This is a genomic window from Streptomyces sp. NA04227, assembly GCF_013364195.1.
Classification (GTDB): Bacteria; Actinomycetota; Actinomycetes; order Streptomycetales; family Streptomycetaceae; genus Streptomyces.
The window spans coordinates 7,471,994-7,587,336 of record NZ_CP054918.1; the positions used below are offsets into that span (position 1 = coordinate 7,471,994).

Annotated in this window: 90 protein-coding genes, 2 tRNA genes and 2 pseudogenes (2 of these 94 running past the window's edge); 55 read left to right on the plus strand and 39 right to left on the minus strand. The window is 71.2% G+C overall.

Going from position 1 to position 115,343, the window contains the following annotated elements; translation table 11 throughout:
- The 11 genes from HUT18_RS31415 to HUT18_RS31465 all read left to right on the plus strand — a co-directional run.
- On the plus strand, positions 1-617 hold the 3' portion of the coding sequence (locus tag HUT18_RS31415; RefSeq protein WP_176103894.1) for an MBL fold metallo-hydrolase. The gene continues 586 nt to the left of window position 1, outside the view; only the last 617 of its 1,203 coding nucleotides appear in the window; its start codon lies beyond the left edge, outside the window; it ends in the stop codon at positions 615-617.
- A gap of 312 nt (positions 618-929) precedes the next feature.
- Complete coding sequence (locus HUT18_RS31420) at positions 930-3,116, plus strand: sensor histidine kinase KdpD (protein ID WP_176103895.1); 2,187 nt, start codon at positions 930-932, stop codon at positions 3,114-3,116.
- Positions 3,117-3,178: 62 nt separating this feature from the next.
- Positions 3,179-3,613, plus strand: coding sequence for a roadblock/LC7 domain-containing protein (locus HUT18_RS31425; RefSeq protein WP_176103896.1), 435 nt, complete (start codon positions 3,179-3,181; stop codon positions 3,611-3,613).
- 2 nt (positions 3,614-3,615) lie between these two features.
- Positions 3,616-3,987 carry a DUF742 domain-containing protein gene (locus HUT18_RS31430; protein ID WP_176104918.1) on the plus strand — a complete coding sequence of 124 codons (372 nt, stop codon included), beginning with the start codon at positions 3,616-3,618 and terminating at the stop codon, positions 3,985-3,987.
- A complete protein-coding gene (locus HUT18_RS31435) occupies positions 3,965-4,564 on the plus strand; it encodes an ATP/GTP-binding protein (protein ID WP_176103897.1) in 600 nt (199 codons plus the stop codon). The genes HUT18_RS31430 and HUT18_RS31435 overlap by 23 nt, the downstream gene beginning before the upstream one ends.
- A complete protein-coding gene (locus tag HUT18_RS31440; RefSeq protein ID WP_176103898.1) occupies positions 4,561-5,115 on the plus strand; it encodes a GAF domain-containing protein in 555 nt (184 codons plus the stop codon). The genes HUT18_RS31435 and HUT18_RS31440 overlap by 4 nt, the downstream gene beginning before the upstream one ends.
- Positions 5,116-5,419: 304 nt before the next feature.
- Positions 5,420-6,448 (plus strand): L-threonine 3-dehydrogenase, encoded by a 1,029-nt coding sequence (gene tdh / locus HUT18_RS31445; RefSeq protein WP_176103899.1) that lies wholly within the window; start codon positions 5,420-5,422, stop codon positions 6,446-6,448.
- Positions 6,449-6,524: 76 nt separating this feature from the next.
- On the plus strand, positions 6,525-7,742 hold the full coding sequence (locus HUT18_RS31450; RefSeq protein ID WP_176103900.1) for a glycine C-acetyltransferase: 1,218 nt from the start codon (positions 6,525-6,527) through the stop codon (positions 7,740-7,742).
- Positions 7,739-8,650, plus strand: a complete 912-nt coding sequence (locus HUT18_RS31455) for a LysR family transcriptional regulator (protein WP_176103901.1) — start codon at positions 7,739-7,741, stop codon at positions 8,648-8,650. Before HUT18_RS31450 ends, HUT18_RS31455 begins: the two co-directional genes overlap by 4 nt.
- Before the next feature lie 85 nt (positions 8,651-8,735).
- Positions 8,736-9,092 (plus strand): MmcQ/YjbR family DNA-binding protein, encoded by a 357-nt coding sequence (locus tag HUT18_RS31460; RefSeq protein ID WP_176103902.1) that lies wholly within the window; start codon positions 8,736-8,738, stop codon positions 9,090-9,092.
- A gap of 135 nt (positions 9,093-9,227) precedes the next feature.
- Positions 9,228-11,447 (plus strand): NADP-dependent isocitrate dehydrogenase, encoded by a 2,220-nt coding sequence (locus HUT18_RS31465; protein WP_176103903.1) that lies wholly within the window; start codon positions 9,228-9,230, stop codon positions 11,445-11,447.
- A 236-nt stretch (positions 11,448-11,683) separates the two neighbouring features.
- Here the strand turns inward: HUT18_RS31465 and HUT18_RS31470 are convergent.
- Positions 11,684-11,757 (minus strand) — tRNA-Pro (locus HUT18_RS31470).
- Positions 11,758-12,018: 261 nt separating this feature from the next.
- Here HUT18_RS31470 and HUT18_RS31475 point away from each other — a divergent pair.
- The gene (locus HUT18_RS31475; protein WP_176103904.1) at positions 12,019-13,206 is read left to right on the plus strand and encodes a thiolase family protein; all 1,188 of its coding nucleotides are present in this window, start codon (positions 12,019-12,021) and stop codon (positions 13,204-13,206) included.
- A gap of 76 nt (positions 13,207-13,282) precedes the next feature.
- Here the strand turns inward: HUT18_RS31475 and HUT18_RS31480 are convergent, their stop codons facing one another.
- Positions 13,283-15,379, minus strand: a complete 2,097-nt coding sequence (locus tag HUT18_RS31480) for an MDR family MFS transporter (protein WP_254879123.1) — start codon at positions 15,377-15,379, stop codon at positions 13,283-13,285.
- A gap of 139 nt (positions 15,380-15,518) precedes the next feature.
- Positions 15,519-16,028 carry a DUF309 domain-containing protein gene (locus HUT18_RS31485; protein ID WP_176103905.1) on the minus strand — a complete coding sequence of 170 codons (510 nt, stop codon included), beginning with the start codon at positions 16,026-16,028 and terminating at the stop codon, positions 15,519-15,521.
- Between the two features lie 152 nt (positions 16,029-16,180).
- Between HUT18_RS31485 and HUT18_RS31490 the strand changes: the two genes are divergently transcribed.
- Positions 16,181-16,254, plus strand: a tRNA-Pro gene (locus tag HUT18_RS31490).
- Between the two features lie 127 nt (positions 16,255-16,381).
- Here the strand turns inward: HUT18_RS31490 and HUT18_RS31495 are convergent.
- Positions 16,382-17,593: pseudogene (locus HUT18_RS31495) on the minus strand (transcriptional regulator); the annotation flags it as partial.
- Positions 17,594-17,783: 190 nt separating this feature from the next.
- Between HUT18_RS31495 and HUT18_RS31500 the strand changes: the two are divergent.
- Both HUT18_RS31500 and HUT18_RS31505 read left to right on the plus strand, forming a co-directional pair.
- The gene (locus HUT18_RS31500; RefSeq protein ID WP_176103906.1) at positions 17,784-18,206 is read left to right on the plus strand and encodes an ATP-binding protein; all 423 of its coding nucleotides are present in this window, start codon (positions 17,784-17,786) and stop codon (positions 18,204-18,206) included.
- Between the two features lie 135 nt (positions 18,207-18,341).
- The gene (locus HUT18_RS31505; protein ID WP_176103907.1) at positions 18,342-18,932 is read left to right on the plus strand and encodes a M23 family metallopeptidase; all 591 of its coding nucleotides are present in this window, start codon (positions 18,342-18,344) and stop codon (positions 18,930-18,932) included.
- 79 nt (positions 18,933-19,011) lie between these two features.
- Here HUT18_RS31505 and HUT18_RS31510 read toward each other — a convergent pair whose 3' ends face one another.
- From HUT18_RS31510 to HUT18_RS34385, 3 genes are all read right to left on the minus strand, one after another.
- Entirely contained in the window at positions 19,012-21,906 is a 2,895-nt protein-coding gene (locus HUT18_RS31510; protein WP_176103908.1) for a BTAD domain-containing putative transcriptional regulator, read from the minus strand.
- 287 nt (positions 21,907-22,193) lie between these two features.
- On the minus strand, positions 22,194-23,945 hold the full coding sequence (locus HUT18_RS31515) for a M28 family peptidase (RefSeq protein ID WP_176103909.1): 1,752 nt from the start codon (positions 23,943-23,945) through the stop codon (positions 22,194-22,196).
- A 325-nt stretch (positions 23,946-24,270) separates the two neighbouring features.
- Positions 24,271-25,206 carry a DUF664 domain-containing protein gene (locus HUT18_RS34385; protein WP_217710533.1) on the minus strand — a complete coding sequence of 312 codons (936 nt, stop codon included), beginning with the start codon at positions 25,204-25,206 and terminating at the stop codon, positions 24,271-24,273.
- A gap of 217 nt (positions 25,207-25,423) precedes the next feature.
- Here HUT18_RS34385 and HUT18_RS31530 point away from each other — a divergent pair, with 217 nt between their 5' ends.
- The gene (locus tag HUT18_RS31530) at positions 25,424-25,942 is read left to right on the plus strand and encodes an NUDIX hydrolase (protein ID WP_176103910.1); all 519 of its coding nucleotides are present in this window, start codon (positions 25,424-25,426) and stop codon (positions 25,940-25,942) included.
- Between the two features lie 26 nt (positions 25,943-25,968).
- Here HUT18_RS31530 and HUT18_RS31535 read toward each other — a convergent pair whose 3' ends face one another.
- Positions 25,969-26,856, minus strand: a complete 888-nt coding sequence (locus tag HUT18_RS31535; RefSeq protein ID WP_254878891.1) for a YbhN family protein — start codon at positions 26,854-26,856, stop codon at positions 25,969-25,971.
- Positions 26,857-27,171: 315 nt separating this feature from the next.
- Here HUT18_RS31535 and HUT18_RS31540 point away from each other — a divergent pair, with 315 nt between their 5' ends.
- Positions 27,172-29,088, plus strand: a complete 1,917-nt coding sequence (locus HUT18_RS31540; protein WP_176104921.1) for an ABC transporter ATP-binding protein — start codon at positions 27,172-27,174, stop codon at positions 29,086-29,088.
- Between the two features lie 88 nt (positions 29,089-29,176).
- On the opposite strand, the gene HUT18_RS31545 is transcribed toward HUT18_RS31540, so the two are convergent.
- Positions 29,177-29,659 (minus strand): Lrp/AsnC family transcriptional regulator, encoded by a 483-nt coding sequence (locus tag HUT18_RS31545; protein ID WP_254878892.1) that lies wholly within the window; start codon positions 29,657-29,659, stop codon positions 29,177-29,179.
- Positions 29,660-29,875: 216 nt separating this feature from the next.
- On the opposite strand from HUT18_RS31545, the gene hppD reads away from it, so the two are divergent.
- The 4 genes from hppD (at position 29,876) to HUT18_RS31565 (ending at position 34,497) form a co-directional block, all read left to right on the plus strand.
- Positions 29,876-31,021, plus strand: coding sequence for a 4-hydroxyphenylpyruvate dioxygenase (gene hppD / locus HUT18_RS31550; RefSeq protein WP_217710587.1), 1,146 nt, complete (start codon positions 29,876-29,878; stop codon positions 31,019-31,021).
- Positions 31,022-31,772: 751 nt separating this feature from the next.
- Positions 31,773-32,534 carry an ABC transporter permease gene (locus tag HUT18_RS31555; RefSeq protein WP_254879125.1) on the plus strand — a complete coding sequence of 254 codons (762 nt, stop codon included), beginning with the start codon at positions 31,773-31,775 and terminating at the stop codon, positions 32,532-32,534.
- 69 nt (positions 32,535-32,603) lie between these two features.
- Positions 32,604-33,680, plus strand: coding sequence for an ABC transporter substrate-binding protein (locus tag HUT18_RS31560; RefSeq protein WP_176103914.1), 1,077 nt, complete (start codon positions 32,604-32,606; stop codon positions 33,678-33,680).
- Positions 33,667-34,497, plus strand: coding sequence for an ABC transporter ATP-binding protein (locus HUT18_RS31565; RefSeq protein ID WP_176103915.1), 831 nt, complete (start codon positions 33,667-33,669; stop codon positions 34,495-34,497). Before HUT18_RS31560 ends, HUT18_RS31565 begins: the two co-directional genes overlap by 14 nt.
- 57 nt (positions 34,498-34,554) lie before the next feature.
- On the opposite strand, the gene HUT18_RS31570 is transcribed toward HUT18_RS31565, so the two are convergent.
- Together HUT18_RS31570 and HUT18_RS31575 are read right to left on the minus strand one after the other, a co-directional pair.
- Positions 34,555-35,781, minus strand: a complete 1,227-nt coding sequence (locus tag HUT18_RS31570; protein ID WP_176103916.1) for a metallophosphoesterase — start codon at positions 35,779-35,781, stop codon at positions 34,555-34,557.
- Positions 35,782-36,083: 302 nt separating this feature from the next.
- Entirely contained in the window at positions 36,084-37,046 is a 963-nt protein-coding gene (locus tag HUT18_RS31575; protein ID WP_176103917.1) for a hypothetical protein, read from the minus strand.
- Positions 37,047-37,257: 211 nt separating this feature from the next.
- Between HUT18_RS31575 and HUT18_RS31580 the strand changes: the two genes are divergently transcribed.
- Together HUT18_RS31580 and gdhA are read left to right on the plus strand one after the other, a co-directional pair.
- Positions 37,258-37,641 (plus strand): FAD-binding oxidoreductase, encoded by a 384-nt coding sequence (locus HUT18_RS31580; RefSeq protein WP_176103918.1) that lies wholly within the window; start codon positions 37,258-37,260, stop codon positions 37,639-37,641.
- Positions 37,642-37,911: 270 nt separating this feature from the next.
- Positions 37,912-39,258 (plus strand): NADP-specific glutamate dehydrogenase, encoded by a 1,347-nt coding sequence (gene gdhA / locus HUT18_RS31585; RefSeq protein ID WP_176103919.1) that lies wholly within the window; start codon positions 37,912-37,914, stop codon positions 39,256-39,258.
- Positions 39,259-39,427: 169 nt separating this feature from the next.
- On the opposite strand, the gene HUT18_RS31590 is transcribed toward gdhA, so the two are convergent.
- The 3 genes from HUT18_RS31590 to HUT18_RS31600 form a co-directional block, all read right to left on the minus strand.
- The gene (locus HUT18_RS31590) at positions 39,428-41,740 is read right to left on the minus strand and encodes a glycoside hydrolase family 95-like protein (protein ID WP_176103920.1); all 2,313 of its coding nucleotides are present in this window, start codon (positions 41,738-41,740) and stop codon (positions 39,428-39,430) included.
- Between the two features lie 138 nt (positions 41,741-41,878).
- Positions 41,879-42,868, minus strand: coding sequence for a LuxR family transcriptional regulator (locus HUT18_RS31595; protein WP_176103921.1), 990 nt, complete (start codon positions 42,866-42,868; stop codon positions 41,879-41,881).
- Between the two features lie 64 nt (positions 42,869-42,932).
- Positions 42,933-45,098: an alpha-galactosidase gene (locus tag HUT18_RS31600; protein WP_254878893.1), complete on the minus strand. Its 2,166-nt coding sequence runs from the start codon at positions 45,096-45,098 to the stop codon at positions 42,933-42,935.
- Positions 45,099-45,398: 300 nt separating this feature from the next.
- On the opposite strand from HUT18_RS31600, the gene HUT18_RS31605 reads away from it, so the two are divergent.
- The 7 genes from HUT18_RS31605 (at position 45,399) to HUT18_RS31635 (ending at position 54,462) form a co-directional block, all read left to right on the plus strand.
- Positions 45,399-46,304, plus strand: a complete 906-nt coding sequence (locus HUT18_RS31605; RefSeq protein ID WP_254879126.1) for a carbohydrate ABC transporter permease — start codon at positions 45,399-45,401, stop codon at positions 46,302-46,304.
- An 18-nt stretch (positions 46,305-46,322) separates the two neighbouring features.
- Complete coding sequence (locus HUT18_RS31610) at positions 46,323-47,324, plus strand: carbohydrate ABC transporter permease (protein WP_176103923.1); 1,002 nt, start codon at positions 46,323-46,325, stop codon at positions 47,322-47,324.
- 77 nt (positions 47,325-47,401) lie between these two features.
- Complete coding sequence (locus HUT18_RS31615) at positions 47,402-48,748, plus strand: ABC transporter substrate-binding protein (RefSeq protein ID WP_176103924.1); 1,347 nt, start codon at positions 47,402-47,404, stop codon at positions 48,746-48,748.
- Between the two features lie 253 nt (positions 48,749-49,001).
- A complete protein-coding gene (gene phnA, locus HUT18_RS31620) occupies positions 49,002-50,354 on the plus strand; it encodes a phosphonoacetate hydrolase (RefSeq protein ID WP_176103925.1) in 1,353 nt (450 codons plus the stop codon).
- Positions 50,355-50,471: 117 nt separating this feature from the next.
- The gene (locus HUT18_RS31625; protein ID WP_176103926.1) at positions 50,472-51,773 is read left to right on the plus strand and encodes an MFS transporter; all 1,302 of its coding nucleotides are present in this window, start codon (positions 50,472-50,474) and stop codon (positions 51,771-51,773) included.
- A gap of 17 nt (positions 51,774-51,790) precedes the next feature.
- Complete coding sequence (locus HUT18_RS31630; protein ID WP_217710535.1) at positions 51,791-52,891, plus strand: zinc-binding dehydrogenase; 1,101 nt, start codon at positions 51,791-51,793, stop codon at positions 52,889-52,891.
- 116 nt (positions 52,892-53,007) lie between these two features.
- Positions 53,008-54,462, plus strand: coding sequence for an aldehyde dehydrogenase (locus HUT18_RS31635; protein WP_176103928.1), 1,455 nt, complete (start codon positions 53,008-53,010; stop codon positions 54,460-54,462).
- A 10-nt stretch (positions 54,463-54,472) separates the two neighbouring features.
- Here HUT18_RS31635 and HUT18_RS31640 read toward each other — a convergent pair whose 3' ends face one another.
- The gene (locus HUT18_RS31640) at positions 54,473-55,366 is read right to left on the minus strand and encodes a LysR family transcriptional regulator (RefSeq protein ID WP_176103929.1); all 894 of its coding nucleotides are present in this window, start codon (positions 55,364-55,366) and stop codon (positions 54,473-54,475) included.
- A gap of 147 nt (positions 55,367-55,513) precedes the next feature.
- Here HUT18_RS31640 and HUT18_RS31645 point away from each other — a divergent pair, with 147 nt between their 5' ends.
- The 4 genes from HUT18_RS31645 to HUT18_RS31660 all read left to right on the plus strand — a co-directional run bounded on the left by HUT18_RS31645 (position 55,514) and on the right by HUT18_RS31660 (position 62,813).
- Positions 55,514-57,043 (plus strand): alkaline phosphatase family protein, encoded by a 1,530-nt coding sequence (locus HUT18_RS31645; RefSeq protein ID WP_176103930.1) that lies wholly within the window; start codon positions 55,514-55,516, stop codon positions 57,041-57,043.
- Positions 57,044-57,527: 484 nt separating this feature from the next.
- Positions 57,528-59,267, plus strand: coding sequence for a hypothetical protein (locus HUT18_RS31650; RefSeq protein ID WP_176103931.1), 1,740 nt, complete (start codon positions 57,528-57,530; stop codon positions 59,265-59,267).
- 144 nt (positions 59,268-59,411) lie between these two features.
- Complete coding sequence (locus HUT18_RS31655; protein ID WP_176103932.1) at positions 59,412-61,472, plus strand: NPCBM/NEW2 domain-containing protein; 2,061 nt, start codon at positions 59,412-59,414, stop codon at positions 61,470-61,472.
- A 264-nt stretch (positions 61,473-61,736) separates the two neighbouring features.
- Complete coding sequence (locus tag HUT18_RS31660) at positions 61,737-62,813, plus strand: ABC transporter permease (protein ID WP_176103933.1); 1,077 nt, start codon at positions 61,737-61,739, stop codon at positions 62,811-62,813.
- Positions 62,814-62,884: 71 nt separating this feature from the next.
- Here HUT18_RS31660 and HUT18_RS31665 read toward each other — a convergent pair whose 3' ends face one another.
- A complete protein-coding gene (locus tag HUT18_RS31665) occupies positions 62,885-65,614 on the minus strand; it encodes a SpoIIE family protein phosphatase/ATP-binding protein (protein WP_176103934.1) in 2,730 nt (909 codons plus the stop codon).
- A gap of 147 nt (positions 65,615-65,761) precedes the next feature.
- Here HUT18_RS31665 and HUT18_RS31670 point away from each other — a divergent pair, with 147 nt between their 5' ends.
- The 6 genes from HUT18_RS31670 to HUT18_RS31695 all read left to right on the plus strand — a co-directional run bounded on the left by HUT18_RS31670 (position 65,762) and on the right by HUT18_RS31695 (position 71,846).
- The gene (locus HUT18_RS31670) at positions 65,762-66,430 is read left to right on the plus strand and encodes a GntR family transcriptional regulator (protein ID WP_176103935.1); all 669 of its coding nucleotides are present in this window, start codon (positions 65,762-65,764) and stop codon (positions 66,428-66,430) included.
- A 148-nt stretch (positions 66,431-66,578) separates the two neighbouring features.
- Complete coding sequence (locus HUT18_RS31675; protein ID WP_176103936.1) at positions 66,579-67,214, plus strand: bifunctional 4-hydroxy-2-oxoglutarate aldolase/2-dehydro-3-deoxy-phosphogluconate aldolase; 636 nt, start codon at positions 66,579-66,581, stop codon at positions 67,212-67,214.
- Positions 67,215-67,216: 2 nt separating this feature from the next.
- On the plus strand, positions 67,217-68,206 hold the full coding sequence (locus HUT18_RS31680; protein WP_176103937.1) for a sugar kinase: 990 nt from the start codon (positions 67,217-67,219) through the stop codon (positions 68,204-68,206).
- Positions 68,203-69,147: an SMP-30/gluconolactonase/LRE family protein gene (locus HUT18_RS31685; protein ID WP_254878894.1), complete on the plus strand. Its 945-nt coding sequence runs from the start codon at positions 68,203-68,205 to the stop codon at positions 69,145-69,147. Before HUT18_RS31680 ends, HUT18_RS31685 begins: the two co-directional genes overlap by 4 nt.
- A gap of 130 nt (positions 69,148-69,277) precedes the next feature.
- Positions 69,278-70,612, plus strand: coding sequence for an MFS transporter (locus HUT18_RS31690; RefSeq protein WP_176103938.1), 1,335 nt, complete (start codon positions 69,278-69,280; stop codon positions 70,610-70,612).
- A 58-nt stretch (positions 70,613-70,670) separates the two neighbouring features.
- A complete protein-coding gene (locus tag HUT18_RS31695) occupies positions 70,671-71,846 on the plus strand; it encodes a mandelate racemase/muconate lactonizing enzyme family protein (RefSeq protein ID WP_176103939.1) in 1,176 nt (391 codons plus the stop codon).
- Positions 71,847-72,096: 250 nt separating this feature from the next.
- Here the strand turns inward: HUT18_RS31695 and HUT18_RS31700 are convergent, their stop codons facing one another.
- Together HUT18_RS31700 and HUT18_RS31705 are read right to left on the minus strand one after the other, a co-directional pair.
- The gene (locus tag HUT18_RS31700; RefSeq protein ID WP_176103940.1) at positions 72,097-73,950 is read right to left on the minus strand and encodes a long-chain fatty acid--CoA ligase; all 1,854 of its coding nucleotides are present in this window, start codon (positions 73,948-73,950) and stop codon (positions 72,097-72,099) included.
- A 62-nt stretch (positions 73,951-74,012) separates the two neighbouring features.
- Positions 74,013-74,471, minus strand: coding sequence for an ATP-binding protein (locus HUT18_RS31705; protein WP_176103941.1), 459 nt, complete (start codon positions 74,469-74,471; stop codon positions 74,013-74,015).
- A 320-nt stretch (positions 74,472-74,791) separates the two neighbouring features.
- Here HUT18_RS31705 and HUT18_RS31710 point away from each other — a divergent pair, with 320 nt between their 5' ends.
- Entirely contained in the window at positions 74,792-75,460 is a 669-nt protein-coding gene (locus HUT18_RS31710; protein WP_176103942.1) for a GntR family transcriptional regulator, read from the plus strand.
- A gap of 46 nt (positions 75,461-75,506) precedes the next feature.
- Here the strand turns inward: HUT18_RS31710 and HUT18_RS31715 are convergent, their stop codons facing one another.
- From HUT18_RS31715 to HUT18_RS31750, 8 genes are all read right to left on the minus strand, one after another.
- Entirely contained in the window at positions 75,507-76,286 is a 780-nt protein-coding gene (locus tag HUT18_RS31715) for an SDR family NAD(P)-dependent oxidoreductase (protein WP_176103943.1), read from the minus strand.
- Positions 76,287-76,553: 267 nt separating this feature from the next.
- Positions 76,554-77,531, minus strand: coding sequence for a formylglycine-generating enzyme family protein (locus tag HUT18_RS31720; protein ID WP_176103944.1), 978 nt, complete (start codon positions 77,529-77,531; stop codon positions 76,554-76,556).
- Positions 77,528-78,325, minus strand: a complete 798-nt coding sequence (locus tag HUT18_RS31725; RefSeq protein WP_217710536.1) for a hypothetical protein — start codon at positions 78,323-78,325, stop codon at positions 77,528-77,530. Before HUT18_RS31725 ends, HUT18_RS31720 begins: the two co-directional genes overlap by 4 nt.
- A 161-nt stretch (positions 78,326-78,486) precedes the next feature.
- Positions 78,487-79,341 (minus strand): carbohydrate ABC transporter permease, encoded by an 855-nt coding sequence (locus HUT18_RS31730; protein ID WP_217710537.1) that lies wholly within the window; start codon positions 79,339-79,341, stop codon positions 78,487-78,489.
- Positions 79,338-80,243, minus strand: a complete 906-nt coding sequence (locus tag HUT18_RS31735) for a carbohydrate ABC transporter permease (RefSeq protein ID WP_254878895.1) — start codon at positions 80,241-80,243, stop codon at positions 79,338-79,340. The genes HUT18_RS31730 and HUT18_RS31735 overlap by 4 nt, the downstream gene beginning before the upstream one ends.
- Positions 80,244-80,302: 59 nt before the next feature.
- Positions 80,303-81,553: a sugar ABC transporter substrate-binding protein gene (locus HUT18_RS31740; protein ID WP_176103946.1), complete on the minus strand. Its 1,251-nt coding sequence runs from the start codon at positions 81,551-81,553 to the stop codon at positions 80,303-80,305.
- On the minus strand, positions 81,550-82,986 hold the full coding sequence (locus HUT18_RS31745) for a sulfatase (RefSeq protein ID WP_176103947.1): 1,437 nt from the start codon (positions 82,984-82,986) through the stop codon (positions 81,550-81,552). The genes HUT18_RS31740 and HUT18_RS31745 overlap by 4 nt, the downstream gene beginning before the upstream one ends.
- A gap of 7 nt (positions 82,987-82,993) precedes the next feature.
- Complete coding sequence (locus tag HUT18_RS31750; RefSeq protein WP_176103948.1) at positions 82,994-84,040, minus strand: hydroxyacid dehydrogenase; 1,047 nt, start codon at positions 84,038-84,040, stop codon at positions 82,994-82,996.
- A 106-nt stretch (positions 84,041-84,146) separates the two neighbouring features.
- On the opposite strand from HUT18_RS31750, the gene HUT18_RS31755 reads away from it, so the two are divergent.
- Both HUT18_RS31755 and HUT18_RS31760 read left to right on the plus strand, forming a co-directional pair.
- On the plus strand, positions 84,147-85,325 hold the full coding sequence (locus HUT18_RS31755) for an ROK family protein (RefSeq protein WP_176103949.1): 1,179 nt from the start codon (positions 84,147-84,149) through the stop codon (positions 85,323-85,325).
- Positions 85,326-85,835: 510 nt separating this feature from the next.
- Positions 85,836-86,717: a heparin lyase I family protein gene (locus HUT18_RS31760; protein WP_176103950.1), complete on the plus strand. Its 882-nt coding sequence runs from the start codon at positions 85,836-85,838 to the stop codon at positions 86,715-86,717.
- A 55-nt stretch (positions 86,718-86,772) separates the two neighbouring features.
- Here the strand turns inward: HUT18_RS31760 and HUT18_RS31765 are convergent, their stop codons facing one another.
- From HUT18_RS31765 to HUT18_RS31775, 3 genes are all read right to left on the minus strand, one after another.
- On the minus strand, positions 86,773-89,679 hold the full coding sequence (locus HUT18_RS31765) for a SpoIIE family protein phosphatase (protein WP_176103951.1): 2,907 nt from the start codon (positions 89,677-89,679) through the stop codon (positions 86,773-86,775).
- Between the two features lie 202 nt (positions 89,680-89,881).
- Entirely contained in the window at positions 89,882-90,364 is a 483-nt protein-coding gene (locus tag HUT18_RS31770; protein ID WP_176103952.1) for a hypothetical protein, read from the minus strand.
- 88 nt (positions 90,365-90,452) lie between these two features.
- On the minus strand, positions 90,453-91,127 hold the full coding sequence (locus HUT18_RS31775) for a TetR/AcrR family transcriptional regulator (RefSeq protein WP_176103953.1): 675 nt from the start codon (positions 91,125-91,127) through the stop codon (positions 90,453-90,455).
- Between the two features lie 211 nt (positions 91,128-91,338).
- On the opposite strand from HUT18_RS31775, the pseudogene HUT18_RS34075 reads away from it, so the two are divergent.
- Positions 91,339-92,301 (plus strand): annotated as a pseudogene (locus HUT18_RS34075) (serine hydrolase domain-containing protein); the annotation flags it as partial.
- A gap of 443 nt (positions 92,302-92,744) precedes the next feature.
- Here HUT18_RS34075 and HUT18_RS31785 read toward each other — a convergent pair.
- On the minus strand, positions 92,745-94,934 hold the full coding sequence (locus tag HUT18_RS31785; protein ID WP_254878896.1) for a SpoIIE family protein phosphatase: 2,190 nt from the start codon (positions 94,932-94,934) through the stop codon (positions 92,745-92,747).
- 372 nt (positions 94,935-95,306) lie between these two features.
- Here HUT18_RS31785 and panD point away from each other — a divergent pair, with 372 nt between their 5' ends.
- The 5 genes from panD to HUT18_RS31810 all read left to right on the plus strand — a co-directional run bounded on the left by panD (position 95,307) and on the right by HUT18_RS31810 (position 99,964).
- Positions 95,307-95,735 (plus strand): aspartate 1-decarboxylase, encoded by a 429-nt coding sequence (gene panD / locus HUT18_RS31790; protein ID WP_176103954.1) that lies wholly within the window; start codon positions 95,307-95,309, stop codon positions 95,733-95,735.
- Between the two features lie 130 nt (positions 95,736-95,865).
- A complete protein-coding gene (locus HUT18_RS31795; RefSeq protein ID WP_176103955.1) occupies positions 95,866-96,210 on the plus strand; it encodes a GNAT family N-acetyltransferase in 345 nt (114 codons plus the stop codon).
- 71 nt (positions 96,211-96,281) lie between these two features.
- Positions 96,282-96,968: an aspartate/glutamate racemase family protein gene (locus tag HUT18_RS31800; protein WP_176104928.1), complete on the plus strand. Its 687-nt coding sequence runs from the start codon at positions 96,282-96,284 to the stop codon at positions 96,966-96,968.
- A 565-nt stretch (positions 96,969-97,533) separates the two neighbouring features.
- Positions 97,534-98,508, plus strand: a complete 975-nt coding sequence (locus HUT18_RS31805) for an acetylxylan esterase (RefSeq protein ID WP_176103956.1) — start codon at positions 97,534-97,536, stop codon at positions 98,506-98,508.
- A 166-nt stretch (positions 98,509-98,674) separates the two neighbouring features.
- The gene (locus HUT18_RS31810) at positions 98,675-99,964 is read left to right on the plus strand and encodes a transglycosylase family protein (protein ID WP_176103957.1); all 1,290 of its coding nucleotides are present in this window, start codon (positions 98,675-98,677) and stop codon (positions 99,962-99,964) included.
- Between the two features lie 189 nt (positions 99,965-100,153).
- On the opposite strand, the gene HUT18_RS31815 is transcribed toward HUT18_RS31810, so the two are convergent.
- Positions 100,154-101,524, minus strand: a complete 1,371-nt coding sequence (locus HUT18_RS31815) for a DMT family transporter (RefSeq protein ID WP_176103958.1) — start codon at positions 101,522-101,524, stop codon at positions 100,154-100,156.
- 225 nt (positions 101,525-101,749) lie between these two features.
- Here HUT18_RS31815 and HUT18_RS31820 point away from each other — a divergent pair, with 225 nt between their 5' ends.
- Together HUT18_RS31820 and HUT18_RS31825 are read left to right on the plus strand one after the other, a co-directional pair.
- Entirely contained in the window at positions 101,750-102,490 is a 741-nt protein-coding gene (locus HUT18_RS31820; protein ID WP_176103959.1) for a (2Fe-2S)-binding protein, read from the plus strand.
- 191 nt (positions 102,491-102,681) lie between these two features.
- The gene (locus HUT18_RS31825) at positions 102,682-104,166 is read left to right on the plus strand and encodes an SDR family NAD(P)-dependent oxidoreductase (RefSeq protein WP_176103960.1); all 1,485 of its coding nucleotides are present in this window, start codon (positions 102,682-102,684) and stop codon (positions 104,164-104,166) included.
- Between the two features lie 502 nt (positions 104,167-104,668).
- Here the strand turns inward: HUT18_RS31825 and HUT18_RS31830 are convergent.
- Positions 104,669-105,238 (minus strand): metal-dependent phosphohydrolase, encoded by a 570-nt coding sequence (locus tag HUT18_RS31830; RefSeq protein WP_176103961.1) that lies wholly within the window; start codon positions 105,236-105,238, stop codon positions 104,669-104,671.
- A 336-nt stretch (positions 105,239-105,574) separates the two neighbouring features.
- Here HUT18_RS31830 and HUT18_RS31835 point away from each other — a divergent pair, with 336 nt between their 5' ends.
- Positions 105,575-105,748 (plus strand): hypothetical protein, encoded by a 174-nt coding sequence (locus HUT18_RS31835; protein ID WP_176103962.1) that lies wholly within the window; start codon positions 105,575-105,577, stop codon positions 105,746-105,748.
- A gap of 120 nt (positions 105,749-105,868) precedes the next feature.
- Here HUT18_RS31835 and HUT18_RS31840 read toward each other — a convergent pair whose 3' ends face one another.
- Positions 105,869-107,302: a lipase maturation factor family protein gene (locus HUT18_RS31840; protein WP_176103963.1), complete on the minus strand. Its 1,434-nt coding sequence runs from the start codon at positions 107,300-107,302 to the stop codon at positions 105,869-105,871.
- Between the two features lie 146 nt (positions 107,303-107,448).
- On the opposite strand from HUT18_RS31840, the gene HUT18_RS31845 reads away from it, so the two are divergent.
- Together HUT18_RS31845 and HUT18_RS31850 are read left to right on the plus strand one after the other, a co-directional pair.
- Positions 107,449-109,536 carry a SpoIIE family protein phosphatase gene (locus HUT18_RS31845; RefSeq protein WP_176103964.1) on the plus strand — a complete coding sequence of 696 codons (2,088 nt, stop codon included), beginning with the start codon at positions 107,449-107,451 and terminating at the stop codon, positions 109,534-109,536.
- 126 nt (positions 109,537-109,662) lie between these two features.
- Positions 109,663-110,523, plus strand: a complete 861-nt coding sequence (locus tag HUT18_RS31850; protein ID WP_176103965.1) for an Fpg/Nei family DNA glycosylase — start codon at positions 109,663-109,665, stop codon at positions 110,521-110,523.
- 46 nt (positions 110,524-110,569) lie between these two features.
- Here the strand turns inward: HUT18_RS31850 and HUT18_RS31855 are convergent, their stop codons facing one another.
- Positions 110,570-111,145, minus strand: coding sequence for a hypothetical protein (locus tag HUT18_RS31855; RefSeq protein ID WP_176103966.1), 576 nt, complete (start codon positions 111,143-111,145; stop codon positions 110,570-110,572).
- A gap of 427 nt (positions 111,146-111,572) precedes the next feature.
- Positions 111,573-112,226: a class F sortase gene (locus tag HUT18_RS31860; protein WP_176103967.1), complete on the minus strand. Its 654-nt coding sequence runs from the start codon at positions 112,224-112,226 to the stop codon at positions 111,573-111,575.
- 325 nt (positions 112,227-112,551) lie between these two features.
- Here HUT18_RS31860 and HUT18_RS31865 point away from each other — a divergent pair, with 325 nt between their 5' ends.
- Complete coding sequence (locus tag HUT18_RS31865; RefSeq protein ID WP_176103968.1) at positions 112,552-113,109, plus strand: hypothetical protein; 558 nt, start codon at positions 112,552-112,554, stop codon at positions 113,107-113,109.
- Between the two features lie 114 nt (positions 113,110-113,223).
- Here the strand turns inward: HUT18_RS31865 and HUT18_RS31870 are convergent, their stop codons facing one another.
- The 4 genes from HUT18_RS31870 to HUT18_RS31885 all read right to left on the minus strand — a co-directional run.
- Positions 113,224-113,958, minus strand: coding sequence for a hypothetical protein (locus tag HUT18_RS31870; protein WP_176103969.1), 735 nt, complete (start codon positions 113,956-113,958; stop codon positions 113,224-113,226).
- 197 nt (positions 113,959-114,155) lie between these two features.
- Entirely contained in the window at positions 114,156-114,374 is a 219-nt protein-coding gene (locus HUT18_RS31875; protein ID WP_176103970.1) for a hypothetical protein, read from the minus strand.
- Positions 114,375-114,473: 99 nt separating this feature from the next.
- Complete coding sequence (locus HUT18_RS31880) at positions 114,474-115,238, minus strand: DUF4239 domain-containing protein (RefSeq protein ID WP_176103971.1); 765 nt, start codon at positions 115,236-115,238, stop codon at positions 114,474-114,476.
- Between the two features lie 15 nt (positions 115,239-115,253).
- On the minus strand, positions 115,254-115,343 hold the final stretch of the coding sequence (locus tag HUT18_RS31885; protein WP_176096607.1) for a hypothetical protein. The gene runs 426 nt beyond the window's last position; only the last 90 of its 516 coding nucleotides appear in the window; its start codon lies beyond the right edge, outside the window — the gene reads right to left on this strand; its stop codon occupies positions 115,254-115,256.

Genomic DNA, 115,343 nt, shown 5'->3' on the forward strand with positions numbered 1-115,343 from the left:
GGATCCACGAACTCGACTGGCACGAACAGACCCGTATCGCCGGTCTGACCTTCACCGCGACCCCGGCCCGGCACTTCTGCGGCCGGGGAGTGCGCAACCCGCAGCACGCCCTGTGGGCGTCCTGGGTGGTGCGGGGCGGCGAGCACCGCGTCTTCCACAGCGGTGACACCGGCTACTTCGACGGTTTCGCGGACATCGGCGCGGAGCACGGCCCGTTCGACGCGACCATGATCCAGGTCGGCGCGTACAGCGAATTCTGGCCGGATGTGCACATGACGCCCGAGCAGGGCGTACGCAGCCACCTGGACCTCCAGGGCGGTCGGCCCGAGGGGCGGCTGCTGCCCATCCACTGGGCGACCTTCAACCTCGCCCCGCACCCCTGGGCGGAGCCGGGCGAGGGCATGGTGGCCGCCGCCGGCGGGGCAGGTGTGCGGCTCGCGCTGCCCCGGCCGGGGCAGCCCTTCGAGCCCGACTCCGACCGGGTGCCCGAGCTGCCCTGGTGGCGGGCGGTCGCGGTGGGGGCCACCCCCGACACCGGGACGGCCGACACCGGGACGGCCGAAACCGGGGCGTCCGACGGGGGCGGCGAGGTGCGGGCGGAGCATCTCGCTCACTGAGGCGCCACCGCGCGACGAAACGACAGGGAAGGGCGGTCCCCTCGCGGGGCCGCCCTTCCGTCGTTGGTCGAGAGCCCCGGAGCATCGCCCGTTTGTACGAACTCTCATACCAGAGTGGGACGTTGGGCGCCGGAGTTTGTCAACTCCCCATCAAGGGCCCGGAAAGGGCAACTACCGTGAGTGGCCGCTGCGCGACGCACCGGTACGACGGCTCCCGTACGGGGCCATGCCGCACACCGGCCGTACGCATCGTGTGGCGCGCCCGCATCCCCCCGGCCCCAAGGGACTTGGGGCCCTCCCCAGAGGACGCCGATGTCTCAACTTCGCGCACCGGCCGCCCGCGCGGACCGCCGTGAGGGCGGCCGCCACGGACGGCCCGCCCGCCGCAGCGCACCGGCGCTGCCGGAGACCTGCATACGAGCCCGGCTGCTCCGCCTGGCGCTGTTTCCGGCGACCGCGGTGGCGCTGTGCGCGCTCGCGGCGCTGATCGCCGCGCACGCCACGGCCCCCTGGCGGTGGGCGGTCCTCGCGGCGACGGGCCTCCTCGCCCTGGCCGCCGTCACCGGCGGTGCCGTCGCCGCGCACCGCGCGGCCCGCCACCTGCACGACCGGATAGCGCTGCTGCGCCGCACCACCGCACGCGGCCAGGCCGAAGTGCGCGCCCTGGTCGAGGTACTGGCCCGCGGCGAGGAGCCGCCCGAGCGCCGCACCCCGGACACCTCCGCGCCCGAGGGCGACAGCTTCGACCTGCTCGCCGGGGAGGTGAACCGGGCCCACGAGGCGGCGGTCGCGGCCGTGGTCCGGGTCTCCCGGCTGCCCGGCCGCACCGGCAGCGAACAGAAGCTGGAGGTCTTCGTCAGCCTGGCCCGGCGGCTCCAGTCCCTGGTGCACCGCGAGATCGCCATCCTCGACGAGCTGGAGAACGAGGTCGAGGACCCCGACCTGCTCAAGGGCCTCTTCCACGTGGACCACCTGGCGACCCGTATCCGGCGGCACGCGGAGAACCTGGCCGTGCTCGGCGGGGCGATGTCGCGCCGCCAGTGGAGCAGCCCGGTCAGTGTCACCGAGGTGCTGCGGTCGGCGGTCGCCGAGGTGGAGCAGTACGCACGGGTGAAACTGGTGCCGCCGATCCAGGGCGCGGTACGCGGGCACGCGGTGGCCGACGTCATCCATCTGCTCGCCGAACTCGTGGAGAACGCGACCGTGTTCTCGGCGCCGAAGACCGAGGTGCTGCTGCGGGTGAACCCCGTCGCCGCAGGGCTCGCCGTCGAGGTCGAGGACCGGGGCCTGGGCATGCCGGTCACCGAGCAGAACCGGATGAACACCCTGCTGGCCGACCCGGGCCGGGTGAACGTCGCCTCGATGCTCCAGGACGGCCGTATCGGACTGTTCGTCGTCTCCCAGCTCGCCCGCAGACACGGCATCACGGTGCGCCTCCAAGCGAACATCTACGGGGGAGTGCAGGCCGTACTGGTACTGCCGCAGGCACTCGTCGGCACACCGGAGGAGGAACGTGCCGCCCTCGGCCAGCCGACTCCGGCACACGGGACTCCCACCCACGCGATCGGCACCCACGGCACCCCGGCACCCGGCACCCCGGCACACGGGACGCCCGCCCAGGGCACGCCCGCCTACGGCACTCCCGGGCACGGCACCCCCGCGCAGAGCACACCCGCCCCTCGGGCAACTCCCGCCCAGGGCACGCCCGTACCCGCGCTCCCGGCCACCGCCCGCGCCTCGCAGCAGACCCCGGCCCACGCGAACCCGACGCCCACTCCGGCCCACGGGATTCCCACGCCCGCGCACGGCACCCCTGCCCCGGCCCACGGCATCCCCACACCCGCACGCGGCGCCCACGACCCCACACCCGCCCACGGCACTCCTGTCCCCGCCGCCCGTTCCGGTGCCCAACTGCCCGCCGGGCAGCCGCAGTCCATGTTGCAGATGGGCGGTTCGGAGCCGGGCATCGCGCGTGCCGGGGCGCGGATCGCGAGCGCCCAGGCGGGGAGCTCCACGCCCCGCGAGCCCCGGCCCGAGCGGCCCGCCGCCCCGCTCTCGGGCGTGCCCTCCGAGCGTCCCCCGAAGCTGCCCCGGCGCCGCGCCCAGCAGAGCCTCGCACCGCAGCTCAAGGAAGCACCGGCCGCGCGCCGCGAGGAGACCGGGCCGCTGGCGGTGCACGACCCCGGACTGATGGCCGCGTTCCGGCGCGGGGTGCAGCGGGCCGAGGCCCAGTCGCCGTCGGCTCGTGCGGCCACGAGCACGACCGGGCAGGAACCGTCGCGACTGTCCGGCACACCCACACCTCTGCCCTCCGATCCGCGGCCGGGCGCGGACGCCCGCCCGGCACCGGAATCCGCACCGGAATCCGCACCGGAATCCGCACCGGGCACCGCTCCGAACCGCCACCCCGCCCCCGCCCTGCCCCGGCGCGAACCCGCCCGGCCCCGCTCGTCGGCCGACGCGGGCGTGGCCCCCGGCGGGAGCGGAGGCGCGGGATGACCACAAGCACCGGGGCCCCAGGGCCCGTACCACCCCGTTCTCCGAGGAGTCGAACCACCACCATGCCGAGCGATACCACCTCCGGCCGCAGCGCCGATCTCGACTGGCTGCTCAGCGGCCTCGTACAGCGGGTGCCGGACACCCGCAGCGCCGTACTGCTGTCCTCCGACGGCCTGGTGAAGTCGCTGCACGGCCTGGAGCCGGACAGCGCCGACCACTTGGCCGCGCTCGCCTCCGGGCTGCACTCGCTCGGCCGCAGCGCCGGGGTGCGGTTCGGGGACGGCGGCCAGGTGCGTCAGGTCGTCGTCGAACTCGACACCACGCTGCTGTTCGTCACCACCGCGGGTTCCGGCACCTGTCTCGCGGTACTGGCCGGGCGCGAGGCGGACGCGGCGGTCCTGGGCTACGAGATGGCGACGCTGGTGAAGAGCGTGCGGCCGTATCTGGCCACCACGCCCCGGCACGCCGTCCCGCGACCCGGTACGCCGGGGCAGTGAGCGTGGCCAGAGTGCAGGACGGACCGTGGCGCGATGCCGCGGCCGGGCGGCTCGTGCGCCCCTACACGATCAGCAACGGCCGTACCCGGCCCAGTACGGCGCTGGACCTGCTCTCGCAGGTCATGGTGACCGGCTCCACGCCGCTCGGCTATCTCGGTCCCGAACACGCGCAGGCGCTGCACCTGTGCGAGGCACCCGTCTCGGTCGCCGAGATCGCCGCCCATCTGCGGCTGCCCGCGGCCGTCACCAAGGTGCTGCTCTCCGACCTCGTCGACTGCGGCGCCCTCACCACCAAACCCCCCGCACATCACCACACCCCGACCGACCGGTCCCTCCTGGAGGCGGTGCTCGATGGACTACGACGCCAGCTCTGACCCGTTCCCCACCGCGCTGAAGGTCCTCGTGGCGGGCGGATTCGGGGTCGGCAAGACGACCTTCGTCGGCGCCGTCAGCGAGATCGCACCGCTGTCCACCGAGGAACTCCTCACCAGCGCGAGCGAGGCGACCGACAGCCTGGACGGAGTCGAGAACAAGCAGGAGACCACCGTCGCGATGGACTTCGGCCGGATCTGCCTGGACCCGGGACATGTGCTCTACCTGTTCGGTACGCCGGGCCAGGAGCGGTTCTGGTTCATGTGGGACGAGCTGTGCACGGGCGCGCTGGGCGCCGTGGTGCTCGCCGACACCCGGCGCCTGGAGGACTGCTTCGCCGCGGTGGACTTCTTCGAGGAACGGGGTCTCGGCTTCGTGGTCGCGGTCAACGAGTTCGACGGCGGGCACCGCTACGACCCCGAGGAGGTGCGGGCGGCCATCGACCTGGACCCGGCCGTCCCCGTGGTGTGCTGCGACGCCCGTATCTCCAGCTCGGCGGTGCACACCCTGGTTGTCCTCGTACGGCATCTGCTGGACCACGCACCGGCGGCCGCGCCCAGCGAAGGCGTGCGGTCGTGACCGGGGCGACGGCCGGGCGGCTGCTGCTCACCCCGGTGGACGGGCAGGCCGCCCGCCGGGCGCGGCGGCTGCGGGAGCTGGGCCTGCTCGAACGTGCCGACCCGCGCTTCGACCGGTTCGCCGAGCGGCTCGCCCGCACCAGCTCGGCGCCCTGGTCGATGGTCACGTTCATGGACGAGAAGCGGCAGTTCCTCGCCGGACTGCACTGGCCGAGCGCCCAGGCTCTCGCGGACGAAAGCCTGGATCCCTTCGCCCGGCGCTCGCTGCGCCGCGACCACGGCTACTGCCCGCATGTGGTGGCCCGGCGCCGGGCCCTCGCCCTGGACGACGTACGCGAGTATCCGCGCTTCGCCCAGAACCCGGTGGTGGACGGCTACGGCGTACGCGCCTATCTCGGCGCCCCGCTCCTGGACGGATCGGGTCTGGTGCTCGGCACGGTCTGCGCCCTGGACATCGCCCCGCGCCGCTGGGGCCGTACCGGCCTTGAATCGATCAAGGAGATGGCGGAGGAGCTGGCCAGCCAGACCCTCCGCCCGGAGTGCGCAATCTGAGCGAGCGGCCCGCAACTCCCGCTGTCGGGGCGGGTGTTGCGGGCCCGCGAGCACAGTGGCCGGTCCGCCGCCACCGGCTCCGCGGAATCGGCCTGTAGGAAAGCTGCGGGCGTGGTTAAGAAATCCTCGATGGACCGCGGCGCCCCGTTGCGGCAGATTCTCCCGTGCCGGGCGCGCACCGCGAGAGCGCCCGGGCAGGCCGCGACCGGCTGCCCGTACCGGCGACCCCACCCCTGCCCCGGCAGCCGTGCCGCGCCCGTGTGCCCGTACGGCCGCCGCCCAGCCGTACGACGGGAGCCGTGACGTGAAGGCGCTGGTGAAGGAGAAGGCCGAGCCGGGCCTCTGGCTGATGGACGTGCCGGAGCCGCAGATCGGGCCCACCGATGTGCTGATCAAGGTGCTGCGGACCGGTATCTGCGGCACCGATCTGCACATCAGGAACTGGGACGGCTGGGCCCAGCAGGCCGTCAGCGCCCCGCGGATCCTCGGCCACGAGTTCGTCGGCGAGGTCGTCGAGGTCGGCCGGGACGTGACCGAGACCTCGGTCGGCGACCGGGTCAGCGGCGAGGGCCACCTCGTCTGCGGCAAGTGCCGCAACTGTCTGGCCGGGCGCCGCCATCTGTGCCGCGCCACCGTCGGCCTGGGCGTGGGCTGCGACGGAGCCTTCGCCGAGTACGTCGCCCTGCCCGCGTCCAATGTGTGGGTGCACCGGGCCCCGGTGGACCTCGACGTGGCGGCGATGTTCGACCCGTTCGGCAACGCCGTCCACACCGCGCTGTCCTTCCCGCTGGTCGGCGAGGACGTACTGATCACCGGCGCCGGGCCGATCGGTCTGATGGCCGCCGCCGTGGCCCGGCACGCCGGCGCCCGCAACGTGGTGATCACCGACGTCAGCGAGGACCGCCTGGAACTCGCCCGCTCGATCGGCGTGAGCCTCGCCCTGAACGTCGCCGAGACGGACATCGCCGACGGCCAGCGGCGCCTCGGCCTGCGCGAGGGCTTCGACATCGGCCTGGAGATGTCGGGACACCCCTCCGCGCTGCGGGACATGATCGCCAACATGACCCACGGCGGCCGGATCGCCATGCTCGGCCTGCCCGCCGAGGAGTTCGCCGTGGACTGGGCACGGGTCGTCACCTCGATGATCACCCTCAAGGGCATCTACGGCCGCGAGATGTACGAGACCTGGTACGCGATGACCGTCCTGGTCGAGGGCGGGCTCGACCTCTCGCCGGTCATCACCGGACGCTACGGCCACCGCGACTTCGAGGCCGCCTTCGCCGACGCCGCCAGCGGCCGCGGCGGCAAGGTCATCCTCGACTGGACCTCCTGACCGACCACGGCCACCGCACGCCCTCCGGTCCCGCAGGGACCGAACCCACCTCCCCGGACCCCCTGGAGACAGCCACATGTTCGACTCCGTACGCGCCGATCTGCGAGACACCCTCGAGGAGATCCGCAGCGCGGGCCTGCACAAGCCCGAGCGCGTGATCGCCACCCCGCAGTCCCGGGCCGTCTCGGTCACCGCCGGGGGCCGCCCCGGAGAGGTCCTCAACTTCTGCGCCAACAACTACCTCGGCCTCGCCGACCACCCCGAGGTGATCGCCGCCGCGCACGAGGCGCTCGACCGCTGGGGCTACGGCATGGCCTCGGTGCGCTTCATCTGCGGTACGCAGGAGGTCCACAAGGAGCTGGAGCGCAGGCTGTCGGCCTTCCTCGGCCAGGAGGACACGATCCTGTACTCCTCCTGCTTCGACGCCAACGGCGGTGTCTTCGAGACGCTCCTCGGCGAGCAGGACGCGGTCATCTCCGACGCCCTGAACCACGCCTCCATCATCGACGGCATCCGCCTGTCCAAGGCCCGCCGCTTCCGCTACGCCAACCGCGACATGGCGGAGCTGGAGCAGCGCCTGAAGGAGGCGGGCGACGCGCGCCGCCGCCTGATCGTCACCGACGGCGTCTTCTCCATGGACGGCTACCTCGCCCCGCTGCGCGAGATCTGCGACCTGGCCGAGCGCTACGACGCCATGGTCATGGTCGACGACTCGCACGCGGTCGGCTTCGTCGGCGAGGGCGGCCGCGGCACCCCGGAACTGCACGACGTCATGGACCGCGTCGACATCATCACCGGCACCCTCGGCAAGGCGCTCGGCGGTGCCTCCGGCGGCTACGTCGCGGCCCGTACCGAGATCGTCGCCCTGCTGCGCCAGCGCTCGCGTCCGTACCTCTTCTCCAACACCCTCGCCCCGGTGATCGCCGCGGCCTCGCTCAAGGTGCTCGACCTCCTGGAGTCGGCGGGCGACCTGCGCGAGCGGCTCAAGGCCAACACCGCGCTGTTCCGCTCGCGGATGACCGAGGAGGGCTTCGACGTCCTGCCCGGCGACCACGCCATCGCCCCGGTCATGATCGGCGACGCGGCCGTCGCCGGACGCATGGCCGAACTCCTCCTGGAACGCGGTGTGTATGTGATCGGCTTCTCGTACCCGGTGGTCCCGCAGGGCCAGGCGCGCATCCGTGTGCAGCTGTCCGCCGCGCACTCCGAGGAGGACGTGAACCGCGCGGTCGACGCCTTCGTGGCGGCCCGTGGTGAACTCGACGCGCAGCCCGTAGGACAATCGGAGGCATGATCGAAGCGCGGCGGCTGCACATCCTCCGTGCGGTGGCCGACCACCGCACCCTCACCGCCGCGGCCGCCGCGCTGTACCTCACCCCGTCCGCGGTCTCCCAGCAGCTCACCGCGCTGGAACAGGAGACCGGCCACCGCCTGGTGGAGCGCAGCGCGCGCGGGGTGAGCCTCACCCCGGCCGGGGAGATCCTGCTGCGCCACACCAACACGGTGCTCGCCCAACTGGAGCGCGCGGACGCCGAACTCGCCGCGTACGGCTCCGGCGAGGCGGGCACCGTGACGGTCGCCTCCTTCGCCACCGGGATCGGCCTCGTGGTGGCCCCCGCCGTGGTCCGGCTCGCCGGGTCCAGTCCGGGCATCCGGGTACGGGTGCGTGACGCGGAGGGCGACGCCAGCCTGCCGATGGTCCTGGACCGGCAGGTCGACGTGGCGGTCGCGGTCGAGTACCGGGGCGCCCCCGGCGTCGACGACCCGCGCCTCACCCGGGTCCCGCTGTACGCCGAGCCCTTCGACGCCGTCGTTCCGGTCGGCCACGCACTCGCCGGCGCCGGACGGGTGCCGCTCGCCGAACTCGCCGGGCAGCCCTGGATCGGCCCGTACCCGGGCAACCCCTGCCACGACGTGGTCGTCCTCGCCTGCGAGAACGCCGGATTCCAGCCGCGCATGGAGCACTCCTCGGACGACTTCCGCGCCGTTGTCTCGCTGGCCTCCGCGGGTGCCGGGGTCGCCCTGGTGCCCCGCTCCGCGCTGCACGGCATGGACCTCGCCGGAGTCGTCGTACGCCCGGTGGAGGGCGTGGCACCGACCCGCCGGGTCTTCGCCGCGGTGCGCTGCGGGGCCGAGGAACACCCGCTGATCCGGCCGGTGCTGGGCGCGCTCGGCGAGGTGGCGCAGGAGCCCGCGCCCTAAAGGCCGCGCGCGGGCGCCCGGACGCCGTGCCACGCGCCCGGGCCTCGACAGCGGACTGTCAGTACCCGCCGTTACGGTTCGTCCCATGCCTGACGCCGAGGACGTACGCCGTATCGCCCTGTCCCTGCCCGACACCTCCGAACGGGTCGCCTGGAACATGCCGACCTTCCGTGTGGGCGGACGGATGTACGTGACCCTGCCCGAGGACGAGACGTCCATGGCGGTGCGCTGCCCCCGCGAGGAGGCCGCCGAACTGGTGCGCGCCGAGCCGGAGAAGTTCTGGATCGCGGACCACGAGGCGGCCTTCGCCTGGGTGCGGGTGCGCCTGGCCGCGCTGGAGGACGAGCGGGAACTGTACGACATTCTGGCCGACTCCTGGCGCCAGGCCGCCTCGCCGAAACTCCTGGAAAACCACCCTGACCTGGGACTTCCCAAGATCTGAGAGGTCGGTTCGGCGGTGCGCGGACGGGCCCGGAGGGTGCGCGGCGAGCCACGGGGGCAGGGCCCGGCGAGGGGGTGCTCGGTCAGGGGATATCTTGATGTCGAGCAATGTTGCAGACGTGGAGCGGAGCACCCGGTGACTGACTCGACCATCATCTATACGCACACTGACGAGGCCCCGGCCCTCGCGACGTATTCCTTCCTGCCGGTGATCAAGGCCTACGCCGCCACGGCCGGAGTCACCGTGGAGAGCCGTGACATCTCCCTGGCGGGCCGGATCATCGCCGTCTTCCCCGAGTTCCTCGAGGCGGGCCAGCGCATCCCCGACGCGCTCGCCGAGCTCGGCGAGCTGGCCAAGACGCCCGGCGCCAACATCATCAAGCTGCCGAACATCTCGGCCTCTATCCCGCAGCTGAAGGCCGCGATCGCCGAGCTCCAGGAGCAGGGCTACGCGCTGCCCGACTACCCGGACGACCCGAAGGACGACCGGGAGAAGGACATCCAGGCGCGCTACGACAAGGTCAAGGGCAGCGCCGTGAACCCGGTGCTGCGCGAGGGCAACTCCGACCGCCGCGCCCCGGCCTCGGTCAAGAACTACGCGAAGACCCACCCGCACCGCATGGGTGCCTGGAGCGCCGATTCGAAGACGAACGTCGCCACCATGGGCGTGGACGACTTCCGCTCCACCGAGAAGTCCGCGGTGATCGCCGAGGACGGCACGCTGCGCATCGAGCTGGCCGGTGACGACGGCAGCACCACCGTGCTGCGCGAGTCGGTACCGGTACTCGCCGGTGAGGTCGTCGACGCCTCCGTGATGCGCGTCGCCGCGCTGCGCGAGTTCCTGACCGCGCAGGTCGCCCGCGCCAAGGCCGAGAACGTGCTGTTCTCGGTGCACCTGAAGGCCACCATGATGAAGGTCTCCGACCCGATCATCTTCGGCCACGTGGTGCGTGCCTTCTTCCCGAAGACCTTCGCCGAGTACGGCAAGGTGCTCGCCGACGCCGGGCTGACCCCGAACGACGGTCTGGGCGGCATCCTCAAGGGCGTCGAGTCGCTGCCCGAGGGCGCGGCCGTCAAGGCCTCCTTCGACGCGGAGCTGGCCGAGGGCCCCGCGCTCGCGATGGTCGACTCCGACCGCGGCATCACCAACCTGCACGTCCCCAGCGACGTCATCGTGGACGCCTCGATGCCCGCCATGATCCGCACCTCCGGCCACATGTGGGGCCCCGACGGCCAGGAGGCCGACACCATCGCCGTGCTGCCCGACAGCAGCTACGCCGGTGTCTACCAGGTCGTCCTCGACGACTGCCGCGCCAACGGCGCCTTCGACCCGGCCACCATGGGCTCGGTGCCCAACGTCGGTCTGATGGCGCAGAAGGCCGAGGAGTACGGCAGCCACGACAAGACCTTCGAGGTTCCGGTCACCGGAACCGTCCGCGTGGTCGACACGGCGGGCGACGTCGTCCTGGAGCAGACGGTCAGCGCGGGCGACATCTTCCGGATGTGCCAGACCAAGGACGCCCCGATCAAGGACTGGGTGAAGCTGGCCGTCACCCGCGCCCGTGCCACCGGCGACCCGGCGGTGTTCTGGCTGGACGCGGGCCGTGCCCACGACGCCAACCTGATCGCCAAGGTCGAGCAGTACCTCCCGGAGCACGACACCGAGGGTCTGCGGATCGAGATCAAGTCGCCCGTCGAGGCCACGAAGTTCTCGCTGGAGCGCATCCGCCGTGGCGAGAACACCATCTCGGTGACCGGCAACGTCCTGCGTGACTACCTCACCGACCTCTTCCCGATCCTGGAGCTCGGCACCAGCGCCAAGATGCTCTCGGTCGTGCCCCTGATGGCGGGCGGCGGTCTCTTCGAGACCGGTGCGGGCGGCTCCGCGCCCAAGCACGTGCAGCAGCTGGTCAAGGAGAACTACCTGCGCTGGGACAGCCTCGGTGAGTTCTTCGCGCTGGCCGCGAGCTTCGAGCACCTCGCGCAGACCACCGGCAACGCGCGCGCCCAGGTCCTCGCGGACACCCTGGACCGGGCGACGGCGACCTTCCTGAACGAGGACAAGTCGCCGACCCGTCGCGTGGGCGGCATCGACAACCGCGGCAGCCACTTCTTCCTGGCCCTGTACTGGGCCCAGGAGCTGGCCAAGCAGACCGACGACGCCGAACTGGCCACCGCCTTCGGCCCGCTCGCCGAGACGCTGTCCGGCCAGGAGAAGGCCATCGTCGACGAACTGCTCGCGGTGCAGGGCTCTCCGGCCGACATCGGCGGCTACTACCAGCCCGAGGCGGCCAAGGCGGAGAAGGTCATGCGCCCCTCGGCCACGCTCAACCAGGCGCTGTCGACCCTCGGCTGAGCACTTGGCCGAGCAGTCCGGGCAGAGACACCCCGTCGCGGCCGGGGCCGGTGAATCCGGCTCCGCCCGCGGCGGTCTCGTCCCGGCCGCCCGGCCTCGGGCCGTCAACTGGCCGTGGCCAAAGCGCGAGGCGTGTGCCCGAGGCGGGCGCACGCCTTGTGCGTACGCGCACGTCAACGACGAAAGGCCGCACTGGAATTGATCCAGTGCGGCCTCTCGTATGCGACTTCGAAAAGTCGGGACGACAGGATTTGAACCTGCGACCCCTTGACCCCCAGTCAAGTGCGCTACCAAGCTGCGCCACGTCCCGGTGCTCGTCTGACCTGGGCTTTCCCCCGGCCGAACGCGCAAAGAAACCATACCGCACTCGCGGTGGTGGTCGCGCACGCCTTTCGCCCCGGCTACCGTCACCGGGCGGGCCGCAGAGGGGCTTCCCGGCGGGGAGTCGGCGGACTATAGTCCTAAACTAGCAGTGCTAATTTACGGGCGCTCCGGAGCCGAGGTGTTCCCCGGCGAAGACGTGCGCTCGGCAGCCCGGACACCCCGGACCCTCGACTAGGAGAACCCCATCGTGCGTCCCGTCCATTTCGTCGCCGCCCGCCGCACCCCGATCGGGAAGCTGCGCGGTTCGCTCTCCTCCGTACGACCCGACGACCTGGCCGCGGGGGTCGTCAAGGGTGTGCTCGCCGATGTGCCCGCGCTCGACCCGGCCCGTATCGACGACGTGTACTGGGGCGCCGCCAACCAGGCGGGGGAGGACAACCGCAATGTGGCCCGGATGGCGGTCCTGCTCGCCGGGCTGCCCGAGTCGGTGCCCGGTGCGACCGTCAACCGTCTGTGCGCCTCCGGCCTGGAGGCCGTGACCACCGCCGCGCGCGCGGTCGCCAGTGGTGACGCGGACATCGTCCTCGCGGGCGGCTCGGAGTCCATGAGCCGCGCCCCGTTCGTCCTGCCTCGCCCCGACGAGGCGCTGCCGCACCGGATGGAGACCTTCGACACCCGGCTCGGCTGGCGGATCACCAACCCGCGGATGAAGGAACTGCACGGGGTCCTCGCGATGGGAGAGACGGCCGAGGAGGTCGCCGAGCGCTACTCCATCAGCCGCGAGCGCCAGGACGCCTTCGCCCTGCGCAGCCACCAGCTCGCCGCCGAGGCGCGCAAGAACGGCCTCTTCGACGCCGAGATCCTGCCGGTGACCCGGCCCGACGGCGTGGTCGTGGACAGCGACGAGTGCATTCGTGAGAACACCTCGCTGGAGAAGCTGGCCTCGCTCAAACCCGTCTACCGCGCGGGCGGCACGGTCACCGCGGGCAACACCTCGCCGATGAACGACGGCGCCGCCGGACTGCTCCTGGTCACCGAGGACGTCCTGAACGAGCTCGGCCTCGAATCGCTCGGACGGTACGTCGCCGGTGCCTCGGCCGGTGTGCACCCCGACGTGATGGGCATTGGCCCGGTCCCGGCCACCCGCAAGGCCCTGGCCCGTAGCGACTGGTCCGTGGCGGACATCGAGGAGGCCGAGTTCAACGAGGCGTTCGCGGCCCAGGCGCTCGCCTGCGTGGACACCCTCGGCATCGACCCCGAACTGGTCAACCCGACCGGCGGCGCCCTCGCCCTCGGCCACCCCCTCGGCTCCTCCGGCGCGCGCATCCTCACCACGTTGCTGCACCGCATGCGCCGCAACGGCACCAGCAGGGGCCTGGCCACCATGTGCGTGGGCGTGGGCCAGGGCACCGCGGTACTCGTCGCCAAGGACTGAGGCAGAGAAAACCCGGGCGACAAAGGGCAGTTGGGTACGGGCGCGGCCATGCGCCGGGCGCCCGTACTCCACCGCCTCAGCGTCCGCTCACCGCCGAGAGCGCGTGCCCGGCCCGCCAGCCGTCCTCGGAGAGGTCCTCGGCGAGCATGCGCTTGGCGATCGTGTCGAGGGCGCTGCGCAGTTGGCGGTCGTCGGGCCGGGGCACCTCCTCCGACAGGCGGCTGTTGAGCCACTGGGCCCAGGCCGAGCCGAGTAGCGCGGCCTCCCGCGCCCCCGCCGCGGTCTGCGAGAAGTACGCGCCCTCCCGCGTCAGATACCCCTCGTCGACCATCCGCTGGAACACGGGCTGGAGCACCTCCGGCGGCAGGTGGTGGCGGGCCGCCGTCAGGCCGATGCTCGCGTGCCCGACCATCCGCGTGAGCAGTTCGACCTGCATCACGGCCCAGGCGCCGGCGACATCGAGACGGGTGCCGGAGCGGGCGACGACGGTGCGCAGCGTGCCGGGCCCCGAGGCCCGTACGACCTTGGCGACCGCGAGTTCGAGCAGTGGCTGCGAGGAAGGCCCCGAGGGTGAGGCGAAGGCCTCGCCCATGTCGTTCGAGCCCGCCCGCGCGGTGTCCCGGAGCCGCACCTGCTTCAGGAACATGGCCACCGCGAATCCGGCCAGCACCACCGGCACGGTCCACAGGAAGACCGTCTGCAGGGTCTCGGCGTAGGCGTCGACGATCGGCCGGGCGGCGGGGCCCGGCAGCGCGTGCACCCCCGTGGGGCTCTCGGCCGCCCGCGCGACCGCCTCCGGAGGCAGTTCCGAGGCGCTGACGGCGTCGGCGATGCCGCCCTCCAGGTTCGGCCGCAGGGTGTTGGCGTAGATCGTCCCGAACACCGCCGTGCCGAACGCGCTGCCCAGCGTGCGGAAGAAGGTGACGCCCGAGGTGGCGGTGCCCAGGTCGGCGTAGTCCACCGTGTTCTGCACCGCGATCGTCAGGACCTGCATGGACAGGCCGACGCCGGCGCCGAGGACGACCATGTAGAGCGACCCGAGCCAGGCGTCGGTGCCGGGACCCATCAGGGAGAGCAGGAACAGACCGAGCGCCATCACCAGACAGCCCACGATCGGGAAGGCGCGGTAGTGCCCGGTGCGGCCGACCACGTGGCCGCTGGCCACGGAGGCGATGAGCAGGCCGAGCACCATGGGCAGGGTGCGTACGCCGGAGAGGGTTGCCGAGTCCCCGTCCACGTACTGCAGATACGTCGGCAGGAAGACCAGCGCGCCGAACAAGGCGAAGCCCACGATGAAGCTGAGCACCGAGCAGACGGTGAACACCGGATTGGCGAACAGCCGCATCGGGAGCGTCGGTTCGGCGGCGCGGGTCTCGGCCCAGCAGAACAGGCCGAGCGCCACGAGCCCCGCGGCGAACAGGCCGAGGATCACCCCGGAGCTCCAGGCGTACTCGTTTCCGCCCCAACTGGTCGCCAGGATCAGGGCGCTCGCGCCGACGGCGACCAGCGCGATGCCCAGGTAGTCGATCACCGGGCGTGCGACGGCCCGTACCTGCGGGATCGTGCGGGCGGCCGCGAAGACGACCAGAATCGCGAGCGGCACATTGATGTAGAAGGCCCAGCGCCATGTCAGATGGTCCGTGAACAGGCCGCCGAGCAGCGGCCCGACAACCGTGGCGATGCCGAACACCGCGCCGATCGCGCCCTGGTACTTGCCGCGGTCGCGAAGAGGGATGACGTCCGCGATGAGCGCGATCGCGGTCACCATCAGACCGCCCGCGCCGATACCCTGCAGCGCTCGCCAGGCGATGAGCAGAAGCATGTTGGTGGCGAGTCCGCACAGGAACGACCCGGTGATGAACACGACGGCCGAGACCTGGAAGACCAGCTTGCGCCCGAACAGGTCGCCGAACTTTCCGACGAGCACGGTCGAGACGGTCTCGGTGAGCAGGTACGAGGTCACCACCCACGACATGTGCGAGCCGCCGCCGAGGTCGGCGACGATGGTGGGCAGCGCGGTCCCGACGATCGTCTGGTCGAGCGCGGCGAGCAGGACCCCCAGCATGATCGTGGCGAAGACGATGTTCCGCCGTCGGCTGTCCAGGACAGGCGGCGCCCCGGTCCCGGCGGCCGGTCCGGCCCCGGCGTCGGGAACGTCCGCGCTGGTGGTCACATCGGCCACCCTCACATCCCACCGGACCGGGCGCACCGTGGGGCGGTCCGCTGCGGTGACGGGGACAGACGGGGACAATGCGCCGGCAGCCGCTTCCGTGCCACCAGTCGTGCCCTCAGCCGCCCCCTCAGTCGTGCTCTCAGCTGTGCGCTGAGCCGAGCGCCGGGGCGTGCGCCGCCGGGTCGAGCGGGCCACCGTCCTCGTCCAGCAGGGTCGCCAAGTCCCGCGCCCAGTCGGCGAGTTCGGCGAGGCCGAGCCCGTACGGACGGGCCTGTGCGCTGTCGTGCGACCACTCCTCGATCCCGGCGGCTCCCCGTCGCAGCAGCCGTGCCCCGCCCGTGGCGTTGCCGCGCGCGCCGTGGGTCAGTCCGACGGCGAGCTGGGCGAGGGACTTCCACAGCGCACGCTCGGCCGCGGGCCCCGACTTCCAGGCGTCCTCGAAGACCTCGTGCGCGTGGAAGGGGCGGCCCGCGGCGAACAGGCGCCGCGCCTCGTCGACGGTCTGCTCCGGCGTACGGGCGACGCCCTCGGGCTGGCGCTCCACGCCCTCGGCGCCGTGCGGCAGCGGGCGCCCGAGCCCGTCGCGCGGCCGGGCGCTGCGGGCCCGGCCCTCGGAGTCGCGGTCACGGTCGGCCGGTGTTTCGCTCATGCTCCGATTGTGGGGCACCGGGCCTGCCGGGCATCCGGCACGGGAAGCGCCGGTGACCTCCGCCCCCACCAGGGGCCGAATTCGAAGGGAACGGCGGTGGTGGGGTAAAGTTCTGCACGCATGATCACGACGGGTTCCGGCGGGACATGCACCGGGACGTGGCGCAGCTTGGTAGCGCACTTGACTGGGGGTCAAGGGGTCGCAGGTTCAAATCCTGTCGTCCCGACTTTTCGAAGTCGTGGGCCGAGGGGCCGTGTCGGAGTGATCCGATGCGGCCCCTCGGTCGTTTTCCCGGGGCCGCCGCTCTCGTACGCGATCACGCACGAGAAGTCGGGGCGTCCGGGAACGGGATGTCAGACGAGCAGCAAGTGCCCGTAGTCGGAGAGCACTTCGCGCACCTCGGGCACGTCCTCGTACTCCTTCAGCCGGTGCAGGACCGTCCGGGCCCGCTCCGCCGTGCGCTCCGAGGACAGATCCCCGGACCCGTCGATGACCCGGCGGGCCTCTTCAGCGGCCTGCTCGGGTTCGTTCGCGTCGGCCAGGGCCACCGCCAGCCACGACCGGTACAGCGCCACTTCCCGGGCGTGGCTGGCGTCGTAGCGCCCCAGTACGTCCTGGAGCAGCGGGACGGCGCGCAGTGGACGGCGCAGCTCGGTGAGCACGCGGGCGTCCATGACCTCGAGTTCCGCGCGGTTCACCCAGTACGCCCAGGAGGGCGCCGGAGAGTCGTCCGCGCGGTCCATGGCGGCGTGCGCCTGCCCTAGCGCCCGCAGGGCTGGTTGCGCCTCGCCCGCGCGCGTGTGGGCCCAGGCCACACGGTCGAGGAACAACGCGCGCGTCGTGACCGGGGCGTCCGGTCCGGCTTCGGCCACGGCTGCCCTGGCCAACTCCAGGCCCTCTCGCTCTCGGCCGTTGTTCGACAGGTGATAGCCGAGGCTGCCCGCGAGCTGCGCCACCAGCGTCGCGTCCCCGGCCTGCCGGGCGGCCGATATTCCCAGCCGGTAGGCGCGATACGCGTCCGCACCGCGCCCGGCGTCCGAGGCGATCCACCCGGCGATCTGCCCCAACTCCCCGATCTGCACCATCAGTCCGCGCCCCGTCTCCTCGGAGTGCGCGGACTCGCGGTACAGCCGGACGGCGGCGCACAGCTCACGGAACGCCGGGCCGATCAAGTCCCCGCCGGACAGCACGTCATCGGCGAGCCGGAGGCCATGAACCCGGGCAGCCAGACCTTCTACGGTGGTGATGCCGATCCGACGGCCGCGGGGGGATGCCGAAGCGTCCAGCGCGTCCACGTCGGGCAGCAGGTCCGCCAGAGTCGCCGCCACCCCGGGCAGGGTGGCCGAAGCATCCCCCCGGGCGTACGCGGCCGCCTGCTCCAACTCGTGCTGCGGCACCCCGAGCACCTGGGCGAAGGTGGGCAGCCACACATCCGGGATGCGCTCGCCGCGCTCCCATCGGGAGACCTCGTTCCGCGTGATCGAATGGGTGCCCGACACCGCGCACAACGTGGTGGCGAACTGCCGCTGCGAGCGGCCGGAGTGCCGCCGCAGACCGGCCAGGTAGGCGCCGAACTGGCGGCGTCACTCGGTCGTTTCGCCCATGTCGGCCCCCTTCCGGATCCAGTGTGGCCCCTCCCTGGCCCCCTGGTCGGCTCCTTCGCTCCTTCACGCCCCCCGGTTACCTGAGGACATAGCGCCCCGGCGACCGTGCGACCGGCCCCGGGGCTCGGCCGATCCGAGGAAGCAGACCGATATGCCGCAACCTGCAACGCGGGCCTGTCCGACCGGGCGTCTCAGGCTCAGGTACAGCGAGACCCTGCCGAGCGAGCCCGAGAGCGCTGCTGCCGCCCGGCGCCTGATGAACACCGCCACTTCTCGCTGGGGCCTGGAAGAGCTGGCCGAGGAAAGCGCCCTGGTCGTCACGGAGTTGGTCGCCAACGCCGTCCAGCACGCACGGGGGGAGGTCATCCGCGTGGTGGTGGAGCGCACCGCCGTGCGGACGGTGCGCGTCGCCGTCGCGGACTTCTCCCGGGAACTGCCCCGGCCACGCGCGCCAAAGGACGACGCGGAGGACGGACGCGGCCTGTTCATGGTGGCCGCACTCGCGGCCGACTGGGGCACCGATGAACGGCGCTGGGGCAAGATCGTGTGGGCGGAGCTGGCGGGCCGGGGATGACCACCGGAGAGACCCGCCGGCGAAGCCCTGGCCGAGCCCACCGCGCCCGCGCTTCGTCGTGTCGCACGGGCGTGTATCCGCTTTGTATGTCCGCCCCCTTGAATCCCCCCGTCTTCCGACGACAAGGGGAAAAGCATGCCCAGACATTCCCGCCGTCTCCTGGCCGCCCTGAGCGCCCTCGCCTCCGTCGCCGCCCTCGGCGTGGCGGCCCCGGCGGCCATGGCCGCGCCGCAGGACGGCACCTCGGTGACCGAGGTGAGCGCCGCCGCCAGGCCCGGGTTCAAGCTGCCGTTCCGCTGTGGCCAGAGCTGGCGCGGCAGCAACTGGAACGGACACAGCCCCGCCCACTCCATCGACTGGAACCACTACGACGCGAGCGGGAGCCCGGACGACCTCGGCCGCCGTGTGCTCGCCAGCGCCGGGGGAGAGGTCCTCGCCTCGTACTACGCGACGGACACCGGCTACGGCCACACGATCGTCATCGGGCACGGCAATGGCTGGCGCACCCGGTACGCGCATCTGAAGACCCGTTCGGTGGCCAAGGGCGCCCATGTGACGCAGGGGCAGTTGATAGGTGAGGTCGGTGCGTCCTCCGCGATCTACGACCTCTCGCCGCATCTGCACTACGAGCAGATCCACGACGGCTCCGTCGTCGTCGCGGTCGTCCAGGGCGTCACCTGGAGCGACTACCTCACGCGCTATCAGACCAGCACCAACAACTGCTGAGCATCCGGCCGTTGGGTCGGCCGAGGGCGCGTAGCGGGTACGGTCGAGTCGCCGTTCTCGCTACGCGCGTCACGGCCGCTCAGCGCAGCGCGCGCAAGTGCGCGCCCACCACCTCGGCGCGTTCCCGGGAGCCGAGCCGCCGATAGGTCGACAGGGAGCGGTGGAAGTAGCGCCGTGCGGTGGTCTCCCGGCCGGTGGCGTGGTGCAACTCGCCGAGCAGACAGGCGACTTGTGCCTCGGCGGGGCGGTCGCCGAGCTGCTGTTGCACCGCCAGCGCACCGGCGAGCAGCGCGGAGGCGCGGCCCGCGTTGCCCTGGCGCCAGTACAACTCGCCGATGCTTTGTTGTACGTACGCCGCGCAGTGGGTGTCCGCGAGTTCGTCGAAGATGCCCAGTGCCAGTTCCAACTCGACCTGCGCCAGGGCCGGTTGGTCGCACAGCTGGTGCAATGCCGCGATGCGGCGGCGTACTTGCGCCTCGCGGTGCCGGTCGCCGACCTCGCGCGCCAGACGCAGGGCGTCGTCCAGCCAGGGCCGTGCGGAGAGCGGGTCCTGGCGTTTCAGCCACACCGAGGCGATCGCGTTGCAGGCCACCGCCTCGCCATGCCGGTCACCTGCCGCACCGAACAGGTGCAGCGCCTCGGTGAACAGCCGTAGTGCGGCGTCGAGTTCGTCGCGTACGCGGTACACCGATCCGGCGCCCACCGTCGCCGTCGCCTCGCCGGAAGGATGGCCGAGCGAGGCGAAGACCGCGCGCGAACGGTCGAAGGAGGCGAGTGCCTTGGTGTACCGGTCCTGGTAGAAGTGCAGCTGCCCCAGGTTGCGCAGCAGCGCGGCCGCCCGGACGTCGGCCGGTGACTCCATGGCGTCCACGACGAGTTGATGGGTGCGCAGCCAGTCGTCGTACGCGAAACGCAGGTCGAAGAACCCGGCGAGCTCGATGGCGAGATCGGCGGCGCGGGAGACCAGACCGAGCCGTAGCGCGGACTCGACGCCGCCCACGAGGATCCGGCGTTCGCTCTCGAACCACTCCAGGGGTGCGGCACGCACGCGGGGCGCGACGGCGGCGGCGGGGCCGGACGGCGTCTCGGGCCGGCCGAGTATGCCGAGAAAGTGCGTGGGCATCGCCGAATTCGCCGTCCGGGCAAGGGAGATGAGCGAATCGGTCACCCTCAGACGGCGCCGCAGCCGGACACCGGAGTCCTCCCGGTCGGCGAGTTCGCGGGCGCAGCAGCGCAGCAGGTCGTGCATCCGGTAGCGCTGGAGCCCCAGCCGGTCGGCGCCGACGGTCTCGACCAGGTGTTCGTCGAGCAGGGTCTCCAGCACGCCGGCCGCGTCGTCGGCGAGGCCTGCCGCGGCGGCGACCAGCCAGCCGGGCACCGTCTCCTCGGTGAGATCTCCGAAGGCGCGGAAGGCCGTCGCCGCGGGTCCGGGCAGATACCGGTAGCTCAGCTCGGCGCCCGCCCGTACCTCCATGTCGCCGGTCCGGAGCTGGTCGAGACGGCCGCGTTCGTCGTCCAGGCAGTCGGCGAGGGTGCCGATGCTCCAGCCGGGGCGGTTCGCGAGCCGTGACCCGGCGATCCGCACGGCGAGCGGCAGCGAACCGCAGCCGTCGAGCACCCGGTCGGCGTCCGTGCTCTCCGCGCGCAGCCGCTCGGACCCGACGATCGCGCCGAGGAGCGCCCGGGCGTCCTCGCGTGTCATGAGGACGAGCGGGCAGTGGTGCGCGGGCAGGCCCGGCATCCGGCGGCGCGAGCTGACCAGGACCGCCGAACCGCCGGTGCCCGGCAGCAGCGGGCGCACCTGCGCGCTGCTGGCGGCGTCGTCCAGGACCAGGAGGAAGCGCCGCTGTGCGAGACGGGAGCGGAACAGCGCGGCGCGTTCCGCGGTCTCGGCCGGTACGGCACTGTCGTGCACGCCGAGACCGCGCAGCAGCTCCGCCAGGACAGCGGCCGGGTCGCGCGGCCGCCCGCTCATCCCGCCGAGGTCGACGAAGAGTTGCCCGTCGGGGAAGTGGTGGCGCATCCGGTGGGCCGCGTGGACCGCCAAGGTCGACTTTCCCGCCCCCGGCGGACCGGTGAGCACCACGACCACCGGCTGTCCTCCGGCCTTGGAGAGCAGTCCTTCCAGTGCCGCGAGTTCCTCGCGGCGGCCGGTGAAGTCCGGTATGTCGATGGGGAGTTGGCTCACGGGCGCCGGAGGGGCGGGGCGGCGCAGCCCGAGGCGTCCGTACTCGTTGATCTCCTCGCCGAGGGCGCGCAGCGAGGCGCCCGGCTCGATGCCGAGTTCGGCCGCCAGGAGCTCCGCCGCGCGCGCGTACGCCGACCTGGCCTCGGCCGTGCGGCCCGCGCCGTGCAGGGCTCGGATCAGCATCTGCCACAGGTCCTCGCGCAGTGGATCCTCGCCGAGCCGGGTGCGCAGCTCGGTGATCAGCGGCGCGTAGTCGCCGAGGCCGAGACGCACTTCGAGGCACTCGTCGGCGGCGCTCGCGCGCCGTTCCTCGAGGTGGGCGACCGCCGGATCCCACACCACGCTGGACGGCACGTCCTGCAGCACACCGCCGCGCCACAGCGCGAGCGCCGACTCGTAACCGCTCAGGGCAGCGGCGGCGTCGCCCTCGTCGCGCGCGACGCGTGCCCGGTGCAGCCGCCGCTCGAAGAGGAGGAGGTCGCACGCCTCGGGCGGCAGGTCGAGCGTGTAGCCCGAGGGCTGGGTGCCGAGTCCGTCGGTGGCGATCCCGGCGGCGGACAGCGTGCGGCGCAGGGCGTGTACGTAGGTGCGGACATTGGCGACGGCGGACCGGGGCGCGCCGCCCGGCCACAGGACCTCGGTCAGCACATCGACGGAGACGAAGCGCCCCGGCTGGAGCAACAGAGTGGCCAGCAGGGCGCGGGGCTTGGGGCCGCCCACCCGGACCGGGCCCTGTGCTCCGCGTACCTGGAGCGGTCCGAGCACCCCGAAGGTCGGATCCCCCATCCGTGTGCCTCCGCACGAGTCCGTGGCTGCGGCTCAGGCTACTGGCAGGCGAAGACGCCGGACAGGAGTTCACCCCTGCCTCGGCTGCCTCGTTGTGATCCCGTGATCGCCAACTGGCGCAAGCCGTAGCAAAGTTGCTGCCAGGAGCGGCACGGCGCGGAGCAGCACAGCACGGAGCGGTCACAGCACCGAGCGGCAAGGCGGCGCCGGGTGGCAAAGCACCGGGCGGCGCGGCAGCCTGCTTCGGCTGCCGCACCGCCCGGTCTTCCGTGGGGGCGCGTGCGGGATCAGCCCCCGGTCCTCACCTCCACGTCGTCCAGGACGAAGCTGGTCTGGAGGCTGGAGTCCTCGGTGGCGGAGAAGGTCAGGGTGACCTGCTTGCCCGCGTAGCCGTCGAGGGCGAGGGTGCGCTGCTGGTATCCGCTCGCCGCGTCCTTGTTGGACAGGGTCGCGAGAGTGGTGGTGCCGGCCTTGACCGTGAAGCGGTCGTAGACGGTGTTCTCGGTCTCGGCGGTGTCGATGTGCAGCCAGTACGTCAGGCTCGCCCGGTCACAGCCCGCCGGAACGGTCACCGTCTGGCTGAGGGTGTCGCTCTCGCTGCGTCCGTAGCCGCCGAGCCAGGCGAAGCGGGTGCCGCCGTGCGCCGCCTGACCATTGTGCGCGCCGATGGTGCCGGTGTCGCCGCTCCAGGGCGAAGTGCCGCTCTCGAAGCCGCCGTTGGACATCAGCTGGGCGGCCTGGCAGCTGCCCGAGCCCTTGACGGTGAGGGTGTACGTGGCGGTGCGGGTGACCGTTCCGGTGGCGGTGAAGGTCAGGGGGTAGGTGCCGGGGGCCACCGAGGAGCCCACCGTGATGGTGGCCGTGGACGACTGGCCCGAGGTCACCGTGGAGGGGCTGAAGGAGACACCGACCCCGGAAGGCGCGCCGGAGGCGGAAAGCTGCACGCTCTGTGCCGAGCCCTTGGTGGTCGTGGTGCTCACCGTGGAGGTCAGCGAGGTGCCGGGGTCGGCGCTGCCGCTGGTGGGGCTCGCCGCGACGGAGAAGTCGTCGGCGGGCGTCTCGGCGGAGGCGGCGAGGGACCACAGGGTGTGGGCGATGCCGTCGGCACTGCGGTCCAGGCCGGTGACGTTGACGTTGTTGATGTCGTCGCAGCGCGAGTGGTAGCAGCCGTCGTAGGCCGCGCCCGCCGTGCCGCCCCACTTGCTCGCCTGCGCGGAGGTCTTGCGGGCGCTGGCGCCCATCGCGTAGCCCGAGGTGGGGATGGAGTACTGCTCGAAGGAGTAGTCGTCGGAGCGGCCCGCGCCCTCGGTGTTCTCCTCCGGCTGGAGGTTCAGGGAGTCCCAGTACGCCTTCATCGGCTGGGCGGCGGTGGAGTTGATGTGGTTGATGAAGTAGCCGCCGTTGGGCGAGGCGATCATGTCGAAGTTGTAGTACGCCTTGATCGCCGAGCGCTGGGCGGAGGTCAGCGAACGCACGTAGAAGTCGGAGCCGTTGAGTCCCTGCTCCTCGTCGGTCCACCAGCCGAAGCGGACCCGGTTGGTCATGTTCGGGTTCTGTGCGGCGAGCGTCAGCGCGGTCTCCAGGAGGGCCGCGCTGCCGGAGGCGTTGTCGTTGATGCCGGGTCCGGACGAGACGCCGTCCAGGTGGGCGCCGAACATGTACACCTTGGCGGCGTCGCCCTTGGGCCACTCGGCGATCAGGTTGGGCCCGGCGCCACTGGTGCAGCCCGAGGTGCAGGGCTGCTCGGTCACCGTGTACCCGGCGGCCTGCAGCTTGCCCTTCACATAGGCGACGGAGTCGCGGTAGCCCTGGCCGGTGGAACGGCGGTTGCCGCCGTTGCGGGCGGCGATGTCGCTGAACTCGGTGAGGTGCGCGCGCACCTTCGTGATGTCGATGTCCGGCGCCGCGGAGGCGAGTTGGCCGGCGGCGGCGGCCTTGCCGCTCTGGTCGGTGGCCGTCGCGGAGGCGGCCGGCAGGGTGGCCAGGCCGAGCGTCACGGCCAGCGAGAGGCCGGCGAGGCTGAGTCTTCGTAGCACCATGGCTCCTTGTGGGGTTGAGAGGTGCCGGTTCCGCTGCCTGAGCGGTACCGAGGCGTACGCGGTGCGGTGCACGCGCGCACGGCCTCCCCCGTGTGCGGGCGGGGGTGTGCCGGGCCGGGCGGGCGTACGGAGATGCTGGCCGGGACAGGCCGCGGCCGTGGCCCCGAGTGCGGATCGGGACCGTCGGTGTGGCATGCCCATGCTTGTGCTCCGGGACATTCACACCCCGCGCCCGCGCGCGTCAACGGCTTGTCGGCGTCCACGAAGAGCGGTCAAAAAGCGGCAAGTTGTGTCCGGTAATCGGGTACGGGTTGCCGTCAGGCGCTCATGCCCCGGTGCGGCCGTCCACGGACTCCCGGATCAGGTCGGCGTGACCGTTGTGACGGGCGTACTCCTCGATGAGGTGGCACAGGATCCAGCGCAGGCTCGCCCTGCTGCCGTCGGGCCGTGCGCGCAGGGCGAGGCGTTCGGGGCCGCTCTCGGCGAGGGCCTCCGCGACCAGGCGGCGCGAGCGTGTCACCGAATCGCGCCACAGTGTGCGCAGTTGCCGTGGGCTGTCCCCGGCGGCCGAGTTCCAGTCCCAGTCGGGGTCGGCCGCCCAGTCCACGGTGTCCCAGGGCGGGTGCGGATCGCGGCCGTGCAGCCAGTGGGAGCACCACCGGTCCTCCACGCAGGCGAGGTGCTTGAGCATGCCGCCGAGGGTGAGCGAGGAGGTGGCGACCGTCGCCCGCAGCCCCGCTTCGTCGAGTCCCTCGCACTTCCATGCCAGCGTCGCCCGCTGGTGGTCGAGGAAGCCGAGCAGGGTGGCGGTCTCGTCGGCCGCGAGCGGCGGCTCGGGCCTGCCGTGCTCGTCCAGGTGCCGCACGGCCGGTGTGTCCGGGCGTGAGGGCGGGCGGGCCGGAGCGGGGACCACGGCGGTGAGCGGGCGCGGTGCAGAGCCCGCGGCCCGCAACCGGGCCTCGGCCGCGCCGAGTTCGCCGCCGGTGCCGAGCACCGTGTCGAGCCGGGCCACCAGCGGCGCGGGCAGTTCGCGCAGGCCGCTCTCCCATTTGCTGATCAGGCTGTGGTGGTAGCCGAGCCGCAGGCCCAGCTGGGACTGGGTGAGTCCGGCCCGGCGCCGCAGATGCCGCAGCAGCCGTCCGAATTCCGCCCAGCCCGAGAGGGTCCTCGGCGCGGCGCGCATCATGCCCGCTCCGCGTTCCCCGCCGGGTTCCGGGCCTGACGTCGTCCCCTGGGGCATGGCGGCATCGCTGACAGGCATGACCACTCCTCGCGCTCCCGGTACGCCTACCGATGACCTCGGAACTCCGGGCCGAACTCGGCCCGGGGCAGCTGGCCCCAATCAGCTGTGCACAAGTTAGAGGATCTGTCGCCTGTCGTACATACGGTGTGACGATTGTGTACGGATGAGGGGGTAAGCGCCGGTGGCGCCGGGCCTCACCTGCGAGGCGTCTTCCGGTACTTGGCATGCTGTGCCGATGCGCATACCACGACAGGCGGCACGTGTCGCCGTACTCGATCCCGCCGGGGCCGTCTTCATGTTCCGCTACGACAACGAAGAGGTCGGTGTGCACTGGGCGATGCCCGGCGGCGGCATGGAGCCGGGGGAGGAGCCCGCCGCGGCGGCCCGGCGTGAACTGCGTGAGGAGACCGGCTGGCTGGACGTCGAACCCGGCGAGCTGCTGTGTCTGTGGGAGCACGACTTCACCCGTGCCGGTGTGCCGGTGCGCCAGCACGAGCACATCTACCTGGCCCGTACCGAACGTCGCGACCTGGAGGGCGATGTGGCCGCCGCCCACGCCGAGGACCGGATCCAGCGCGGGCGTTGGTGGGAGCCCGGGGAACTGGCCGCGCCGACCGAGGCGCTCTGGCCGCCGCAACTGCCCGAAATCCTCGCGGAGTTGGCGCGCACCGGGCGGCCCACCGGAGTGGACCTCGGCTTTGTGGCCGAGGCCGGGCCACAGCCCCGCCCCGTATGGCCCCCCGGCCCCGTATGACCCCCGGCCCCGTATGACCTCCGGTCTCAGATGACCTTCAGCCGCACCAGCGCCCCGAGCACCAGCGCCCCCGGCAACAGGGGCACCCACACGGTGATGATGCGAAAGCCCAGGACGACCGCGGTCGCCACGGCCGCCGGGGAACCGGCGGCCACCAGGGCCACCACCAGGGCCGCCTCCACCGAGCCGATGCCGCCCGGGGTCGGGACCAGCGCCACCGCGCAGGTCGCCGCGAGATAGGCGAGAGCCATGTGCATGACGGGGATGTCGAGTCCGAGGGCGAGGCCCACCGCCACGAGACCGGCCGCCTGGAGGGCCGGGAAGGCGAACGAACCGCCCCACAGCGCGAGTACGCGGGCCGGGCGCGTGTGGACGAGCTTCGCCTCGCCGAACGCCGTACGCAGGAAGGACAGTGCCGGGGCGCGGACGCGGCGTACGAGGAGGAACACCAGCGTGGCCGCCACGGTGAGCGCGCCGAGCGTGATGAGCAGCGGGGCGATGGCGTGCTCGGGCACCAGGGTGCCGAGCCGCAGGGCGTCGGGGAAGGCGAGGAGCAGGACGACAAGGAGGCCGACGCGGGCGATCGACTCCGCGAGGAGATAGAGGGCGAGCGCCGCCGTGGAGCGGGCGACCGGAATGCCGTGGACGGTCATGAAGCGCAGGTTGACCGCGCTCGCGCCGAGGCCCGTGGGCAGCAGATGGTTCGCGGTGCCCGAGGCGAACTGGGTCACGAGCAGGCGCATCGGCGGAAGGGGTTCGGCCACCGCGCCCTGCCGCGAGAAGGCCGCCGCCACCCAGGCCAGGCAGGTGGCGGCACCGGCCGCGGCGACCCAGGGCCATTCGGCCGAGCCGAGTTCGCGAAAGCCCTCGGCGAGCACCCGCCAGTGGCGCGCGGCGAAGATCCCGACAAGCACGAGCGGAAGCAGACACAGGATCTGCCTCAGGGGGAGACGCCGGACCAGGCGCAGGGCAGGCCCCTGGGGAGCGCGTTCTTCCGTCACATCGCCAGAGGTTCTCGGTGCCGCACCAACGAAGGGTTGCCGGGACGGGTCCAGGGGCTGACGCGCTGGTCAATGACCTGCCAGGGGGCCGGGGAGCGGCGGGCGCGCGGTGACGGCCGAGGGCGCGTGGGACGCGTGGGGCGCGGGCTTCGCGCGCGGGCGCGGACCCTGATTTCGGCGGCGCTTGACCTGAATCAACGTTGAGGTTCTAGGTTTCCCTGCATGAGCATGGAAACCACCGCGTGGGCGCAGATGTACAACGCCATGAACGCCAAGTCGCAGCGCCATCCCTTCTCCCGAGCCACCCTCGGGCGGATCCTCGACTTCGCCAAGCCACACCGCAGACGCCTCACCCAGTACCTCCTGACGAGCGTGCTCACCGCGCTGCTCGCGGTGGCCACCCCCGTCCTCGCGGGACTGGTCGTGGACGCCATCGTCTCCGGGGACGAGTCCGGGGTGGTCGTGCGCCTCGCGCTCCTGATCGCCGGGATCGCCCTCGCGGAGGCGGCGCTCGGCCTGGTCAGCCGCTGGCTCTCCGCCAACCTCGGCGAAAGCCTGATCCTGGATCTGCGTACAGCGGTCTTCGACCATGTGCAGCGGATGCCGGTCGCCTTCTTCACCCGCACCCGCACCGGGGCGCTGGTGAGCCGCCTCAACAACGATGTGATCGGCGCCCAGCGGGCGTTCAGCAACACCCTGTCCGGGGTGGTCGCGAACCTCGTCACCCTGGTGTTCACCCTCGCCGTCATGCTCACGCTGTCCTGGCAGATCACCCTGCTCTCGCTCGTGCTGCTGCCGGTGTTCGTGGTGCCGGCGCGCCGGATGGGCGCCCGGATGGCCACCCTTCAGCGCGAGGCGGCCGACCTCAACGCGGTGATGGGGACCCGGATGACCGAACGCTTCTCCGCTCCGGGCGCGACCCTGGTCAAGCTGTTCGGGCGCCCCGGTGAGGAGTCCGCGGAGTTCGCCGCCCGCGCCCGCCGCGTACGCGACATCGGGGTGCGCACGGCCATGGCGCAGTCCGCGTTCATCACCATGCTCACCCTGGTCTCGGCCCTCGCCCTCGCACTGGTCTACGGGCTCGGCGGCTACTACTCGCTCGAAGGCAGCCTGGAAGCGGGCGCCGTGGTCTCGCTCGCGCTGCTGCTCACCCGGCTCTACGCCCCGCTGACCGCGCTCGCCGGTGCCCGGGTCGAGGTCATGAGCGCCCTGGTCAGCTTCGAGCGGGTCTTCGAGGTGCTCGACCTGCGGCCGCTCATCGAGGAGAAGGAGGACGCGCGGCCGGTGCCCGAGGGGCCGGTCTCGGTCGAGTTCGACAAAGTCCGCTTCGCCTACCCGGCCGCCGACAAGGTCTCCCTCGCCTCCCTCGAAGAGGTCGCCTCGCTCGACAACCGGGGCGGTGCCGAGGTGCTGCACTCCGTCTCCTTCCGCGCCGAGCCCGGCCAGACCATCGCCCTGGTCGGCTCCTCGGGGGCGGGCAAGTCCACCATCGCGCAACTGCTGCCGCGGCTGTACGACGCCGACGAGGGCGCGGTCCGTATCGGCGGCGTCGACGTACGCGACCTCTCCGCCGCCTCGCTGCGCGGCACCCTAGGCATGGTCACCCAGGACGGCCATCTCTTCCACGACACCGTCCGCGCCAACCTGCTGCTCGCACAGCCCGGCGCCGACGAGGAGCAGCTCTGGGACGTGCTGCGGCGGGCCCGCCTCGAAGCCCTGGTCCGTTCCCTGCCCGACGGCCTCGACACGGTGGTCGGCGAGCGCGGCTACCGGCTCTCCGGCGGCGAGCGCCAGCGCATGACCATCGCCCGGCTGCTGCTCGCCGAGCAGCGGGTGGTGATCCTGGACGAGGCGACGGCCCACCTCGACAACACCTCGGAGGCCGCGGTGCAGGAGGCCCTCGCCGAGGCGCTCGAAGGCCGCACCGCCGTGGTCATCGCCCACCGCCTGTCGACCGTACGGTCCGCCGACCAAATCCTCGTGATCGAGGCGGGCGAGATCGCCGAGCAGGGCACGCACGAGGAACTCCTCGCGGCGGGCGGGCGCTACGCCGAGTTGTACCGGACCCAGTTCCGCGGCGAGGGCAGGGGAGAGGGCGACGGGGAAGCGGTCGCCACGGACGGGCCCGCCGCCGTCACGGTGTAAGGGGGGCGGGCCCCGGAGGCCCGAGGGGGAAACAGGTTCCGGCAGTTCACGGCGGACGTCTCGCAGCGGACGTCCCAGAGCGGACGCCTCAGAGCAGACGTTCCAGGAGCTGCCGGGACCGCAGTGGGATCGGCGAGGACAGCACGATGGACGAGGACACCCGCTCCACACCGGGAACCGTCACGATCTCGTCGATCACCCTTTGCAGATCGGAGTTGGAACGGGCGGCGATCCGGATGAAGAGGTCCGCGTCGCCCGTGGTGGCGTGGGCCTCGCAGACCTCCGCGATGGCGTCGAGGGCCTCGATCACCGGCGGCCGGTTGCCCTGGCTGATCTGTACGACCGCGAAGGCGATCACCGTGTAGCCGATCGCGGGCAGCGACATCGCGGGCGGGAAACCCTCCACGACGCCCCGGGCGAACAGTTTGTCCAGCCGGGCCTGTGCGGTGCCGCGCGCGATGCCCAGGCGGCGCGCGATCTCCAGGACGCTGATGCGGTCCTCCTTGGCCATCAGGAGCAGCAGACGGGCGTCGAGAGAATCCAGGCCTTCGGGGTTTGACCGGTCGGACACCGTTTCCTCCTGGGCAAGTTGCGCGCATTGGGCGACGATCGCGGCCTCGGACTGGGCAGACTGTCCAGCCCAAACAGAAAGTCTTGCACACCTTTTCCTGCTGCACGACCCTTGGCTCACTACACGTGACCATGTGACGTGGCCTAGGAGGGCTAGATGTCAGGGACGACGCAGACCGCGCCGCAGGCCGAGATCGACGACGTGAGCCTCGACCAGATGAAGAGGCTCTGTGGCCTTGTCGACTACGACGAGTCCAAGGACCCCTTCCCCGTACGCGCGCTGGACGCGGTCGTCTTCGTCGTCGGCAACGCGACCCAGACGGCGCTGTACTACCAGTTCGCGTTCGGCATGGAGCTCGTCGGCTACGCGGGCCCCGAGCACGGCACCCGCGAGCACAAGGCGTTCGTCCTGAAGTCGGGCTCCGCGCGCTTCGTGATCAAGGGCGGCGTCACGCCGGACAGTCCGCTGCTCGACCACCACCGCAAACACGGCGACGGCGTCGTCGACGTCTCCCTCGAGGTGCTCGACGTCGACAAGTGCGTGGCGCACGCCCGCAGCCAGGGCGCCACCGTGCTGGTCGAACCGCACGACGTCTCCGACGAGTTCGGCACCGTGCGCACCGCGACCCTCGCCACGTACGGCGACACCGTGCACACCCTGGTCGACCGCTCCCGCTACGAGGGCGTGTACCTGCCGGGCTACGTGGAGCGCCAGGGTACGTACACCAAGCCCGAGGGCGCGCCGAAGCGGATCTTCCAGGCCGTCGACCACTGCGTGGGCAACGTCGAGCTCGGCAAGATGGACTACTGGGTCGACTGGTACAACCGCGTCATGGGCTTCGTGAACATGGCGGAGTTCGTGGGCGACGACATCGCCACCGACTACTCGGCCCTGATGAGCAAGGTGGTCGCCAACGGCAACCACCGCGTGAAGTTCCCGCTCAACGAGCCCGCCATCGCCAAGAAGCGCTCGCAGATCGACGAGTACCTCGACTTCTACGACGGCCCCGGCGTGCAGCACATCGCGCTCGCCACCAACGACATCCTCAAGACCGTCGACGAACTGCGCGCCGCCGGTGTGGAGTTCCTGGCCACGCCCGACAGCTACTACGAGGACCCCGAGCTGCGCGCGCGCATCGGTGAGGTCCGCGTTCCGATCGAGGAGCTCCAGAAGCGCAAGATCCTCGTCGACCGCGACGAGGACGGCTACCTCCTGCAGATCTTCTTCAAGCCGATCGGCGACCGGCCGACCGTCTTCTACGAGCTCATCGAGCGGCACGGCTCGCTCGGCTTCGGCAAGGGCAACTTCAAGGCCCTCTTCCAGGCCATCGAGGCGGAGCAGGAGCGACGCGGCAACCTCTGAGGACACTGCGGCAGCCTCTTCAGGCGCCGGATGACGGCGGGGCCCCTTCACCGAACTCGGTGGAGGGGCCCCGCCGTTGTGCTCCGGTGCGGAGCCCCTTCCCTCCGGTTTCCGCTACGACGGTTTTCGGCCGCCGGAGGTCCAGAATCCGGACATCTCTTGGTGCCCCGCCCCGGCTGAGGTAGAACTGGGCCCCATGAATCACGAGCCCTTGGTGCGACGCCTGGTCATCGACCTGTGCCGCCGCCCGGCTGCGTGTTGTTGTTGATCCCCTGACGGCGGTCCCGGCACGGCGCGTTGCGCCTGCCCGCGCCGCCGTCGCCGAGCGGGTGCTGATCGGGTACTGATCGCGCGCTCCGAACACCTCCCGAGAAGCCTCATCCGGACGCGTTCGTCCGCGTAAGCATCGACGGTTTTCGCTTTCGGCGTGCGGTTTTCGACGTGCGGTTCTCGGCGTTCCGGTGTGCTCATGAGCCGCCTGTTCAGGTCCGCCCCTCGCGGGCTCGGCAGCGTAAAGCGTCTCGGCCCCGTCTCGGCACCCCTCCGCTCGGCATCTCTGGCCTCCCGGCCTGTCGGCTCCGTCCGTCCCGGGCCGAAGTCAACTGCTCATCCTCCGGCGCCCTTTGGAGGCCGCCCCGTGTCCGTCACCCCACAGCTCTCGAAGGCTCCTCCCGCCGAGGTGCCCGGTTCGCCGCCGGCCGCGCGTCGTGCGCGGGCCGGGGACGGCTGGGCGCGCGTACGACGCGCCGCTCTGCCGCTCGGCTCGCTCCTGCTGTTCCTCGTGTGCTGGCAACTTCTCGCGGCCAGCGGCGCCTGGAGCGAGACCCTGGTGCCGCCGCCGGTCCGGGTGTGGGACGCCTTCATCGAGGTGTCCAGCACGCACGACGGCGTGAAGGGCTACAACGGCACGTATCTCGTCGAGCACTTGGGCATCAGCCTGCGGCGCATCGCGCTCGGGGCCGGTGCGGGGATCGTTGTCGGTGTGCTGCTCGGCCTGGTCATGGGCACGGTCGGCTGGGTGCGGTCGCTGTTCGAGCCCTGGATCACCTTCCTGCGGACACTGCCGCCGCTGGCGTACTTCTCGCTGCTGATCATCTGGCTGGGCATCAACGAGGAGCCGAAGATCACGCTCTTGGCCGTGGCCGCCTTCCCGCCGGTGGCCGTCTCCACCACGACGGCCGTCGCCGCCGTACCGAAGAGCCTCATCGAGGCGGCCAAGGCGCTGGGCGCCTCGCGCTGGGACGTGGTCAGGGACGTCGTCGTGCCGTCCGCGCTGCCCGAGACCTTCACCGGCGTACGGCTGGCCGTCGGGGTGGCCTATTCCTCCCTGGTCGCCGCCGAGTTGGTCAACGGACTGCCCGGCATCGGCGGCATGGTCAAGGACGCCGCCAACTACAACAACACCCCGGTCGTGCTCGTCGGCATCATCGCCATCGGAGTCTCCGGCCTGCTCATCGATGGCTTGTTGCTACGGCTCGAACGCGCCGTCGTCCCCTGGCGCGGCCACACGTAGTCGACCGGATTTCGAGGCCTCACCCCGCCGTCGTCGCACTCAACCACCCCCAACAGAAACGGTTCCACCATGTCTCCCACGATCCCCAGACTCCCGGTCGGCTCGGCGGCCCGCGGGCCCGCCCGTCGTACGGTGCTCGCCGGTGCGCTCGCCGCGGCCTCGGCGGCCCTCGCGGGATGCACCTCGGACACTCAGGGGTCGTCCGGCGGTGACAAGCGGCTGCGTATCGGCTACTTCGCCTTCCCCAGCGGGGACCTGCTCCTGAAGCGGCAGAAGCTGCTGGCCAAGGCGCTGCCGAAGCACCGGATCGACTGGATCAAGTTCGACTCCGGGGCCGCCGTCAACCAGGCCTTCCTGGGCAAGTCCCTGGACATCGCGGCGCTCGGCTCCAGCCCGTTCGTACGTGGGCTCGCCGGGCCTTCGCCGATCCCGTACAAGGTCGCCTTCGTGCTCGATGTGGCCGGTGAGAACGAGGCACTGGTGGCCCGTAGGTCCACCGGCATCTCCGAGGTCGCGGGCCTCAAGGGCAGGACGATCGCCACGCCGTTCGCGTCCACCTCGCACTACAGCCTGCTCGCGGCGCTGGACGAGGCGGGGCTGAAGGCGTCCGACGTCAAGCTCGTCGATCTGCAGCCGCAGGCGATCCTCGCCGCCTGGCAGCGGGGCGACATCGACGCCGCGTACGTCTGGCTGCCGACCCTGGACGAGCTGCGCACGTCCGGTACCCAGCTCATCAGCAGCAAGGAGATCGGCGCCTCGGGCAAGCCGACCCTGGACCTCGCGGTGGTCTCGGACGAGCTGGTGACCGAGCATCCGGACGTGGTCGACACCTGGCGCAAGGCGGAGGCCGACGCGCTGCGCAGGATCAAGTCCGACCGCGCGGGCTCCGTCAAGAGCATCGCGGCCGAACTCGGCATCAGCGAGCGGGCGGCCGGGGCGCAGCTCGCGCAGGGAGTCTTCCTCACCCCGGAGGAGGTCGCCTCCGCCGACTGGCTGGGCACCGACGGCAAGCCGGGCAAGCTGGTCACCTACCTCACCCGTACCGGCGACTTCCTCGCGGACCAGAAGCAGATACCGAGCGCGCCCTCCGAGGCGGACATCCGCAAGGCGCTGTACCTCAAGGGGCTGCCCGATGGCCTCAAGTGACGTCGGTGGCAAGGAGGTTGGGGAGCGCGCCGTGGCAGCGACCGACCAGACCGGATCGGTCCGGCTCGACCACGTGCTGCACCGGTACGGGCGCGGCAGCCGGACGGTGACCGCGGTCGGGCCGGTCGACCTGACCGTGCCCGCCGGTGAGTTCCTCGTCCTCGTGGGGGCCTCGGGCTGCGGGAAGAGCACGTTGCTGCGGCTGATCGCCGGGTTCGAGCAGCCCACCCAGGGCGCCGTGCGGGTGTCCGGCGGTGAGCCGCGCCCCGGTGCGACGGCCGGGGTGGTGTTCCAGACGCCGCGGCTCTTCCCGTGGCGCACGGTGCGGGGCAACATCGATCTGGCCCTGCGGTACGCGGGCGTCGACCGTGCCCAATGGCCCGTGCGCCGGGCCGAGTTGCTGGCCCGGGTCGGCCTGGAAGGCACCGAGGACCGGCGCACCTGGGAGATCTCGGGCGGCCAGCGGCAGCGTGTCGCGATCGCCCGTGCGCTGGCCGCCGAGAACCCGCTGCTCCTGCTCGACGAGCCGTTCGCGGCCCTGGACGCACTGACCCGCGAACGACTTCAGGAGGACGTGCGCCGGGTGACCGCGCAGACCGGGCGGACCACCGTGTTCGTGACCCACTCGGCGGAGGAGGCGGTGTTCCTCGGTACCCGCATCGTGGTGCTTACCAAGGGACCCGGCACCGTCGCCCTGGACCTGCCGGTCCCGCTGCCCCGCGGCGAGGTCGACGGCGACGAGCTGCGCGAGTCCGCCGAGTTCGCTGAACTGCGCGCGCGGGTCGCCCATGCGGTGAAGGCGGCCGCGGGGGCGTGATCTGCTCGGGCCCGAGTCGTGGAGTGCTCGGGCCCGAGCGGCGGGTGGCCGCGTCCCCTACGACGCGGCCACCGGCGCCCCCTGCACCGCCGTGCCGCCCACCGGTGCGGTGGTACGGATGCGGTGCGCCAACCGGGCCTTCCGCGTTGCCAGATCGACGGTGTACGCCTCCAGCGTCATCGCGGCGCCGGTGACCTTGAGCACCATGAAGCCCCGGTCGCTGAAGTTCTGCCAGGCGGCGGGGTGGCCGAAGTGGGCTTTGCCGTCACCGGACTTGGCGGCCGCGCCGCACACGATGGGCCGGGTGCCGCTGGTGCGGACGGTGGGCTCCAGGATCTGCAGGGTGTGGTCGTGCCCGGACATGATCATGTCGGCCCGGCCGCAGACCACCTCCTCGTACAGCTCCTTGAGGTGCACCCCGCTGGTGTAGTGGCCGATCGTGAACCCGTCGTACGAACCGGCGCTGCCGTGCTTTCCGTTGTTCAGGTACGGGTGGTGGCTCAGCACGATCTTCCAGCGCGCCCGGGACCGTGACAGGCTCGCGTCCAGCCACTCCCGCTGCTCGCGCATGTACTGCCCGTCCCACTGGTAGTACGGGTCGAGCTGCATGACGTAGGAGGCGACCGGGTTGGAGTCGAGGGCGAAGAACTCCACCAGCGGCGACTCCTCGGGTCCCAGGGCCACGTTGTAGTAGCGGCTGGGCATGTACCAGCGCGGTGAGGTCCTGGCGTAGGCCACCTCGCGGTCGCCGCGGGACGGGTCGCCGCCGCTGCCGGGGATGAGGCCGGAGCAGTCGTGGTTGCCGAGCACCATCAGCCACGGGATGTCGATGCCGGTGTTGGGCGTCTCGAACTTCTCGCCGAACTCGGAGTCGTCGTCGGACTCGGGCCCGTTCTCGTAGATGTTGTCGCCAAGACCGAGCGCGAGACCGATCTCCTGTTCCCGGCAGATCTCCTTCGCGGCAGCGGCCACGGCGTACTGCTCCTCGGCTCCCGTACCGGCGTCGCCCGTCACCAGAACCGCGAACTCCCCGGCCGAGTTGGGGCCGCTGGGCAGCGGGAACTTCCCAGCCGAGCCGGTACGCGCGAGGGCCGCCCCCGCAGGGGGCGTGGCCGCCTGTGCGGCGTGCGGAAGCAGCGTCAGGGCGGCGGCCCCGGCCACGGCCCCACCGAGGAGCGAGCGCCGCCCGACCCGACGGGGCGCGGGCCGCCCGGCAGCCTCCCCGGTGTTCTGCCACTGCTGTTCGGTCAGGTCTGCGCTCGGTGGTATCAGCTCGTCACACATGGCACCCGTGCGTCTTTCTCTGCGGAGTCCGAAGTCCGTTGGTGGGTAACGGAGTTGGGGAGAAGGGAGGGGGGTCGGGGGTCGCGGAGGCGAACCGGGTTCGCGGCACGGGGTGCGGCGGCACCGGCGAGTCCGGAATAAGTGAACACTATTCATGTTCTGGCGGCGAGACCTGGGCCTGGTTCTCGCATGGACGAGCGTCGGGATTGTGCGAGTTCGCCCTGATCACTCCCGGTCGTGGGCTGCCCGGTCACCGACTCAGCCGAGTGTCGGTGCTTCCGGCCGTCTCGCCCTCGTGCCCGTCACGGCATGCGGACGCGCAGAATGCGCCCCGACGCCTCGGTGACGAAGAGTTCCCGCTGCGGGTCGTGGCTGCCGAAGCCGAGCGGGGCGCGGGCACTTGTCGGACCGTGCAGTCCCGCCACTACGACACAGGCGGCACCGGTCCCGCGGTCGACGCGGATGATCTGGCCGGTTACGAAGGCGACCGCGTAGAGATGGTCACCGACCACGGTCAGATCGTCGAGGCCCTTGAAGTCGAGCGGGGAGCCGCTGAGGTCCGCGAGCCGCCGGTGGGCGCCCGGGTCGTCGAGAGGCACCGCCTCGACCGGTGACCGGGGATGGACCGTGGACGTCGTGTACAGCGTGCCGTCCGCGACCGCGAGCCCGTTCGTACCGAAGACATCGGCGGCGGCCGTCCACCGCTCGTCCCGCGAACCGTCCGGCCGCAGCTTCAGGACGGTCGGCGCGAACTCCCGGCCCAGGTAGAAGTTTCCGGCCCCGTCGATGGCCAGGCCGTTGATGCCGAGCAGCCCGTCGACCACCTTCTCGGGCGCGCGCTCGGGGTGGCGCGGGTCGAACCGCATGATGCCCGAGCCGTTCGGCACCGGGATCTGGCCGTAGTTCACGTACATCGCGCCGTCCGGACCGCGCCGGATACCGGCCGGGGACGGAACGTCGACGGCGGCGTACCGGGTGCCGTCGGGCCGGTACCCCTCCACCCCGCGCGCCGCGTGCGAGACCCACAGCGTCCCCCGGCCGTCGAACTCCAGGTTCTCCCGCCAGTCGAGGACCGGCACCCCGCCCTCCTTGAACACCGTCACCTCGGGCTTCGCGCCCGGGCAGGTGTCCGTCACGGGCGCGGCGGCCCTGGCCGGGCTCGCCACGGCGGTGGCCGGGCCGAGGATCGCGGTGGCCGTCGCGACCGCCACGGCGGTCACCGAGGCGGCGAGCCCACGTACGAGAGGGGCAGGGATCGAGATCACGGCTGTGGCTCCTGGCTGTTGACCGGTGCGGGGCTTCCCGTTGGCAAGCAAACGCCAGGGGCGGCGCCCGGTGATAGGGCCTCGGCTCCAACTCCCGTACGGCGTCCTGTACTTGGCGAACAGGCGAACAGGCGAACACAACGGCGGGAGTGCGCACTGATCAGCACCTGCGTTGGCCGTCACGGTGCGCTGCCTCTCGCGTGAGAGCACCTTGACGTGTGCGCCTCGCGCGCGGCTTTCCACGAGCGTTTCCCCCTCGCCGCACGATGTCGCACTTGAACGGGCGTGGGGCGGCAGGATCGCGCCCACAGCCTCCTGGCTGCCGGTCGCCGGAGAGGCCACCGGGAAGGTCTTCCACGCCGTCGGCCGCAACGGACACGGCCTCGCCCAGGCGCCCTACCTGGGCACTTTGCTCGCCGACCGGCTCGCCGGGGACCGGTTCCGCGCCGCCCTCGGGTCCGTAGGGCGCGAGCGGCCCCGGTTCGCGCCGTCGCCGGTGTGCAACGCCCCGGCGCTGAGGGCCATCCGGGCGGTCGACCGGCTGTCGGATCGTTTCGGTTCGAGTGCGGGTTGGCGCGAGGGACGTCCGCTCTGATGTGCTGCCCCCGCGCCCCTTTGAGGGCGGTGGCTGTCGAGCGTTCACCTCGGTGTGGCGACATCGCCGTGGATCATGACGCACACGTCGTGGGACCATCCGGAGCCGCTGTCGCCGCAGCGGGGAAGGTGCTTTCTTCATGCGTGACGCCCGCCGTCGCCCAACAGGGCGGTGCGGGAAGTGCCGTACCGGGACGGTCCCCGACAGGGGGCCGCGCTCCGGCGCGGCACCCCTACGAACTTTCTCAGGACAGAAAGGCGAGAGACCGCGATGAACGTCAGGGCACACATCGAGGCAGTCCACACGGAAGTCTGCCGCCGCAACCCCGGGGAGGCGGAGTTCCACCAGGCCGCGACCGAGGTGCTGGACTCCCTCACGCCCGCGCTCGAACGGCACCCCGAGTACGCCGAGACCGGCATCCTGGAACGGCTCTGCGAGCCGGAGCGGCAGCTCATGTTCCGGGTGCCCTGGGTCGACGACCAGGGCAAGGTGCGCGTCAACCGGGGCTTCCGGGTGGAGTTCAACAGTGCCCTGGGCCCGTACAAGGGAGGCCTGCGGTTCCACCCGAGCGTCAACCTCGGCATCGTGAAGTTCCTCGGCTTCGAGCAGATCTTCAAGAACGCGCTGACCGGCATGGCGATCGGCGGCGGCAAGGGCGGCTCGGACTTCGACCCCAAGGGCCGCTCGGACGGCGAGGTCATGCGGTTCTGCCAGTCCTTCATGACCGAGCTCCACCGCCACCTGGGCGAGCACACCGACGTACCCGCCGGTGACATCGGTGTGGGCGGACGGGAGATCGGCTACCTCTTCGGGCAGTACAAGCGGATCACCAACCGCTACGAGTCGGGTGTCCTGACCGGGAAGCCGGTGGGCTGGGGCGGTTCGCACGCCCGCACCGAGGCCACCGGCTACGGTGCGGTCTACTTCGCCCAGGAGATGCTCACCACGCGCGGCTACGGCTTCGAAGGCCGCCGGGTGGTGGTCTCCGGTTCCGGGAACGTGGCCGTGTACGCCGCCGAGAAGGTGCACGCCCTCGGTGGCCGCGTGGTGGCCTGCAGCGACTCCTCCGGGTACCTCGTCGACGAGGACGGCATCGACCTCGAACTCCTCAAGGACATCAAGGAAGTTCGCCGCGCCCGGATCTCCGCCTACGCGGAGGCCAAGCCGACCGCACGCTTCTCGGCCCGCGGCACGGTCTACGACGTACCGTGCGAGGTCGCCCTGCCCAGCGCGACCCAGAACGAGCTGGGCCGCGAGGACGCCGTGGCCCTCGTCAAGAACGGTGTCCTCGCGATCGCCGAGGGCGCGAACATGCCCTGCACCCCCGAGGCGGTGGAGGTCTTCCGCGAGGCCGGAGTGCTCTTCGGCCCCGGCAAGGCGGCCAACGCGGGCGGCGTGGCCACCTCGGCGCTGGAGATGCAGCAGAACGCCTCCCGCGACAGCTGGTCCTTCGAGGAGACCGAGTCCCGGCTCGCGGCGGTCATGCGCGGCGTGCACACCCAGTGCCGCACCACCGCCGAGGCGTACGGCGGCAACGCGGACGACTACGTCCTCGGCGCCAACGTCGCGGGCTTCCTGCGGGTGGCCGACGCCATGACGGCCCAGGGCGTCATCTGATACCTGCCGCGCGGCGTCCTCGCCCCGCGTACGAGGAGTACTGCCGCCCGGGGCACCGCTGTGCCCCGGGCGGTCCTGCAACTCCCTTGCCCACACGCCGAGTTGGACGCCGGAGCCGGAGCCGGAGCCGGAGCCGGAGCCGGAGCCGGAGCCCCGAGCCCGCCGACGGTCAGCCGGGCAGCCCCCAGCGCGCGGCACCGGCCTGCGGCTCGACCGGCCCGACCGTCAGCTCGGGGCGGTCTCCCCGGGCCGTGATGACGGCGACGCCCCCCTTGGCCAGGGTGATCGTGAGGGTGCCCTCGCCCGTCACCTCGTAGCGGAGCGGTCGCCCCGCCTCGTCGCGCACGTCGACCTCGCCCGCGATGCCGTGCCGTACGACGCACGGCTCCCCGGCCTCACTGCGTATGCGGATCCACCGGGTGACGCCCTTCTCGCGGGCGGCGCTCACGAGGAAGGCGCCCTGGGTACGGAAGTTGTGGACGCTGATGTCGCCCCAGGCGTCCGGCACGGCCGGGAAGAGGTGCAGCGTCCCGGCCCAGGACTGGCAGATCATGTCGTGGATGCTCTGCGCCGCCGAGAGCGGCGTCTCGATGACCGGACCCGACTCCCGGTACATCGTGTTGGGCCTGATGTACTTCGCCAGCAGGTCGCCGAGGTACTTGTGCGCGTCCTCGCCGCGGGCCCGCAGCGCCGAGATCGAAGCGGCACCGGTGTACGTATAGCCCTGGAGCGCGCCGGTGAAGCTGAGCCAGTGCGCCAGTGAGGTGTCGATCAGCGTCCGCTCGGCGTCGGTGCGTCCGGTGATCTCGTAGAGCGGGTAGACCGCCAGGAGATGCGAGTAGTGGCGGTGGGACTTCGCGAACGGGATGTCCGCGCCGATCATGAACCCGTTCTCGTCGGTGGGATAGGCGGCGCGCTTGGCGAGGACCTCGCGCCAGCGCGGTGTCGCCTCGTCCTCGATGCCCAGGATCCGAACCGTGTCGAGGAGCGTGCGGCAGCCCCAGGTCAGGAGCATCAGGTCGTAGTTGCAGTCACGGGTGACGCCGCCGTACTCGGGCGAGTACGTGGCGGGCAGGTGCAGCTTGCCGTCGGGCCCGGCCTCCAGGAAGTGGAGGTAGTAGTTGACGGCCTTGCGCAGCAGCGGGTGCAGGACGTCGCGCAGGATCTGCCGGTCCATGGTGTGCCGGTAGGACAGCCAGACGTTGTGCAACGCCCAGACCAGATTGCCGATTTCGGGCGTGGGAGTGCTCTGGCCCGGGATGCCGATGGCGTCCCCGGCCGCCATCTTCGCGTCGGTGGTGCGGGGAAGGGCGAGCGAGTCGGCCCGGTAGCGCTCGGGCATCTGCCGGGCCATGGTGTCGCGGAATTCGCCGAGGGAGCGTGTCACGGCGTCGAGTTCCAGGTGGTTCGCGCCGTGGATCAGCCAGTACTCGAGCTGCACATTGAGGTTCCACCAGGTCGCGGGCCAGGGCGTCGGTTCCAGCCACGGGCCGCAGGTGGCCATCACGGGGGCGTCGCGACGGGCGGCACAGCCGAGCTTGTAGAGCTGAATCCAGTAGAAGCGCTGGAGCCGGGTGTCGGGGAAGGAGAGGAAGCTCTTGCGGTAGTACGTGTGCCACCAGTCCCGGTGGCCCCGCGCGAGCTGGTCGTACGTCCGCGCCGAGAAGTCGCGGACCGTCGCGAGGGCGGTGTCGCGGGCGGTGGTTTGGGGGAAGGAGTGCGCGACGGTGGCGTAGAGGGTGCGGGTGTCGTTCCGGGAGGTCTCGTGCCAGGCGGTCACGTACTGCCCGCCCGCGTGCAGGGGCTGGACGGCGGCGTCGATGCCGCCGCTCTTCTCGGCCTGTGCCGGGGGGTTGCCCTCGTAGCCCGCCGGGCGCGGGTTGAACTTCGCGCGGGGGCTGATGGATTCGGCCGGGTGGAAGGTCCAGCGGAAGTCGCGTTCCCCTTCGCTCGGCCGGATCTCGACGCACAGCACACCGCTCTTGCCGACGATCTGCGCGCGCAGGTGCAGGGTCCCCGCGGTGGTGGTGAGGGTGCCGGTCAGTTCGGCGTCGTGCAGTCGAAGGCGCCAGTCGAGAGCGGTGATCGTGCCGACCGGTTCGAGCGTGAAGTGGCCCACCGGGAGTCGCCCCAGGCCGAACAGGGTGCCGAACTCGGGGCGGTGGTCCTGCACTTCGGAGTGCTGGACGGTGAACCGGACCGCCGTGGTCTCGGCGCCCGGCTCGGCGTACACCCCGGTGCCGAGGAAGCCGTTGCCGAGGAAGGGACCCTCGTCCCAGCTCTTCGGCATCTTCTGCCAGACGAGGTCCGCGTCGTCGAGGACGGTGCGCCAGGCGTCCGGCGGGGCAACGAGGGCGGCGGAGGCTTCGGCGGCGGCATCCGCCGCGGCCGCGCCGGCGGGCGACGGCGCACCGCTCACGAGCGCCGTCGCGCCCACCACGGATCCCGCGGCGAGTACGGATCTTCTGGACGGGTGGGACACGATGTCGACTCCTCGGGCCTGATGGTGCGCGCATCATCGGGTCAATCAAGACCTGAAACGTAGAGTCGGCCCCTGGATGGCGTCAATGCATCGGTAGAGATCCGATGAAAGAGGAGTCGTTGAGGTTGCCGCGGAGAGTCAGAGCCAGCCCCGCTGCCGTGCGTGAAGGGCCATCTGGAAGCGGGTCCGGCTGCCCAGCCGTGCCATCAGGACCTCCATCCGGCGGAAGAGGGTACGGCGGCTGATGCCGAGTTCGCGGGCGATGTCGTCGTCGGCGACCCCGTTCGCGAGCAGGGACAGCAGACGGCGGTCGGCGGGGATGAGCCGTTGCGTCGTCGCGGCGGCTTCCTGGAGAGGCAGAGCGTTCTCCCAGGTCTGCTCGAACAGGGCGACCAGCGCCGAGAACAGGCCGCACGGACGCACGATCAACGCGGTGCGGTGGGCCTCGGTGTCCTTGAACGTCAGCGAGACCATGGCGAGGGAGCCGTCCACGATCATCAGCTTCACCGGGAGTTCCGCGACGCTGCGGGCCTGTTCCCCGGCGGCGATCACCGGTTCGATGTTGGCGGCCAGATTGCCGGGGGCCTCCAGAGAGGCGCGCGAGTAGACGACGCGATGGACGACACCGCGGCCGAGTGTCTCCAGCGCCTCCTGAGTGCCCTCGGAGTGCGGATAGGGAAAGTACGGCGGGGTGTCGAACTGCCGGATCTCCCGGCGGGCGCTGCGCCAGACCTGGCGGCTGCGTAGGCCCACGTCGTCTCCCGTGACCACCTCGACCAGTTCGTTCCCGGCCTCCGCGAGACGCTCTCGCCTGAAGGCGGCGAAGGCACCCGCGACGGCGATGCCCGACTCGTCGATCTCGGCCGTACGGTGCCGGGTGAGGATCTGCACGCCCGTGTCCGGCGAGGTGGGGGCGACGGTCTCCTCCTCGCCCACCGGGCTGCCGGCGAACCCCTTCTCGACCAACTCGTCGTAGGCGGCCGTCAGTTGTTCCCCCAGGAGCCCGGCCCGCGCCCCGACCTCGCCCAGCGCCATGGGTGCGTGCGCGAGCAGTGCCGCATACAGGCGCGCCGCGTCGGCACCGACGCCCAGGGTGCGCAGCGCCTCGGAGATCTTCGCATCTGCCATGGCGCCGAAGGATAGCGAGCGGGCGCCGCCGGACAGCGGCGACGACGCCCGCGGGCCGGGAACGTCAGAGAGCGGTGACATGAACCAGTACGGACTGCTCGGGGTGCGTCACCGGCACCTGGAGTCCGATCCGGGTCAGGGCGGCTCCCGGTATGCGTACGCCCTCGTCCCGCCACCAGGCGGGAGGCCGCAGACCGGCCGGGGGCGTGTCGACGTACAGCGGGCGCACCAGGTAGTGGCGGTCCGGGTCGAGGCCGGTGAGCCGGGCGTGCGGGGGCGCCGCCTGCTCGATCCAGGCGAGCGAGGCGATCTCGTACAGCGCCTGAGAACCGTCCTCGGCGACGACCCCGTGGGTCCACACACCGGCACAGGGGTCGGGTCCTCGCCATACCCGCCCGGTGGTGAGCAGCCGTCGGTGGGTCTTGTACAGGGCGATCCACCGGGCGAGTTCGGCGCGCTCCTCCTCGGTGGCCGCTCCGAGGTCCCACTCCACGCCGAAGTGGCCGAAGAGGGCGGTCGCGGCGCGGAAGGACAGGTCGTGGGTACGGCCGGTGGTGTGCGAGCGCGGCGAGGCGATGTGGGAGCCCATCAGCTCGGGAGGCAGGAGCTGGCCGGTCCAGCGCAGCATGCGCTGCCGCTCCAGCGGATCGCTGACGTCGGAGACCCAGACCCGGTCGGTGAACTCCAGAATGCCGAGATCGATACGGCCGCCGCCCGCGGCGCACGACTCGATCTCCAGGCCGGGGTGGGCGCGCTTCAACTCGGCGAGCAACCGGTAGACGGCCAGCGTCTGTTCGTGTTCCCCCGGGGCGCCGCCGCGCGGCCGGATGCCCGCCTCCACGTGGTCGCGGTTGTGGTCCCACTTCAGACAGTCGATCGGGTACGCGTCGAGGATCGCGTTGAGCTGGGTGAGGATCGCCTCGTAGCACTCGGGGATCGACAGGTTGAGTACGTGCTGATGGCGCTGCTCGACGGGCAGTCGCTCCCTGGCCGCCATGATCCACTCCGGGTGGTTGCGCGCCAGGTCGGAGTCGAGGTTGACCATCTCCGGTTCCACCCACAGGCCGAACTGCATCCCGTGCTCGCGCACCGCGTCCACCAAGGGGTGCAGACCGTCCGGCCAGACGTCCTCGGCGACGGCCCAGTCGCCAAGGCCCGCCCGGGAGTTGCGGCGGGCGCCGAACCAGCCGTCGTCCAGGACCAGGCGTTCCACTCCCACTTCGGCGGCGAGGCGGGCCAGTTCGACCAGCCGGGCGGGATCGTGGTCGAAGTAGACGGCCTCCCACAGGTTCAGGGTGACCGGCCGCTCGGGTCCGACATGGTGCGGGCGGGCCCGCAGGAAGTCGTGGAACCGGTGGGCGACCCGGTCGAGCCCGTCGCCGTAGGCCGCGTACACCCACGGGGTCCCGTACTCGTCCCCGGTGTCGAGACCGATCTCGCCCGGCAGCAGCAACTCGCCGCCGCCGAGCAGCCGGATGCCGGTGCTGTCGTGTTCGGCGACATGACGGTGGTTGCCGCTCCAGGCGACATGGACGGCCCAGCTCTCACCGCGGCCGAAGTCGCTGCCCGGCTCGGTGGCGTGCAGGACGTACGCGGAGTCGAGCCCGCTGCGCCCGCGGCGGTTCTCGCGCAGATGCGTGCCCACCCCGAACTCCCGTCGCTGGGCGAGGCGTTCCATGCCCCAGCGTCCGGCGAAGTCGAGGAGTTCGGACGCCTGGTGGGGGACCGGCAGATAGAGGGTCAGCTCCTGGAGGTCGAACCGGTCGCCCTCGTTGACGAGCCGGGCACGCATCCGCACCAGGCCCGAGCCGAGCATCTCGACGGTCAGGATCAGCCGCAGTCGCGCGGCGCTGTCGACCGCGCCGATGCTCACACGGGCCGCACCCGTCTCCGCGTAGCCGGACAGCGGACGGCCGTCGACGGTGACGCTGTCCACGGTGAACGCGGGGGACCAGTCACGCCCGTCGCGGGAGCCGATCAGACCCGGGCGCCCCATCCAGCCGGTCCATGGTTCGGGCAGCACCGAAGTGGGCCCGGCGTCCAGTTCGCCCGACCAACTGCCGAGCCGGGTGGTGGCCCGGCAGACGTCCTCGGCCGCCGCGGCGTCCAATGTGCCGAGGTCGGCGCCCCAGTGTCGGATCATCGGCAGCCGCTCGGCGGGGAACTCGATCAGCAGTGAGCAGCCGGAGGCGCGCAGATGCAGCCTCGGCGGCACGACGGACTCGGACACATGAACTCCTCGATGGGATACAGCAAGCAAAAACGAACATAAATCAACAGGCACTGTCTCATGTGGTCGCCGGAATTCGGTGCAGGGTTCAGCCATGGCGCAGATCGGACAAAAAGTCGTGTGAGCTGGGATTTATCCACGACACTCGCAGGCCTGCCCGGCGTAAAAGATCTTGATGTAGAGTCCTTGACTGGCGGGATCCGGTCGCACCAGCATGCCCCACGTGTTCACTTCTGTTTGATTGCGTCGAAGGTGGTGGTGGGGATGGATGAGCGGTCGACAGCGGTCGGCTCCTCGGTGATGGTTCCCGGAAACGTCAACGGGCGGCGCCGGGGCAGACGTCGGCGCGAACTCGGCTCGGCGATGGTCTTCGTCGGGCCCGCGCTCTTCGGGTTCCTGGTCTTCTTCGTCTGGCCCGCACTGCGCGGGATCTGGTACAGCCTCACCGAATGGGATCTGCTCGGCGACGCCTCGTTCGTGGGCCTCGACAACTACCGGGCACTGCTCGAGGACGAGGTCTTCTGGCGTTCGCTGGGGATCACCGCCGAATACGTGGCGATCAACATCGGACTGCAGACGGTGCTTGCCCTGGCCGTCGCGGTACTGCTGCACCGGCTGACCTCGTCCACGGTGATCCGCGGCATCGTGCTGCTGCCCTACCTCATCCCGAACGTGGTGGTGGCGCTGATGTTCCTGTGGATCCTGGACTTTAGGCTCGGCTTCGGAAACCAGGTCCTGGACTGGGCCGGGGCCGACCGCATCCCCTTCCTCGGCAGCGAGACCTGGGCCATTCCGACCATCGCCGGGATCAACGTCTGGCGCCATCTCGGCTACACGGCCCTGCTGGTCTTCGCCGGACTGCAGACCATCCCCAAGGACGTCTACGAGGCCGCGGCCATCGACGGCGCCGGTGAGCTGAGGGTCTTCACCCGGATCACCCTGCCCCTGCTGCGCCCGGTGCTGGCCATGGTCCTGGTGATGACGGTGATCGGCTCGTTCCAGATCTTCGACACGGTCGCCGTGACGACCGAGGGCGGCCCGGCCGACTCCACCAAGGTCATCTACTTCTACATCTTCGAGAAGACCTTCACGCAGTTCGAGTACGGCTACGCCTCGGCGATGTCCGTGGTCCTGATGGCCCTGCTCGCCGTGATCACCCTCATCCAACTCCGGCTCATGCGAGCCGGCGAGTCGGACCTGGCATAGAGAGGCCGGTGCATCGTCATGTCCCGTACCGAAGCGGCCGATTCCGTGCCCGCACCCGAACTCGCGCCCAACGCGGGGGAGTTGGACGAGGAAATCGTCCCGTCGAGTCCCGTGCGAAGAAGCGGCCCCGCCGCCCGGCGACCACGCCTGCCCTCACCCGGCCGGGCGGTGGCCTGGCTGGCTCTCGGCCTCGTCCTGCTCCTCACCCTGGTGCCGTTCTACCTGGTGCTGCGCACCGGCCTGTCCAACTCCCGGGCGCTGCCCTCGCACGCGGACTCGCTGCTGCCCGCCGAGTTCACCTGGGGCGCCTTCGAGCGGGTGCTCGGCCTCGCCGACCCGGAGGAGGCCCGCGCGCAGGGCGGCTCCGGCGCCTCCCTGTACTTCTGGGTGTACCTGCGCAACTCGGTGATCGTGGCCACCCTCGTCACCGTCGGCCAGGTGGCCTTCTCGACCATGGCCGCGTACGCCTTCGCGCGACTGCGCTGGCCCGGCCGTGACCTGGTCTTCTTCCTGTTCCTGACGGCCATGATGATCCCGCCGATCTTCACGATGCTGCCCAACTTCGTCCTCATCAAGGAACTCGGGCTGCTCAACACCTTCGCCGGGATCGTGGCGCCGCACTTCTTCATGACCCCGTTCGCGGTCTTCTTCATGCGGCAGTTCTTCCTGGGCATCAGTCACGAGATCGAAGAGGCGGCACGGATCGACGGCGCGGGCCACTTCCGGATCTTCACGCGGATCATCCTCCCGATGAGCTCCGCCTCGCTGGCGACACTCGCCCTGCTGACGTATCTCCAGTCCTGGAACGAGTACTTGTGGCCGTACCTGGTCGGCCAGGACGAGAACGTCCGGGTGCTGACCGTCGCGCTCAGCGTGTTCCGTCAGCAGACCCCGGCGGGCAGCCCCGACTGGGCGGGCCTGATGGCCGCCACCACACTCGCGGCGCTCCCGATGGTCCTGCTGCTGCTCGTCTTCGGGCGACGCGTCATCAACTCCATCCAGTTCTCCGGTCTCAAGTGACCGGCTCCCGCTCGCTCCGCGCCGTCCGGCATCCCCAACCGGGCGCCCCGGGGCGGTTCTCGAAGGAGAGCCCCCGTATGAAACTCACCCGCGTTCTGCTGTGCGGCGCGGCACTGCTGCCGCTCACGCTGAGCGGCTGCGCGCCGTCCGGCCTCGGCTCGTCCGCCCCCGGCCAACTGCGCTACGCGCTCTGGGACACCAACCAACTGCCCGCCTACCAGGAGTGCGCCAAGGTCTTCGAGAAGGACCACCCCGGTATCCGCATCAAGTTCGAACAGAAGGGATACAGCGACTACTGGTCGTCGCTGACCATGGGGTTCGTCGCCGAGACCGCCCCGGACGTCTTCGTGAACCATCTGAGCAAGTACGGCGAGTACATCACCAACGGCCAGATGGAGCCGCTGGACGAGCGCATCGCACGGGACAAGGTGGACACCGGCGCCTATGTGCCCGGCCTCGCCGAACTGTGGGTGGGCCCCGACAAGAAGCGCTACGGCCTGCCCAAGGACTGGGACACGGTCGCGCTCTTCTACAACGAGGACCTCACGCGCGAGGCGGGCATCGACGCGGCCGAACTCGCCTCACTGGACTGGAATCCCCGGGACGGCGGCAGCTTCGAGAAGGTCCTGGCCCGGCTGAGCGTGGACCGGAACGGCGTCCACGGCGACGAGCCGGGCTTTGACCGCGAGCACGTGCGCACCTACGGCTTCGGCTTCGGCGACAACGGCGGACAGGACCAGGGCCAGGTGCTGTGGTCCTGGCTCGCCGCCGCCAACGGCTGGACGTTCACCGACAAGAACCCCTGGGGCAGCCGCTACCGCTACGACGACCCGCGTTTCGTCGAGGCCCTGTCCTGGCTGCGCGGGCTCATAGCCAAGGGGTACGCGCCGCCGCTCGCGGAGGCGGACTCCGGCGTGGAGGCCTCCGACCAGTTCGGCGCCGGGAACTACGCCATGGTCGCCGACGGGGACTGGGGCATCGCCACGTACCAGGGCCTCAAGGGGGTGAAGGCCGGACTCGCCCCGCTCCCCGAGGGTCCCACGGGCAAGCGCGCGAGCATGTTCAACGGCCTGGCCGACTCCATCTGGTCCGGCAGCGAGAAGAAGGAGGAGGCCTGGCAGTGGGTGAAGTTCCTGTCCGGTGAGCGGTGCCAGAACATCGTCGCCCGGCACGGCGTCGTCTTCCCGGCGCGGCCCGAGGCGACCCGCATCGCCAAGGACGCGTTCCGGGACAAGGGCGTGGACGTCACCCCGTTCACCACCCACGTCGAAAAGGGAACCACCTTCGAGATGCCGGTCACGGACCGTGCCGGGGACATCCTGGCCCTGCTCGACCCCGCCCTGGACCGGGTGCTGTCCGGGAAATCCGCGCCGGGACCGGAGATGGGGAAGCTCAATCGTGAGGTGAACCGGCTCCTGGAGTAGCCGCCCGAACGCCCGCGGCGCGGTGCGCGCGGTGACCACGTACGACATTCGCGGGAGCAGCGAATTCCCGAACGGCGCCGAATTGGCAATATCGCCCGTTCACGACCTCTGGATTCACGGCGGTGGCCCCGGTATAAACCCGGGCCCGGGGCTATCCGCGCCATAACCGAATCGGGGGTTCCTCACCGAAGGCGCCGGCAGCAGTCTCTTGTCCCACGGATGTCAGGCACGTGAAAAGCACCAAGGAGTCTCAGTGACATCAGGGACGTTCACCGTCAACGGCAAGACCTATGTCAAGCCGAGCTGTCCTGTCGTCGTCATCTGCATCGACGGAAGCGAGCCGGACTACCACCTCGAAGCGATGGCAGCCGGACGGATGCCCTGGCTCAGCAAGGTCCTGGCCGGTGAGGGCAGCTCATGGCCCGCGCACTGCGCCATGCCCGCGCTCACCAACCCGAACAACGTGTCCATCGCGACCGGCCACCCGCCCGCGGTGCACGGCATCAGCGGCAACTACCTCTTCGACACCGAACTCGGTGAAGAGGTGCTGATGAACGACAAGCGCTTCCTGCGCGTCCCCACGGTCTTCGCGGCGGCCAACGAGGCCGGTCTGGACGTGGTCGTGGTGACCGCCAAGGACAAGCTGCGCAGGCTGCTCGGCGCCGGGCTCGTCGAGGAGGGACCCGCCCTGGACGGTTCCGGCGAGTTCGTCGCGCCGTCCCGGCGGGGCATCTGCTTCTCGGCGGAGAAGGCCGACCTGGCGACGGTCGCGGACAACGGCATCGACGATGTGCTCGCCCTCGTCGGCAAGCCGCTGCCCAGCGTGTACTCGGCCGACCTCAGCGAGTTCGCGCTCGCCGCGGGCGTACGGATCATGGAGACGCGCGGCGCGGACCTGATGTACCTGTCGCTGACCGACTACATCCAGCACAAGAACGCGCCGGGCACCGAGGCCGCCAACGATCTCTACGAGAAGATCGACCACTACGCGGGCCGGCTCGCGGAGCTCGGCGCGATCGTCGTGCTCACGGCGGACCACGGAATGAGCGCCAAGACCGACGACGCGGGCCGCGCGCGGGTCGTCTACGTCGAGGAGGAGGTCCGCCGGATCCTCGGCATCGCCCCCGACGCCGAGGCGGGCGACCTCCGGGTGATCCTCCCGATCACCGACCCGTACACCGTGCACCACGGCGCCCTCGGCTCCTTCGCGAGCGTGCACCTGCCCGAGGGCGTCGACGCCGCGGCCGTCATCGAGGCCCTGCGCACCGTCGACGGGGTGCAGGAGGTCCACGACCGCGAGACCGCCGCCGAGCGCTACGCCCTCCCCGCGGACCGCATCGGCGATGTCGTCATCCTCGCGGAGGCCGGGACCGCGCTGGGCCGCTTCGCCGCCTGGCACGACCTCAGCGGTCTCGACGCTCCGCTGCGCTCCCACGGAGCCCTCGGCGAACTGCGGATCCCGTTCCTGATCAACCGGAGGCTCCCCGCTCCCGAGCCGCTCGACAAGCCCTTCGGCGACCAGGCCCTGGTCCACAACTACGACGCCTTCTGGGTGGCCACCACCTTGGTCGCACAGCAGGAGAGCGGAACCGCTCACGCGCTCTGACACAGCGGGGCCGTCCCTTCCCGCCCCACGAGGGACGGCCACCGCTCCGGCGGTCGCCACCGCCTTCCCCCCGCCGTCTCCCCGCGGCGGAAACGGCACCCCAGATCGGTCGGAATCATGTCCAGCACAGAGAAGTTGACGTCCGGGAACCGCACCCCGGAACCTCTGCGGCAAGACCAGTACAACCGGCTCAAGTGGCGCATGCTGCTCGCGGCCATGTTCTGCTACTTCTTCTTCTACACGGGCCGCCAGACCTTCGGTTTCGCCATCCCCGGTATCGAGGAGGACCTCGGCCTGAGCAAGGCCACCCTCGGCGCGATCAGCGGCATCCTGCTCTGGTCCTACGCCGCCGGACAGATGATCAACGGCAACCTCGCCGACAAGTGGGGCGGGCGGCGCATGATGGCCGCCGGTGCCGTACTGTCCACGCTGCTCAACTGGGCCACCAGCTTCGCCGTCGGAGCACGCTCGCTCGGCGTGCTCTGGGGCGCGAACGGATACGCGCAGTCCCTGGGCTGGCCCTCCGGCGGCCGCGTGATCTCCAACTGGTGGTCACCGAGCGAGCGGGGCAAGAGCTTCGGCTTCTACACCTTCGCCGCGGGCATGGCCTCCGTACTCGCCTACGTCACCTCCACCGTCATGGTGGACACACTCGACCTCGACTGGCAGTGGATCTTCCGGCTGCCGGTGCTGCTCATGCTGGTGGGCGGGCTCGTCTTCTTCCTCGTGGCCAGGGACAGCCCCCGCCAGGCGGGCGTCACCCCGCCCCGGGCCGTCCAGGAGGAGGACGACACCGACGGCACGGACCAGGCGCCCGGCGAGACGTCCCTCCAGCGATACAAGGCCGTACTGCGCAAACCCGGGATCTGGTCCGCCGGAATCGCGATCGGCTTCCAGAACACCGCCCGCTACGGCCTGTTGATCTGGGTCCCGGTCTATTTCCTCGGCGAGGACTGGAAGGACGGCGGCAGTTCCATCAGCCCGCTGTGGATCTCCGTCGCCCTGCCGGTGGGCATGGCGGTCGGCGCGCTGGTCAACGGCCAGATATCGGACCGCCTGTTCGGCGCCCGACGGGACCGTCCGATCATCCTGTTCATGGTGCTCGGCGCGGTGATGGCGCTGACGATGTACAAGGCACCGCTGGGCACGACGAGCGGCATCGTCGTTCTCTTCCTCACCGGGTTCTTCGTCTACGGGCCCCAGTCCTCGTTCTGGGCCCTGTGCCCCGACATCGCGGGCAAGCGGATGGCCGGTACGGCCACCGGGGCCGTCAACTGCTTCGCCTATCTCTTCGCCGGAGCCGCCGAGCCGATGATCGGCCACCTCATGGACAGCACCGGCAACACCAGCCTGATCTTCCCGCTCGTGGCCGTGGCCTGCGGATGCAGCGCCCTGGTCGCTCTGACGATCCGGCGTTAGCCGGGAGGGACACGCACATGACCCAACTCAGCAGCCCGGCCCGCGATGTGAGGATCCCCCAGGACCCTGCCGCCGCCGTCTGGTCGGGCACGCGAAGCGGCTTCACCGTACGGGCCGAACCCCTTCCGCGACTGCGGGACGGCGAAGTCCTCGTACAGGTCGAACTGGCCACCCTCTGCGGCAGCGACCTGCACACCATCGCCGGGGACCGGCCCACCCCGGTGCCCACCGTCCTCGGGCACGAGGCGGTCGGGTACGTGAGCGCGGTCGGCGGCACCGTGCACACGGCCGACGGCCGGCCGGTGACCGAGGGACAGCGGGTCACCTGGACCATCGGCACCTCCTGCGGCACCTGCCGCCGCTGCCTGCGCGGTGTGCCGCAGAAGTGCCTGGCCGTGCGCAAGTACGGGCACGAGGCGCTCACCGACGCATGGCGGTACAACGGCGGGCTCGCCACCCACTGTCACCTGGTCCCGGGGACCGGCCTGGTGCCGGTGCCCGCCACGATCCCCGCCGCCGTCGCCGCCCCGGCGAACTGCGCCACCGCCACCGTGGTGTGCGCGGCCCGGCGCACCGAGCTGGGCGCGGGGGACACGGTGGTCGTCACCGGCTGCGGGATGCTCGGCCTGACCGCCGTGGCCTACGCCCGCGACCGGGGCGCCGCGCACGTCATCGCCTGTGACGTCGACGCGGGCCGCCGCGACCTGGCCCTCAAGTTCGGTGCGGACGTGGCCTGTTCACCCGGCGCGCTCGAAACCGCGGTCAGGGACCTCGGCGCCGACGTGGTGCTCGAACTGTCCGGCAACCACCGGGCCGTCCAGTCCGCCCTGGACCTGGTCGGACTCGACGGGCGCGTGGCGCTCGTCGGTTCGGTGTCACCCGGGCCGAAGGTGAGCTTCGAGCCGAACGCCTTCGTGCGCAATCTGAGCCGCGTGGTGGGAAGCCACAACTACGCCGTACAGGACCTCGCCGAAGCGGTGGACTTCCTCGGCCGTACGGAGCGGCAGGACCTGTTCGCCGCACTGGTGCCCGCGTCCTTCCCGCTCGCGGAGATCGACGCGGCCGTGGCCGCGGCCCGTACCGGCGGCGCGCCGCGCATCGCGGTCCACATGGACTGACAACCGCCCCCCTCGCCCTTGCCCTCATCGCCATCCGCCCCCACCGACCTCGACATCGCCCGAACCCGCTGCCGCGCAGCCCTTGTTGGGCCGCCTCACCTCATACGGAGTCACGCATGGCGCAGCCGAGCGCAGACCATCTGCTCAACCACATCGACGGCCGGTGGCTGCCGTCCGGGACCGGACGGGTACGGCCGAACCTCAACCCGGCGGACACGGACGACGTCGTGGGCGAGTTCACCGAGTCCGGCGCCGAGGACACCGCCGCCGCCGTCACCGCGGCGACCGGGGCGCTCAAGGACTGGGACGCCCTCGGCCCCATCGCACGCGCCAAGGTGCTCACCGGCGCCGCGGCCCTGATCGGCGAGCGCCGCGAGGAGTTCGCCGAGGCGATCACCCGCGAGCAGGGCAAACGGCTGGCCGAGGGCAGGGGCGAGGTCGCGCGCTCGCTGGCGATCCTGGACTTCACCGTCGGCGAGGCCCGGCGCATCAACGGCGTCACCACACCGGCCGAGGAACCGCGCACCCTGGCCATGACCTTCCGCCGCCCGCTCGGCGTCGTCGGCCTGATCACCCCCTGGAACTTCCCCGTCGCGATCCCGATGTGGAAGGTCGCACCCGCCCTGGTCGCGGGCTGTACCGCGGTACTCAAGCCCTCGCCGCTGACCCCGTGGACCTCGGCCCTCCTCGTCCAGGCCTTCGCCGACGCCGGACTGCCCCCGGGCGTACTGAACCTGGTGCAGGGCGACCGCGAGCCTGGCGAGGCGCTCGTCACCGATCCCCGCGTGGCGGGCCTGTCCTTCACCGGCTCCCTCCCGGTCGGGCAGGCCATCAACCGCTCCGGCGCCGGGAGGCTGCTGCGCACCCAGCTCGAACTCGGCGGCAAGAACGCCCTGATCGTCCTCGCCGACGCGGACCTCGACGCCGCCGTGGACGCCATCGTGCACGGGGCGTTCGGACAGAGCGGACAGCGGTGCAGCGCCACCAGCCGGGTCATCGTGGACCGCGCCGTACGCGAACAGCTCCTCGACCGCCTCGTACCGCGGGTCGCCGCCATGCGGATCGGGCGCGGGGACCAGGACTGGGCGGACATCGGCCCGGTGGTGAACGAGGAGAGGATGCGGGCCTGCCTGGCGGCGGTGCGTGGGGCCGTCGCCTCCGGCGCGAAGGTCGCCTGCGGCGGCGGGCGCGCCGAACGCGACACCCCCGGGTACTTCGTCGAACCCACCGTCCTCACCGACGTCGCCTGGGACAGCGAGATCGCCCAGGAGGAGGTCTTCGGGCCGGTGCTCTCGGTCATCGACTGCGAGGGCTACGAGGACGCGATGCGCATCTCCAACTCGGTGAAGTACGGGATGTCCGGCACCATCTTCACCAGGGACTCGGCACTGATGTTCCAGGCCCTGCAGGACTTCCAGGCAGGCATGCTGCACGTCAACCGGCCCGGCGTGGGCGCGTACTCCCATCTGCCGCACATGGGTGCCAAGGCCTCGCAGCTCGGCGCGCCCGAATGCTCGCCCGACGTCTGGGACTTCTACACCGACCTGAGGTCGGCGTGCATCAAGTACTGAGCACCAGCACTCAGACCGGCCACTCGGCGATGTCGCGCACCAGGGTCATGAACGCCGCCTCGGGCGGGGTGAGGATCCGGTCGGTCCGCCGTACGAGCGAGACGGACCGGGTCGGTGGCGCCGGGAGAACGGTCAGGGTGGCCAGCAGACCGGACTCGGTCTCCTGCCGGACCACGTGCTCGGACACCACTGCCGCGCCGAGCCCTTGGCAGACCGCCTGCTTGAGCGTGTCGGGGCCCCACATGTCCCATCGTTCGGCTTCCTCCAGACCCCAGGTGGCAAGGGCTCTCTCCTGTAGTGCGCGGGTGGCCGAGCCCGCCTCGCGCATCAGGAAGCGCTGCCCGGTCAGGTCCGCCGGGGTCAGCGGGCGGCCGACGAGCGGTGAGTCCGGCGCGGCCACCAGCACCATCGCCTCCTCGAACATCCGCTGGGAGGTGAGCTGTTCGTCGCGCGGAGCGCCCACGCACAGCCCGAGCGCGACCTCGCCGCGCAGCAGCCAGGACTCGACCGTCTCCTCGTTGCCCACCCGGATCTCGCAGGTCACCTTCGGGGCCCAGGCCGAGAACTCGGAAAGGAGCCGGGGCAGCAGGTAGGTGCCGAGCGTCGTCGTACCGGCCAGCACAAGGCGACCGCCGCTCAGACCGCGGAAACCGGCGACGGTCCGGTCCAGTTCGTCCAGGATCCGGAAGATACGCCGCGCGTGTTCGACGACGACCTCACCGGCCGGGGTGGGCCGGGCGCCGTGCCGGGTGCGGTGGACCAGCGGCACACCGAAGGAGTTCTCCAGGTTCCGGATGTGGTTGGACACCGAGGGCTGACTGGTGAACAGCGATTTCGCGGCGCCCGAGAAACCCTTCGACTCCACCACTTTCACCAGTACCTGCAACTGGTTGAGGGTCACCATCCCGCGCACCTTTCACTCCGGGCCCCGCACGTTCCGGGACCCGGAGCGCACTCACCCACACCAATCCGTCCCGCGGCACACGGAGCGCGCCGACCGGCGCGGCCGTACTGCCGCGAGCATCAACCAACCATTTCCGGAGGAACCACGATGTCAACCGACGGCGTGTCCCGCCGAACCGTGCTCGCCGCGAGTGCCGCGACGGCGGCCCTCGCCGCCACCGGCCTCGCGACCGCCCGGGAGGCCGCGGCCGCCCCCACCCTTCCCGACGGCACCAGCGACGACAAGATCCTGATCGTCGGCATGGACGGACTCCGCCACGACCGGATCGAGGCGGCGAACGCGCCGAACCTCAAGGCGATGATGAGCAACGGCACCTACGCCAGATCCCTGCTGTACGCCAACCCGATGGCGCCGACCGTCTCCGGCGCGGGCTGGTCGACGGTCTCGACGGGCGTCTGGCCGGACAAGCACGGCGTGAAGGACAACAACTTCACGGGCGCCCGGTTCGACGAGTACCCGGGCCTGATGGCGCGTCTGGCCGAGGTCGCACCGCGCCTGTCCACGTACGCGGCCGTCGACTGGCCGCCGCTGGACACCTACGGTGCGATCACCGCGGGCGCGGACGCCAAACTGGTACTGCCGCAGCACGACATCCCCAACGACCAGAAGATCGCCGACGAGGCGGCGTCGATCCTCCGGAACCAGAACCCGGACGTCCTCTTCGTCTACTTCGGCTACACCGACCAGGTCGGCCACGAGAGCGGGACGGGCGAGCGCTATCTGGACGCGATCGCCGGACAGGACGTGCATCTCGGCAGGCTCAGAGCGGCCATCGAGGCCAGGCCCACGTACGCCTCGGAGCGCTGGACGATCCTGGTCACCACGGACCACGGTCATGTCGACGCGGGCGGGCACGGCGGCAGCTCGATCGAGGAGCGGCGCACCTTCATCCTCGCCGAGGGACCCGGGATCGAAGCGGGCGGGCGTCCCCTCGACACCCGTCTCGTGGACGTGGTGCCCACGGTGTTCAAGCAGTTGAAGCTGCCCGTCGACCCCGCCTGGGGCCTGGACGGCAAGCCGATCCAGGAGCGCACCGACGACCGCTTCGACACGCTCCAGGGCAAGCTCGGCACCCGGGTCGACGAGACAGGCATCCCCGCCGACATCCTCGGTTTCACCCACACCGCGCCGTCCGGCTGGTCCGTCGACAACAAGTCCATGGGCACCGGCGGCGTCACCGAATGGCGCGGCTGGACCTTCACCACCGACGACTTCTGGTCGCGAACCCAGCGCGACCAGTGGCGTGAACTGAACGTCCGCGCCCGCGGCGTCTTCGCCGTCGCCGACTCCGACGAGTGGTCCGACAAGACCTTCTCCGGCCCCTTCGACTCGACCCTCGTATCGCCGACGTACGGGATCTCCGGCAAGAGCGAGCTCACCCTCAAGTTCATCACCCACTACCGCCAGGTGGAACAGCAGACGGCGAAGGTGCTCGTGGCCTTCAATGCCAAAACCCCGCAGGTGATCAAGAGTTACACCGCCGACGTCATCTCGCAGCAGCAGTCCCTCGACATAGCCGTCCCGGACGGCGCGACCTCGGTGCACTTTCGCTTCCACTACACAGGAGACAACGACTTCTTCTGGGTGGTCGACCGGTTCCAGCTCTACGCCTCCTGAGACGGTACGAATCGCCCGTACGTGGCCGCGCCCACCGAGCCCCGGAGCCGGTGGGCGTGGCCGTGTGCCGTAGTCCGAATTCCGGTGTTCAGGGGCGGGAATTGACGCTGCCGGGCATTCCTACCCGCCGTGCCGACTTCCCGGTGCACAAAATCGCCATGACGGATTCCGGTCACCGTCGCGCGGTGCGAATGCCCAGCGCTCGGCGCTGAACAGGGCTGCCGTACAAGGAAATTCCTTCCGCGGGGTTGACGGAGGGCAACGAGCCGCAGAAGTATGACGCCGCACCTCAAGTGATTGGTTTTGTTGGAAAGTTCGGCGTAAAGCAACACATCCTGAGGTCTCTTGTGCTGTTCGGGTCTCCGGGCTGCACCAAGTGACCGCCGTGCGCGCGCCGTTGGCCGACGGCGCAGCGCTGTTTCGGGCCAGACGAACCGATCCCTCCCACCCCGTTCCGCACCGCAGGTGAAAGGAAGGCGTCCGCATGCGCTTTCGTTCTCTGGCCCTGAGCGTCACAGCGGCGCTGGCGCTGGTCGCCCAGGCGGCGCCCGGCTCCGCCGTGCCAAGCCCAACAGCTCTGGCGGACAAGGCAGTTGGAGGCGCCGAATCTCCCGCCGCCCCGGCCGCGCCCGAGGCCCCCGACTGCAAGCCGGTCAAGGCCGCTGTGGAACACCGCACGGACAACTCCGCGAGCTGCCTCGCCCTCGACGTGAAGCTCGACCGACTGCCGAAGCTCGGTGCTCAGGCCGACCTCGTGGTCGAGGTGAGCACGAGCGCGGACAAGGCCGACGTCGATCTCGACCTCCAACTCCCGGCCACTCTCAAGTGGGTTGAGGCGCCGCACGGGCTGGAGGCGAAGACGAAGCCGTCCAAGCGGCCCGTCGACCGGGGCGGCATCCGCAGCGCCGAAGGCCGCCAGGAGGTGACCGGCGCCGAACCCCTGCGCCTGACCGGCAGGATCGAGGCCGTGGGCACCGGACCCGTGGAGATCCGCGCCACGGCGAACACCCCGAGCGGCGCCCACTCCGCGACCGACAACAACTACTTCACCGTCGGCAAGGAGTCCTCCAAGCCCGGCATCGCCGTCGACAAGGCCAACGAGGTGGCGCCGACCGCCTCTCCGGCCACCCGCGCCAACCTCGCCTGGAAGCACCGGCCGGTGGCCGCCGGGGGCGCGGCCGAGGGCCCCGGCAAGGGTGAGGCCTGTGTGACGGGCACCTGGAACTACGTCGAGCACACCGGCTACACCCGCGTCGGGGCCAACGCCGAGGTACGGGTCTACGACGAGGACGCGGACGGCGACGAGCTGCTCGCCTCCGGGGTCACCGGCGAACTCGGCGACTACCGGCTGTGTTTCGCCAACAAGGACGACGAGGGCACCGGCCAGGACGTGAAGGTCCGGTTCGCCACCGAGAACCCGCAGTGGGTGATCCGGTCCAAGACGACCAAGGCGGCCTACGAGTTCACCACGGCCACCAAGAAGGGCCTGAAGAACGGCGCCACCGCCGACTTCGGTGACGTACAGCCCGCCGCGGCCGAACTCATGCGCGGCGTCCAGGCCTTCGACACGATAAACAGCGCCTGGGACTTCCAGGCCAAGGGCGAGTGCTGGGACACCGAGGACGGCACCTGCCGCCGCGCGGTCGTCAACTGGGAGCCGGACTCGACCAGTTGCTGCTGGTACGACCTCCAGGAGGACGCCGCCTACATCTCGGCGGCCACCCCGGACCTGCCGGTCGTCGTCCTGCACGAGTTCGGGCACGGGCTGATGGACGACGTGTACGAGAACGCCTTCCCCAACTCCCCGAACTGCTCGCCGCACTCCCTGCACCGCGCGAGTTCGCCCGGCTGCGCCTGGACCGAGGGCTGGCCCACCTACTACGCGGCCACGGTCCTTGAGGACCCCACCTTCCGCTGGGAGACCGGCGCGACCCTCGACCTGGAGAACGCCACCTGGGGGACGAGTTTCCCCGGCCGCGTCTGGGAGGACGGCGACACCGTCGAGGGCCGGATCGCCGGGTCGCTGATCGACCTCGTCGACGCCAGCCGCCACGAGAAGGACGACACCTGCTCCGAGGACCCGATGGGCCCGTTGTGGGACACCTTCGTGCACCACGTCTCCGGCACCTTCGAGGAGTTCTGGCAGCACCGCACCGCCGATGGCCATGACGTCGGCACGAGCGCCCTCACCTGCCTCTACTACAACACCGTCGACTACCGCTGACGCGGCCTCGGTCGGTGAAGTCGCCCACCGACGCCGGGAGTTGGCCACCGGTGGGGACTGGTTCCACCTCGACGTTCCACCAGGCGGGCCCGCTCGGCCGCCGAACGCAACCGAAGTCAGCTACCACAGAGGAGAAGTCCGCACATGGCTCACCTTCCCCCGCTGAGAGTCAGGTTCGGTCCACACCGGCGCGGCGCGGTCGCCGCCGCCGTCGCGGGCGTACTGTGCGCGAGCGCGCTCGCCTCCCCGGCATTCGCCGCGCCGGCCCCGCAGCGCGACGCCGCTGAGGCTCCGGCCGCTCAAGCACCCGCGGACGACGACCACTTGGCGCTCACCCCGCCGATGGGCTTCAACAACTGGAACTCCACCCACTGCCGCGCCGAGTTCAACGAGCAGATGGTCAAAGGCATGGCCGACCTCTTCATCGAGAAGGGGCTCAAGGACGCGGGCTACAAGTACATCAATCTCGACGACTGCTGGGCGCTGCCCGAGCGGAACGCCGAGGGCAAGCTGGTCCCCGATCCCAAGCGATTCCCCAACGGAATCAAGGCAGTTGCGGACTACGTCCACTCCAAGGGACTGAAGTTCGGCATCTACACCAGCGCGGGTACGAAGACCTGTAGCGACATCGGCTTCCCGGGCGGCCTCGGCCACGAGTACAGCGACGCCCAGCAGTTCGCGGACTGGGGCGTCGACTACCTCAAGTACGACAACTGCAACAACGAGGGTGTGGACGCCAAGCAGCGCTACACCACCATGCGGGACGCGCTGAAGGCCACCGGCCGTCCGATGGTGTTCAGCATCTGCGAGTGGGGCCAGAACAAGCCCTGGGAGTGGGCGAAGGGGGTGGGCCAACTCTGGCGCACCACCGGGGACATCAGTGACAACTGGGGTTCCATGCTGTCGATCATGAAGAAGAACCTGCCGCTCGACGAGTACGCGGGCCCCGGCGCCTGGAACGACCCGGACATGCTCGAAGTCGGCAACGGCGGTATGACGGACACCGAGTACCGCACCCACTTCTCCATGTGGTCCGTGATGGCCGCGCCGCTGCTCATCGGCTCGGACCTGCGCAAGGCCCCGCAGTCGGCCTTCGACATCCTGTCCAACAAGGAGGTCATCGCGGTCGACCAGGACAAGCTCGGCAAGCAGGGCAAGGTGCTCAGCTCCGAGAACGGTCGCTGGGTGGTCGCCAAGGAAATGTCCGACGGCAGCCGCGTCGTGGCCCTGTTCAACGAGAGCGACCAGTCGCAGTACCTCTCCACCACCGCCGAGAAGGCCGGTCTGCCCGAGGCGGACGGCTACCGGGTCCGTGACCTGTGGAAGCACAAGGACACCCACACCTCGGGCACCATCGCGGCGACCGTTCCCGCGCACGGCACCGTCCTGGTCCGCGTGAGCCCCGAGGCCGACTGGGCCTCGCTGCCCCCGTCGGTCGACTCCGGCGTGGCCGGCAACACGGTCACCGAGCCGGGCAGCGCGGTGCGCGTCACCTCCACGACGCACAACTTCGGTGGCGTTCCCGTGCGTTCGGTCTCCACCAGGCTGACCGGCCCCAAGGGCTGGACCATCAAGTCCGAGTCCCGGCCCGGTACGTCCGAGCTGCCCGGCGGCGAGAAGCTGGCCACCGACTGGCGGGTCACGGCCCCCGAGGCGACCGAGCCCGGCACGTACGAGCTCAAGCTGACGACCACGTACCGCACCGTCGCCGGTGACCGCGTCACGGCGACCTCGCCGGTCTCGGTACGCCTGGCGCGGGCGCCCAAGGACGGGCAGTCGTACCTGAGCGACCTGGCGCCGCTCGGCTCGGTCAACGGTTGGGGCCCGGTCGAGAAGGACCGCAGCAACGGCGAGACCGCGGCCGGTGACGGCCGCACGCTCACCATCGGCGGCAAGACCTGGGAGAAGGGCCTCGGCGCACACGCGGACAGTTCGGTCGAGTACTACACGGCGGGCCGCTGTGACCGGGTGACGGCACAGGTCGGCCTCGACGACGAGACGGGCGACAAGGGCACGGTGACCTTCGAGGTCCGCGCCGACGGCAAGACCGTCGCACGTACCGGCGTACTCACCAACGCGCAGGCGGCACAGGAGATCACCGCCGACGTGGCCGGAGCCCGCACCGTCACCCTCGTCGCCACCGACGGCGGCGACGGCAACGACTCCGACCACGCGGACTGGGCCGACCTGAAGATCAACTGCTGAGACAGGTCCCGTACCGACCGCTGGGACAGGGTCGGGGGTGCCCCGCGCCCGAGGTGACCGGCCGGGCCCGACCGCCGAGTCCTACCCGGGCCGAGCACCACCACCGCCTCGCGGTCGACCGCTGAGAGTCGACCACCTCGACCGCCTCGCGGTCGGCCGCGAGACCGGCCCGGGCCGGAACGGGAACTCCTCCCGTTCCGGCCCGGTCAGTCTTTCGGCCCCGCCCCGGCTGCGACCCGGGGCGGCCGAGGCGAGGTTGGGCGCATGGCACAGCGCTCGGACGACGGCGGCGGGCGTCCGGGCGTCGAGACGCGTGACGGGTCCGCGCGCACGCCCGGCGGGCGGTGGGCGGCCGTCGCGTTGTGCGTCCTCGTCTTGCAGATCGCCTTTGTCGCCTCGTGCGTCGGGGCACTGCGGAACCGGGACGCGCACCGCATCCCGCTCGCCGTCACCGTGCCCAGCACCCGCGTCGGCGACGACGCCTTCTACCGGCTGGCCCTGCTCCCCGGCGAACCGGTGGACCCACGGCGGGTGGCGAGCGAGGCGGCGGCCCGGCGCCAGATCCTGGACCGGGACGTGGACGGCGCACTGATCCTGGACCCCGACGGCACAGCCGACGTGCTGCTCGTCGCCGGAGGCGCGGGCCCAGAACTGGCCAGGGAACTCGCCGCGTACGTCAGGGCCGCCGAGCGCACCCAGGGCCGGACCGTGCGCGTACGGGACATCGTCCCCGGCGCACCCGGCGACCCTCGGTCGCTGGCCTCCTTCTCGCTCGTCGTCGGATGGTGCGGCGGAGGCCTTTTGCTGGGCGCGCTCTCGGCGCCCGCCCGGGGGCGCTCGGGCCGTTTCCGCGGCCCGCTCGCCCGACTCGCCGGTCTCGCCCTGTACGCCCTGGTCGCGGGGCTGCTCGGGGCGCTGGTCGCCGGGCCCGTCCTGGACGCCCTGCCGGGCAGTGTCTGGGCCCTGTGGGGCCTCGGCTCGCTGCTCGTCCTGGCCGCCGCGGCCGGCGCACTCGCCCTGCGGGAAGCGGCGGGGGAGGCGGGGATCGCCGTGGCCGTACTGCTGATCGTGGTCCTCGGACTGCCGAGCGCAGGGGGGATGTTCCCGCACCCGCTGCTCCCGGGTTTCTGGCGCACGGTCGGTCCGCTGCTGCCACCCGGTGCCGGACTCGAAGGCGTGCGCTCCGTCGTCTACTTCGACGGCAACGGGGCCGGGGGAACACTGCGGGTACTCGGCGCCTGGGTGGTGTGCGGCGCGGCGCTGACGCTGTTCTGTGCGGCTCTGCGCGGCTCGCCACGGCCGCATGCGCGGGCCGGGGACTCCGGCTCGGAGAGCCCGTAGCCCGTATCCCGCAGCCGTGCCCGTAGCCCGGAGCGCTCACCCTCGAACCGTCCCCCGGCCCGACATCCCCACTACCAGCCCTCGTCCGACCACTGTTCCAACAACGCCTCGCCGTCCATCTCCTCCTCGGGCGGTGGTGTCCGCAGGGACTGTTCGGCCCAGATGACCTTGCCGCGCGGGGTGTAGCGGGTGCCCCAGCGCTGGGCGATCCGGGCGATGATGAACAGGCCCCGCCCGCCCTCGTCGGTCGTGGCGGCCCGGCGCAGATGCGGTGCGGTGCTGCTGGCGTCGGCCACCTCGCAGATCAGGGTGTCCTCGTGGTGCAGCAGGCGGAACCGGATCGGGGGAGCTCCGTAGCGGATGGCGTTGGTGACCAGTTCGCTGACGATGAGTTCGGTGGTGAAGGCGATCGCTCCCAGTCCCCACGATTCGAGTACGCGCGCGGCCTCGGCACGGATGCCGGAGACGGCGTTCGGGTCGTCCGGCACCTCGCGGGACGCGACGCGGCGGGGGTCGAGGAGGTGGGTCCGTGCGACGAGCAGGGCGACGTCGTCGGTGGGTCGTTCGCCCAGCATCGCGTCGAGGACCGCGCGGCAGATGTCGTGCGGGGCGCGGCCGGGGTGGGCGAGCGTGCGGCGCAACAGGTCGAGGCCCTCGCCGAGGTCCCGGTCGCGGCGCTCGATCAGGCCGTCGGTGAACAGGACCAGGCTGCTGCCCTCGGGTAGATCGAGTTCGGTGGTCTCCATGGGCAGCCCTTCGCTCACGCCCAGCGGTGGCGCGACCGGCACCTCGGGGTAGCTCACGCTGCCGTCGGGAAGTACGAGCGCCGGGCCGGGGTGCCCCGCCCTGGCCAGGGTGCAGCGTCCGCCCACCGGGTCGTAGACCGCGTACAGACACGTCGCTCCGGAGACGCCGACCCCGGTGCCGCTCTCCTCGTCGAGCCGGGTGACGAGGTCGTCGAGGTGGGCGAGAAGCTCGTCGGGGGAGAGGTCCAGGGCGGAGAAGTTGTGCACGGCCGTGCGCAGGCGGCCCATGGTGGCCGCCGCGTGCAGACCGTGTCCGACGACGTCGCCGACCACCAGTGCGACCCTGGCGCCGGGCAGCGGGATGACGTCGTACCAGTCGCCGCCCACCCCCGGCTGGGCGGGCAGATAGCGGTGGGCGACCTCCAGGGCGGAGTGCTCGGGCAGGACGCGCGGGAGCAGGCTGCGTTGCAGCGTGACCGCCGTCGCGTGCTCCTGGGTGTAGCGGCGCGCGTTGTCGATGGCCACGCCCGCCCGTGCCGCCAGCTCCTCGGCGAAGGACAGGTCCTCCGCGTCGAACGGCTCCATGTCCTTGCGCCAGAAGTCGACGCTGCCGAGGACCACCCCGCGCGCCTGGAGCGGCGCCGAGATCAGCGAGTGGATGCCGTAGTGCAGCACTCTGCGGGTGCGTTCCGGATCCTGGGCGCGCCAGCTCCCGGAGGCGGACAGGTCCGCCGCGAGGACGGCCCTGCCCTCGGCGACCCCGCGCGCCGACGGGCTGGTCGGCGGGAAGTGCAGCAACTCGCCGACGGGGGACAGCGGGTGGTCCGCGCGCACCCCGGTGGCGGCGGCGCGCCGCATCTCGGTGCTCCCGCCCGGCGGCTCCTCGCCGCGCAGTACGGGTTCGAAGAGCTCGACGGTGACGAACTCGGCGAACTGCGGTACCGCGACACCCGCCAGTTCCTCGGCGGTCCGCTTGACGTCGAGTGTGGTGCCGATGCGGGTTCCGGCGTCGTAGAGCAACTGCAGACGTGAGCGGGCGGTCTCGGCCCTTCCGGCCAGTTCGCGCAGTTCGGTGGTGTCCCGCAGGGTGGCGACGCTGCCCGTCGGGACCCCGCGGCGCTCGACGGTGCGCAGGTTTACCGCGAGCAGCCGGTCCCCCGAGGCGTGCACCTCGTCGCTGCTGGACCGGCCGGAGACCAGGAGTTCGGTGATCTCGGGCGCCAGGCCCAGCTCGCTCACCGGACGCTGTTCGGCGTCCGGCGGCAGGTTCAGGAGCCGGTGCCCCTCGTCGTTGGCCAGGGTCAGTACGCCCCGGTCGTCGATGATGAGCACGCCCTCGCGCACCGAGTGCAGTACGGCGTCGTGGTGTTCGTACATGCGCGTCATCTCCGCGGGTGCGAGCCCCCGCGTCTGGCGGCGCAGCCGTCGGCTCACCACGGCCGAGCCCGCGGCGGCCAGCAGGAGTGCTCCGCCCGCGATGCCGAAGAGCGCCGCCGACTGGTGCGCGACCTGGTCGTTGACGCTCTTCACGTAGATGCCGACCGAGATCAGCCCGACGACCTTCCGCTCCTCGTCGAAGACGGCGACCGTGGTGTCGACCGCCCGACCGAGCGCACTGTCGAAGGTCTCCTGGAAGGGCTTGCCCGACAGCGCGGGTTCGAAGGAACCCGTCACATGACCGCCGATGCGGCTCGGGTCCGGATGCGACCAGCGGATGCCCTTCGGGTCGAAGGTCACGACGTAGCCGACGCGCGCGTCCTTGCGGATCTTCTCCGAGCTGGGCTGGAGCACCCGGCTCGGGTCCTCGGAGCGCATGGCGTCGACGGTTCCCGGCGCGTCGCGAAACGCCGTCGCGACGCCGAGCGACCGGTCGCGCGCCTCGTCCACCGCCTGGTGCCGGGACTGTACGACGAGCAGCAGCACGGTCGCGGCGATCAGCACCAGCGCCACGACGACCTGCAACAGCAGCACCTGCCCCGCGACGCTCCGCGGGACCAGTCCCGGCAGGCGGCGCCGGACGGACCCCGGCCGTGAGGAGTACCCGGATTCGACCATTCGGTCAGCTTCGTACAGGTCGTGCGGCGGGCCGGGGAGACCCGGCCGAGGTGGGAGGGCGCGTCACGCGACGGAGGGCACGCACGGATTCGAGCGGGTGTGCGCAGGCCCGTGAGAGCTGGAGGGGATATCGCATACGATGTAAGAGTGACGGAGACGAATTGGGCCGCGCGGTTGCCCGCGGTCAAGAGCAAGGCGGACCTCGTGCACGCCAGTCTGCGCGAGGCCATCGCCGCCGGTGACCTGCGCCCGGGTGAGCGCGTCAACATGGATGAGCTGGCCCGGAGGTTCGGGGTGAGCAAGATCCCGGTGCGCGAGGCGGTCAAGCGTCTGGAGTCCGAGGGGCTTGTGGTGTCCCGGGTGCACTCGGGCGTGGTCGTGGCCGGTATCGAGAGGACCGAGATGCGCGGCGTCTTCCTGGCCAGGAAGGAGATCGACGCGCTGGTCGCCGGGCTGGCGGCCGAGCGCGCCGACGGCCCGCTGGTCGAGGCGCTCGACCAGGTGCAGGAATCCATGCGGGCCGCTCTGGGTGCGGGCGAGGTCGACGAACTCCAGCGCCTCAACTCGGAGTTCCACCGGCTGCTCGCCGAGGCCAGCGGCTACCGGATACTGGCCGACCTCACCGAGCAACTGCTCCTGACCATTCGCCGGTACCGGGTCACCACTCCCAAGAACGCCCGTAACTGGCTCGCGGTGCTTGAGGAGCACCATGCGGTCATCGAGGCGCTGCGGGTGCGCGACCCGGAGCGGGCGGCGGCCGCGGCGCGTGAACACACCGCCTCGCAGGCCGGGTTGGAGATCGCGGACCCGGTCTGAGGGGTGGGCTGATCCGGCTGTCGATCCGGTGGGTCGGGCCGCCGTACGGCCATCGGCGCTGTTGGTCCAGGTTCCTCGCGGCGGTTGGCTGCGAAGATGAAGGTATACGATCTACTAAACGTGTACCCCCGTCCCCCAGGAGTCCGCCATGCCCCCTGCCGACCTGCTCTCCGCGCTGGAAGATCAGCGCCTGCTCGCGATCGTCCGGGGCAAGGACCCCGCCGCCGCCCTCGACACCGTGCTCTCCCTGTTCCGGTACGGCGTGGGGATCGTGGAGGTGTCCCTGACCGGGGCCGACGCGCTGGGAGTCATAGCGCAGGCCAGGTCGGCACTCGGCCCCGAGGCGCTGCTCGGCGCCGGGACCGTCCTGACCGCACAGCAGGCGCGTGACGCGGCGGCGGCCGGTGCCTGTTTCGGTGTGACCCCGGCGGTGACGGAAGCGGTGGGCGCCTGCCGTGATCTCGGCCTGCCCGTCCTGGCGGGAGCGGTGACCCCCACGGAGGCGGTCGCCGCGATGAACCAGGGCGCCAGTGCGGTCAAGCTCTTCCCCGCGACCCTGGGCGGCCCCGCCTATCTGCGCGCCCTGCGTGATCCGCTCCCCGACGTTCCGTTCGTCCCCGTGGGCGGCGTCGACGCGGCGGCGGTCCGCGCCTACCTCGCCGCCGGGGCCCTGGCCGTAGGAGTGGGCTCCCCGCTGGTGGGCGGTGCCGCCGACGGCCGGGATCAGGGCGAACTCGCCCTGCGCGCCGAGCAGTTCCGCGCCGCGACGCTGGGAGAGTGGTGAGCATGTCGACCGAGGCACCGCACGCGCGGACCGACGCGGTGAGCACCCCGACGGACGTACTGACCTTCGGCGAGACCATGGCCGCGCTGCGCGCCACTGGCCCCCTGCGACTCGGCGGCACGCTCGGCCTGTCCGTCGCCGGAGCCGAGTCGAACGTCGCCATCGGTCTGGCCCGGCTCGGACACCGGGTCCGCTGGGCAGGCCTGACCGGCGCGGACGAGTTCGGCCACCTGGTGCTGCGCACCCTGCGCGCCGAAGGGGTCGATGTCTCCCGGGCTGCCACGGGCAGGGGCCCGACCGGTCTTCTCGTCTTCGAGCCGCGCGTCGCGGACCTGACGCGCGTCCACTACTACCGCTCCCGCTCGGCCGCCACGGACCTCGGCCCGGACCACGTACGGGCCGCTTTGGCCGACGGCGCGAGGATCGTCCACGTCACCGGGGTGACCGCGGCCCTGGGCGAGGTCCCACGGCTCGCGGTCGTGACGGCGGTACGCGAGGCCCGGCGGACCGGGGCCCTCGTCTGCCTGGACGTCAATCAGCGGGACAAACTCTGGTCGCGCGCGGAAGCGGCCGCCTGCTTGCGCCCCCTCGCCGACGGCCTCGCTCTCGTGGTGGCCTCCGACGACGAGCTGGAACTCGTGGCGCCGGAAGGGGCGCGCACCGAGCGGGACCAGGTGACGGCACTCCTCGATCTCGGTGTACGCGAAGTCGTCGTCAAGCGCGGTGCCTCGGGGGCCGAGGTCTTCTCCGCCGCCGGACGGGAGTCGCGGCCCGCGGTGCCGGTGCCCGTGCGGGACACGGTCGGCGCCGGTGACGCCTTCGTGGCCGGATACCTCTCCGCGCTGCTCGACGGAGCGGACCCGGCCGGACGCCTCGAACGGGCCGTCACCACCGGCGCGTTCGCGGTGGCCTGCGAGGGCGACTGGGAAGGGCTGCCCCGCCGGGACGAACTGTCCCTGCTGAGCGCCGCACCGGGAAGCGCACTGCGGTGAGTACGGGCAGCACCGCCTTCGAGGAGGACCGGCGCGGCGAGGACGTCGAGCCGTGGCAGGTGTGGGCCCCGGACCGCTACCGGCTGGCCGAGGGGCTGCGCGCACACGACGGCGCGATGCACTTCGTGGACCTCCTCGCGGGACGCCTGTGGCGCTGTGCGCGACGGCCCGGGGAGCCGCCCGCGCTCCTGCTCGACCTCGGGATCCCGCTCGGCGCGGCCGCCCCGGTCCGCGGCTGCGCGGACGAGTGGATCGTCGCGGCGGGCGACGGTATCGCGCTCGCCGGGCCGAGGGGCGAACCGTACTGGCTGGCCCGCCCGGAGGCGGACGCACCGGTGCCGATGCGGATGAACGACGCCGTCTGCGACCCGCTCGGCCGCTTCTGGGCCACCAGCATGTCCGCCGATGGCAGGGGTGCGGCCGGTTCGCTCTACCGGGTGGGGTACGACGGTGCGGTCCAGCGCATGCTGATGGGCCTCACCGTGCCCAACGGTCCGGCGTTCTCCCCGGACGGCAGGGTCATGTACCTGGCCGACAGCGCCGAGCGGACCATCCTGCGCTTCGGCGTGGACCCGGTCGCCGGGACCCTGCGCGGCGGGTCGCTGTTCGCCTGCCTCGCGCCGCACGAGGGCCGCCCCGACGGCATGACCGTGGACGACCTCGGCAGACTCTGGGTCGCGCTGTGGGGTGCCGGTCAGGTGCGCTGCTACGCCCCGGACGGCTCGGTGGCCGGTTCCCTGTCCCTCCCCACGCCGCACACCAGCAGCGTGGCCTTCGCCGACGGCCGGATCTGGGTGAGCACGGCCACCCATCGCCTGGCCGACCCCGACCCGCTCGCGGGCGCCGTCCTCGCCCGCGAGACCCGCGTCACCGCGCCCGCGGCCGCCTGCTTCGGCGCCCCGTCGGTCCCCTCGTCCGCGCCGGGTCCACGCGCTGCGTAAGCGGCGCGGAACCCTTCGTATTGGTTGCCGGAAATCCGCCACACCCTCTGGTTCTGATTTCGTATATCGCATACTGTGATCTGCGTCCCCCCGCAGTTCCCGCTCTTCCCGAAAAGGTGGTGACATCCTCATGAGCACCGTCGTAGTAGCCGATGGCGGCACAGTGGAACCACACAGCAAGAAGAAGGCCGATCGGCGCACGATGGTCGCGAGCACCGTCGGCACCGTCATGGAGTGGTACGACTTCAACCTCTACGGTCTGGCGTCGGCGCTGATCTTCGGCCCGCTGTTCTTCGGGTCCTCCTCGACCGGCGGCACCCTGGCCTCGTTCGCGACGTTCGCCGTCGGCTTCGCGGCCCGCCCCATCGGTGGCATGCTCTTCGGCCACCTCGGCGACCGGATAGGCCGCAAGTACGTCCTGCTGATCACCATGATGGGCATGGGCGTCACCACCACACTGATCGGTGTCCTGCCCACCCACGCCATGGTGGGCATCTGGGCCCCGTTGCTGCTCATCCTCCTGCGGGTCTGTCAGGGCATCGCCGTCGGCGGCGAGTTCGCCGGTGCGACCCTGCTGACCGTCGAGAATGCGCCACCGGGCAAACGCGGCCTGTACGGCGCGATCCCGGCGATGGGCACCGGCGCCGGATTCGTCCTGGCCAGCGCCGTGTTCGGCCTGGTGTCCATGCTGCCCGACGACTCCTTCGAGTCCTGGGGCTGGCGCATCCCCTTCCTCCTGAGCGCCTTCCTCGTGCTGTTCGGCCTGTGGGTCAGGAAGGGAATCGAGGAGACGCCCGTCTTCGCCGAGATCGAGCACACCGGCGAGCGCGAGCGGTACCCGCTGGTCACGACCGTCCGCAAGCAGCCGGGCGCCGTCCTGCGCGTCCTCGGCATCACCGTCTCCGGGTTCGTCTGGGGCTATCTGATCCAGGCCTTCGCCCTCTCGTACGCCACCAAGGAACTGGACGTCGAGAAGTCCACGATGCTCTGGGCCATTGCCCTTGCCTCCGCGCTGGAGATCGCCGCCATCCCCTTCTGGGGCTGGCTGAGCGACCGCATCGGCCGCCGTCTGATGGTGAGCGCGGGCCTGCTGTGCACCGTGGTCTACGTCTTCCCCTTCTTCAGGCTTCTGGAGACGGGGGACACCGGGCTGATCTTCCTGGCCATGGTCGTCGCCATCCCGATCTGCAAGGACATGGTCTTCGGCCCGCAGGCGGCCCTGGTCGCCGAACTCTTCGACGCCCGTGTCCGCTACAGCGGCGTGAGCGTGGGCCGCGAGTTCGGCGGCGCGATCTTCGGCGGCACCGCGCCCTTCATCGGCACCGCGCTGCAGTCCTCCAGCGGCTCCATCGCACCGGTCGCCTTCTACGTGATAGCGGGCTGCGTCGTCACCGGTATCGCCGTCTTCGCCGGTCGCGAGACGGCCAAGGACGAGACCGCCTACGCCCAGCCACAGCCCAGTTGACCGGTCTGCGCACCGCATCAGACGTCCCGGTCCGCAGCCAACCGAGTGGAGAACCCACGTGAGTACCGCCCCCCTTCCCATCACCAAGATCGAGGCCCTGGCCCTCTCCGCGAGCTTCGACGATCTCTACGACTCGCCCGAGGACGTGCCCGACTGGCTGCGCTACCCCGCCTCCAGCCACCTCGTCCTGCCCCGCAAGGGCCAGTACGCCACCCTGATCAAGGTCCATGCCGAGGACGGCAGTGTCGGCATCGGCGAGTGCTACGGACTGCCCTCGCCGGAGGTCACCGCCACCGTCGTGTCCACCGTCCTGGCCCCGCTGCTCGTCGGACAGGACGCCCTCGCCACCACGGCGGTGTGGGAACGCCTGTACCGGGGACAGGCGGCGGGCGGACACAACCGCGGCTTCTACCTCGAAGCCATGGCAGGCATCGACCTCGCGCTGTGGGACCTGCGCGGCAAGGCGGCGGGCGTACCGGTCCACCGCCTGCTCGGCGGACCGCTGCGGGAGCGCATCGACTGCTACGCCAGTCCGGTCGCCCTGCACGCCGACCCCGAGGACTCGGCCCGGCAGGCCCGGGGCTTCGTCGACGACGGCTTCCGGGCCCTGAAGGTGAAGATCGGCCGCGGCGAGCGCACCGACCGTGCGCACCTGGCCGCCGTACGGGCGGAGGTCGGTGAGGACATCGAGATCCTCACCGACGTCAACTGCGCCTACGACCTGGACGAGGCGACCCGGGTCGGCGCCGTCCTGAGGGACCTCGGCATCTCCTGGTACGAGGAGCCGCTCCAGGTCGACGATCTGCGCAACCTGGCAGAACTGCGCCGCAGGACCGGCCTGACCACCGTCAACGGCGAGACCCACTTCACCCGCTTCGACCTCCGGGACTCGCTGCTGCTCGGGGCCATCGACGTCTTCATGCCCAACGTGGCCCGCTGCGGCGGCATCACCGAGGCCACCCGTATCGCGGCACTCGCCTCGGCCTTCCACGTCGACATCGCCCCGCACGGCGTGGGTTCCGGCGTCAGCCTCGCCGCGGCGCTCCACCTGTGCGCCGCCACCCCGAACCTGCGCACCTACGAGTACAACCGGCTGCCCAACCCGATCCGCGAGCACATCCTCGTGCGGCCGCCGGAGTTCCGCGACGGCGCCCTGACCGTGCCCACCGGCCCCGGTCTCGGCATCGAGATCGACGAAGCGGTGGTCGACCGCTACACGGTCGCCCGCTACTGACCCGGTACCTCGCGTACCTCGGTCCTCCCAGCCGTGCGGGCGGGCGCTGCCCCCGACTACCCGCCCGCACAAGGCTCCCGGCGCCGTGTTGGAACCCCGGCGCCGGGAGCCGGTTTCGACCGAGCTCCGGGTTCGCGACCGACCCCGGCCGCACGGTCGGCAGTGAGACCGCGTCGGGCGGCCCGCGTGAGGGTGGGGCCGCCCGACGCTTTCGCGTGCGTGTCGCCGGGACTCGGGCCTCGTACCGGACTCAGGCCTCGTACAGGGCCGCGATCTCCTTGGCGAAGTGTTCTCGTACGACGTCGCGGCGGATCGTGCCCGCCGGGGTGAGGAACGTGGAGTCGCGGTGGAAGGCCGTGGGCAGGATGCGGAAGGCCCGGATCGTCGCGTCCGGCGGGCACAGCGGTCCGGCCGCTTTGACCGCACCGGCGATCTGGTCCTGTACCCGGGAGTCCTCGGCGTAGCGCTCGGCTGTGACGCCGCGCAGACCGGACAGTGCGAGCCAGTCCGTAACGGCATCCGCGTCCAGCGTGATCAGTGCCGTCGGCCGCGGCATGCCGTGCCCCACCACCACACAGTGGGCGACCAACGGGTGCGCACGTACCCGCTCCTCGATCGGTCGCGGTGCCAGCAGGCGTCCGTCGCGCAGGGCGAACACGTCCGCCGCGCGGCCGGTGACGGTCAGATGCCCGTCGGGGTCGAGGACGCCCAGGTCGCCGGTGTTCAGCCAACCCCCGGACAGCGCCTGGCGGGTGCGCGGGAGGTCGCCGTGGTAGCCGGTGAAGGTCTGCGGACCACGCACCCAGATCCGGCCGTGTTCGTCGACGTGCACGGTGGTGCCCGGCACCGGGCGACCGGCGGTAGCGGAGTGCGGATGCTCCGGGGGAGCGAGGGTGACGGGCCCGGCGAACTCGGTGAGTCCGTAACCGGTGTGCAAGGGCACTCCGGCGCCGGTGAAGAAGGACACGAGCCGTGGCTGGGGGCCCGCGCCGAGGGCTATCGCCCGCTCCAGACGGCCGCCGAACCGCTCGCGGACACCGGCGTAGAAGGCCCGGTCGAAGAGCTGGTGCTGAACCCGCAGCGCTCTGCCCGGTCCGGGCCCCTCGCCGCGCGCACGGCGCTGGCAGGCCTCGGCGTACTTCACGGCGATGTCGACCGCCATCCCGAAGGCGCCGGTCCGGCCGGACAGATGGGCCTCGCGGCGGACGGCGGCGAAGGAGTGCTCGAAGCGGGTGGCGGGGGCCAGCAGGAAGGAGGGCCGCAGCGTGGTGAGGCCGGATCGGTCGGCCTCGTGGCCGGCCTCGCCACCCGAGGGCAGGTGAGCCAGGGGCAGGCCGTGCCGCAGGGCGGCGATCCGCAGCAGCCGTGCGGTGGCCTGTTCCGGCGGCGCGGCCAGGGCGACGCACGGCTGCCCGGAGTGCTCCCCTGAGCGCTCCCCGGCCGCCGGCGGCCAGCAGCTCGCGGCCAGGGCGTCGGCACCGGCCGCGAGCGCACCGTGCGTCAGTACGCACGCCTTCGGCGGCCCCGTGGTCCCCGCGGTGTGCACGATGCTCGCGATCGAGTCGGGGACCAGGGCCCTGCGGTGGCGCTCCACGGGCTCCTCGTCCAACTCGGTTCCCGACCGGCACAGTCGGTCGAGTGCGCCGGTGTCCAGCTGCCACAGGTGCCGCAGTCCGGTCCGGCCGCCGCACAGCGGTCCCACGGTCAGTGCCTGGATCTCGTTCTGGAGGAAACAGGCCACGGCACCGGTCCCCTCGATGATCCGGTGTGCCTGCCAGGCGGGCGCGGCCGCGGGGACCGGTACCGGCACGGCGCCCAGGCACCACAGCGCGAGGTCGACGAGCAGGCACGCGTACCCGTCGTCGGACATCACCGCGACCCGGTCGCCGAAGCGGATGCCGTGCGCGAGCATGCCCCGGGCCAACGCGCTCACCTGGTCACGCAGTTCCCGCGCGCGGACCTCCCTCGGGCCCGCGTCTCCGGCCCGCCCGCCGGTGAGGGCGACCACGCGGTACGGATCGCGGAGGGCGGCGTCGAAAAGCGCGTCGGCCAGACCTCCCATCGCGGGCCGGCCGGACCGTGACGGGGTAGTGAACTCGCGCATGCGCGCTGCTCCTTGTGGAATTTGTGGAGTTTGTGAGGTGCGTCGGGTGGGCGGGCGGCGGATCAGGCGACGCTCAGGTGTGCCCACACCTCGTGGCCGCCGGGCACCGGCCCGGCGCCCCAGTCGCTGCTGAGTTCGGCCACGAGCAGCAGGCCCCGGCCACCGCACCGGTCCGCCGGGTCGCAGTGGCGCCAGGACCGGGCCACCTGCTGCGGATCGAAGCCGTTCCCGGCGTCCGTGACGCCGAGACGCAGAACGGTCCCGGCTGTGGCGTCGCGGGTGAGCGCGAGCGTCACCCGCGGGCTGCCCAGACCGTGGCGTACGGCATTCGACGCGAGCTCACTGGCGATCAGGAGCAGATCCTCGCGCTGCCCCTCGAGCCGCCAGCCGGACAGCTGTGCGCGGACCCAGCGGCGAAGGGCCGCCGCGGCCTTGTGGTCGGCGGGCAGCCGGCAGGAGCGGGTCTCACGGGGGACGGGACGCCGCAGGGGGTCCCCGGTCGAGGTGAGAGTGGCGGCCATGGCAGCCTCCTGCGCGCCGGCACGGGAAGGGAACCGCGGGCGGTGTCCGTGCCACGGGCCCCTTGGACAGGGGAGGCCGGGCGAGAACCCGGCCCGGGACAGGGACGGGCCACCGGAACCGAAGGCCACGTCCGGGGAGCGAAAAGCTCTTAAAAAGAAGGTATACGGTATACGGAATCCGGTCAAGGTCTCCCGAGTGGCTGAATCGGGTCGCCTTTGGTCGGATATCCGCTTCCCTGCTCCTGCCGGGAGCATGCGGTCCCGACGGGTTCTCCCGGCTCGGCGCCTCCGGAAACGCCCAGGTGCATACGATGGCGGTCATGGGAGACAAGAGCTGGGCCCGGCCCCTGCCCGCGGTGAAGAGCAAGGCGGACCTTGTATACGACCACCTGCGGGGAGCCATCGCCGACGGGCACCTGCATCCGGGTGAGCGCCTCAACATGGACGAGCTGGCCCGCACGCTCGGGGTCAGCAAGATTCCCATCCGTGAGGCGGTCAAGCGCCTGGAGTCCGACGGCCTGCTCACCTCGCGGGTCCACTCCGGCGTGGTCGTCTCCGGTGTCGACAAGGCGGAGATGCGTGGCGTCTTCCTCGCGCGCGGTGCCATCGAGGGCCTCGTCGCGCGGCTGGCCGCGGAGCAGGCCGACGACAAGCTGATCGACTCCCTGGCCAAGGCGCAGCAGCTCATGCGCGAGGCGCTGGCCGAGGGTGCCATCGACAAGCTTCAACAGCACAACTCGGAGTTCCACGGGCTCCTCGCCGGGGCGACGGGCTACCGCATCCTCGCCGAGCTCACCGAGCAACTCCTGTTCACCGTACGGCGCTACCGCATGACCACCCCCGACGACGTACGCAACTGGGGCCAGGTGATCGAGGAGCACGAGACGATCCTCGCCGCCCTGCGCGAGAAGGACCCCGCAGCGGCGGAAGCCGCCGCACAGGCGCACACCGCCTCGCAGGCCGGGCACGAGATCGACGAGCAGAAGTAGACGGGCGGGAGCAGGCGAGCAGAAGTAGGCGAGCAGGAGTAGGGGTTCAGGCCTCGCGGTCCCGCAGCGGCGGCAGTCCCATGCGCTCGCGGTGGCCGTCCCGCAGCAGGCTCGCCGGGCTCACCACCGAGGCGCCGCCGTCCAGGACCAGTTCGCTGCCGGTGAGCAGGGCCGCTTCCGGGGTGGCCGCGTAGGCGGCCGCGGCGGCGATGTCCTCCGCGGTGCCGAGCAGGCGCAACGGGTTGCTCTGGCGCAGCCGGTCCAGTTCCTCCTCGCCCTCGAGGCGCGATTCCGTGGCCGGTGTCCGAATCCAGCCCGGTGACAGTGTCACGAAGTGGATCCCGTACGGCCCGTAGTCCACGGCGAGTTGGCGGGTGAGCCCGGCCAGCGCGCCCTTGGAAGCGGCGTAGGCGGGCAGCCCGGGCGCGGCGGTCCGGTGCAGGACCGAGCCGATGGTCACCACGGCACCGGAACCCGCCGCCATCATGGCGGGCAGCACCTCGCGCACGCAGAGGAAGACCGAGGTGAGGTTGATCCGCAGGACCTCCTCCCACTCCTCCTCGCCGGTCAGGTGCAGCGGGGCGCCACGAGTCACTCCGGCGCAGGCGACCAGAACGTCGACGCCGCCGTGGCGCTCCTGGACCTCGCCCACCGTGCGTGCCACGTCCTGCGCCGAGGTCACGTCCGTGCGGTGCCAGTCCACCCCAGGGAGTTGGGGATCCGCCAGATCGGCCCCGGCGACATGGAACCCGTCGGCGGCGAACCGGCCGGCGACGGCGCGGCCGATGCCGCCCGCGGCTCCGGTGACCAGTGCGGTGCGGGACATGAGGTGTGCCTGCCTTTGGTGGAAAGGGGGGTGGGTGGGCTGCGGGCGCGGGGAGCCTTGAGGGTTTGAGGGTTTGAGTGCGCGAAGAGCGGGATCGAGGATTGAAGGTATACGATCTACTAAATCTCGGCAAGGTTCAGCGGGCCGGTGGTGCTCGGTCGTCGAGTGGGGCGGCGAGGGCACCCGCTTCCGGAACAACGTACGGCGCGGTGTCGGTGAGTTCTCGACAAGGACCCGGGCGCTTCCGGGCAAGGACCCGGGCGCCGTTCACCCCGAGGCGCAGCGAAACCCGATGTTCCCCGCACTGCTCTGGGGCGTGTTGGAGCTGCGGGCGTCTACGCGGTAGCGGAAGCAGTAGCTCTCGTGGCAGAGGTAGGAGCCGCCGCGCATGACCTTGCGTCCGGTGGGCGGGGGACCGAGGGGGTTGATGCGCGGCCCGGTGGCGTGCCAGCTCGGGTGGAACCAGTCCGCGCACCACTCCCACACGTTGCCGCACATGTTGTGGAGGCCGTAGCCGTTGGGCTCGTAGGCGTCGGCGGGGGCGGTGCCCAGATGGCCGTCGGCGCCCATGTTGTGCGTGGGGAACTCGCCCTGCCAGACGTTCATCCGGTGCTCGCCGCCGGGTTCGCGTTCGTCGCCCCAGGGGTAGCGGGCACCCTCCAGTCCGCCGCGGGCCGCGTACTCCCACTCGGCCTCGGTGGGGAGCCGTTTCCCGGCCCAGCGCGCGTAGGCCTCTGCGTCGTACCAGGTCACATGCACGACCGGGTGATCCATCCGTGCGATGACGTCCGAGCCGGGGCCTTCGGGGCGACGCCAGTCGGCGCCCGGGACCTCCAGCCACCAGGGCGTGGCCGCCACGGCCCGGGCCGCCGGGTCGGGCGGCCCGGGCAGCAGACCGCTGAACACGTAGGAGGCGCCGTACCGTTCGGCCTCGGTCACCCAGCCTGTCTCCTCGGCGAAGACCGCGAAGTCGGCGTTGGTCACCGTGGTGGCGTCGAGGGCGAAGGCGTCGAGACGGACCCGGCGGGCCGGACCTTCGCCGTCCGCCGGGTACCCGTCCTCGCGGTCCGTGCCCATCCGGAAGAGGCCGCCCTCCAGCTGTACGGTCCGGCGGGGCGGCGGCTCCGTGGCCGGCGGAGAGGGTGGAGACGCGGCGGCAGGGTTCGGGGCGGGATTCGAGGCACGCGGCGGCCGTACGGTCGGATGCGCGCGGCTCGCCGCGCAGCAGGCCGGAACATCGGTCATCGCAGGGGCCGTTCGGGCTTGCCGCTGAGCAGGCTGCGGTGAGCCGCTTCGACGATGGCGACGGTTTCGAGCACCTGAGCCTCCGGAACCGTCGGCACTCCCCGTCGACAGGAGTCCACCAGCGCGGTGAGCAGCCCGGTGAGCATCGGCGGGCCCGCTTCGATGCCGAACTCCGTGGATACGGCGCCGCGTTGGACGCGCCCGGTGGTGAAGGGCGACCACTCGGCGGGACCGCTCAGGGTGGCGATCCGGCCGTCGGACCAGTGCAGAGTGGTACTCAGGTCCTCCCGCACGCCGACCGTCGCGCAGCCGGGGCCCAGAGCGGCCACCACCAGGTCGACCAGATGGACCCCGTACCAGGCGAGTCCGGGGTGTCCGGGCTGGGTGGGCAGGGGGCCGCCCACGTCGATACGGGTCACGGGGCCGTCACCGTCGAGCGCGCCCAGAAACTCGGGCGTGAACCGCTTCGGTGATCCGGCGAGCGGCAGGCAGCCGTGCTCGCGTGCCGTACGCAGCATGGCGTGCGCCTCGCCGGTGGTGAGCGCGAAGCGGGTGTCCACGTAGACCGGTTTGCCGAACGGGGCGAGACGCTTGAACAGCGCGGGGTGGGTACGTGCGTCGCAGGCGGTGACGAGCAGGGCGTCGCAGGCCTCGGCGACGTCCTCCGGGCTGTCGTGGAAGGCGACGCCCAGGCGGTGCACCTCCTCGGCGAGGGAATCCATGCGGTCGCGGCTCGGCGGGAGGTCGGCGGAGACCTCGCCCCGCCAGGCCGCGGTCACCGTGCCGCCGGACACCTCCGCGTGCCTGCCGTCGCCGAACAGCCGGGTGAACGTGGGCGCGTGGGAGGAGTCGACCCCGATGAGGCCGAAACGGACGGGCGGTTGAGTCGATTGAGCTCCTTGAGCCGGTTCAATCGGTTCAATCGGCTGAGTCGGTCGAGTCGAGTGGTCGGTGTTCATCCCTTGACCCCGCTCGACGTGATGCTCGCGACGATGTGCCGCTGGAGCAGGACGAACACCACGAGGCACGGCACGAAGCTGACCAGGGCGGCGGCCATGATGTTCGCCGTCGACACCGTTTCGGTGTTGAGGGTGGCGAGGCCGACGGTCAGGGTGCGGGCCTCGTCGGTCTGGCCCACGATCAGTGGCCACAGCAGGTCGTTCCAGTGCCACAGGAAGACGAAGATGGCCAGGGTGGCGAGTACCGGGCGGATGAGCGGGAGCACGATGCGGGTGAAGGTGCGCCACTCGCCCGCCCCGTCGATACGGGCGGCGTCGAAGATCTCGTCCGGGAGTTCGCGGACGAACTGCCTGATGAGGAACACCGCTTGGGCGTTGGCCAGGGTCGGCACGATCAGGCCCCACAGGGTGTTCACGCCGTTCATGCGCGAGATGAGGATGAAGGTCGGGATCAGGGTGGCCTGCATCGGCACCATGAGGGTGGCGACGATCGACCACAGCAGGACGTTGCGGCCGGGGAAGCGCTTGCGGGCCAGCGCGTAGGCAGCCATGGACGCCGTGAGCAGGATGACGACCACCGAGACGGCGGAGTAGACGAAGGAGTTGAACAGCCACTGCGGGAACTCGCCCACGTCGAAGATGCGTACGACGTTGTCGAAGGTGAGCGAGTCGGGCAGGGCGTGCGGCAGGGTGGGCGCGTTGGCTGGGGACAGCGCGAGCACGACGACGGCGAGCAGGGGCGCCAGGGTGAACAGGGAGATCGCGCCGAGGATCAGCAACAGCGCGAGCTGGCGCCGCTGTTGACGGCTGCGGCGCCGCCGGGCCGGTGCCGCTTGCGGATGAAGGGTCACGAGGCGTCCTTTCCTTCGACGAGCCGCCGCTGGACGAGGGAGAGCACGAGCACGACGGCGAACAGGACCACACCGATCGCGGCCGCGTAGCCGAAGTCGAAGAACTTGAAGCCCTCGTCGTAGAGGAAGTAGATGAGGCTGTAGCTGGCCCGGTTGGGGCCGCCGCCGGTCATCACGTAGATGGTGTCGAACACCTGGAAGCCGATGATCGTCTCGATGACCAGGACGAAGAAGAGCACCGGCTTCAGCAGCGGCAGGGTCACATGCCAGAAGGCCTGAAGGCCGTTGGCGCCGTCGATGCGGGCGGCCTCGTGCACCTCGGCGGGCTGGGCCTTCAGTCCGGCGAGGAAGATGAGCATCGAGTAGCCGAAGCCCTTCCACACCGAGACCATGGCCAGGCAGGCCAGGACCGTGAGTTGGTCACCGGAGAGGAAGGCGACGGGGTCGGCGCCGATCCCGTCCAGGGCGGCGTTGAGCGGGCCGTCGGTGTCGAAGATCCACGACCAGACGATGCCCGCCATCACGAAGGAACTGAGATAGGGCACGAACAGCAGGGCCCGGAACGTCCCGGTGAAGCGCACGAGTTTGTCCAGGAGCAGCGCCCCGACGAGGGAGACGACGATGATCAGCGGCACGAAGAGCAGCACATAGCTGACGGTGACGCCGAGGCTCTCCCAGAAGTGCGGGTCGTCGAAGAGCCTTGTGTAGTTGTCGGTGCCCAGGAAGGTGTAATCACCGTTCAGGCGGTAGCGGGTCAGGCTCATGGCGCCCGCGCCCGCGATGGGCAGGAACTTGAAGAGCCCGAAGATGACGAGCGTGGGCAGGACGAACAGGAGGCCTGTCAGCGCCTCGCGGCGACGCTGCGACCTGCGCCCCGCGACTGCGGGAGGCGAGCTGTGCACGGACATGAGGGACCAATCGGCGAGGGATTCGGTGAACGGGAACCCGCGGTCGCGCCGGCTCAGGCGCGGGACAGCAGGTCACGGGCCTCCTCGGCCGCCTTCTCCAGCGCCTCCCGGGCGGACATCTCGCCGCCGAGAGCGGCCTGGATGTACGGGGCGAGCACACCCATCACCTGCCGGGCGTTCGGCGAGGGCTCGCCGGGGTGGGCGTACTCCAGGGCCGACTCGAGCGCCTTGAAGTCGGGCCCGGTGCCCGGAACGCCCGCGTCGGTACGGGCCGGGAAGTTGCCCGCCGCCTTGTTCAGGGAGGCCTGCGACGTGGCCGAGGTCAGGTACGACAGCGCGGTGTGGGCCGCCTTCCGGTTCCCCTCGCTGTTGAGGGAGGTCAGAGCGAGCAGCCCCGGATTCCCGTACGTGGCACGGGACTTGCCCTCAAGTGGTCGGCCGAGGACGACCTTGTCCTTGCCGAGGGCGGCGCGCATCTGCGTGAGTTCGGGCAGTGAGGTGATGGCGCGCATGGCGACCCTGCCCTTGGCGAGTGGGGAGCCTTCCACGGCGGGACCGTCGGTCGCCGCGTCGGAGGGAAGCCCGCCCTTCCTCTTCAGCGAGACGAGGAAGTCCAGGGCCGAGACACCGGCGGGCGAGTCGAAGGCCACGTCCTTGCCGTTGTCGGTGAAGACCTTGCCGCCCGCCTGCCACAGCAGCGGGTAGAAGGACATGTTCAGGGTCTGCTCGGGGCTGCCCGCGTAGTCCATGACCGCGATGCCGCGCTTGGCGAGGACGGGGGCGGCGGCCAGGACGTCGTCCCAGGTGGTGGGGAGTTCGAGGCCCGCCTCGGCGAAGATCTCGGTGTTGTACGCGGTGGTGTTGACGTTCTGGAAGAGCGGGACACCGTAGAGCTTGCCGTCGAAGGTCGCGGCGTCCAGGGTGCCCGGGTAGAAGGCCTTGCGGTCCTTGGCCACCGCTTCGTCGACCGGCAGCAGCCCGTCCACGTTCTTGTACGTGGCGGCCTGGTCGGGGGTGATCAGGACGAGGTCGGGCCCCGAACCGGCCGCCAGCGCGGCGGAGATCTGCGGGTCCCGCTTGTCGAAGGTCTGGAGCTCGATGTTGAGGTCGATGTCCGGGTGGGCCTTCTCGAACGCCGCCTCCGTCTTCGCCCAGTACTTCTTGCTCGCCGAAGCGTCCTTGATGACGGGGTACATCCACAGGGTGACGTCCGCCCGGCCGTCGTCGTCTCCCGTCGAGCATGCGGTGAACGCCAGCATGGCGGTGGCGGCGAGGGCGGCGAGCCGCAGGGGTCGAGTGCTCATGCTGTTTCTCTCTCTCGGGGTGTGGGTGGCGGACAGGGCCCGGCCGGGGCGGGGGACGCGGACGGGACGAACGGCGGGGGAGTGGCGGCGGCCGCGCCGCGCAGGGCGTCGAGGGCGAGCCGGTGGCGTGGCGCGAGGGGCTGGGGTTCCAGCAGCGGGTCGCCCGTCTCGTCCATCCAGCCGAGCAGGGCGTCCGCGAGTTCGGCGACCACCTCGGCGTACGCCGGATCGGCGGCCAGATTGCGGCCTTCGTGGGGGTCGCCGAGCAGGTCGTAGAGCTCGAAGGGGGCACTGCTCTCGATCGTGGGGCCGCGCATGTCCACCGGCGTGCTGCGATGGGTCCACGACTGGGTGGAGTCCATGACCCGGGGCGCGTTGGCGAAGTTGACGATCAGCTTGTGGGTGGCCGAGCGCACCGACCGCTTGGGGTCGTAGTACGTGTGGTAGGTCAGCTGGCCGAAGCAGTGCGTACGGGCCGCACCCTCGCCCTCGACCACGGGCACCAGACTGGTACCGGCGATCTCCGGCGGCAGTGGCCGTCCCAGGAGTGCGAGCAGCGTCGGCAGGACGTCGACATGGCTGACCATCGGCGTGATCCGGCGTCCGGTCCAGGCCTCCCGGCCGGGGACGCGCATCATCAGGGCGACCCCCAGCCCGGCGTCGTAGAGCGTGCACTTGGCGCGCGGCAGGGCGAGACCGTGGTCGGTGGTGAAGACGACGACGGTCTCCTCGCGCAGGCCGAGGGCGTCCAGGCGGTCCAGTACCCGGCCGACACCCTCGTCCATGTGCCGTACGGCGCCCTGGAGTTCGGCGATCTCCTCGCGCGCGCCCGCGTCGTCGCGCAGATACGCGGGGACGGTGTGCCCGAGGGAGTCGTCGGCGCGTACGCCCTCGGACAGGAAGCCCATGACGCCGTGCGGGTCCCGGGTGGAGGGGGAGCGGTGCGGCTCGTGGAAGCCGACCTGGAGGTAGAACGGCTCGGTGCGCCGGGCGGCACTCTCGAGCGCGCCGGTGGCCCGCTCGACGACGGTGTCCCGGTCGCCGCCGCTGCGTACCCGGTCGAAGCCGAGGCGTGCGGCCACCTGTTCGTCCGGCAGTACGCGTGACTCGTGGTGTACGCCGATCAGTTCGGTGTGGTACCCGGCCGACTTGAGGCGGTGGGCGAGGTGGCCGCTCGGGTCGTTCAGGTCCCAGGCGAAGGGTTCGTGGGTCAGGCCGAGTACGCCGTTGGTCTGCGGATAGGTCCCGGTGAACAGCGAGGCACGGGCCGGGCTGCAGTGCGGGGCACTGGCGAAGGCGCTCTCGAAGAGCGTGGCCTCGGCGGCGAGGGCGTCGAGGTGAGGTGTCGCCACGGTGGGCACGCCGTACGTACCGAGGAAGCGGCCGAGGTCGTGGCAGTGCAGCAGCAAAACGTTGCGGGGGGCGGAGGTCATCGTGTGCTCACCCCATCCGTTCCATCGCTTCGCGGGTGACCGCGTGCCGCAGCTCACGACCGTGCAGGAACCGGTCGATCTCCTCGGTGACGATCCGTCCCGCGCGGTGGCGGGACTGGGTGCTGGCGCCGCCCAGGTGTGCGGTGAGCAGGGCGTTCGGCAGGGCTCGCCAGCGGTCGTCCCGGGGGAGCGGCTCCTCGTCGAAGACGTCGAGGGCGGCATCGATACGGCCCGCGGCGACGGCCTCGTAGAGCGCGTCCATGTCGACGAGTGAGGACCTCGCGGTGTTCACGAGCCTTCCGCCGTCCCGGATGAGGGCGATCTCGGCGGCGCCGAGCATGCCCCGGGTCTCGTCCGTGGCCGGTGCGTGCAGGGCCACCACGTCGCTGGTGGCGAGCAGTTCGGGCAGGGAGGTGGCGAGCGGGGCGAGCGGATCGCCGGGCGTGAGGTAGGGGTCGTAGACCTGTACGTCGGCGCCGAGCGCACGGCAGGAGTCGATGTAGGGGCGGCCGGTGCGCGAGGCGCCGATCACGCCGATACGCGCGCCGGCGATCTCGCAGGGCCGTCCGGTCCCGCGGGCGGCCTCCCAGTCGGCGCCGGAACGGAGCGCGTGGTCCTGGCGGTTGAGGCGGTGCAGCAGGGCGAGCGTCATGGCCAGGGACTGACCGGCCACCGAGGGCGCCATCGCCGCTCCGGCCTGCGAAACGGGGATCCTGGCGGCCCAGAAGACGTCGGTCACCAGGGAGCGCAGGGAGGAGGCGGCATGCATGACGAACCGCAGCCGGGGCGCCATCGACAGGTGCTGTGCGTCGAGCCGGGGGAAACCCCAGGCGGTGACGAGGACGTCGACCTCCGCCAGGGCGGCGGCGCAGCGGGCCGGGTCCTGGAGTTCGCCCGGCGGGATCTCCGTGACCTCGCCCAATACGGCCAGGTCACGGCGGGTGTCGGGCGGGAAGAAGGCGGCGGATTCGTGAGCGGGGACGCTCAGCAGGATCCGTGGACGGCCGTCGAAGGTGCCGGAGCCGGGGGCATCGGCATCGGGTCTGTGGCTCATGTGGCGGAAACTAGTCAGCACGCGGTATTTTTGTCAATGACCAAATTAAATCCGAACGCTGCAAGAATGAACCGTCCACCGTCAGTGACCGAAGGACTTGCCTGCGATGAAGCCACGTGCCGGGAGCAAGGCCCTGATCCGCGAGATCAACGAGGCTCTGGTGCTCGATGTCGTCCGCGCCCAGGGCCCGGTGGCCAGGGCGGGGATCGCGACGGCCACAGGACTGAGCGCGGCGACGGTCACCGGCATCACCGGCAAGCTCCTCGAGAGCGGACTACTCGTCGAGTCGGACGTAGTTCGCGCCACCCGGGGGCGACCGGCACGTCTCCTCGACCTCGGCACCGAGGCGGTCCTCGCGGCGGGCGTCCGTCTTTCGGCCACCGAGGCACACGCCGTACTCACCACGCTCCGGGGTGAGGTGATCGCCCAGCATCAGGAGCCGCTCGCCTCTGTCGCGGCCGCGGACGCCGTCGAAGCCCTCGTCCGCGCGGTCCGTACGGTGGCCGGACAGCGGCCCGCGGCGGCGCTGGTCGGGGTCGGCGTCGCGGTGTCCGGCATCGTCGACCACCGGGCCGGAGTGGTGCGCCACAGCGGTGCGCTGGACTGGGAGGAAGTGCCTCTGCAGGCCCTGCTCGCCGAGGAGTTGGGCGTCCCGGTCGTCATCGACAGCTACGTCAACTGCATCGCTCTCGCGCTGCCTCTCCTGGACACCGGCCTCGAAGGGCGCGACCTGCTGGTCTTCAGTGTCGGAACCAGTCTGGGCGCCTCCGTGGTCGTCGGCGGGCGCATCCACCGCGGATTCAACGGGTCCGCGGGCGGTTTCGCGCACGCCCGGCTCGGGGTGCGGGGCCGGGCCCTGCCCTGCCACTGCGGTGCCTCCGGCTGCCTGGAGACCAGGGCCAGCGGCTGGGGCCTGCGGCGTGAACTGGAGCGCGACGGCGAACAGCCGCGCCCGTTCGACGCGGACCGCGACCGTGAGCTCCTGGAACGGGCGGGCGAGGTCCTCGGGACGGCCGTCGCCAACGCGGCCAAGATGTTCGGCCCCGAACGCGTCGCGCTCGCCTTCACCCAGGACATGAGCCTGCCGCCGCTCCTGGTCAGCGCACGCGAGGCCTTCCACGCGCAGTACCTGCACGAGAACACCGCCCCGCCCGCCCTGGAGCTGACCACCGCGAAGTCCCCGCTGCTCGCCCGAGGCGCCGCGCACTCGGCGCTCTCCCGCACCTTCACGACGGCCGTTCCCGAGACGGCCGACTCGACGCGGGCGGCGCTCACTACGCGGTAGGCGCGTCCGGGGTGGCTTCCCCCTGGCCGTCGGTCGGTAGCCGACGGCAGCGGCGTGGGCGGCGCCCCGGCCCGGACCTCCGGCATGCGCCGTACCGCCGGGCGGGCAGTCATTTTTGCTTTTGTCATTGACGGAAATAATTATCTCTGGCTAGTTTCCCTCCACGGCACGCCCCACCGGAGCCCCATGGAAGCGGGGGCAGGCCATGGGTACGCCGGTTCCGCCGTGCCCGCCGGGCCGTGTCCCGGCGCGTCCACCGCCGCCAGCCGAGGGGTTCTCGTGCACGATTCCGTTTCCCTGAGCCGCGGACGCCTGCGGCAGGCGGCGGCCGCCTCGCACGTGACGGTGACCGATCTCGGTCCTGGCCTCGTTCGCGGTCGGCACCGTGATTCCCAAGATCGACGGGAATTGGTGCAGCGGCCCGCATGTGAACGCCTACGCCCATCCGCTTCCTCTCCACCATGCGCGGCCCCAACCTCGTGAAGACCGATGACAGGAAGGCTCGTTGACATGACCGTGAAGCCGGTTCACCGGAACAGGAAGAAGAACGGGAGTGCCACCCGCGTACCCCTCGCCCTGGCGCTCGCGGGCACCCTCACCGTCGTATGCCTGGCCGTGGCCGAAGCGGGGGAGACCTCGCCGAAACGAGAGACCGCGAAGTCCCGGACCGCTCGCGCCGCCGCCGACCTGCTGAACGTCAACTACCAGGACGGCAGCCTGAATTCAGGCATCCCGGAGCTGACCACGACGCACGCCACGGCGAAGGACGCCTCCTACACCCTGCCCTCCGGTGACGACCACGCCGTCGCGCACAAGGTGACCCTCGGCGACCCCGCCTACGAATCCGACGGTGCGCCGCGCAGCGAGAGCGCGGCGAACAAGGTGCCCGAGGGCGTCTTCCACGTCGGTGACATGCGACGGTACGAGTTCAGCGTGCTCCTGAAGGACTGGGAGTCGTTCGACCCCGGGGACCCGGTGGGTGGCGACATCCTCTTCCAGGGGAAGCACGCGGGCGGCAACTTCCCCTCGTTCTTCCTGGCGGCCAAGCGGAACGCGATCGTCTTCCGGTCGCCGAAGCTCCAGTTCCAGGACGCGATCGTCGAGGACTTCACGCCGTACATCAACAAGTGGATGACCTTCCGCGTCGACGTGCGCTGGACGGACGACGCGACAGGCTTCTACAAGATCTCCTCCAAGCTCCCCGGAGAGTCCGGTTTCACGCTGCGCAAGACACACGAGAACGTCCAGACCTTCCATCCGGAGAACCCCACCGAGTTCGGCTACATCAAGTGGGGCCTCTACCGCCCGGACCAGTCGATCGAGGGCGGCTTCGTTCCCACCCGCGTGGTCCACCACGACAACATCCGCGTCACCGACCTCGCGACGGAATGAGACGGGCCGACGCCGCGTAGGCACCGGTGGGGGCCTGCCCCGGCAACGCGAACTCTCAGTCCCCGAGGGCCTGTTCCGCCCAGATCGACTTGCCCTCGGCGGTGTAGCGGGCCCCCCACCGCTGGGCCATCGCGGCGATCAACTGCAGACCCCGGCCACCCTCGTCGGTGAACGAGGCGGTGCGGATGTGGGGCGTGGTCAGGCTGCCGTCGGAGACCTCGCAGATGAGGGTACGGCTGCGCAGCAGGCGCAGGTCGATGGGGCCGCGGGCATGCCGGACGGCGTTGCCCACCAGCTCGCTGACGATGAGCTCCGTGGTGGTCGTGAGCAGGTCGTCCAGGTGCCAGGCGGCGAGCTGTTCCCGGACGTGCTCGCGGGCCCTGCCCGCGGCCTGCGGCTCGTCCGGCAGTGACCAGTTGGCCACATCGGACGGGGCGAGTCGGCGGGTACGGGCCAGGAGGAGGACGGCGTCGTCGCCCACGGGCCGACGGCCGGGCAGCAGGCTGGTGGTGACCTGCTCGCACAGCCCGTCCAGGGAGGCCCGCGTCGAGGGCAGCCGGGTGCCGGACAGCGCGGTCGCGAGCTGAGTCATCCCGGCGTCGACGTCACGGGAGGACGACTCGACCAGACCGTCGGTGTAGAGCGCGAGCAGGCTCCCGTCCGGGACGTCGCTCGTGACGGTCGAGTAGGGCGGGGTGCCCGCGCCGAGCGGCGGGTCCGCGGTGTGCTCCAGGAAGACGACGGAGCCGTCGGGGGCGAGCAGCGCCGGTGGCGGGTGGCCGGCCCCGGCGTGCGTGAAGGTGCCCGCGACCGGGTCGTAGATGCCGTACACACAGGTGGCGAAGGCGTCTTCGCCGAGTTCGGCGACGATGTCACCGAGCCGGGTCAGCACCTCGTCCGGCGGCAGTTCGAGCTCGGACAGAGTGCGCGCCGCGGTGCGCAGGCTGCCCATGGTGGCGGCCTGCGGACTGCCGTGCCCCATCACATCGCCGACCACCAGGGCGACCCGGTCCGCGGAGAGGGCGATCACGTCGTACCAGTCGCCGCCGACCTCGGTGCCGTGTCCGGAGGGCAGGTACTGGACAGCCGTGGCGACCGACGGGTGGGCGGGCAGGGTCCGCGGCAGCAGCGCACGCTGCAGTTCCTCGGCCTTGGCCGCCGCCTCGTCGTACTGGACGGCCCGGCCCAGCGCCTGCGCGATGAGTCCGCTCAACTCGGTGAGCAGGGCGCGTTCGTCGTCGTCGAACCGGTGCGGGTGGTCGTACGCGAGCACGCAGGCGCCGACGCGGCCGGACGCGGTGAGCGGCAGGAACGCCCAGGCGCCCTCGCCGAACCACGCCGCGGCCGAACCCGGGAAGCGCTCGGACAGCTCCTGCGGAGACTCGACGAACTCCGGCACGTGCTCACGCACGGTCCGCTCCAACGGGGTCGCCGCACACACGGCGCCGTCGATCCGCTCGACGAGCTTCGCCGGGCGCCCCAAGGAGCCGAGCACCCGCAGGCGTTCCCCTTCGCGTACGGCCACGAGCAGCCCGGCGGCCGAGAAGTGCGACAGCACGCTGCGGCCCACCGCCTCGACAACGTCCCGCACGGTGAGCGCCTCGGCGAGGGAAGCGGTGAGCCCGCGGACTAGCGCGGCACGGGCCGCCGCGCTCTGCTCCGCCCGGGCGCGCTCGGCCTCGTGCAGATGGCGCTCGGTGATGTCCGTGCCGTAGAGCGTCACCCCCTGCGGTACGGGCACCATCCGCAGCGCGAACCACCGGTCTCCCGGCGGCCAGTGAAAGTCGAAGCCGGTCGGGCCGCCACCCGCCAGCGCCTTGCGGCAGCGCTCCTCCAGGCCCGGCACCGCACGCAGGGCCGGGAGATCCCACAGCCGCTTGCCGACCAGGTGCGCGGAGGTGCCGATGAACGCCTCGGCGGCGGCGTTGACGAACTCGATGCGCCAGTCGCCGTCCACCGACAGGAACAGGTCGCTCATGTGCCGAAGCGCCCGCCCCACGGGTTCCAGTGCCGCATGGCGGGCGGTGGTCTCCTCCACGGTTCCGACCATCCGCAGCGGACGGCCTTCCTCGTCGGCCTGTACGCCCGCCCGTGCGTGCACCCACGCGTACGGGCCGTCCGCGCAGCGCACGCGGTACTCGACGTCGTACCGGCCCTCGCCGCGGATCGCCGCGTCGGCACGGTGCACCACATGGGGCAGGTCGTCCGGGTGGATGAGGTCGGCCCACTCCTCCACCTGGGCGAAGTGGGTACGCGCCAGGCCGAGCCGCTCGGCGAAGCGCGGATCGCTCCTGAACCGCCGGGTCTCCAGATCCCACTCCCAGGCCCCGACCGCGGAAGGGGCGGACGTATCGCGCAGGGCACCCTCGGATTCCAGCGCCTGGAGCAGGCCCCGGGGCAGGCCGTCCGGATGGGGTGCGTCGAGCCGGAGCCGCTGGGAGATCCACTGCGCCGTGTCAGTGAGGAACTCCAGCCGCTCGGAGCCGGGCGCGGCCCCCGGCGGGGTGACGACCGACAGCGCGCCGATGTAGCGGGAGTCCCCCTTCAGTCCGGCGGAGACGATGCCGCAGTCCACCGGTAGCTGGTCGGACAGGGGCTCTGCGCCCGGCTGCCGCGGGTCCGTTTCCGGCATCCGAAGAGTGGGCAGCGACACGAGACGGCCACTGCGGACCGCACGCACCGGGGCAACGTCCACCCGCTCGGAGACGTTCTCCCACTGCTTGATGAAGGCCTCGGGAAGCCCGTTGCTCACCATGAGCCGCAGTCCGCTGCGGTGGGTGGCCGCAACGCGCAGGTGCGCCATCCCGCCGAGGCCACCGAACTCGGCCGTCACCTGCGCGAGCGCCACCGCCAGGACGTCGAGCGCGCCGCCACCGTCACCCAGGGCGTTCAGCAGCCGCATACGGGCATGTCGCGTCGAGCCCGGCGTCGTCGCGTCCCCCGTGCTGTGGCTGCTGCTCACGGCCTGTCTCCGTCCTGCGGCGGGAACAGTTCATTCTAGGTGGCGGGTCCGGGGACGGGCCTGGTCGCAGGCGTTGTGACGCCTCCGGGCCCGGAGGATCGGGCCACCCGCGCACAGCTCCCTCCGGGTGCCTTGTGGTGACGGCAGTCACGGACGGTTCCTCAACTGGTGGGACGCGGCGAGGTCCGACAGCCGACCAAGCTCACTGGGCTTCCATGACCTCTCGCGCGATATCCAGCTCGTGTACCGCGCCGGGGGGCGTCATCACCTGGAGGCGCTTGCCGACATCCCTGAACGTTGTGTCCTCACCATTGGCGGTGTTGACGACATTCAGTAGGTAGGGCTTGCCTTTGGCGGCGATGTGGAGCACCACGGTGTCACGGCCGACTCTGTAGGTGATCTTCACCGTGGGTTTTCCCTGGAAGACCGCGGCCTCCCGCACATGCGGGCCCTCCAGGTCCCCCTGAGCCGGCACGTAGTCACTCTCCAGCCGAGTCCGTTCGGCTTTCAGAGGGCACGTCTTGAGTACAGTCTCGTGGGCTTCGGGACTGCGCCGGATCCAGCGGTCAGCCATGATCTCCACCTTGTGGGGCACCTCCTCGCCGCCCCGCGTGGCTTCCCCCATGCGCAGAAAGCTCTCGCTGGCTCGCGAATAGAGCCCCGTGGACGTGGCGACGATGTCCATCGTGGCTTTGCCCTTACGTGTGTGCATCTCGCACCCACTGTCGGCGACAAGCTTCACTGTTGTGAGGTGGACCGGTGGCCGACCTGTCCTATCCGGACGCCGCCTCGTTGAGATCGGTCATGAGTTCACTGTCGAGGTGACGCAGTCCTGCGTAGGCGAACGAGGACGCCAGTTCACCGGCTTTGACGGGGTCCAGTGGGTGAACCAATTGCGCGTGGCGGGCCCCGTGGATGGCGAGGCCGACGACCATCGCGGCCAACAATTCGGCGCTCGCTTCCGGCTTTGCCGCTGGATTCCCGCTCAGGACGGTCTGGATCCGTTGTGCCATGCGATGGATGATTTTTTGCTGGACGGCCTCGCGTGCCTGTGCGCTGTCGACCGAGCTGTGATCGTCGAACAGCAGTCGGAACCCGTGCGGGCGCGTGGCGGCGTAGTCGAAGAACGCCCGCATGTCCGTGCGCACTTCCTCGCGAATGGGCAAGTCGGCTGACCGTTGATAGCCGGCGAACAGCCACTGGGTGAGCTTGTCGGCTTCGCGTTGCAGACATGTCCGGTACAGCTGCTGTTTATTGCCGAAATGGGCATACAGCGTGGGTTTGGTGGATTTGGCGCGAGCGGCGATCGCGACCATGGACGCGCCGCGGAACCCGCTCTCGGCGAACACCGCACATGCCGTGTCCAGTATCTGATCATCCGACGGTCGCGCCGCCGTGCTGAGCCGCGTGTCCTGGCTTGCGCGGGGGGTCGCGCGCTGCTGCTTCATGGCATCACTTTACCGCACGGTAAAGCCGTGCTACACCTTTACCGTCAGGTAAAGCGCGGTGCATGACACCGCGCCTGCAACGGCATCAAGCGAGGTGGCAATGCGGTCCGTGTATCCCCGATCGCTCGTGTTGAGCATGGTCATCGCACTCGCGGCTGCTGGGGCCGGCGGCGTTCCCGCTGCCGCCGCGCCAGTGGCAGCACCGTCAGCAATGGCGCCCGCAACCGCGGCGGGCGAACCCAAGCGTTGCGCCCTGCCCTCTGACGGGGCGGCGCCGCGTGGGGCGACACCGGGCGACGTCGACTTGGATGCTGACAAGCTGCGTGAGGCAGTCCAGTTCGCTGCCGCGCACAACCGGCTGTCGGTACAGGTGTATCGCTACAACTGCCTTGTCGCCGGTAGCGTCCTCAATCCGGTAACGGGCAACCTGCCGTGGAACGTTTGGAGTTCCACGAAGAGCGTGGTCTCGATGCTGACCGGCATCGCCCACAGTCAGGGCAAAATAGAGCTGGACGCCCCGATCGGGAAGTATCTGCCCACCGGGCCGGGTTGGGGCGATGCCGCGCACCGGGCGATCACGGTGCGGCAACTGCTGACTCAGACCTCCGGGCTCAAGCAGTCCATCGTTTCGGAAGCCGCCCTGAGCGCTGCGGGCTTGGATGCCAGTGTGCCCAAACAGGCCCTGGCGCTGCCTCTCGAGCATGAGCCCGGAACCTACTTCGCCTATGGCCAGCGCACGGTCGACCTGCTGGCCCACGTCGTAGAACGTGCCGTGGGCCAGGACCTGCAAACGTACGCCCAGGACACTCTGTTCGGGCCTTTGGGCATCTCCCGCTCGGACTACTTCTGGCTGCGTGACCGCTCCGGGAACACCTACGGGTTCGCGAACCTCTACCTCAAGCCCAACGACTTCGCGCGGCTCGGGCTGCTGATGCTCAACAACGGGAACTGGCGCGGTGAGCAGTTGATCTCACCGAGCTACATAGCCGAGGCCACGACACCGTCGAAGACCAACGCCTGCCACGGCTATCTGCTCTGGCTCAACCACACCCCGTGCATCGGACCGTCCCTGCCGTCGCGCCACGTCTACCCGCAAGCGCCACTGAGACCGCTGCCCTCGGATGCCTACGCGATGGTCGGCTTCCTGCATCAGAACAACTTCATCGTGCCCAGCCTGAACCTGGTCGTTTCCTGGACCGGCGTGGCGGGCGACCATTCCCTCGACCCCGCCACCGCCCTCTCGATCAGCCCGAACAGCGAGCTCTACCACGGTTTCTTCCGGCGCCTCGCCGAGGCCTTCACCGACGTGGACCTGCCCGACCCGGGCCCGTATCAGCCCGAGTACAACTTCGACTTCCAGCCCGAACAGTTCGCCGACCCTCAGCTGCTGCTCGGCGCCCTCGGCATCGGTCCGGACGCCCCTGCCAACTGCAACGTCCTGGTCTGCGATGGGACCATCCCGCTACAGGGACTCGCGCAGAACGCCGAAGCCATCACCCGCTCTCTGCTCACGGGTCTCCAGCGGCAACTCGCGGAGTCGCACAGGGGGCCGCTGCACCGACCGGCGGCTCCCTGCGCCGGCGAAAGACTGCCTGGCTACGGGACTTCAGGGTGCCGTCACCGGCCAGGCCCGGGGATCACGCCGACCGGGAGGGGCTGTTCGGCCCAGATGACCTTTCCCTCGCGGCTGTGCCGCGCGCCCCAACGTTCGGCGAGCTGGGCCACCAGCAGCAGGCCGCGGCCGCCCTCGTCGAAGGTGCGGGCCCGGCGCAGGTGCGGGGCGGTGCTGCTGGCGTCGGAGACTTCGCAGGTCAGCGTGGATTGGAGAATCATCCGCAGTTGGATGGGGCTCTTGCCGTAGCGGATCGCGTTCGTCACCAGTTCGCTGACCATGAGCTCCGTGGTGAAGGAGAGCTCCTCCAGTCCCCAGGCCGCCAGTCGGCCGGAGGCGTCGCTGCGCGCCTGCGAGACCACTGCGGGGTCGGAGGGCAGTTCCCATGAAGCGACGTGATCGGCGTCCAGCGCCCGGGTGCGGGCCACCAGAAGGGCGACGTCATCCGCGGGGCGGGCGGGAAGCAGCGCGGCGAGCAGGTTGTCGCAGGTCTCCTCCAGTGACGCCGAAGCTCGGGCGAGGACGTTACGCAGGAGTGTGCGTGCGGCGTCCACGTCGCGGCCGGGGCCTTCGGTGAGGCCGTCGGTGTACAAGGCCAGAAGGCTGCCCTCCGGCAGCTTGAACTGGGCGGTCTCGAACGGCAGCCCTCCCAGGCCCAGTGGCGGGCCGATCGGCAGCTCCGGAAAGTCGACCACGCCCGAGGCCGGGGCATCACCGTCGGCGGCCAAGGGGGTCACGACCGCCGGCAGCAGGTGCCCGGCGCTGGCCAGGGAGCACAGGCGGGAGACAGGGTCGTAGACCGCGTACAGGCAGGTGGCACTGATCTCGTCCGCGCCCCGGTTCTCCTCGCGCTGCAGGCGGATGACCACGTCGTCCAGGTGGGTGAGCAGTTCGTCGGGCATCAGGTCGATGTCGGCGAAGGCGCGCACGGCCGTCCGCAGTCGGCCCATGGTGGCCGAGGCGTGCAGGCCGCGGCCGACCACGTCGCCGATGACGAGGGCGACACGGGCTCCGGAGAGCGGAATCACGTCGTACCAGTCGCCGCCCACGCCCGCGCGGCCCCCGGAGGGCAGGTAGCGGGCGGCCGTCTCGACGGCGGACTGTTCCGGTGCCCGCTGGGGGAGCAGGCTGCGCTGGAGGGTGAGCGCGGTGGTCCGCTCATGGGTGTAGCGGCGAGCGTTGTCGATGTAGACAGCGGCCCTGGAGGCGATTTCCTGGGCCAGCAGAAGATCATCGTCGTCGAAAGGGTCAGCCGTTCGGTGGCGGTAGAAAAGGGCCAGGCCCAGGGGGTTTCCGCGGGCCCACAGCGGCACCAGCAGCATCGAGTGGATGCCGAAGGTACGCACGGCACGACTGTGGTCCTCGGAGTCCGCCAGCCACGCGGGCAGGTCAACGGCCGTGAGGCCGTAACGGAGGGGCTCTCCGGTGAGCAGGGCGCGCACCGGATCCGTGCCCTCGGGGTAGGTGTGCCTCCGCCCGGTGGAGACCGCCGAGTCGGGGCAGCCGTCCAGGACGGACCGCTGGGCGATCCGGCGCAGTGCCGGCGGACTTCCTGACAGGTCGAGGCCCTCTTCGTGGAGCGCGGAGTCGAGCAGGTCGACGGTGACGAGGTCGGCGACGTGGTCGGTACCGACTTCCGTCAGTTCCTCGGCGGTGCGGGTGATGTCGAGAGTGGTGCCGATCCGCTTGCCGGCCTCGTTGATCGCGATCAGACGCCGCTGCAACCAACGGTCGCGTTCCTCCTGGTACGCCGTGGCGGCCTGCTCCGCGGTGCGATCCACGTATTCAAAAGCCACCGTGTTCAGCGCGAGCGCCGCCGCGTGGACCAGTTGCGTGTCCTCGGTGAGGCCGTCCGCCTCCTCGTACAGCCGCTGCAGCAGACCGGCATGGGCGAGCCGGTAGGAGCGCAAGAGGTCACGGATGGGCACTCCGTGCCGAGCCAGTCGTCGCGCGACCTCAACGGCGGCCGGTGGGGCCTTGACCTCGGTCTCCCCGAGGCCGTGTTCAAGGATGTCCAGAAAGGCCGTCACATGTTCGGACGCAGTCGTCGGCGCCAGCGTGGCGATGTCCCGGTGGTCCCACAGCTCGGGAAGCTCGATACGGAGACGCTGCTGCAGTACGTCAGCCAGCTGGTCGGCTCGGGGCCTGAGCCCTCGAGCGAGATCGCACAGAAAGGTCTCCACGGAGGTTCCCACAACAAGAATGTACGACCGAACCCATGGAACTGTTCTGATGACGTTCTGTGAGCGACGTCTGTTCGGCCGTGGTCGGACATGTAGCGAAGATGGCAGGAACTGTCCCGCTTCCGACTGTCGTAGTGACGGTAGTCACGGACAGTTCCCCAGGGGTGTTGCGTACGCTGGTGGGGCCGTTTCGACGGTCGGAGGGGTTGGCGCACCGCACCCTCTCGGACCGCCGCGGCGGACGTCAGGAAAGTCGGCAAGTGGTCGGCGCGGATTCTGCGGAACCCGGCGACGGCTGCCCGTACTTGCGACGCGCTGTAGGGTGGAAAACAGCCCTTGACCTGCAAGAACGCAGGCAGGGAGCCTAGATCCGGGAGTGCCTCGATGCTGCGCACCATGTTCAAGTCCAAGATCCACCGTGCCACGGTGACCCAGGCCGACCTGCACTACGTCGGCTCGGTCACGATAGACGCCGACCTGCTCGACGCCGCCGATCTGCTGCCCGGCGAGCTGGTCCACATCGTCGACATCACCAACGGCGCCCGACTGGAGACGTACGTCATCGAGGGCGAGCGCGGTTCCGGTGTCATCGGGATCAACGGTGCCGCCGCACATCTCGTGCACCCGGGCGACCTTGTGATCATCATCAGTTACGCTCAGGTCGAGGACGCCGAGGCCAGGACCATGCGGCCCAGCGTCGTCCACGTGGATCAGGACAACCGGATCGTCTCGCTCGGCGCCGACCCGTCCGAGCCGGTCCCGGGCAGCGACACCCGGCGCAGCCCCCAGGCGATGGCGGCGGCCGGCGTCTGAACCGCGCTCGTCCGGCACCGGGGTGCGGGAGCGTCACGAACCCCCGTACCCCGGACCGTCCGCGATTCTCATGGACTCCTGAACTCACATGCCTCGCATGCCACATGTAACTCGGGAACAGGTGAGAACGATGAGTGAGCTCGACATCCGCGACAACCGGACCGCCGAGCGGCTCGAAGCCGTGGAGGACGGTGTGACGGTCGGTCACATCCAGTACTTCGTACTCGAGGAGCCGGGCCGCGCACTCGTGCCCGTGCACACGATCGTCGACCCCGGCCACGAAGGCCGGGGCATCGGCGGATCCCTGGCGGCCGAGCTGTACGCCATCGCCGCGCGCGAGGACGTGCCGGTCGCGCCGCTCTGCCCGTACGTCGTGAAATGGGCGGCCCGCCACCCCGAGGACGCGCCCCCGGCCGACCCCGCCCTCCTGGAGGCGGCCAAGGCATACGTTGTGGCGCACCCCGGGCGCTTTTGAGTACGGGACGCGAGGGCACCGCCCCGACCGTGCCCGGAGCCGGGCCGGCCCCCGGCCCGGCTGCCGGGGGAGTGCTCGCGCTGCTGCACACCTCGCCCCTGCACGTCCCGGTCTTTGACGCCCTGCGCGACGCACACCACCCCGGCCTCGTACTGCGACACCTCGTCGACGAGGAACTGCTTGCGCGGGCCGGGGCCGAGGGGCCCGAGGCGGTGGCCGAGGACGTCGGAGCGCTGCTCGTCGGGCTTGCCGCCGAGGGAGCGGGCGCGGTGCTGTGTACATGCTCGACCATCGGAGCCGTCGCGGAATCGGCGGCCGTACGGGCGGGCGTGCCCGTGCTGCGGGTGGACCGGCCGATGGCCGCCGAGGCGGTGGCGGACGGCCGCCGAGTGGTGGTCCTGGCCGCGGTGGCGAGCACCCTGGAACCCACCGCGCGCCTGCTCGCCGAGGAGGCCCACCGGGCGGGCCGCGTCGCCGAGGTGCGGACCGCCCTCGTCGAAGGTGCCTGGGAGCTCTTCGCCGCCGGTGACACCGAGGCGTACGCGCGACGGATCGCGGACGCCGTCCGTCGTACGGTCGGGGCCGAGGTCGTCGTGCTCGCCCAGGCGTCGATGGCCGGGGCGGAGCGCCTGCTCGGCGATCTCGACGGCCGGGTTCGCGTTCTCTCCAGCCCGCGGCCGGGTCTTGCCGCCGCTGCCGCCGAGGTCCTCCGGGCGCGGGGCACGGATACGGATACGGATATCGCGCCGGGGAGCTGAGCCGGCGACCCACCCCGCCGATCCTGGTGCCGTCGGGCGTTCTGTCGAGTGATCCGGCCGCCGGGTGGCCCTGTCCCGGTGGTACGACGGGGTGAGTGGGGGCGATCAGGTCGGGTACGCGTGGGACAAGTCCAGAAGCCGACGCACGTCGACCGGCCTGGAGGGCCACCATGACGCATCCGTACCCCGAACCGCCGACACCGGGCCCCCTGCCACCGGGACCCGAGCCGGGGCCCGACGGTCCCGAGCCGCCCGGGCCCGTACCGCCCGAGCCGGGCGGCCCCGACCCGGCGCGTCCCCAGCCGGTGCCGCAGCCGCCGCCGTCCCCGATCCCGCAGCCGCCGGGCCCCGAACCCAGCCCGACGCCGCAGCCGGGTCCCGTTTCCTGAGAGTGCGGCGCCTTTCCCGAGAGCGCGCCGCCCGGGTCGCGTCCGTCCCGGACGAGACCCGGGCGGCGCGCACCTTGCCGCCCCGCCCCAACCCGTTCGCGCCGTATCGCGCCGACCCCTCCGCAGTGAGAATGTCCCCGCGCCCTGCCCGCCGTCCGCCACGTCAGGAGCTGCCCGTGCCCCACTTCGACCTGCCGCTCGATGAACTGCGGGACTACCGGCCCGCATTGCCCGAGCCCGAGGACTTCGACGCCTTCTGGGAGAAGACCCTCGCGGCCGCGGCCGAGTACGACCTCGACGCCCGGTTCGAGCCCGTGGACCTCCCGTTGCGCGGGGTCGAGGTCTTCGACGTGAGCTTCGCCGGGTTCGGCGGGCACACCGTGAAGGGCTGGCTGGTCCTCCCGGCCGGTACCACCGAACCGCTGCCGGCGGTGGTGGAGTACATCGGCTACGGCGGCGGACGCGGGCTGCCGCACATGCATCTGCTGTGGGCGACGGCGGGCTTCGCCCACTTCGTCATGGACACCCGTGGACAGGGCAGCGGGGGCCTCGCCGAGGGACACACCCCGGACCCGGTCGGCAGCGAGCCCGCCTTCCCCGGCTACCTCACCCGTGGCATCGCCGACCCGCACGAGTACTACTACCGCCGGGTGTACACGGACGCGGTGCGTGCTGTCTCGGCGGCCCGCGCGCACCCCCTGGTGGACCCCGCGCGCGTCGCCGCGCTCGGCACCAGTCAGGGCGGCGGGCTGACGGTCGCGGTCGGCGGGCTTGTGCCCGACCTGGCCGCCATCGCCCCCGATGTGCCGTTCCTGTGCGACTTCCCCCGGGCGGCGACGCTCACCGACCGGCTGCCGTACCGCGAGATCGCCGGATTCCTGAAGGCGCGGCGGGCGGACCGGGACGCGGTGTTCCGGACCCTGTCCTACTTCGACGGTGTGCACTTCGCGTCGCGCGGCCGGGCGCCCGCGCTGTTCTCGACCGCGCTTGAGGACATGACCTGTCCGCCGTCCACGGTTTTCGCGGCGTTCAACTCCTACGCAGGCGAGGACAAGACAATCGAGGTCTACTCCTTCAACGACCATGAAGGCGGCGGCCCTTACCAGCAGGCGGCACAACTGCGCTGGTTGCCGGGCAAGTTGAGGTTCTGACGGTTCGGTGTGCGGGCGGCCGGGGCACACCTCGGCCACCCGCACACCGGCTCAATCGGCTCGATGCGGCCTTGTCCCGGCAGCCCAACTGTGCGTACTTTTGCGGCGCTTGATGTGTCGTGGGACGGTACGCGGTGTCCCCGGACGAAACCTGAGGGGGCACCCCATGGCGGCACGCGGTCGTCACCGTCGGCAGCAGCCCGGTCTGATGAACCGGGCTTCGTTCACCGTCACGGCCGGTGGCGCGGGAGTGGCCCTGCCGCTCATCGGGGCCGGACTCGCCCACGGCGCGGACACCGAGACCTGGAACAAGGTCGCGGCCTGCGAGTCCACCAACAACTGGAGCATCAACACCGGCAACGGCTACTTCGGCGGTCTGCAGTTCACCCAGTCCACCTGGGAGGCGTACGGCGGCCGCGAATACGCCCCGCGCGCCGACCTCGCGGACAAGGACGCGCAGATAGCCGTGGCCGAGAAGGTGCTGCGCGGGCAGGGCCCCGGCGCCTGGCCCAACTGCTCCGGGCCCGCCGGTCTGACCCGTGGCCAGGCCGCCGAGGCCAAGCCCGTCGCACGCACCTCGGTCGCCGACGTCAAGCCGCAGACCACTCCGCAGTCCCGGGCGGGCAAGGCGGAGATGTACACCGTGGTGTCCGGCGACTCGCTCTCGCAGATCGCGGGCGAGCGCCACGTCCCCGGCGGCTGGCAGCGCCTGTACGAGGGCAACCGCGCCACCATCGGGTCCGACCCCGACCTGATCATCCCCGGCCAGCGGCTCGTCCTGACCGGTCCGGCCCGTACGCACGCCCCCGGCAGCGGGTCCAAGGGCGGCACGAAGACGGACGACCCCAAGGACCACAAGACCCGGCCCGCGCACCCCGCCGAGTCGCCGAAGCCCAAGCCGAAACCCGAGCCCAAGCCGAAGCCCGCCCCCGCGAAGCCCGACCGGGACAAGACGCACAAGCCCGCGCCGAAACCCGCGCCCAAGCCCGACAAGCCCGCGCCGAAGCCGCACAAGCCCCCGGCCAGGACCACTCCGGTCGACGACTCCCGACCCTCCTACAGCGCGCCGGTCGCCGCGTCGACGGGAACGCAGTACCGGGTCGCGGGCAGCTCCTGGTCGAAGGGCTACCACACCGGCGTCGACTTCCCCGTCCCCACCGGCACCTCCATCAAGTCGGTCGCCGGTGGCCAGGTGGTCTCGGCGGGCTGGGCCGGGTCGTACGGCTACGAGGTCGTCATCCGGCACCACGACGGCAGGTACAGCCAGTACGCGCATCTGTCGGCGATCGCCGTACGGGACGGGCAGAGCGTGGTGAGCGGCCAGCGCATCGGACGCTCCGGCTCGACCGGCAACAGCACCGGCCCGCACCTGCACTTCGAGATCCGCACCGGCCCCGGCTTCGGCTCGGACATCGACCCGGTCGCCTACCTCAGGGCGCGCGGCGTCAGCCTCTGAGTACGCACCACGGCTGAGTACGCACTACGCACCCGGACGAGAACCTCGGGGACGTACGGCAGCACGCAAACGGACGCGGAGTGGGCCGCCGGGAGGCATCCGGTGGCCCACTCCGCGTCCGCGCGTACAAGTGCGCCGTGCACCTCCTCACAGAAGTGCACGGCGCGTGTGTCGCGGGCGTTCAGCAGTTCAGGAGCGTATTTCCTCGCGTGCGGAGAGCGGCGCGAAGAGGACCTGGGCGGGCGTGAGGACCGGCTGCGAGGGCATCAGCGGGAGCTGTGCGGGACGCGGCACCGGCGGCAGTTCGGTCTCCGAAAGCTCCGAAAGCTCCGAAAGCTCCGAAAGCTCCGCGAGTTCCGGAAGTTGCGAGAGTTCCGGAAGCTCCGAGAGCTGCACCGGTGTCGGGATGACCGTGGCACCGGAGGACAGCGACGGGGTGTCCTGTGCGGGTACCCCCACCGGGTCCTGGGACTCGGCCCCGGACCTGGTTGCGGACCCGGACCCGGACCCGGACCCGGACCTGGACCCCGATCCGGCCCCGGATACGGCAGGCAGCACGGCAGCCGCGCCCGGCGCCTGGCTCCGGGCCTTGGCGACCGTCGCCGCCTCCGGCGCGCCCTCGCTGTCCGTATCGGTAGGAGCCGAGACACCCACCGCGCTCACGGCATCGTCCACGGACGGCGCGCCCGGAGCCGGAACCGCACCGGAGGCCGCAGCCCGTTCCCGGGCGTCCTGGCCGATGCGCTCGGTGGTCAGCAGCACCAGACCGCCCGCGGCGACCGCGCCGCACAGCAGGGCGCAGATCGTACCGGCGGTCCCGTACCGGAAGGACTCACCGAACATCGTCAGGCCCACCGCGGCGGCGGCCACCGGGTTGACCACCGTCACGGTGGCCAGCGGGGCCGTCAGGCCCGCGCCCCGGTAGGAGGCCTGGGAGAGCAGCACTCCGGCGGTGGCGAAGACGCCGATGGCGGCGAGCGAGGGCATCTGGCTCACGGCCGCGTTGGCCGAGACGTCCACCGCGACCGTCTTGGTGAACACCGAGGACATACCGAAGGCGACACCGGCCGCGGCGGCGAGCAGCACGCTGCGGGTCGCCGGGTGGCGCTGCGCGGTCTGGGCGACTGCGATCAGCGCGGCCACCGCGCCCGCCGTGCTCACGGCGAGGGCGAGGCGCTGCGGCCCGCCGAGCGACTGCGACTCGGCGGAGCCGGTGAGCGCCAGCATTCCGGCCAGGCCGACCGTGGCGAGCACCGCGCCGCGCCAGGCGGCGGCCCCGGCCTTGCGGCGCACCAGTACCGCGGCCATGGGCAGGGCGAAGACGATGGTGAGGGCGCCGAGCGGCTGCACCACGCTCAGCGGGCCGTACGCGAGCGCCACCACGTGCAGCAGTCCGCCGAGACCGTTGAGGCCGACCGCGGCCCACCAGCCGGGGCTGCGCATCGGCGCGTAGGGCCGGTCCGGGTTGCTCTGCGCCACCTGCTCCTGCCAGATCGCCGCGCCCGCGTACACGACCGCGGAGACGAACGACAGGACCACGGACAACGCCAGGGCGCTCATCCGGCGCTCCCCGGGAAGAGGGCCAGGGTGACCCGGCATCGTGAACGGTCGGCTTCCATACCTTCAACCATGACGCGTGTTGTTGTTCACGTCGTCGTACTTGAGGGTGCCTTGCCTCCTACTGCCGGTGGAGTACACCCCCACGGCGGTCATGCTGCGGGCGGTGACAAGGTACGGGGAAACCCCGATGTCCCGTATCGCAGGGGCAATTGATGTACTTCGGGGGTGGCTCAGGACTTCGACGCGACCCAGCTCGCGGACATCGGTGGATTCTTCCGAATCCGGACCGGCCGCGCCCCGGCGACGGCCCGCCCGCTCGGCGACGTCTACGCCGCGGACGCGGACGCGGACGACGATCCGCTGACGGCACGGGTCCGCATGGTCGCGCAGCGGATCCGCGCCCCCGAGCCCCGGGTGGCCGTCGCGCTCGTGCACCTCGGACTCGCGGCCCGCCTGTGGTCGCTGGCCCTCGGCTCGGCCGCGCTGTACGAGACCCTGCCCGGCCTGGACCCCGACCGCCTGTACTGGGACCCGCTCGCGACCACCGGCGAGGACCTGTGGCTCGACGAGGTGCGCCCCGTACCGGCCGACACGGCCGCCGTGGACCGCACCGTGCGCGCCGCCCACCTCGACCCCTTCGCGGAGGTCCTGCGCACCCGGTACGCCATGGCGCAGGGCCTGCTGGACGGCAACTCGGGTTCCGCGCTGGCGGCGGCGGTCCGGGAGATCGACCGCTGGGCGCTGCGCCGAGGGCGGCCCGAGGTGGCGGCCCGGGCGGCGGCGTACGGCGACGCGCTGTTCGCGGACCCGGTGCTCGTGGCCACCGGCAGCCGCACGGCGGCGGGTTTCCGGCGGCGCAGCTGCTGTCTGTACTACCGGGTCGAGGGCGGCGGAGTCTGCGGCGACTGCTGCTTCACGGTGCCGCCCGGCGGGCGCGGCGGAGTGCGAGGCGCCGGGCGGAACTGAGCGGCCGGACGGCGGCGGTTTGGCGGGAACACGCGTGCCTACGTAAAATCCGGCCTTTGGAGCATCAGGCAGGCCGTGTCCGCACGCATTACTCGCCGCAGGGCCCGCCCTCCGGGCGAACGACGCGACGTCGCGGACACGACCCGGCACCTTCCCCGCATCTCCCCAGCACCTTCGAGGACACCACCGCGATGACGGCCACCACGGGCACCCAGACGGCAGAGGACGGCCAGGAGTACGGCCCCGGGATCGACCCGGAGCGGCTCGCGGTGTGCCTGAGCGTGCTCGAAGAACTCGACAAGCTGGAGGTCGATCACCCCGACGCGATCGCCGTGCGTCGCGCCACCTCCGGCATCTACCGCACCGTGAAGCAGCGCCGCCGTCAGGAGCGCAGGGCCGCCAAGACCTCCCACGACCGGCAGGTCACCGAGGCCACCGCGACCGGCTCCGCCGAGCGGATCGACGACGAGACGCAGGGCATCCTGCCGTCGGGGTCCGCCACCGGCGAGATCGCCGGAATACTCCAGCGCCCGCGCTCCTGCTACGTCTGCAAGCAGCGCTACGTCGAGGTGGACGCCTTCTACCACCAGCTCTGCCGTACCTGTGCCGCCGAGAACCGGGCCCGCCGCGACGCGCGCACGGACCTGAGCGGCAAGCGGGCCCTGCTCACCGGCGGCCGGGCCAAGATCGGTATGTACATCGCGCTGCGGCTGCTGCGCGACGGCGCGCACACCACCATCACCACCCGGTTCCCCGCCGACGCCGTACGCCGCTTCAAGGCGATGCCGGACAGCGACGAGTGGATCGACCGGCTGAAGATCGTCGGCATCGACCTGCGCGACCCGGCGCAGGTGGTCGCCCTGGCGGACTCGGTCGCCGCGGCCGGACCGCTGGACATCCTGATCAACAACGCCGCGCAGACCGTGCGGCGCTCCCCCCAGGCCTACAGCGAACTGATCGCCGCCGAGTCCGCGCCGCCGCCCGCCGGGGTGCTGCCCGCCGCCGAGGTGATCGGCAGCTACGGTTCCGGCGCGGTCGCCGCGCTGCCGCAGGCGCGCAGCGGCGGCCTGAGCGCGACGGAGATCACCGAGCTCGCGCTGGTGGCCAAGTCGGCGACGCCCGCGCGTATCGAGGCCGCCACGGCCATCGACGCCGGCGGTCTGGTGCCGGACCTGCACGACTCCAACAGCTGGGTGCAGACGGTGTCGGAGGTCGAGCCGATCGAGCTCCTCGAAGTCCAACTCTGCAACTCCACCGCGCCGTTCATCCTCATCAGCAGGCTCCGCCCGGCGATGGCGGCGGCCGTGGCACGGGGCACCTCGCAGCGGGCGTACGTCGTGAACGTCTCGGCGATGGAAGGCGTCTTCAGCCGCGGCTACAAGGGTGCGGGCCACCCGCACACCAACATGGCCAAGGCCGCCCTGAACATGCTCACGCGCACCAGCGCCCAGGAGATGTTCGAGAGCGACCGCATCCTGATGACCGCGGTGGACACCGGGTGGATCACCGACGAGCGGCCGCACCCGGACAAGATGCGCCTCGCCGAGGCCGGTTTCCACGCGCCCCTCGACCTCATCGACGGCGCCGCCCGCGTCTACGACCCGATCGTGCGCGGCGAGGCCGGAGAGGACCTGTTCGGGGTCTTCCTGAAGGACTACGCACCCGGCAACTGGTAGGCGCCGCCCACTCCGGCGGAACGGGCGCCCGGCGGTAGCGGAGAACGGGCGCCCGGCCGGACAAGTGGCCTCCCGCGGATTCACGGGCGCTGCTGCCCGTCGCTCTCCGAGCGGCGAACGGATCCGGCCAAGGTGGTGGGGCGAGGGAATCCGGCCCTCCGGCAGGAGCTGTTCGGCTTGGGCGGGTTTTTGTGCACTTCCCCAGTTGCACAGGTGACCAGGCCCCGGCGTGCGCCCACCGCGCAATCGCTTGCGTGCAGGGCCCGGAAAGTCGCTCCCGGGCGCCCCTTCACGGGCATCGGCGCAGTTGAACGCCGCCCTCGTGGGAAGAACTCCTACCCGCCCGAGGCATGCGCAAGCATTTGGCCAGATCCCGGGAATGTGCTCCCGATCACAGCCCCTCGTATGTGACCTTGTTACAAGGGGATGCGGGCAAGAGGGGGCGACAAAGGTGTCGGATCCAGAGCGCGCGCCGGGGCTGCGGTTGTTCCGGCGCGGGGTGTCAGCCGTACGCGCGCAGAGGGCGTGCGGGCTGTCGCGCGGCGACGAGTTCGATCACCTGGTGCCAGTCCTCGAGAACTCCCGCGTCCATCCCGGTCGTTCGCGCCGCGTCGTCGGCCTGCCGCAGGATGAGGGCTTCCTCGGCGAAGGGGGCCCGTGCGAACGCGGCCCGCTCCCGCTCCGGCATCGGGCCGCCCTGGCGGCTGAGAGTGAGCCGGTGCTGGGCCGACAGCCAGTGACCCGGCTCGGTCGCCGCGAGGTACCGCTTCGCCGCGATGTGCAGCCGCACGATCTGCGAGACGCGTTCACCGAGCAACCGCCGTACGGCGTCGGCCGCACGACCTGCGTGCCCCACGTCGTCACCCGGACGGAGTGCGCGGCCGATGCCGTGCACCAGACCCGCCACCTGCAACTCCTTGTCGCTCGGGTGGCCTCGGCGCAGCAGCGCCGCCGTCTGGAGCGCATGCTCGTGCAGATCCGGGCCGAGGGCACCACCGTGATCCGGGGTGCCTCGTACTCCACGGCAGGCGCGCAACAGGTCCATGAGCTCATCGACAGTGCGCAGTTCCATGCGTCACTCCCTCGAACGGGCGGGCCGGCGGCGCAAGAAGCACAGCATGAACGAATGAACGTCAGGCGTCCTGAACTGGACCACTTGTTTTCAGCGCTATCGAGCGCGGGGGCGCTCATTTGGTTAACCTGGAGTCGGCGGACAGTCCATCCGGAACCCCAAGAAGGTTCACCTTCCGCCCCGGGAACTGCCGGTCAACACGGCTCGCTCCCAGGCGAGTCGCCGGCGCCACCGCGTCCGAGCCGCCCTCGACAGACCTCATTGCGGGTGCCAGAAGCCGGGCAGGAAGCCCGGTTCGGCGCGTCCGTCGGCTGACCGACACAGAAGGAGTACGCGGTGACACCAGAGAAGACCACGCGAGAACGGGGCCCTCACGATCCCGTCGAACGCCTTGCTCCCCGCAGTGAGGAACTGGGCAGCCTCGACGTCTGGGCCCGGTCCGCACCCATCAGGCTCGCCGGATACGAGGACGACCTCGCCGAGCCGCACATCCTGCCGAGCGTCGACTGACCGCAGGGCACCGCACCCACGCGGCCCCGGCCGCGGTTCCCGCTCATGCCGGTGCCCGGACCCGCCATCGCGAGGTCCGGGCACCGGCATGAGCGTTTCCCGGCGGCGCTTCACCCGGGCTCACCCGGCCGTCGGCGCCTGTCCGCGGTCGAGCCGGGTCGGCGGCCAGTACTCCCGTACGAAACTCCGCTGCCAGCAGGCGCCGGTGGCCCGTAGCTCGGCGGCCGTGGAGAAGCGGTAGCGGTACAGCCGGGCGCGGACGTACCGGGGCGGCTCGGCGCGCGGGAAGGGGGAGTGCCGAAGGAGCCGGAGGGTGTCGCGGTCGCCGAGCAGCAGCCGCTCCAGGAAGGCACCGAACCAGGGGTGCGCGTAGGCCGGGGAGAGCGCCGCGAACCACATCAACCAGTCCAGACGCAGGTGGTACGGGGCGAACTGGCGCGGCCAGCGGCGCGGGTCGCCCGGCTTGCCGCGGAACTCGTAGGCGCGCCAGTCGGAGTCCTCGCGCGGTGCCTCGTCCGAGGTCCCCTCGACCACGATCTCGTGGCGTACCCGGGTCACGCTGCCGAAGGCACCGTAGGTGTTCACCAGGCGCAGCGGTTCGAAGGACGTGTTCATCAACTGGCGGCGGGAGAACAGGTTCCGCGTGGGCCGGTAGCTGAGCAGCACGATCAGCGCGGCGACGGCGACGACCAGGCACTCGTACCACAGCGGCGCACCCGGGTCCGTGCGGTGGCCGGTGAGCGGGGTGAAGTCCAGGGCGGTCACGGCGAGCAGCACCGTGATCCAGTTCAGCCAGGAGAAGTTCCCGGAGAGCACCAGCCAGAGCTGGGTGACGATCATCAGGGCCGCCGCCCCCGTGGCCACCGGCTGCGGCGTGAACAGCAGTACCGGGACGACGAGTTGGGTGACGTGGTTGGCGGCGACCTCGGCGCGGTGCAGGGGCCGGGGCAGCCGGTGGAAGAACCAGCTCAGCGGGCCGGGCATCGGCTGGGTCTCGTGGTGGTAGTAGAGGCAGGTCAGATCCCGCCAGCACGCGTCGCCGCGCATCTTGATCAGGCCTGCCCCGAACTCCACCCGGAACAGCAGCCAGCGCAGCAGTACCAGGAGCAGCAGCGGCGGCCCCACCTCGTCGTTGCCGAGGAAGATCGCGAGGAATCCGGCTTCCAGAAGCAGCGTCTCCCAGCCGAACCCGTACCAGGTCTGCCCCACGTTCACGATCGACAGGTACAGCGCCCAGAGCAGGGCCCACAGCAGCATCGAGGCCCACAGCGGTACGAGGTCCCCGAGCCCCGCGCACAGTCCCGCGCTCACCGCGGCGCCCGTCCAGGCGCACCCGGCGAACAGCCGGTCCGAGTAGCGCCAGTGGAACAGGCTCGGAGCCTGCCGGAAGCCGACCCGCTCGGTGAAACGCGGCACCGGCAGCATGCCGCGCTCCCCGAGCAGGGCACGGAACTGCAGGGCGGCGCCCAGGAAGGCGACCAGATAGACGGCGGCGAGCCCGCGCTGGAAGATCAGGCGGCTCAGCCAGTAGTCGGAAGCCGTGAACCAGTCCACGGTTCCAGTGTGACGCTGTGTGATGTCGGCCGCGCGTTCCGCACCGGAACTCGCTGTCGGATGCGGGTACGTACCCCCGCAATGTGCGTAAACCATATGAACCGCATGAACTCGAATAATCAGGGGATTGCTGGCAAGGTGGCTGCATGGCTGACCGGGGAGCGAGTGAGCTGTCACTCCCGGACGACTGGCCCGCCGCCGCCCCGGATCCGTTCCTGGTGCTCAACCGCATGGGCTGTTTCGTCTGGAATCTCGACACCGGGCTCATGCACATGGACGCGACCGCGCACGAGCTCTTCGACATACGGCCGACGGAGTACGACGCCCACCCCGAGACGCTCGTACGGCGCGTACCGCGGGTGGAGGCGCTACGGCTCGACGGGCTCATCTCGCAGGCGGTGAAGCGGGGCGACAGCCACTACGGGACGTACTTGCGGATCAGGCTGCGCGACGGCTCACCGCGCTGGCTGTACACCAAGGGCCACATCACCCGCGACACCGAGGGCCGCCCGCGCAGAATCCACGGCATCCTGCGCGACGCCACCGAGGAACTCGACGACACCTCGGCCGCCGGGCACGGCCCGCATCCGCCGAACGGCCACCCCACCCAGACCGGCATCGTGCAGAGCACCACCGCGGCGCTGTCCCACGCCCGCACGGTGCAGGACATCCTCGACATCCTCCAGCAGCGCAACGGACTCGGTCATCTCGGCGCCACCTACCTGGTGATGGGCCTGGTCGAGCACGGCCGGATCAAGGTCGTCTCCGAGGGCCCGGTCGACCCCTTCGTACGGCGCACGCTGACCCTGCGCTTCGACGAGCCGTACCCGATGCCCGAGGTGATCCGGACCCTCGCGCCCCGCTTCATCGCGAACCCGCGGGAGTTCGCCGACGCCTACCCGCATCTGTGGCCCGACGTGAAGCGGATCGGCGTCACCTCGGCCGCGTATCTGCCGCTCATCGCGCAGGCACGGGCGATCGGCGCGCTCGGGCTCCTTTACGCGGGCCGCACCGGCTTCGAGGAGGCGGACCGCAGCCTCCTGGTGGCACTGGGCAGCGGGATCGCGCAGAACCTCCAGCGCGCGATGTTCTACGAGCAGGAGAAGGACCTCGCCGAGGGACTCCAGCACGCCATGCTGCCGCGCACCGTCCCGGACGTGCCGGGCGCGGACATCGCGGTGCGCTACCGCTCCGCGTCGGCGGGCCGCGACGTCGGCGGCGACTGGTACGACGTCATCCCGCTGCCGGGCGGCCGGGTCGGCGTCGTCATCGGCGACGTACAGGGCCACGACACCCATGCCGCCGCCGTCATGGGCCAGTTGCGCATCGTGCTGCGCGCCTACGCCGCCGAGGGACACACACCCGCCACCGTCATGGCCCGCGCCTCCGTCTTCCTGTACGAACTCGACACCGACCGCTTCGCCACCTGCCTCTACGCGGAGGTCGACCTGTCCACGGGGGTGGTCCAGGCGGTACGGGCCGGACACCTGGACCCGATGGTGCGCAGCGTCGACGGAGGCTTCCGGCGGGTGCCGGTGGCCGGGGGCCTGCCGATCGGGCTCTCGGCCGAGTTCGGGGTGCTCGAATACCCGGTGGGCACCCTCGAACTCGACCCCGGCGAGACGCTGGTGCTGTGCACCGACGGGCTCGTCGAGCGTCCCGGCGCCGACCTCGACGAGGGCGTGCGGGCGCTGACCACCCTGGTGCGCACCGGACCCGAGGACGTACAGGAACTTGCCGACCTGCTGTGCTCGGGCGTGGACGAACGCGGTGGCGAGGACGACGTGGCGCTGTTGCTGCTGCGGCGCCGAGGGGCGGGCGCGCCACAGGCGGGCGGGCGGCTCCAGCAGCATGTCGCCCCCGGCGAACCGGAAGCGCTCACCGAGGCACGGCACATGATCCGCGCGGCCGTGCGCTCCTGGGGATCGGCCGAACGCGCGGACGACATCGAGCTGGTGGCCGACGAGATGATCACCAACGCCCTGATGCACACCGACGGTGCGGCGATCGTCACGGTACGGGTCCTGACCGGTGCTCAGCGGCGGCTGCGGGTCGAGGTCGAGGACGTCTCCAGCGCGCTCCCGCGCCGCCGCGACGCGGGAGCCTCCGGGGTCTCGGGCCGCGGGCTGCTCCTGATCGACGTCCTCGCCGACGTGTGGGGCGTGGAGGCGCGCGGCACGGGCAAGTGCGTGTGGTGCGAGTTCGCGGTCGCCGGGGCCGGGCAGGGCGGCTGAGGCACCGGAACGGTGAGGCGGGGGAGTGGCTGCGGTGCGGGGAGCGTCCGGCCTGCGGGGCCCGGCATACGGACCGGCCGCAGCGCCCGCCCGGCCCCGGCGCGCACCGAGTGGCACTCTGGTGCCATGCCCGAACTGCCCGAGGTCGAAGCACTCAAGGACTTTCTCGACGAGCACCTGGTCGGCCAGGAGATCGTGCGCGTACTGCCGGTGGCCATCAGCGTCCTCAAGACGTACGACCCGCCCGTCACGGCGATGGAGTCCCGCACCGTCACCGCCGTCGGGCGGCACGGCAAGTTCCTGGACGTGGACGCGGACGGGCTGCACCTCGTGGCGCATCTGGCCCGGGCCGGGTGGCTGCACTGGAAGGACCAGCTGCCGAGCGGCGCGCCCCGGCCGGGCAAGGGACCGCTGGCGCTGCGCCTCGCACTCGCGACGGGCGCGGGCTTCGACCTCACCGAGGCCGGTACGCAAAAGCGCCTGGCCGTCTACGTGGTGACGGATCCGGCGCAGGTGCCCGGGGTGGCGCGGCTCGGCCCCGACCCGCTGGCCGAGGACTTCGACGTGTCACGGTTCGCGGCCCTGTTGAGCGGCGAGCGCCGTCAGCTCAAGGGTGCCCTGCGCGACCAGAGCCTGATCGCCGGGATCGGCAACGCCTACAGCGACGAGATCCTGCACGCCGCGAAGATGTCGCCGTTCAAGCTCGCGGCCGACCTCACCGAGGACGAGACCCGAGGACTGTACGCGGCGCTGCGGGACACCCTGACGCAGGCCGTGGAGCGCTCGCGCGGAGTGGCCGCCGGACGTCTGAAGGCGGAGAAGAAGAGCGGCCTGCGGGTCCACGGCCGCACTGGGGAGGCGTGCCCGGTGTGCGGGGACACCATCCGCGAGGTCTCCTTCAGCGACTCCTCGCTCCAGTACTGCCCGACCTGCCAGACCGGCGGCAAGACCCTCGCCGACCGGCGTATGTCGCGGCTGCTGCGCTGAGTTGGGCGGGGCCGGGCGGGGCAAGGGGCAGGCGGTGGCAACGCGGTCAGAACAGGTGAATCGCCAAGTGCCCGAGCGGCAGCCCGAGTTGCCAGGCCGGAGTCCAGACCTGCGGCAGCCTCTCATCGGACACCTCGTCCGCCTCGTTCGCCCAGTCGGCCCCGTCGGCCGTGTCGTCGGTGGAGCGCCCCATCAGCGGCAGGGCGTCCACCACCGCGCCCAGATCGGGCGCGAGCAGCTCGGTCTCCTCCAGCCAACTCCAGGCGTTCAGGGCGAGTTCGAGGTCCGGGCCACGTGCCCCGGCACTGTCGGCCTCGCTCACCAGGGCGTCCATCCGCTCGCTCACCCAGCGCTGCCAGGGACGCTCGTAGGCGGTCAGGGAGAGCCAGTTGTCCAGCTGGGAGACGACCCTGATGCCGGAGAGTTCGCCCTCGCTGTCGGAGAGGAAGATGGTGAGGGCGAGAGCGTCCCGGCCGGCCCGGAACTCGAAGGAGCTGGGTGGCATCAGGTCGCCCGTACGCAGGAGTTCGTCCGCGATGTACTCGGCGTAGAGCCAAGCCATCGGCACCGTGAGTTCTCCGCCGTCGGCGCCTTCCGCGCTTCCCTGGCCTTTGTGCCGCATACGACCTGCCTCCTCGGGTCCGTGCGCCTGGGGCTCCGCGTCCGCACACACGGATGAGGACAGCGCAGTACCCAACCGCGGTCCGGAGCAAGGCGCTTTGCCGAGACTTGACTCAGCTGTCGGTTTCTGTGCAGGTCACTGCCCGCTGCCGGTGGTGCGGAGGAGGGGCGCAGAGCACAGGTCCCGTCCGCACTCCGGTTCACGGTATCCGGCGTACGCGGGGGTGCGTGACGCCCGCGCACCTCATCGGTCACATCCGCCCCGCTGTGCCCCGCCCGTCCCGGTCGCGAGGGTGAGACTGTTCACAACGGGCCCCGCCAGAACGGGAGTCGGGGCTACGGTGGGGACACTTCCGGCCCCCGCACGGTCGGTCGCGAGCGAACGCCGGCTTACTTGCGTCGGCACCCGCACCCGCACGCCCGAGGACTCAGCGCGAGTCGACCATGCGGGCAAAGACCACGACGTTTCCGTCGTAACCCGATTCCCTCGAATAACCCCCGCCGCAGGTGATGACACGCAATTCCGGAGCACCCCGATTTCCGTACACTTTCTCGCCCGGAAAATCGTCCTTCTCGAACACATCGATTCCGTAGACCTCGAATTCCGCGGTGATCCCGTCCTTTCTGCGGATCTCGATGTGGTTTCCCTTGCGGAGTGAGCCGAGGCCGTAGAAGACCGCCGGGCCGAGGCGGTTGTCGACGTGGCCCACGACGACCGAGGTGCCGTTCTCGCCCGGGGTGACGGCGCTGGTGAACCAGCCCGCGAGGTTGGGATCTTCGGGCGGTGGCGCCTCGATCCAGCCGTTCTTGTCGATGCCGACCGGCATGAACGGCGCGTTGACCCGGATCTCGTCGATGCGCACCCGCTCCGGCTCGGAAAAGGGCAGCGGCTCGCCGCCCTTCGCCTCGCGGGCATCGGTGGTCCCGTTGTCGGCGGAGGCGGGCTGCGGGGGACCGGAGTCGAATTCGCCGGATCCGTTGCGGATGAGCGCGACCCCGGTGAGGAGCACCAGCGCCAGCACCCCCCACGGTGCTCGTCGCTTCATCTGCCCGCCGCCCTCGGCGGACTTGGCCTGGGGCATTCGCTCTCCCTTTTCTCGTACCCACGGCAGGGCCTTGGGTACGAGAAAGCTAAGTGGCCACCGCGGCGGCGGCGAGTACGAAGGGGCGAACGGGTGGCCGCCCGCGTCGTGGTGAGCCATCCGGGGCGAGCGGTCCGTGGAATTTCCTGACGGTGTGTGACCTGCGGCTATGGCGAAGCCGCAGGTCGTGGCCCGGCGTGTCGCCTCACCGGTACGGCCGAGTCCCGAAATGCGGCCGTGCGCAGGGCAACTGAGGGTCTGTCTGGGAGGCGCACCTGCCCATCACCGGGGACGGATCCCCGGGGCGCCTTCCCGGAGGAAGCTCATGCGTACCACTCGTGTTCTGGTGGCGTCGGCCGCGGTGGCGGCCGCTGTCGCGTTCGCCTCGCCCGCCCTCGCCGAAGAGTCCGGCGCCGAGGTCGAGGGCTCCAGCCAAAGCAGCGTCGAAGGCTCCGGCCAGGACAGCGTTGAAGGCTCCAGCCACAGCAGGGTCATCGCCGTGCCGAGCGTGATCGCCAGGGGCGGTCAGCTCAGGATCTCCGTGAGCGACCCCAAGTGTGCCCACGGCATGGGCTGGGTTTCCTCGAAGGCCTTCGAGAAGACCGTCCGCCTGCGGCCCGGCATGCCCGCCACCGCCACCGCGACGATCAAGCGCGACGCCCGCCCGGGCTCGTACGACATCAAGGCGACCTGCAACGGCAAGACCGTGTTCGGCCCGGACGCCTTCACCGTCATCGGCGGTGGCGCGCAGGGCGGCCTCGGCGGCAGCACGGAGGACGGTGCCACCGGTGCCGATATGGCCGTCGGCGGTGGTCTTGTCGCCGCCGCCGCGATCGGTGGCGGAGTGTTCTGGATGCGCCGCCGCGCGGAGAACCGGGCTTGATATCCCCGCTCTCCTTCTGCGACTGGGCACGTGACAGCCGTTCGCCCCGGATCCGCTAGGAACCCGGGGCGAACGGCTGTCGGCGTACGGGCCGAACGGCCGCGGTCGGCGCGGTCAGCTCTCGTCGGCGCGGCGGCGGGAGAAGTGGTACGCGGTGCCGAGGGTGCCCGCCACGAGGAGCGCGCCCAGGCCCAGTTCGTGCAGGTCGAGTCCGCCGAAGGCGCCGCCCGCACCGGCGTTGACGCCGTGCTCGGGGTGGCGGCCCTGATGCTGCCCGTCGTGGCCGGGCCCGTCCATGTCGTCGGGGCGGCCTTGCCAGTCGTCGCGGTCCTTGTCCTTCTGCCAGTCCTGGCCGTCCTTTTCCTTCTGCCAGTCCTCGCCGTCCTTGTCGTTCTGCCAGTCCTGGCGGTCCTTGTCCTTTTGCCAGTCGTTCTGCGGGTCCTTCTGCCAGTCGTCACCGGGGCGGCCCTGGTCGTCACGGCCGTCGTGGCCGCCCGGGCGCCCCTTGCCGATCGTCAGCTCGACGGTGCGGGTGATGTCGCGTTCACAGGAAAACGTGACGGAGTACGTCGCTCCCTTGCGCGCGTCCCAGTCCACCTTCGTGGTGGCCGAGTTGTTGCCCGCCTCGATGACCACGGTGTCGAAGACGCCGGAGTGCACCTTGGTCCTGCCCTTGCACCCGTCCGCCGTCAGCCGGACCTCGCCGCCGGGCTTGACGGTCATGGGGTTCACGGCCACTTCGAAGCGTTCGTCGCCCTTGTGGGGGGAGTCGGCCACCGCGCCGGGTGCGGTCAGCGTGAGGGCCGAGACGCCGAGCAGGGCGGCCGAGGCGACGCGTATCGCGCGCATGTGAGTCCTCCGGTCTCCGAGGACAGCCGCGGAGCTTTTCCGCATGTACCGGTCGTGCCCTCGATACCGGCGACGCTAGGAATGGCGGCCGCGGGCCGCGATCGCTGTCGGGCGTTCGGGCGAATCCGGTCGGCCGACCGGGTTGTCCGGCGTCGCGACGGCGGTGTGTCGGCGTGCGTGCGGCGCGGCTCCCGGACTCAGGAAGCGCGCTGCCACAGATGCGCGGGCGCCCCGCGCCACTCGACGAGGTGCCGGTCGTCCAGGGCCACGTCCGCTTCCCCCAGCCCGGCCGAGAGCAGCAGGGTGACCAGTTCGGTGTCGCTGCGGGCGGTGCCGAGGAGCCGTCCGCGCAGCAGAATCCGCCGCTCGCCGTCGGGGGCGGGCGGCATCACCACCACGGGTGCCTGCCAGGCCATGTCTTCACAGTGCGCCGGGCGGCCGGGACCCGCACCCGGTGGAAGCGCCCGGTGGCCGGGCTCCGGGCGGAGGATCCCGGAGCCCGGCCACCGGCCGCCTCAGCTCATGAGCCGCGGCACGAGTTCCCGGAACGGCTCGGTGGAGGCCGCCATGTCCCTGCTGTACGGCATGTCGAAGTCCCAGACGAGGAACAGCAGGAAGGCGATCAGCGCCGAGAAGAGTCCGGCCAGGATCAGCTCCCGCGGTGTCCGTCTGATCTGGAGCGCGAACATCATGCCGACGGTGACCAGGGCCCCCGCGATCAGCCCGAACCAGACGACCCCCGGCAGCGTCGGTGCGGAGGCGTCGCCGCGGGCACTGCGGGCGTCGTCCGCGGCGGTGATCTGGTCGAGGAGCGGCTGATAGGCCTGGGCCTCGAAGTCGTTCTTCGGTTCGTAGTCGGTGAGGTCGTGGCGGACCGTGGCGAACAATTCGTCGCCGCGTTCGGTGAGGCTGCCGTCGTCGATCATCCGGTCCCACTCGGTACCGACCACATACGTCACGTACGTCTCGATGTCCCCGCGCACCTTGTCGCGGGTCTCGGCGGGATAGGCACGTACGCGTTCCTGGATCTCGTGCAGGGCCTGGGTCTCGGCGTGCACATTGGCCTGGGCCGCGTTGCGTGCCTCCCAGACACCGGCGATCGCGAGGCCCAGGACGATCGCGTACACCACACCGATCATCATCGTCATGTACTCGATGACGTCAGGTGTCTCCGTCGGGTCGTCGTCGGTGCCGATCCTGCGCTGCTGAATGATCGTCACCACGAGCACGACCGCGCACGCGGCCGCCATCGCGAGGGTGAGAACAAGCCATTCCGACATGAGGACTCCGGGTGTTCAGCGCGGCCGCAGGGCGGCGACGGCGAGTACCGCGGGCGCGGTGATGAGCAGAGTGAGAGTGACCAGCGACGGACCGTGACGCACCGG

Bases quoted from the DNA above. Each gene is read 5' to 3' on its own strand.
- HUT18_RS31420 (WP_176103895.1), top strand. From the start codon at position 930: ATGTCTCAACTTCGCGCACCGGCCGCCCGCGCGGACCGCCGTGAGGGC.
- HUT18_RS31425 (WP_176103896.1), top strand. From the start codon at position 3,179: ATGCCGAGCGATACCACCTCCGGCCGCAGCGCCGATCTCGACTGGCTG.
- HUT18_RS31435 (WP_176103897.1), top strand. From the start codon at position 3,965: ATGGACTACGACGCCAGCTCTGACCCGTTCCCCACCGCGCTGAAGGTC.
- HUT18_RS31450 (WP_176103900.1), top strand. From the start codon at position 6,525: ATGTTCGACTCCGTACGCGCCGATCTGCGAGACACCCTCGAGGAGATC.
- HUT18_RS31455 (WP_176103901.1), top strand. From the start codon at position 7,739: ATGATCGAAGCGCGGCGGCTGCACATCCTCCGTGCGGTGGCCGACCAC.
- HUT18_RS31460 (WP_176103902.1), top strand. From the start codon at position 8,736: ATGCCTGACGCCGAGGACGTACGCCGTATCGCCCTGTCCCTGCCCGAC.
- HUT18_RS31485 (WP_176103905.1), bottom strand. From the start codon at position 16,028: ATGAGCGAAACACCGGCCGACCGTGACCGCGACTCCGAGGGCCGGGCC.
- HUT18_RS31500 (WP_176103906.1), top strand. From the start codon at position 17,784: ATGCCGCAACCTGCAACGCGGGCCTGTCCGACCGGGCGTCTCAGGCTC.
- HUT18_RS31505 (WP_176103907.1), top strand. From the start codon at position 18,342: ATGCCCAGACATTCCCGCCGTCTCCTGGCCGCCCTGAGCGCCCTCGCC.
- HUT18_RS31510 (WP_176103908.1), bottom strand. From the start codon at position 21,906: ATGGGGGATCCGACCTTCGGGGTGCTCGGACCGCTCCAGGTACGCGGA.
- HUT18_RS31515 (WP_176103909.1), bottom strand. From the start codon at position 23,945: ATGGTGCTACGAAGACTCAGCCTCGCCGGCCTCTCGCTGGCCGTGACG.
- HUT18_RS34385 (WP_217710533.1), bottom strand. From the start codon at position 25,206: ATGCCTGTCAGCGATGCCGCCATGCCCCAGGGGACGACGTCAGGCCCG.
- HUT18_RS31530 (WP_176103910.1), top strand. From the start codon at position 25,424: ATGCGCATACCACGACAGGCGGCACGTGTCGCCGTACTCGATCCCGCC.
- HUT18_RS31540 (WP_176104921.1), top strand. From the start codon at position 27,172: ATGGAAACCACCGCGTGGGCGCAGATGTACAACGCCATGAACGCCAAG.
- hppD (WP_217710587.1), top strand. From the start codon at position 29,876: ATGAAGAGGCTCTGTGGCCTTGTCGACTACGACGAGTCCAAGGACCCC.
- HUT18_RS31560 (WP_176103914.1), top strand. From the start codon at position 32,604: ATGTCTCCCACGATCCCCAGACTCCCGGTCGGCTCGGCGGCCCGCGGG.
- HUT18_RS31565 (WP_176103915.1), top strand. From the start codon at position 33,667: ATGGCCTCAAGTGACGTCGGTGGCAAGGAGGTTGGGGAGCGCGCCGTG.
- HUT18_RS31570 (WP_176103916.1), bottom strand. From the start codon at position 35,781: ATGTGTGACGAGCTGATACCACCGAGCGCAGACCTGACCGAACAGCAG.
- gdhA (WP_176103919.1), top strand. From the start codon at position 37,912: ATGAACGTCAGGGCACACATCGAGGCAGTCCACACGGAAGTCTGCCGC.
- HUT18_RS31595 (WP_176103921.1), bottom strand. From the start codon at position 42,868: ATGGCAGATGCGAAGATCTCCGAGGCGCTGCGCACCCTGGGCGTCGGT.
- HUT18_RS31605 (WP_254879126.1), top strand. From the start codon at position 45,399: ATGGTTCCCGGAAACGTCAACGGGCGGCGCCGGGGCAGACGTCGGCGC.
- HUT18_RS31610 (WP_176103923.1), top strand. From the start codon at position 46,323: ATGTCCCGTACCGAAGCGGCCGATTCCGTGCCCGCACCCGAACTCGCG.
- HUT18_RS31615 (WP_176103924.1), top strand. From the start codon at position 47,402: ATGAAACTCACCCGCGTTCTGCTGTGCGGCGCGGCACTGCTGCCGCTC.
- HUT18_RS31625 (WP_176103926.1), top strand. From the start codon at position 50,472: ATGTCCAGCACAGAGAAGTTGACGTCCGGGAACCGCACCCCGGAACCT.
- HUT18_RS31630 (WP_217710535.1), top strand. From the start codon at position 51,791: ATGACCCAACTCAGCAGCCCGGCCCGCGATGTGAGGATCCCCCAGGAC.
- HUT18_RS31635 (WP_176103928.1), top strand. From the start codon at position 53,008: ATGGCGCAGCCGAGCGCAGACCATCTGCTCAACCACATCGACGGCCGG.
- HUT18_RS31640 (WP_176103929.1), bottom strand. From the start codon at position 55,366: ATGGTGACCCTCAACCAGTTGCAGGTACTGGTGAAAGTGGTGGAGTCG.
- HUT18_RS31645 (WP_176103930.1), top strand. From the start codon at position 55,514: ATGTCAACCGACGGCGTGTCCCGCCGAACCGTGCTCGCCGCGAGTGCC.
- HUT18_RS31650 (WP_176103931.1), top strand. From the start codon at position 57,528: ATGCGCTTTCGTTCTCTGGCCCTGAGCGTCACAGCGGCGCTGGCGCTG.
- HUT18_RS31655 (WP_176103932.1), top strand. From the start codon at position 59,412: ATGGCTCACCTTCCCCCGCTGAGAGTCAGGTTCGGTCCACACCGGCGC.
- HUT18_RS31660 (WP_176103933.1), top strand. From the start codon at position 61,737: ATGGCACAGCGCTCGGACGACGGCGGCGGGCGTCCGGGCGTCGAGACG.
- HUT18_RS31665 (WP_176103934.1), bottom strand. From the start codon at position 65,614: ATGGTCGAATCCGGGTACTCCTCACGGCCGGGGTCCGTCCGGCGCCGC.
- HUT18_RS31675 (WP_176103936.1), top strand. From the start codon at position 66,579: ATGCCCCCTGCCGACCTGCTCTCCGCGCTGGAAGATCAGCGCCTGCTC.
- HUT18_RS31680 (WP_176103937.1), top strand. From the start codon at position 67,217: ATGTCGACCGAGGCACCGCACGCGCGGACCGACGCGGTGAGCACCCCG.
- HUT18_RS31690 (WP_176103938.1), top strand. From the start codon at position 69,278: ATGAGCACCGTCGTAGTAGCCGATGGCGGCACAGTGGAACCACACAGC.
- HUT18_RS31700 (WP_176103940.1), bottom strand. From the start codon at position 73,950: ATGCGCGAGTTCACTACCCCGTCACGGTCCGGCCGGCCCGCGATGGGA.
- HUT18_RS31705 (WP_176103941.1), bottom strand. From the start codon at position 74,471: ATGGCCGCCACTCTCACCTCGACCGGGGACCCCCTGCGGCGTCCCGTC.
- HUT18_RS31710 (WP_176103942.1), top strand. From the start codon at position 74,792: ATGGGAGACAAGAGCTGGGCCCGGCCCCTGCCCGCGGTGAAGAGCAAG.
- HUT18_RS31715 (WP_176103943.1), bottom strand. From the start codon at position 76,286: ATGTCCCGCACCGCACTGGTCACCGGAGCCGCGGGCGGCATCGGCCGC.
- HUT18_RS31720 (WP_176103944.1), bottom strand. From the start codon at position 77,531: ATGACCGATGTTCCGGCCTGCTGCGCGGCGAGCCGCGCGCATCCGACC.
- HUT18_RS31740 (WP_176103946.1), bottom strand. From the start codon at position 81,553: ATGAGCACTCGACCCCTGCGGCTCGCCGCCCTCGCCGCCACCGCCATG.
- HUT18_RS31745 (WP_176103947.1), bottom strand. From the start codon at position 82,986: ATGACCTCCGCCCCCCGCAACGTTTTGCTGCTGCACTGCCACGACCTC.
- HUT18_RS31750 (WP_176103948.1), bottom strand. From the start codon at position 84,040: ATGAGCCACAGACCCGATGCCGATGCCCCCGGCTCCGGCACCTTCGAC.
- HUT18_RS31755 (WP_176103949.1), top strand. From the start codon at position 84,147: ATGAAGCCACGTGCCGGGAGCAAGGCCCTGATCCGCGAGATCAACGAG.
- HUT18_RS31760 (WP_176103950.1), top strand. From the start codon at position 85,836: ATGACCGTGAAGCCGGTTCACCGGAACAGGAAGAAGAACGGGAGTGCC.
- HUT18_RS31770 (WP_176103952.1), bottom strand. From the start codon at position 90,364: ATGGACATCGTCGCCACGTCCACGGGGCTCTATTCGCGAGCCAGCGAG.
- HUT18_RS31775 (WP_176103953.1), bottom strand. From the start codon at position 91,127: ATGAAGCAGCAGCGCGCGACCCCCCGCGCAAGCCAGGACACGCGGCTC.
- panD (WP_176103954.1), top strand. From the start codon at position 95,307: ATGCTGCGCACCATGTTCAAGTCCAAGATCCACCGTGCCACGGTGACC.
- HUT18_RS31795 (WP_176103955.1), top strand. From the start codon at position 95,866: ATGAGTGAGCTCGACATCCGCGACAACCGGACCGCCGAGCGGCTCGAA.
- HUT18_RS31810 (WP_176103957.1), top strand. From the start codon at position 98,675: ATGGCGGCACGCGGTCGTCACCGTCGGCAGCAGCCCGGTCTGATGAAC.
- HUT18_RS31815 (WP_176103958.1), bottom strand. From the start codon at position 101,524: ATGAGCGCCCTGGCGTTGTCCGTGGTCCTGTCGTTCGTCTCCGCGGTC.
- HUT18_RS31825 (WP_176103960.1), top strand. From the start codon at position 102,682: ATGACGGCCACCACGGGCACCCAGACGGCAGAGGACGGCCAGGAGTAC.
- HUT18_RS31830 (WP_176103961.1), bottom strand. From the start codon at position 105,238: ATGGAACTGCGCACTGTCGATGAGCTCATGGACCTGTTGCGCGCCTGC.
- HUT18_RS31845 (WP_176103964.1), top strand. From the start codon at position 107,449: ATGGCTGACCGGGGAGCGAGTGAGCTGTCACTCCCGGACGACTGGCCC.
- HUT18_RS31850 (WP_176103965.1), top strand. From the start codon at position 109,663: ATGCCCGAACTGCCCGAGGTCGAAGCACTCAAGGACTTTCTCGACGAG.
- HUT18_RS31855 (WP_176103966.1), bottom strand. From the start codon at position 111,145: ATGCGGCACAAAGGCCAGGGAAGCGCGGAAGGCGCCGACGGCGGAGAA.
- HUT18_RS31860 (WP_176103967.1), bottom strand. From the start codon at position 112,226: ATGCCCCAGGCCAAGTCCGCCGAGGGCGGCGGGCAGATGAAGCGACGA.
- HUT18_RS31865 (WP_176103968.1), top strand. From the start codon at position 112,552: ATGCGTACCACTCGTGTTCTGGTGGCGTCGGCCGCGGTGGCGGCCGCT.
- HUT18_RS31870 (WP_176103969.1), bottom strand. From the start codon at position 113,958: ATGCGCGCGATACGCGTCGCCTCGGCCGCCCTGCTCGGCGTCTCGGCC.
- HUT18_RS31875 (WP_176103970.1), bottom strand. From the start codon at position 114,374: ATGGCCTGGCAGGCACCCGTGGTGGTGATGCCGCCCGCCCCCGACGGC.
- HUT18_RS31880 (WP_176103971.1), bottom strand. From the start codon at position 115,238: ATGTCGGAATGGCTTGTTCTCACCCTCGCGATGGCGGCCGCGTGCGCG.